Source organism: Streptomyces sp. NPDC002742 (assembly GCF_042888885.1).
In the GTDB taxonomy this organism is placed as follows: Bacteria; Actinomycetota; Actinomycetes; order Streptomycetales; family Streptomycetaceae; genus Streptomyces.
Map to the genome: position 1 here is coordinate 1 of NZ_JBIAQF010000023.1, position 115,343 is coordinate 115,343.

A 115,343-nucleotide genomic window follows, 5' to 3' on the forward strand; every position below is an offset into this window, starting at 1 on the left:
TCGGGGGGAGGTAGACGACGTCGAAGCCCATCTCCGCGATCGCGGGCAGACGTTCGGCGGCCGTCCGGAACGTCCCGTGCACCGCGGGACCGCTCCGACCGCTGCGACCGCTCTCCGAGCGCGGGAAGAACTCGTACCAGGAACCGAACAGCGCCCGCTCCCGCTCCACCAGCAGCGGCAAGGGCTCGGACGAGGTCACCAGGTCACGCAGTGGATGCCGGGCCAGCACCTCGTCCACTTCGGGGGTGAGGGCGGCGGCGAGGCGGGAGGCGACGGGGCGGCCGGTGTCGCGCAGCGCGTCGACGGCCCCGATCAGCGTGTCCCTGCGGCTCCTGCCCTTGGGCCCCTTGGGCAGTTCGGCGACGGCCCGCTCGTAGAGAAGGGCGCCCTCCTCCAGCACCAGTTCCGTGTCCAGGCCGGCCGGGATCTTGATCCCCGCGTGATGCCGCCAGGTGGTGACCGGATCCCCCCACGCCTCCACCGTGTACGTCCAGTGGCCCTCCGTGCCGGCGCTCACCCCGGCTCCCCAGCGGTCGGTGCCGGGGGCCAGCTCGCGCATCGGCGTCCACGGGCCGGGGCGGCCGTCCGGGTCACGCAGGACGACATTCGCGGCGACCGCGTCATGGCCCTCGCGGAAAACCGTGGCCGAGACCTCGAACTCCTCGCCCACCACCGCCTTCGCGGGACGGCGCCCGTGCTGCACGACCGGGCGGACGTCGAGGACGGGGATGCGCCCCACGGCCGTCGCCGGAGCGGCGGCAGGGGCGACGGGGGCGTCGGGGGCGTCGGGGGTGCGGGTGGCGGGGACGGCGGCCTTGCCTGCCCTGGCAGCGGCTTTGACGACGCCGGGAGCGGTCTTGCCCGCCTTCGGAACGGCCTTCCCCGTCTTGGCAGCGGCCTTGCCCGTCTTGGGAGCGGACTTGGCCGTCGTGGGGGCGGCCTTGGCCCCGCCGGGCCGGGACCCGGCCCGCTTGGACTTGGGCGCGGCGCTGCGGGGAGCGGACGCGTCCGGGGCGGAGGTGACCGGAGTGGACGTGTCGGGAGCGGACGCGTCAGGGGTGTACGTGACGGCGACGGAGGCACCGGCCGCAGGCTTACCGGTGGCGGACGTGACGCCGACGGAGGCACCGGCCGCAGGCTTACCGGTGGCGGACGTTCCGGAGACCGACGTACCCGTGACGGATGTACCGGCGACGGGGGTGTCGGTGCCCGGGGCGGTGGAGGCGGCGGTCGTGGAGCGGGCGGTGGAGTCGGCCGGGCCGGGGGTGGCCGGGCTGTGGCCGCCGGGGGCGGCCGACGGTTTCTCAGGGGTACGCGGACCGGCTTCGGCCTTGCGTGTTCGGGGCGTCTCGGGGGTGGTCGTCGGGGGTGGCGACGTGTGGTGCGTGGCGGGCATGACCGCTCCTGTCCGCGTCAACGTGGGTGGGCGGATGAGGGTGTGGGGAGGTGGGGCCTGCGGGTGTACCGGAGGAGCCTTCCCACCCTATGCGGGTGAGCATTCCGGCACTTTGTTAACTACTCACGCGTATGTCTACACACAAGACCGGCCTCGTCCCGGGCAGGCGAGGCCGGTGCGGTGTGGCCGAATCACCCTGGTTGTACCAGCGTCCCACCAGTGTCAGCCGACTTGCAGGAGCCTGTTCGGTGAACCCGGGCCGACGCCCGTCATCCTTCCCCGGACCGCCCGCTTCACCAGCGCCTTCACCACCTGGGCCGGTGCCGCCCCCTGATGGTCCGCCAGATAAAGCGCGGCCGCGCCCGCGGCGTGCGGGCTCGCCATCGACGTACCGGAGTACGTCGCCCTGCCCGAATCGCCGGCGTACGAATCCGACGTGATGTCCACCCCCGGCGCGAAGAGGTCGAGCGACGATCCGGTGTTCGAGAAGCCCGCCCGCGCGTCGGCGCGGTCGCTCGCGCCGACGGTGAGGGCCTGGGCGACCCGGGCCGGAGAGTAGAGCGAGGCCGGCAGTCCGGCGTTGCCCGCCGCGACCGTATACGTCACGCCGGAGGCGATCGAGTTGCGGACGGCCGCGTCCAACTGGGCGTTGGCGTACCCGCCCAGGCTGAGATTGGCCACGGCCGGCCTTCTCGCGTGCCGGGTGACCCAGTCGATGCCCGCTATGACCTGGGCGGTGGAGCCGGCCCCTTTGTCGTCGAGGACGCGGACGGCGACGACCCTGGCCTTCTTGGCGACGCCGTACCCGGTTCCGGCGACGGTGCCGGCGACATGGGTGCCGTGGCCGTTGCCGTCCTGCGCCGTCCTGTCGTTGTCGACGAAGTCCCAGCCGTAGCTCGCCCGGCCCCCGAAGTCCTTGTGCGTGATGCGGATGCCGGTGTCGATGACGTAGACGGTGACCCCCGCACCCGCCGATCCGGGTGCCGTGTACCGCTTGTCCAGTGGCCGGCCCGGCTGGTCGATCCGGTCCAGGCCCCACGAGGGCGGGTTCCCCTGGACACGGTCGAACGTCACCCGGGTGTCCTGGACGACCGAGGCCACGCGCGGGTCCGCGGCGAGCCGCCGGGCCCGTCTCTCGTCGACCCGCACGGCGAAGCCGTTGAGAGCCGTGCCGTAGGTGTGGCTGATTCTCGCCCCGTACTGCTCGGCTATGCCCGTCCCGGCCGACGACGGAGCCCGGGTAACCCCTTTGAGTGTCACGATGTAGCTCCCACTGACGGAGCCGGGTTCCCCCGTTCCGGGTATCCGTCCCTCGGGGGCCGCCTGCGCGGGCGGGGCGATGGCCGAAAGCACCGCGGCCGTCGTGACCGCGGTGAGACCCGCCGCCCAGCGCAGACGCCACTTCCTCGTCCGTGCCATGACTTGAGTTCCCCTCCTCAACTCGACGTACCGGGACCGGATCCGACCGTTCCGGGCGGGGTCCGGCCGCACGTCACCCGGTGAGCCTCTCGTGCGGTGCGAAGCACCACAAGGCCGCCCATGAGGGCGGAATCGGCCATGTCGGCCATGGGTGCGGGGAAGGTTGCGTCGATTTCTCGCCGACGTCACACGCTTGGCCCCATCCGGGGCCGTGCCGCGATGCGCCGTGTCGCGAAGGCACCCTCGCCGCTAACGTCGTGGGTGACGAAGGCCGCACAACGCCGTGCGTCCCTCTGCCGCGTACGTCCTGTGTGAAGGTGGAACTCGTGAAGGCGATCCGCAGATTCACCGTCCGACCCGTTCTCCCCGAAGTCCTTCACCCGCTCAGTGACCTGGCCCGCAACCTCCGCTGGTCCTGGCATGCCGAGACCCGCGACCTCTTCCAGTCCGTCGACCCCGAGCGCTGGACCACGTGCGGCGGTGACCCCGTGCGACTGCTCGGCAGCGTGTCGGCCGGCCGGCTCACGGAGCTCACGCGGGACAGCCGCTTCCTGCGCCGTCTCGCCGCGGTCTCCGCCGACCTGCGCGAGTACGTGACGGGTGAGCGCTGGTACCAGACGCAGACCTCCGACCTGCCCGCCGCCATCGCCTACTTCTCGCCCGAGTTCGGCATCACCGCCGCGCTGCCGCAGTACTCCGGGGGCCTCGGCATCCTCGCGGGCGACCATCTCAAGGCCGCCAGTGACCTCGGCGCCCCGCTGATCGGCGTGGGCCTGCTCTACCGGCACGGCTACTTCCGCCAGTCGCTGTCCCGCGAGGGCTGGCAGCAGGAGCACTATCCGGTCCTCGACCCCAACGAACTGCCCGTCGTGCCCCTGAGCGAGGAGGACGGCACGCCCGCCCAGGTCTCCCTCGCCCTGCCCGGCGGCCGCGCGCTGCGCGCCCGGATCTGGCTGGCCCAGGTCGGCCGCGTCCCGCTGCTCATGCTCGACTCCGACGTCGAGGAGAACGACCTCGGCGAACGCGAGGTCACCGACCGGCTGTACGGCGGCGGCAGCGAGCACCGGCTGCTGCAGGAGATGCTTCTCGGCATAGGAGGTGTTCGGGCGGTCCGGACGTACTGCCGGCTGACCGGGCACCCGCAGCCCGAGGTGTTCCACACCAACGAGGGGCACGCGGGGTTCCTCGGCCTGGAGCGGATCGCCGAACTCGGCGACGAGGGGCTGGACTTCGCGTCAGCGCTGGAGGCCGTGCGGGCCGGCACGGTCTTCACCACCCACACTCCCGTGCCCGCCGGCATCGACCGCTTCGACCGGGAGGTGGTCGCCCGCCACTTCGGCGCCGACGCCGAACTCCCGCGCATCGACGTGGAGCGCATCCTCGCCCTCGGCATGGAGACCTACCCCGGAGGCGAGCCGAACCTCTTCAACATGGCCGTCATGGGCCTGCGCCTCGGCCAGCGGGCGAACGGCGTCTCGCTGCTGCACGGCCAGGTCAGCCGGGAGATGTTCTCCGGGCTCTGGCCGGGCTTCGACCCCGAGGAGGTGCCCATCACCTCGGTCACCAACGGTGTCCACGCGCCCACCTGGGTGGCGCCCGAGGTCTTCCGTCTCGGCTCCCGGCAGATCGGCGCGCAGCGCACCGAGGACGCGCTGACCGTCGGCGGCTCGGACCGGTGGGACGCGGTGGCCGAGATCGCCGACCAGGAGATCTGGGACCTGCGCAGGGTGCTGCGGGAACAGCTGGTCCTTGAGGTACGGGACCGGCTCCGGGCGTCCTGGCGCCAGCGCGGCGCCGGCACGGCCGAACTCGGCTGGATCGACGGGGTGCTCGACCCCGACGTCCTCACCATCGGCTTCGCGCGCCGGGTCCCCTCGTACAAACGGCTGACCCTCATGCTGCGCGACCGCGACCGGCTCATGGACCTGCTGCTGCACAGCGAGCGGCCGGTCCAGATCGTCGTGGCGGGCAAGGCGCACCCCGCGGACGACGGCGGGAAGCGGCTGATCCAGGAGCTGGTCCGGTTCGCGGACGACCCCCGGGTGCGCCACCGGATCGTCTTCCTGCCCGACTACGGCATGGCGATGGCCCAGAAGCTCTACCCGGGCTGCGACATCTGGCTCAACAATCCGCTGCGCCCGCTGGAGGCCTGCGGCACGAGCGGGATGAAGGCGGCGCTCAACGGCTGCCTCAACCTCTCCGTCCTGGACGGCTGGTGGGACGAGTGGTTCCAGCCCGACTTCGGCTGGGCGATCCCGACCGCGGACGGCACCGCGACCGACGACGACCGCCGGGACGAGCTGGAGGCCGGTGCCCTGTACGACCTGCTCGAACAGCGGGTGGCCCCGCGCTTCTACGAGCACGGTCAGGAGGGCCTGCCCGACCGCTGGATCGAGATGGTCCGCCGGACCCTGACCCACCTCGGCCCGAAGGTCCTGGCGGGCCGGATGGTGCGCGAGTACGTGGAGCGCCTGTACGCGCCCGCGGCCCACGCCCACCGTTCCCTCACCGCCGACGCGGCCCGCGAACTGGCCGCCTGGAAGTCGCGCGTCCGCGCCGCGTGGCCGCGGATCACCGTCGACCATGTCGAGGCGTCCTCGGCCACCACGACCCCCGAACTCGGCACGACCCTGTCGCTGCGCGTCCGCGTCGGCCTGGGCGACCTCGCCCCCGACGACGTGGAGGTCCAGGCGGTCGCGGGCCGCGTCGACACGGACGACCGCATCGCGGACGCGGTGTGTGTCCCGCTGAAACCGACCGGCGGCCCCGATCTGGAGGGCCGCTGGGTGTACGAGGGCCCGCTGTCTCTCGACCGCACGGGCTCCTTCGGCTACACGGTCCGCATCCTGCCTGCTCATCAACTGCTCGCCTCGGGAGCAGAGCTGGGGCTGGTGACGGTTCCGTCGGAAGGGTCGCAAGAGGCGGCGGGAGTGCTGATGCGGTAGCAGTTGACGTGGTCTGCACCACGAATCCGGCCGGCCCCAAACGGGTGACGAAGGATAGTTGTTCGCGGGTCGGAGTCCGTGGAGAACTGTCAAGGGCTCCACCGAAGGAACGGCTTCGGTGGAGCCCTTGGAGTTTCGTCGCAGTCCGCCGTGGAATGCGGTTCACTCCGTTGCGTATTCGGCGCACAGCCGCTTGAGCACCACCCCGCACCGTCGGGCATAAGCACGCTGAAATCCCCGCGTCGCCGCCCCGCCCGCGCGGGCGTACCACCTGGCGGCGCGGCTGAAGGCGGAGACGGTGAGCCAGACCGTGCCGTCGCCGGTGCGGGAGACCACGAAGGCCTCCTCGCCGCACTCGGGATGGCCGGAAAGCGTTCCGTAGGCCCAGGCGGTGCGCCGGGGTTCCTCGGCGGTCCAGACGATGCGGCAGGGGGCCTTGATCGGGCCGATGCGGACCGTGACGTCGACGCCCGGCGCCGCCTTGTCGGCGTCGGTCACCATGCCGATTCCCATGGTGCGGTGGAGCTCCCAGGTCATCAGGGCTTCGGAGGCGCGCCGGAAGACGGCCTCGCCCTCGCCTATTCGGGAGCGGACGTGCAGTCGGTGGAAGCCCGGGGGGCAGCGGTCCTCGCGGGTCGCGCCCACGTCCTCGTACGTGTAGGGCATGGGGGCAAGAGTAAGGCGGCACCCGGCACTGTTCCGTGCCGGGTGCCGCCTCAGTTCGATTACGTTCGTACTAGCACTAGCTGACGTTGACCGCGGTCCAGGCCGCCGCCACCGCGTTGTACTGGGTGCTGCCGGAGCCGTACAGCGCGGCCGCCGCCGAGAGGGTCCCCGTGCGGGCGGACTTGTAGTTGGTGGTGGACGTGAAGTACGTGGTCAGCGCCTTGTACCAGATCTGCAGCGCCGCGGCCCGGCCGATGCCGGTGACCGTCGTGCCGCTGTAGGTCGGGGAGTTGTAGCTGACTCCGTTGATCGTCTTCGCGCCGCTGCCCTCCGAGAGGAGGTAGAAGAAGTGGTTCGCGACGCCGGACGAGTAGTGCACGTCCTTGCTGCCGACCGAGGAGGACCAGTAGTCCGCCGAGCCGCCGTCCTTGCTGGGCTTGTCCATGTAGCGCAGCGGGGTGCCGTCACCGTTGAGGTTGATCTTCTCGCCGATGAGGTAGTCGCCCACGTCGGAGGAGTTCCCCGCGTAGAACTCGACACCGGTGCCGAAGATGTCGGAGGTCGCCTCGTTGAGACCGCCGGACTCGCCCGAGTAGTTCAGGCCCGCGGTGTTGGCGGTGACGCCGTGGCTCATCTCGTGGCCGGCGACGTCCAGCGAGGTCAGCGGGTGCGTGTTGCTGGCGCCGTCGCCGTACGTCATGCAGAAGCAGCTGTCGTCCCAGAACGCGTTCTCGTACGAGCTGCCGTAGTGGACGCGCGAGTACGCTCCGACGCCGTTGTTCTTGATGCCGCTGCGGCCGAAGGTGTTCTTGTAGAAGTCCCACGTCTCCTGCGCGCCGTACGCGGCGTCGGCGGCCGCGGTCTGGTCGGTGGTGGAGCTGGAGGCCGCGCCGGTACCCCACACGTCGTCCGCGTCGGTGAACAGCGTGCCCGCGGAGGAGGTCGTGGTGTGCGACTTGTTGTACGTCTTGTGGCTGCCGCGGGTGCTGTCGGTCAGGCTGTACGTCGAGCCCGACAGGGTCGAGTTGAGGGTGACCGTGCCCGAGTAGAGGGTCTTGCCGGTACCGGTCTCGATGCCCTGGTACTCGTAGAGCTTCTTGCCGGTGGCCGCGTCGGTGATGACGTGCAGCTCGTTGGGGGTGCCGTCGTCCTGGAGGCCGCCGACGACGGTCTCGTAGGCGAGGGTCGGCTTGCCGGCGGCGGCCCAGATCACCTTGCGGGGCGCCTGGTCGGCGGCGGTCTTGGCCGAGCCCGCGGTCTTGGCGGCGGTGAGCGCCTGCTTCTCGGCCTTGGCGGTCGTGACCAGCGGCTTGAGCGAGGCGACCTTGATGGCCGCCTTGTTCGCCTTCGTCACACCCTCGGTCCTGCCCGCCTTGGACTCGTGGACGACGAGGTCGCCACCGAGGACCGGAAGTCCGTTGTACGTGCGCGCGTAACGGGTGTGGACGGTGCCGTCGGCGTCCTTGACGACGTCCTTGACGACCAGCTTCTCCTTGGCGCCGAGGCCTATCTGCTGGGCCGTCTCCGCCGTGGCGGCGTCGGCCTTCTTGATGAGCGCGGTGCGCGCGGAGTTGGACAGCAGGACGGGCGAACCGGCGAGGGGGGTGGTTTTGCCGGCGGGGAGTGCCGCGGTCTGGGCGGCGGCACCGGTGGTCAGACCGGTGGCGAGCAGTGCTCCGGCCGCGACGGCGGTGGCGATGGCCAGAGTGGTGCGCTTGTGACGCGCGTAGAGGGGGGTCACGCAAGCTCCTTCTTGTGGGGGCGACCGAACGGCGTGGGGTGGCCGGACGGACGGTTGTGAAGTTGCGGTGCGGGTGAGCCGTGCGGGTGAAGCGTGCCATCCCGGACGCGTACATGTCAGGAGGCCATAAGGACCTTGGCCGAAAATCGTCGATCAGGTGAACAGTTGGGTGCCCGAGGGCCGTGTGAGGCACAGGCAAGGGCGGGTCAACCCAAACCCCCTGGAGGGCAAAGGAGGGCGCCGTCCCGGGGGGTCGAACCTCCGGGACGGCGCCCTGGCACCCAGTCCGCGCGCGGACTTCCGCCGCGGTTTACGGGAAGGTCAGCTTCCAGCTGTTGATGTAGCCGGTGTCCTGGGCCGCCTGGTCCTGGACCTTGAGTTTCCAGGTCCCGTTGGCGACTTCGGAGGACGCGTTGACCGTGTAGGTCGCGTTGACGTTGTCCGCCGAGTCGGAGGAGCTGAAGTTCTTCAGGCGGTACGTCGAGCCGTCCGGGGCGACCAGATCGATCACCAGGTCACCGCGCCAGGTGTGCACGATGTCCACGGCGACAGCGAGGTTCGACGGGGCGTTGCCGGTGCGGCCGGTGACCGTGATCGACGAGGTGACCGCCGCACCGTTGTCCGGAATCGATACGTCGGCCGTGTTCTCGAACGACGTGCCGCCACCGCCGCCACCGCCCGGACGTGAACCGACGTTCACGGCCGCCCAGGCGTTCTGCACCGCCGTGTACTCGGCGCTCGTCGTGCCGTACAGCTCACCCGCCGCCGCGAGCGTGCCGGTGCGGGCCGACGCGTAGTTGGTGGTCGAGGTGAACTTGGTGGTGAGCGCGCGGTACCAGATCTGCAGCGCCTTGTCGCGGCCGATGCCGGTGACCGGAAGCCCGTCGGAGGTGGGCGAGTTGTAGCTGACGCCGTTGATGACCTTGGCGCCGCTGCCCTCGCTCAGCAGGTAGAAGAAGTGGTTGGCGACACCCGACGAGTAGTGCACGTCGAGGTTGCCGACACCGGAGTACCAACTGTCCGCGGAACCGCCGTCCTTGCTCGGCTTGTCCATGTAACGCAGCGGTGTGCCGTCGCCGTTGATGTCGATCTTCTCGCCGATGAGGTAGTCGCCCACGTCGGTCGAGTTCGCCGCGTAGAACTCCACGCCGGTGCCGAAGATGTCGGAGGTCGCCTCGTTGAGACCGCCGGACTCGCCCGAGTAGTTCAGGCCCGCGGTGTTGGAGGTGACGCCGTGGCTCATCTCGTGGCCGGCCACGTCCAGCGCCGTCAGCGGGTCGTTGTTCCCGGACCCGTCGCCGTACGTCATGCAGAAGCAGCTGTCGTCCCAGAACGCGTTGACGTACGAGTTCCCGTAGTGCACCCGGGAGTACGCTCCGACGCCGTTGTTCTTGATGCCGCTGCGGCCGAAGGTGTTCTTGTAGAAGTCCCACGTCACCGCGGCGCCGTAGTGCGCGTCGGCGCCGGCCGTCGCGGCGTTCGACGTGGTGCCGTTGCCCCAGGTGTCGCTGGTCTGCGAGAACAGCGTGCCGGTGCCCGACGTCCCGTGGTTCAGGTTGTACGTCTTGTGGGCGCCGCGCGCACCGTCGTTCAGCGTGAAGTTGGAGCCCGACTGCGTGGTCGTCAGGGTCACCTGGCCGCTGTACTGGGTGTTGCCGATGCCGGTCTCGATGCCCTGGTACTCGTAGAGCTTCTTGCCGGTGGCCGCGTCGGTGATGACGTGCAGCTCGTTCGGCGTGCCGTCGTCCTGGAGGCCGCCGACGACCGTCTCGTAGGCCAGGGTCGGCCTGCCGCTTCCCGCCCAGATCACCTTGCGGGGCGCGCGGTCGGCGGCGGTGCTCTTCGAACCGGCGGCCTTAGCGGCGGACAGGGCCTGCTTCTCCGCCGTGCCGGCGGCGACCGCGGGCTTGAGGGTGGCGACCTTGAGGGACGCCTTCGTCGCCTTGTAGACGTGCCCGGTCCTCCCGGACTTCGCGGTGTCGACGACCAGGTCGCCGCCGAGGACCGGCAGTCCCTGGTACGTCCGCTCGTAGCGGGTGTGGACGGTGCCGTCGTGGTCCTTGATGACGTCACGGGCGACGAGGCTCTCGCCGGCGCCGAGACCCAGGTCCTTGGCGGTCGTGGCCTTGGCCGCGTCGGCGTCGCGTATCAGCTCGGCGCGCTGCGAGGGGGTGAGCTTCACGGCGACGGCGCCCGGGTTGACCCTGCCCGCCCGGGGGGCCTGCTCCGGGGTGGCGCTCGCGGCGCCCGACTGGACGGCCGCGGCCAGCAGGGCGGTGACGCCGACGAGGGCGACACCGGAAACGCGGCGCTTGGTGATGTGGGAGGTGCGTCTGTGGGGAGAACTGGTGCTCAACACTGACTCCTTCTGCATGGCCGCGGGTCGCGCGGCCAGGGGAGACCGGACGATGGATGACCCGTCCGGGCAGAACTGGGCGTTACGCGGAACCAGGTGCATGGGGTCGTACGGCTCAACACGGCGGACGTAGCTGTGAGGTTGCTGTGAAGTAGCCGTGGGAAGAGTGGCAGGAGATAACCCTTTCTGTCAGGACCGCGTCACCAAAATGGCCTGAACCGGTTCGTTGTCCGGTTAGTCGTGTTCGCTATACGGACCGTCCTTCGGGTGTTCGTCCTGGTGTGAACCGGACAGCCGGACGGGAGGACGGACCGCCTCGGAACGCGCCCGGCGCGAGGTGCCGGCCGGGTGGCGCGTACCGCCAGATGACCGGCCCGCCAGCCGCAACGGAATGAAGCCCAGACCCTTTCGGGCGCGTTCCGGCACGTCCGCTCGCCCGCGTCCGTCCCCTGCGGTTTGAGTGATCCCGACATTCCGGCCCGCTCCCGGCACCTTCAGCCGCGCGAGGCGGTGCGATCCGGACACGTATTCCCTCAGGAGGTTTGGTGAGAAGGTCACATTGGTGTGCGAGCCTGGCGGCTCTGGGAGGCCTGACCGGCTCCCTGGCACTCGGCGCTTCCATCTCGTCCGCGGCGTCCGCGCCTTCGGACGACAGCCGTACCCGCGGGGTCGCGCAGGCTCTGTCCGCCACCCCGGCCCCGAAGCCGGCGCCCGGGCACGTGAAGCCCGGGGACGTGAAGCCCGGGGACGTGAAGCCTGGGGACGTGAAGCCCGGGGACGTGAAGCCGTGGCACGAGCACGGCGGGTACGACGAGCCGCGGGAGTGCAAGGGCCTCGTGCCGGACCCCATCCCGCCGAGGCTGGAGCGCCTCTACTTCTGCGGTGACTGGCGGCTGGGCCCCAGGCGGCTGCCGAACAGGGGCGCGCTGGGGCGCGTCCTCCGCGGGTACGACCGGCTCGGCGGCCTCACCGCCGTGAAGTTCCTCGACAAATGGTGGGACCCCACCCTCGACTCGGGCCAGGGCGACTGGCGCTACCCGCCGGACGACGGCTTCACCCACCGGAACCAGACGGTGCTCGCCGCGCCCCTGGTGCTCCACGCCGGCCTGAAGCTCGACCGTGTCGGCAGCGAGGCGGGCCGTTTCCTCGCCCCCCTCGGCACCAAGTACGGGAAGCGTTCCATCCCGCCGTCGAGCCTCGACACCATGGACCCGCGCTACCCGTACAACTACCACACCTACCGGCTGGCCAAGGATGTGACGGTCTGCGCGGGCAGGACCGCCCCGGGGTTCGAGCAGCCCGGCCTCGGCACCCAGTACGTGACGTCGAGCAAGTTCTGCCCGGACATTCCCCGCACCACCGTGGGCGACCTGGTGAGCAATGGCACGCTGGTGCGGATCGGCAACTGACCACGCCCCCTTCCTCGGTGGCGCGCGACTCCGAGCGGAAGCCGGACCCGGCCGTGACCGGCCCGGCTTCCGCCCCGGCGGAAGGCTGACGGCATGGACCGGTTCGCGTTGTGCCGGGCCCTCGAAGCGGCCGGCGTTCCCGCCGCGTCCTACGAGATCGCGGGCTGCCCCGGCGGTCTCCGCGCGGCCGAGCGCTACTTCCTCGAAGGACATGACGGGGACTGGACCGTGGGCGTCCACGAGCGCGGGACGCACGAGGTGTTCGAGCGGTTCGCCGACGAGGGCGAGGCCTGCCGGTGGCTCTACGACCGGCTCATCGCGGAGTCGTCCGCCCCGGCGCCCGCGACCGAGGCGCCGGCCGATCCGGGGGGCGACTCCGAGGCTCTGCAACGGCAGGCCGACGAGGAGCTCGAACAGGCCCTCGGCGAGATGCGCCGCCGAGCACGCGAGAGGTCCGGCGAAAAGCCCCGGGAGGCGCCCCACGAGGGGCCGGCCGAAAGGGACGGTCCCGCGTAGCCCGAACCCTGTCGCGTCACACCGTGACGACGACCTTCGCCCGGGCGTGCTCCACTTCCAGATAGCGGATGGCCTCCGGGACCTCGCTCAGGGACGCGTACGTCCGGTCGACGACCGGGGTGATCTTCCCGGATTCGACGAGTTCCCGCAGGGCCGCGAGGTTCTCCGCGCACTGTTTCGCGGTCAGGGTGAGGATCCGCTGACCGACGAAGCGCGACAGCGCCGGTCCTCTCAGAATCAGCCCCATCGGCCCGAAGAGACTGCCGCCCTCGGACACCCCGCCGCCGGACAGCACGAGCGTCCCCGTGGGTGTCAGCGCCCGCCGGAACGCGGTCAGGGAGCGATTGCCCACCAGGTCGAGCACGACGTCGTAGCGTTGCCCCTCGCGGGTGAAGTCCACCGCCGCGTAGTCGATGGCGCGGTCCGCGCCGAGGGACCGCACCAGATCCGTGTTCCGCGCGCTGCACACGCCGGTCACCTCCGCGCCGTACGCCTTGGCGATCTGCACGGCGAAGGTGCCGACACCCCCCGAAGCGCCGTTGACGAGCACCCGCAGTCCCGGCCGCAGCGGTGCCACGTCGCGCAGCCCGATGAGGGCGGTGTTCCCCGCCAGCGGCAGTGCGGCGGCCTGCTCGAAGGTCAGACCCGCCGGCTTTCTCTCCACCACGTCGTCCGGGGCGCAGACGTACTCGGCGAACGCCCCGTCGGCCTCGCCGAACACCTCGTCACCGGGACGCAGCCGCTTCACGTCGGCGCCGACCGCCTCGACGAGTCCCGCGAAGTCCCGCCCCCGGACCCGCTGTTTCGGCCTGCGGGCGCCGAAGGACAGCCGGGCCAGATACGGGTCGCCGCGCATGAGGTGCCAGTCGTACGCGTTGAGGGAGACCGCCTTCACCCGCACGAGCACCTGGTTTCCCGTCGGCACCGGTGTGTCGAACTCTCTCAGCTCCAGTTCGTCGGGAGAGCCGTACCGGTCCTGGGCGATCGCTTTCATGGGAACTCCGTAAAGCACCCGTGGGGTGCGGGAATCGATCGGCTGGCCGAGGGAGCGCCACTGCTCGCGAGGCTAGCCGGGCACCGGCTCCACGGGAATCGGGGAGAGGCCCTAGGGGACAACCGGAGGAACCGCCGGCCGCCCCGGCGGTCCGGTGTACCCGGATCCGCGTACGTGTCGATCACGGGCTCTCTCCGCCCTCTCCGCCCTCTTCGTCCTTTCCGCCCCGAAGTCCGTCGGTCCGCCCGTCCGGCGCCAGGACCTGTCCTAGACGAGGCTGTCGCGCCAGGCCCGGTGCAGATCCGCGAACCGGCCGGTGCCCACGATGAGTTCGGCGGGTGTGCCGTCCTCGACGACCCGCCCGTGCTCCATCACCAGCACCCGGTCGGCGATCGCCACCGTCGACAGCCGGTGCGCGATGACCACCGCCGTACGGCCCCGCAGAACGGTCGACATGGCGCGCTGCACGGCCCGTTCACCCGGGATGTCCAGGGAGCTGGTCGCCTCGTCGAGGATCAGGACGGCCGGGTCGGCCAGCAACGCCCGCGCGAAGGCGACGAGTTGGCGCTGACCCGCCGAGATGCGGCCGCCGCGCTTGCGTACGTCCGTGTCGTAGCCGTCGGGCAGGGCGCTGATGAAGTCGTGCGCGCCGATCGCCTTCGCGGCCCGCTCGATCTCCTCGCGGGACGCCTCGGGGCGGCCGATCGCGATGTTCTCCGCGACCGTGCCCGAGAACAGGAACGCCTCCTGGGTCACCATCACCACCCCGCGCCGCAGTTCGGGCACCGACAGCTCGCGCAGATCGACGCCGTCGAGCAGGACCCGGCCGTCGGAGGGGTCGTAGAACCGGGCCAGTAGCTTGGCCAGCGTCGACTTGCCCGCGCCGGTCGAGCCGACCACGGCCACCGTCTGTCCGGCGGGCAGCCTGAGCGAGAAGGCGGGCAGGACCTCTCCACCAGTGCGGTACGCGAAGCGGACCTCGTCGAACACGACCTCGCGACCGGGGTGTTCGGAGGCGAGTGACGGCAACCGCCGCGGTACGGAAGGCTCCGGCACGGACGGCGTCTGGGCCAGCAGACCGGCGATCTTCTCCAGCGAGGCCGCCGCGGACTGGTAGGAGTTCAGGAACATCCCGAGGCGGTCGATCGGGTCGTAGAGCCGGCGCAGATAGAGCACCGCCGCGGCGAGTACGCCGAGCGCCAGCGAACCCGAGGCCACCCGGTAGGCGCCCCACAGCACGATGCCCGCGACCGCCGTGTTGGCGACGAGCCGGGAGCCGACGACATACCGGGCCATCTCCAGCAGGGCGTCGCCGTTCGTCTTCTCGTGCCGCCGGTTGAGCACCCCGAACTCGGCTTCGTTGGCGGCCTCCCGGCGGAACGCGCGCACCGGCCGGATGCCGTTCATCGTCTCCGCGAACTTCACGATCACCGCGGCGATCGTCGTCGAGCGGACGGCGAAGATCCGGCCCGCCCGGCGCTGGTAGCGGCGGATGAGCAGGTACAGCGGCACGAAGGAGACCACCGCGACCGCGCCCAGGCCGGCGTCCAGCCAGAGCAGCATCGCCGAGATGTAGACGAAGGACAGGATGACCGTGACGAGTTCCTGGAGGCCCTCGCTGAGCAGTTCGCGCAGCGACTCGACATCCGTCGTGGAGCGGGAGATCAGCCGGCCCGAGGTGTAGCGCTCGTGGAAGTCGACGCTGAGCGCCTGGGCGTGCCGGAAGATCCGGCCGCGCAGATCGAGCAGCACGTCCTGGTTGACCCGGGCCGAGGCGATGATGAAGGCGTACTGGAGCAGGCCGGAGGCCGCCGAGCACAGCAGGTAGGCGACGCCGACGGTGATCAGCGGCCCGTGGTCGTCCTGCCGGAACGCCGGTACGGCGCGGTCGATGGCGTACGCCACCAGGAGCGGGCCCGCCTGCACCGCGGCCTGCTGGAGCAGCAGCAGAACGGTGCTCAGGGCCACCCGGGCCCTGAGCGGGGCGAGCAGCGAGCGGAGCAGCGTCGCGGTCGCGCCCGGGGGAGTGGGAAGCGTGTCGCGGTCGAAGGGGTCCTGGTACGGCTCGGGCTCCGGGGCTGCCCGGCCCTTTCGCCGTCCGGCGTCCCGTCCGGCGTTCCGCCCGGCGTCCCGTCCGGCGTTCCGCCCGGCTTCCTGTCCGGCGTCGCGGTCCTCGTACGGTCCGGCGGCGGGTTTCCTGTCCGGTCCCGTGTCCGGCTCCTTCTCCGGCCCCTTCTCCGGTCCTTCGTCGGGTTCCTTGTCCGGCGCGGTGGTCGTGGGCGCCGCTGTCATCGGCCGTCCTCCTCTGCACCCGACATCAGGTGGGCGTATTCGGCATGCGTGCGCAGCAGTTCGTGGTGGGTGCCGACAGCCGTGACCCGGCCGCCGGAGAGCAGGGCCACCCGGTCGGCCAGCAGGACCGTGGACGGGCGGTGCGCCACGATCAGCGCGGTCGTCTCCGCGAGCACCCGGCGCAGGGCGGCCTCGACCGCCGCCTCCGTGTGCACGTCCAGCGCCGACAGCGGGTCGTCGAGCACCAGGAACCGGGGCCTGCCGACCACCGCGCGGGCCAGCGCGAGCCGCTGGCGCTGCCCGCCGGAGAGGCTGAGCCCCTGCTCGCCGACCTGCGTCGCCGTGCCCTGGGGCAGCGCGTGCGCGAAGTCGGCCTGGGCGACGGCGAGGGCACGGTCCAGCTCCGCCCGGCCGGCGCTCTCCGCGGCGCCCATCAGGACGTTCTCGCCGACGGTGGCCGAGAAGAGGGTGGGTTCCTCGAAGGCGACGGCGACGAGTTCGCGCAGCTCCTCGCGGGGCATCTCGGTGATGTCCCGGCCGTCCAGGGTGATCCGGCCGGACGTCACCTCGTGGAGGCGGGGGACGAGCGCGGTGAGGGTGGTCTTGCCGGTACCGGTGGCGCCGACCAGGGCCATGCTCTCGCCGGGGCGGATGTGCAGGTCGATGTGGGCCAGCACGGGTGGCGCGTCCACCGGCGCGTCGGGATACCGGAACCCGACACCGTGAAACCGGAGCCCACCATCGGCCTCGGCCCCGGCCCCAGCCCCGGTCTCGACCCCGGCTTCCTCCCCGCCCCCGGCTTCCTCCCGGGCCGCGGTCCAGGCCGTCCCGCCGTCGCCCTGGACGGCCGCGTCGGCCCGTACCCGCGCCGAACTCGGGGCGGGCCCGGCCGCGACGGCCGACGCGGACGTGGCCTCAGACGTGACCTCCGGCGTGGCCTCAGACTCCGGCGTCGCGTGCATGACCTCGAAGTACCGCTCCGTGGCCGTCCCCGCCTCCTGGCTCATCGCGAGGAGGAAGCCGATGGAGTCGACGGGCCAGCGCAGGGCGAGCGCGGTCGAGAGGAACGCGACCAGCGTGCCGGCGGAGAGGCGGCCGTCGGCGACCTGGACCGTGCCGAGGACGAGGGCGGCGCCGATGGCGAACTCGGGCAGCGTGACGATGACGCCCCAGATGGCGGCGAGCAGACGGGCCTTGACCAGCTCCGTGCCGCGCAGCGTCCCGGACAGCTCGCGGAACGCGCGCGCCTGGCTGCGATGGCGTCCGAACCCCTTGATGATCCGGATGCCGAGCACGCTCTCCTCGACCACCGTCGTGAGGTCGCCGACCTGGTCCTGCGCCCGCCGCGCCACCTCCGCGTAACGCCGCTCGAAGAGCCAGCAGACGATCATGACCGGGACGGCCGGGGCCAGCAGCACCAGCCCGAGGGTCCATTCCTGGGCCAGCATGATGGCGATGCCCGCGGAGATCGTCACGGCGTTCACCAGCAGGAAGGTCAGCGGGAACGCCAGGAACATGCGGACCAGCATCAGATCGGTGGTCGCCCGGGACAGCAGCTGGCCCGAGGCCCAGCGGTCGTGGAAGGCGACCGGCAGCCGCTGCAGATGCCGGTACAGATCGGCCCGCATCGCCGCCTCGACCCCGGCCAGCGGGCGGGCCACCAGCCAGCGGCGCAGCCCGAACAGACCGGCCTCGGCGACGCCGAGCAGCAGCAGATACAGCGCCCCGAGCCAGACACCCGCCGGATCGTGCCCGGTGACCGGACCGTCCACCATCCACTTCAGGATCAGCGGGAACACGAGCGCGAGACAGGACGCGACCACGGCGACGAAAGCGGCGCAGAACAGCCGTGTCCGCACCGGGCGTACATACGGCCACAGGCGCAGCAGGCTGCGTACGGTCGATCGGTCGGGGTGGTCCAGGGCGGCGGCATCTGGTGTGGACATCACCTGCGAGCCTACGTTTCACCACTGACAGTGCCCACCGGGTTTTCGGCGTGCCTGAATCGTCCGAAGGCCCGGGTGCCCCGGCTCGCGGCCACCGCCTGGGCGGGTGTTCGAGGGGTCGGGTCGTACCGCGGCATCAACCGATCGGCTGATGCCGGTTCGAGCGCGATGGCCGATGCGCCCGCCCGGGCCCCGCCGGGATCCTCGGACCATGTCAGTCATCGAAGTGAGCGGACTGCGCAAGTCCTACGGCGGCCGGGCCGTCGTCGACGGTGTCTCCTTCACCGTCGAGGAGGGCGAGATCCTCGGGATCCTCGGCCCGAACGGCGCCGGCAAGACCACCACCGTCGAATGCGTCGAGGGTCTGCGGCTCCCCGACGCGGGCCGCGTCCGGGTCGCCGGTCTCGACCCCTTCACCGACCACGAGGCCACCAGCCGCGTCCTCGGAGCCCAGCTCCAGCAGAGCGAACTCCAGGCGAAACTCACCGTGCGCGAGGCACTGGAGCTGTACGCCGCCTTCTACCCGGCGCCCGCCGACTGGCGCCCGCTGGCCGAACGCCTCGGACTGACCGACCGGCTCGGCACCGGCTTCGGCAAGCTCTCCGGCGGCCAGAAGCAGCGCCTGTTCATCGCGCTCGCGCTCATCGGCAACCCGCGCGTGGTCGTGCTCGACGAACTGACCACCGGGCTCGACCCGCGGGCCCGCCGCGACACCTGGGAGCTCATCGAGGACATCCGCGCCCAGGGCGTCACCGTCCTCCTGGTCACGCACTCCATGGAGGAGGCGCAGCGGTTGTGCGACCGGATCGCGGTCATCGACAAGGGGCACGTCGCCGCCCTGGACACCCCGGCCGGTCTGATCCGCCGCTCGACGGGCTCGACCGTCATCAGCTTCACACCGTCGGCGCCGCTGGACGAGGGTGACCTGGCCGCGCTCCCCGCGCTCGCGTCCGTCGCGCGCAAGGACGGCCGTATCACGCTGTCCGGCACCGACGAGACCGTCAGCGCCGTCATCACCCTGCTCGCCCGGCACCGCGTCACCGCCCACCAACTCCGCGTCACCGACGCCACCTTGGACGACGCGTTCCTGGATCTGACGGAGGTCGCGGTATGAACACCGCCGTTCTGCGTACCGAGTTGCGCCTCTTCCGCCGTGAACCGGGCTCCGTCTTCTGGATCCTGCTGTTCCCCACCCTGCTCCTGGTGATCCTGGGCTCCGTCCCGTCCTTCCGCCACCACCAGGCCGACCTGGGCGGCCTGCGCACGATCGACGCGTACGTCCCGATCGCCGTGCTGCTCGGCATGATCGTCGGCGGGCTGCAGTCGATGCCGCAGACCCTCACCGGCTACCGCGAACGCGGCATCCTGCGCCGGATGTCCACCACGCCGGTACGCCCGTCCGCCCTGCTGTCCGCGCAGATGCTGGTCTACGGTGCGGCTGCCCTGCTCTCCGCCCTGTGCGCCCTCGTCGTCGGCCGCCTCGCCTTCGGCGTACGACTGCCCGAGCAGCCGTACGGCTATCTCCTCGCCCTGCTCCTGGCGGTCCTGGCCGCGCTCGCCCTGGGCGCGGTGGTCTCCGCGCTGTCCCGGACGACGAGGATCGCGGGGGCGATCGGGTCGGTCGTGTTCTTCCCGATGATGTTCTGCGCGGGCGTGTGGATTCCGGTGCAGGCCATGCCCGACACGCTCGCCCGGATCGTCGGCTGCACGCCGTTCGGCGCCGCCGCACAGGCCCTGAACCGGGCGGCGGCGGGGAACTGGCCGGGCTGGACGCACCTGGGAGTGCTGGTGGCCTGGACCGTACTGCTCACGGCGGGCGCCTCCCGCTGGTTCCGCTGGGAATAGGAGAGCGTCCGTGCAGACTGGGGAGATGACCGCGGCGGACGGGCAGATCGAGCGACGCATGGAGCAGGTGCACGCCTGGGGGCCGTACGGGCTGCTCGGCATCAGCGTCGTCCTCGCGGCCGTCAGCACCGGCCAGATGGACGGAGCCGCCGAGTGGGAGATGGACGCGGGCCTGGTCGCCGCCGCGATCGCGCTCCAGCTCTGGTGGAACGGCACCCGTTCCCGCCGTCCCGCCCGCGGCCGGACCCCGTCCCGCGCCGGGACGGCGTACTACGTCGTGCGCTGGGCGATCGCCTTCACGCTCACCTGGAGCAGCGGTCTCTTCGCGTTCTACGCGGCCACCGGCTACATGGACGCCGACGAACTGATCCCGGGCATGTGGCGGCGGCTCGGGCTGTTCGCCTCCGCGATCACCGTGGCCGGCGCGCAGTGCGGCGGGCTGCCGCCGAAGGGCGTGACCCAGTGGATGGCGTTCGCCGGGCTCCTGCTCGCCAACTCGGGCCTCCAGATCATGGTCGCCCACTTCACCGAGCAGGAGGAACAGCGCTCCCGCGAACGGGCCGAGACCATCTCGGAACTCGAACGCACCAACGCGGCGCTCCAGCAGGCACTCGACGAGAACGTCGCCCTGCACACCCAACTCGTCGTCCAGGCACGGGAGGCCGGGGTCGCCGACGAGCGCCGTCGGCTGGCCGCCGAGATCCACGACACCATCGCCCAGGGCCTGACCGGCATCATCGCCCAGCTCCAGGTCGTGGCGAACGCCCCCGACCTGGCCGTCTCCCGCGCCCATCTCGAACGGGCCTCCGCGCTCGCCCGCCACAGTCTCGGTGAGGCACGGCGCTCGGTGCACAACCTGGCGCCCGTGGCACTGGCGGACGACGGTCTGCCCGAGGCGCTCAAGAAGACGGTCGCCGAGTGGGGCGAACGCACCGGCATACGGGCCGAGTTCACCGTCACCGGTACCGGCGAGCAGCTCCACGACGAGGTCTCGGCCACCCTCCTGCGCATCGCCCAGGAGGCCCTCTCCAACGCCGCGCGGCACGCGGCCGCCGCCCGGGTCGGCGTGACGCTGAGCTTCATGGGCGACGAGGTCACCCTCGACGTGCGCGACGACGGCCGGGGCTTCGACCCGCTCGCCGTCCCCGCCCGCACCGGCACCGGCGGCTTCGGTCTCGACGGCATGCGGGCCCGCGCCGAACGCATCGCCGGCTCCCTCGCCGTGGAGTCCGAACCGGGCCACGGCACGGCGCTGTCGGCTCGCGTACCGTTGGTACGCCATGACCGATGACACCGGTATCTCGCTGCTGATCGTCGACGACCATCCCGTCGTACGCGACGGTCTGCGCGGCATGTTCGAGTCCGGTCCCGGTTTCACGGTCGTCGGCGAGGCGGTGAACGGGATCGAGGCGGTCGAGCGGGCCGCCGCCCTCGACCCGGACGTGATCCTGATGGACCTGCGCATGCCGGGCGGCGGGGGAGTGGACGCCATCGCCGAACTGACCCGCCGCCGCGCCCGCGCCAGGGTCCTCGTCCTCACCACCTACGACACCGACTCCGACACCCTGCCCGCGATCGAGGCGGGCGCGACGGGCTATCTGCTGAAGGACGCGCCCCGCGACGAGCTGTTCACCGCCGTGCGCGCCGCCGCCGAGGGCCGCACCGTCCTCTCCCCGGCCGTCGCCTCCCGCCTGGTCAGCGCCGTCCGTGACTCCGGGGCTCCCGGCAACGAGCCCCTCTCCGCCCGCGAACGCGAGGTGCTGGCCCTGGTCGCCAAGGGCACCTCCAACCGCGAGATCGCCCGCGAACTGTTCATCAGCGAGGCGACCGTGAAGACCCATCTCACCCACCTGTACGCCAAGTTGGGCGTCAAGGACCGGGCGGCGGCGGTGGCGACGGCGTACGAGCGGGGGATCCTCGGCTGACCGGGCCGCCTCTCGGCCGCCGAGGCCGCGCCGGGCTGCCGTGAGCGCGCCCAGGCCGCCAGGACAGCGCCGGCCGCTGTGGGGCCGCGCCCTCAGCGGACCCTCAGCAGCAGCACGGACCGCGCCGGCACCGTGATCGCCGTGCCCGCCCGGTGCGTGAGCGCGGGCGCCTCGGTCTGACTCTCCCGGGAGGTGTCCACGACCACCTCGTACCGTTCGGCCCAGGGCGCCCCCGGCAGGTCGAAGGAGGCCGGACGGTCCCCGGCGTGCAGCACGGCGAGGAAGCTGTCGTCGACGACCGGCGTGCCCCGCGCGTCCCGGCCGGGGATGTCCCGGCCGGACAGGTACATGCCGAGCGTCGCGGCGGGCGCGTACCAGTCCCGTTCCGTCATCTCGGTGCCCCGCGCGGTGAACCAGGCCAGGTCCCGCAGTCCGTCGACCGAATGGGCCCGCCCGGAGAAGAACGCCCGGCGGCGCAGCACGGGATGCTCGTGCCGCAGCGCGATCAGACGGGACGTCAGCTCGAACAGCGCCCGCCAGTGGGGATCGTCCAGCTGTGACCAGTCGACCCAGCTGATCTCGTTGTCCTGGCAGTACGCGTTGTTGTTGCCCCGCTGGGTCCGCCCGAACTCGTCCCCCGCGACCAGCATCGGCACCCCGGTCGAGAGCAGCAGTGTGGTCAGCAGGTTCCTCAACTGCCGCCGCCGCAACGCCTGTACGCGCTCGTCGTCGCTCTCGCCCTCCGCCCCGCCGTTCCAGGCCCGGTTGTCGTCGGAACCGTCCCGGTTGCCCTCGCCGTTCGCCTCGTTGTGCTTGCGCTCGTAGGACACGAGGTCCCGCAGGGTGAAACCGTCGTGCGCGGTCACGAAGTTGACGGAGGCGTACGGACGCCGTCCGCCCCAGGCGTACAGGTCGCTCGACCCGGACAGCCGGTAGCCCAGGTCCCGCACGTCGGGCAGCGCGCCGCGCCAGAAGTCCCGGACGGCGTTGCGGTAGCGGTCGTTCCACTCGGTCCACAGGGGCGGGAAGGCGCCCACCTGGTAGCCGCCGGAGCCCACGTCCCACGGCTCGGCGATCAGCTTCACCCGCCGCAGCACCGGATCCTGCGCGATGACGGCGAGGAACGGCGACAGCATGTCGACGTCGTGCATGGACCGGGCGAGGGCGGCCGCCAGGTCGAAGCGGAAGCCGTCGACGCCCATCTCGGTCACCCAGTAGCGCAGCGAGTCCGTGATCAGCCGCAGCACCTGCGGCTGTACGACGTGCAGGGTGTTGCCGCAGCCCGTGTAGTCCGCGTAGCGGCGGGCGTCCGACTGGAGCCGGTAGTAGCCGCGGTTGTCGATGCCGCGCAGCGACAGCATCGGGCCGAGTTCGCCCGCCTCGGCGGTGTGGTTGTAGACCACGTCGAGGATGACCTCGATCCCGGCCGCGTGCAGCGCGCGCACCATCCGTTTGAACTCGCCGACCTGCTGTCCGGTCGTGCCGGAGGCGGCGTAGCCCGCGTGCGGGGCGAAGTAGCCGATCGAGTTGTAGCCCCAGTAATTCTTCATGCCCCGGCGCAGCAGGTGGTCCTCGTGGGCGAACTGGTGGACCGGCAGCAGCTCCACCGCCGTCACCCCGAGGCTGACCAGGTGCTCGATCGCGGCCGGGTGCGCCAGTCCCGCGTAGGTGCCGCGCAGGTCCTCGGGGATCCCCGGGTGCAGACGGGTGAATCCGCGCACGTGCAGTTCGTAGATCACCGAGTCCGCCCACGGGGTCTTCGGGCGGTGGTCGTCCGACCAGTCGTCGTCGTCCTGGACGACGACTCCCTTGGGGACGAAGGGCGCCGAGTCCCGGTCGTCGCGCACGGTGTCGGCGACCTGCTGCTGGGGCCAGTCCCGGACGTGCCCGTACACCTCCGGCGGCAGGCTGAAGTCGCCGTCCACGGCACGGGCGTACGGGTCGAGGAGCAGCTTCGCCGGGTTCCAGCGGGCGCCGGTCCACGGGTCCCAGCGGCCGTGCACCCGGAAGCCGTAGCGGCGGCCGGGGTGCACGCCGGGCACGAAGCCGTGCCAGATCTCGTGGGTGAGTTCGGTGAGCGGGACGCGGGTCTCGGCGCCCTCCTCGTCGAAGAGACACAGGTCGACGGCCTCCGCACCGCCGGCCCACAGCGCGAAGTTGGTGCCCGTGGTGCCGTCCGGCCCGACCCGGAAGCGTGCTCCGAGCGGAGTCGGGGCACCCGGCCACACGGAGACGGGGGGCGCCGCGGGGCGCCGCCGCGCGCCGTTCACCGCGGGAGCGGCCGGCTCCACCGCCGGTTCCGCGGCCGCCGGTGCGGCGGCGGACGGCCCCGCCGGGTCCGTGGCGGTCTGCGCGGGCAGCCCGCCGCCCGCGGCACGTCCCTCCTGGACCGCCTCCTGCTCGGGTGCGCTCGACACCGGTCAGCCTCCCACGGCTCGTGGAACGGCACGAAAAAGGGTGCGCGGCGTCCCGGCCGCAGCTCCTTGTCGCGTCGTCCTCCCCACTGTTCTGCCCAGAGCGTGGCTCGCACTCACGTTTCCCCGGAGGGGCGGCGTCGTTGGGTCACTTGTGAAGCACGTACACACGCGCGCGCGGCGCGCAGGGGCCGCGCTGGCCGCCGTACTGACCTGGGCCGGCCTGCTGGCCGGAGCCTCCGGCTGTTCCTCCGACGGGATCTCGAAGGGGATCGGAGAGGCGTTCGGCAAACCGCGGTCGCCCGAGGACGTCATCCATGTCTCGCCCGACGACAACACCAAGGGCGCACGCCCCGAGGAGCCGCTGCTGGTACGGGTGCCCAGCGGGCGCCTGGAGTCCGTCAAGGTCGTCAGGTCCCAGGACGCCGAGGAGTCCCCGGTGCCGGGGCGTATCAGCGACGACGGCCTGTCCTGGAGGCCGGACGGGACGCGGCTCGCGCTGGCCGCCGAGTACACCGTCGACGCGGTGGCCCTGGACGGGAGCGGGCACCGCTCGGCACGGCACACCACGTTCACCACGGCCGTCCCGGACGAGCGGTTCATCGGATACGTCATTCCGGAGGACCGGTCCGTCGTCGGCACCGGAATGATCGTCTCCCTCTCGTTCAACCGGGAGATCGTGAACCGGGCCGCCGTCGAGCGCGCCATCCAGGTGCGGGCGCGGCCGGCGGTGGAGATCCGCGCGCACTGGTTCGGCGACGGCCGCGTCGACTTCCGTCCCGAGCGGTACTGGAAGCCGGGCACGAAGGTCACCGTGGAACTGCGGCTGCGTGACGTCGAGGCTTCACCGGGTGTGTACGGACTCCAGTCCAGGACCTTCTCGTTCACCGTCGGCCGAAGCCAGACGTCTCTGGTCGACGCCCGCGCTCACACCATGGAGGTGCGGCGCGACGGCAACCTCATCGCCACGGTTCCCATCACGGCGGGGGCGCCGAAGACGACGACGTACAACGGGAAGATGGTCGTCACCGAGATGCTCGAAGTGACCCGGATGAACAGCCGGACCGTCGGTTTCGGCGGCGAGTACAACATCCCCGACGTTCCGCACGCGATGCGCCTGACCGACTCCGGAACCTTCCTGCACGGCAACTACTGGGCGCCGGACGCCTTCGGCAACGTCAACGTGAGCCACGGCTGCGTGGGTCTGCGGGACGTGAAGGGCGGCAGCTCGGACACCCCGGCGGGCTGGTTCTTCGACCGCAGCCTCATCGGGGACGTCATCGAGGTCGTCCACAGCAAGGACAAGCTGGTCGCCCCCGACAACGGACTCGGTGGCTGGAACATGGGCTGGAAGGCGTGGAAAAGGGGTGGGGCGGTGAAGTAACCCGATATACGGGTATGTGCACTGCGGGCTCCAGCCGCGCCCCGTACGGCCGAAGTTGGGACTGAACGGTGACCTTCCCGGGGAGCCATCACTCCAGGTCGTGTGATTAATTAGCGCGATACGCGCGTGGGACGCGCCGGGGTGCGGGCCTGATCAGGCCGTGCGAGGGGAGAAGACCATTTTGAACGGGCGACCGATATCGGGGGCGTCGGTTGGCGCGCGGTCACGGGGGAGCAAGGGAATCCTGGCGCTGCTGCTGGGAGTTCTGCTGCTCGCCGTGACCGCCTGCGGCGGGGGAGGGAGTTCGGACCAGGGGTCCGGCTCCGGCGACGGCAAGGGCAAGGGCTCCAGCGGCACGGCGGACACCAAGGTCTCGCAGGCCGTGGTGACCATCGCCCCGAAGGACGGCGCCGCCGACGTGAAGACCAGCGGCGCCCTCAAGGTGACCGCGGCCAAGGGCAAGTTGACCGAGGTCGCCGTCGAGGACACCAAGGGCGACGCGGTCAAGGGCAGCATCACGGACGGGGGCGCCACCTGGACGCCCTCGACCCACCTCGCCGCGGCCACCAAGTACAAGGTCCACGCGGTGGCCAAGGACGCCAGTGGCCGTGAGGCGGCCGAAGAGGCCGCGTTCACCACGCTGACCCCGAAGAACACGTTCGTCGGCATCTACACGCCCGAGGACGGGTCCAAGGTCGGCGTCGGGATGCCGTTCTCGATCCACTTCACCCGGGGCATCACGCACCCCGGCGACGTCAAGAAGGCCATCACCTTCAAGACCGAGCCGGCGGTCGACGTCGAGGGTCACTGGTTCGGCAACGACCGTCTCGACTTCCGCCCCGAGAACTACTGGGCGGCCGGTACGAAGGTCACCGTCACCTTCGACCTCGACGGTGTCGAGGGCCGCCCCGGCGTCTACGGCAAGCAGGCCAGGACCGTGAAGTTCACGATCGGCCGCAGCCAGGTCAGCACCGTCGACGCCAAGACCCACAAGATGACCGTCAAGCGCGACGGGAAGGTCCTCAGGACCATCCCGATCACCACGGGCAAGCCGGGCTACGAGACCTGGAACGGCCAGATGGTCATCAGCGAGCGCCTCAAGGTGACCCGTATGAACGGCGAGACGGTCGGCTACGGCGGCGAGTACGACATCAAGGACGTGCCGCACGCCCAGCGCCTGACCAACTCGGGAACCTTCATCCACGGCAACTACTGGGGTGGCGGCGCCTTCGGCAACTTCAACGCCAGCCACGGCTGCGTCGGTCTGCGCGACGTGCGCGGCGGCTACGACAGCAAGGTGCCGTCGGCCTGGTTCTTCGACAACTCGATGATCGGCGACGTGGTCGTCGTGAAGCACTCCCACGACAAGACGGTCGCCCCGGACAACGGCCTCAACGGCTGGAACATGTCCTGGTCGGACTGGACCAAGTAACCGCGGGACCGGATCGGGGCAACCGCGCCGGACCGGACCGAACCACCGCTCCTCACCGGGCCGGGTGCGCTGTGACTCAGCACACCCGGCCCGTTGCCGTTAACGGCCACTAACCTGCTTCCATGACTGTGCATCTCGAAGTGGCCGAAGGCGTGGGCACCATCCGCCTGGACCGCCCTCCCATGAACGCCCTGGACGTCGCGACGCAGGACCGCCTCAAGGAACTGGCCGAGGAGGCCGCGATCCGGCCGGACGTCCGCGCGGTGGTGCTGTACGGCGGGGAGAAGGTGTTCGCGGCGGGCGCGGACATCAAGGAGATGCAGGCCATGGACCACGCCGCGATGGTCGTGCGGTCCCGGGCCCTGCAGGACTCCTTCACCGCCGTCGCCCGCATCCCCAAGCCCGTCGTCGCCGCCGTCACGGGATACGCGCTCGGCGGCGGCTGCGAACTGGCCCTCTGCGCCGACTACCGCATCGCCGGGGACAACGCCAAGCTGGGCCAGCCGGAGATCCTGCTCGGCCTGATCCCCGGTGCCGGCGGCACCCAGCGGCTGTCCCGGCTGATCGGCCCCTCCAAGGCCAAGGACCTCATCTTCACCGGCCGTATGGTCAAGGCCGACGAGGCCCTCACGCTCGGCCTGGTCGACCGGGTCGTGCCCGCCGCCGAGGTCTACACCGCCGCGCACGCCTGGGCCGCCCGGCTCGCGCAGGGCCCGGCCATCGCGCTGCGCGCGGCGAAGGAGTCGATCGACGCGGGCCTGGAGACGGACATCGAGACCGGGCTGACCATCGAGCGGAACTGGTTCGCCGGCCTGTTCGCGACGGAGGACCGCGAGCGGGGAATGCGGAGCTTCGTGGAAGAGGGCCCCGGCAAGGCGAAGTTCCTCTGACCCGTCCGCCGCGCCGGCCCGGGGACCCGCCTTCCTGGCTCCCCGGGCCGGCCGACGGCCGCCGACGCGGCCGATGTCACCCTCGTGATTCCCGCTGATCCGCTCACAGTTGACGCGATGTCTTACCCGGTGTCCCCCGTTGGAGCGGTTTATCCCAGGCTTAAGGCAGCCTTAAGCGCACCTTGTTCCGAAGCTCTGGTGATTGCCCTCGAAGGGCCTGTTCCGGCAGGTCGGACGGGTCCCCGCCCACCCCGAACTGCCTTTGGCATATGCCGATCGGATGGTGTGGAATGTCGCGTTCCGGGGGGCGTATTCCTCCGGAACGGCCCCGAAGGGGGCTCTTGGCGGCCATGATGGGGGCATGGCGGGGCTGGAGGGTATCGAACAGCCGCGGCGGCACGGAAGTGCGACCGCGGCGCGCTGGACGCCTGCGGTCGAGGACGAACGGGCGCTCAAGGCATTGGAGTTGTTCGGCAACCCCACCGAGGCGGAGGTGCCGTTGCCGTCCCGCCCGGAGTCCGCGGCCACCGCGCGGCGGCTCACCCAGGTCGTGGTGCTGCGGCACTGGGGCCTGTCACCGAAGATGACCGAGGACGCGGTCTTACTCGTCTCCGAACTCGTGGGCAACGCCGTACGGCACACCGGCGCCCGCGTCTTCGGACTCCGTATGCGCCGCCGCCGCGGCTGGATCCGCATCGAGGTCCGTGATCCCTCCCGCGGCCTTCCCTGTCTCATGCCGGTCCAGGAGATGGACCTGAGCGGCCGGGGACTCTTCCTCGTCGACAAGCTCTCCGACCGCTGGGGCGTCGACCTGTTGCCCCGCGGCAAGACCACCTGGTTCGAGATGCGCGTCGTCGACCGCTGACCCGCCCCGGCCGTCGGCCCCGTCCCTCCCGCAGACGCGTCCCTCCCGCAGACCCGTTCCGGCCGCCGACCGGTCCCGGCAGTCAGCCCCGTTCCGACTGCTGCCCCGTCCCGGCCGTCGGCCCCGTTCCGGCCCGTACGTGAGAACCCCGTACGTGAGAGCCCGTACAGGCGAGTCCCGTATACGAGGACCCCGTACGCGAACCGACTGATCCGGAAGCGGGGGATGCCGCTCCGCTCACGGGCTCCGCCGCCCCGTGCGACCCGGTGGCCGGGAGCCGCGAAGCGACCCGCACCACCACCCGGCCGGACCAATCGCCGGTTTTTCGGCCGATTCACCCTTAAATGGTCCGGTGACCACGCCCGCCGAAGACCACGCAGCCCCCGCCCCGCCCCGGCGCGCGGCCCTGCTCACGGGACTCGCGCTCACCGCAGGAACCCTCGCCGCCGGAGTGACCGCAGGCTGCTCCGCCCCGCCGTCCACCCCCCACAACCTCACGACACCCCCGGCCGCGCCCAGCGCGCCCCCCGCCCCCGCGACCCGCGCGGTTCCCGTACTCGCCCCCGCCCCCCGCCGCTACCCCGCCCAGCCCTCCGAAATCACCCACGGTCCCCGCGGCCACCCGTCCAAGGTGGCCCTGACGTTCCACGGCCAGGGCGACCCCGCCGTCGCGAACTCGCTTCTCGGTGAGGCAGAGAAGGCCGGCGCCCGGGTCACCGTCCTCGCCGTCGGAACCTGGCTGGACGAGCACCCGGACGTCGCCCGCCGCATCCTCGACGGCGGCCACGACCTCGGCAACCACACCCTCCGCCACCTCGACATCAACGCGATGTCGGCGACGGAGGCCGCCGCGGAGATCCGGGGCTGCGCGGACCGCCTCAAGCGGCTCACCGGCTCGATCGGCACCTGGTTCAGGCCGTCCCGCAGCCCCCGGGCCTCGCCCCTGGTCCAGCGCCTCGCCCGCGACGCGGGCTACCCGCACACGCTCTCCTACGAGGTCGACTCCCTCGACTACACCTCGCCCGGAGCCACCGCGGTCACCCGCAAGGTCGTCGCCGAGGTCCGCCCCGGCTCCGTGGTGAGCATGCACTTCGGATACGCCGACACGGTCGCCGCCCTCCCCGCCCTCCTGCACGAACTCGACCGTCGCGGCCTGCGCGCGGTCACCACCACGGAGCTGCTGAGCTGATGCTGACGCCACCCTCCTCCCCGTGCCGGGTCCTGATCGCCGGCGCCGCCCTCACCGCGCTCGTCGCCCTCACCGGCTGCAGCGGCCCCTCCCGGTCCCACGCGAACGAAGCCCTCGGCACCAAGGCCGCCGCCGTCCAGCCCGCCCAGCCGAAGCGGCTGACGGTCCAGGGCCTGCCCGGCATGCCCCCCTTGCTGGACCCCGCGGACGTCTACGCCGCCGACCGCCCGAACCGGCTCTCCCCGGTGGTGAAGGACTTCCCGTCCCGCGTCTACGTGCCGAACACCAACTCCAACACCGTCTCGGTCATCGACCCGAAGACGTACAAGGTCATCGAGACGATCCCGGTCGGTGTCCAGCCCCAGCACGTCGTCCCCTCCTGGGACATGAAGACCCTGTGGGTCAACAACGACCGGGGCAACACCCTCACCCCCATCGACCCGAGGACCGGCGAGGCGGGCAAACAGGTCGACGTGCACGACCCGTACAACCTCTACTTCACGCCCAACGGCAAGTACGCGATCGTCATGGCCTCCCTCGACCGCGAGCTGGTCTTCCGCGACGCGCACACCATGAAGACCGTCAGGACGGAGCCGGTCAGCTGCTACGGCGTCAACCACGCCGACTTCTCCCCGGACGGCCGCTACTTCATCGTGTCCTGCGAGTTCAGCGGCGAACTCCTGAAGGTCGACACCGAGCGGATGAAGGTGATCGGCCAGCAGAAGCTGCCTTTCCACGGGGCGATGCCGCAGGACGTGAAGATCTCCCCGGACGGCAAGAGGTTCTACATCGCCGACATGATGGCCGACGGCGTGTGGGTTCTGGACGGCGACAAGTTCACCCGGCCGACCCTGCTGCACACGGGCAAGGGCACGCACGGCCTCTACGTCAGCCGGGACTCGCGCGAGATGTACATCTCCAACCGCGGTGAGGGCACCATCTCCATCTTCGACTTCACCCAGAACAGACTCACCAAGAAGTGGCACCTGCCCAACGGCGGCAGCCCCGACATGGGCGGTGTCTCGGCGGACGGCAAGGTCCTGTGGCTCTCCGGCCGTTACAACTCGGAGGTGTACGCCATCGACACCCGCACCGGTGTCCAGCTCGCCCGCATCAAGGTCGGCAGCGGTCCGCACGGCCTCGCCGTCTACCCTCAGCCGGGCCGGTACTCGCTCGGCCACACCGGCATCTTCCGCTAGGGCGGCGCCCGTCGACCGGCCACGGCTGACCCGGCGTCGTGCGCGCGACGCCGCACGGCCCGTCGCCGCAACACCGTGATCGTCTTCCGTGATCACAACCCACCCGCGACGACGGGCCGTTGCCGTCACCGGCTCGCCGTCGAGGTGCCGAGCCGCCGCCCCGAGCCGGTCCGGCCCTGTCCTCGTCGGTGAAGACGACGGAGTGGCGGTGAGGGTGCGGCCGTCAGTGTCGCGGGGGGAGTGCCGGTGTACCTGGGCGGCACGTCGGGCGGCGGGAGGACTCCACCGGCCACCGGGTCCGGAACGGCGCGCACGGGGCCGGGCACGACTGTCCCCATGACGCTTGAGTCTCCACCCACTGGAAGGCCCAGACTCGGGGACATGATCGAAGACGGCACCGGCCTTTTCACCATCGGCCAACTGTCCCGGAGCACCGGCCTGTCCGTCCGCACCATCCGTTACTGGTCCGACGAGGGCGCGCTGCCCCCGGTCGCCCGCTCGGCGGGCGGCTACCGGCTGTACGACGCCGGGTCCGTGGCCCGTCTCGATCTGATCCGCACCCTGCGCGAACTAGGACTTGGTCTCGGCGACGTGCGCAGGGTGCTGGCGGGCGAGACGACGGTGGCGGAGGTGGCGGCCGCCCACGTGGCCGCGCTGGACACGCAGATCAGGTCACTGAAGGTGACCCGGGCGGTGCTGTCGACGGTGGCGCGACGCGGCTCGACCGCGGAGGAGATGACACTCATGAACAAGCTGGCGCGGCTTTCGGCCGCCGAACGCGGACGCATCATCGACGACTTCATGGAGGAGACCTTCGGGGGTCTGGACAACGCGGACCCCGACATCCGTACCCGGCTGCGGTTCAGCGTCGGTGACCTGCCGGACGACCCGACACCCGGGCAGGTGGACGCCTGGGTGGAGCTGGCGGAGCTGATCCAGGACCCGGGGTTCCGGGCGCGGATGCGCGAGATGATCGAGTTCAACGCGGCGGACCGGGGGCCGGACGTACCGCCGGGCACGTCCGTGTGGTTCATGAGCCGGCTGGTGCAGCTGGCGGGCGAGGCGCTGGGGCGGGGTGTCGACCCCGGGTCGCCGGAGGCGGACGACGTGCTGAGCGGCCTGCTCGGCGACGCCGACCGGGCTGCCGTACTGGCGCGCATGGAGTCCGCCGCCCATGCCGAGATGGCCCGCTTCCGGGAGCTGAGCACGCTGGTCCGCGGCATGGAGCCGCTCTCGGCGCACCGCGAGGAGTTCGCCTGGGTGGTCGCCGCACTGCGCGCCCGCGCGGACCGTTAATCTGACCTCCGTACACAAAGCAGCAACGCACGCAGTGATGCACGACGAAGGGGCGGGTCGGTGGCCGACATCGAGGAAGCACGCAAGCAGTTCGAGCGGATCGATACGGACGGTGACGGGTTCATCACCGCAGCCGAGTTCAAGACCGCTCTCGCCCAGGGCGGCGACTGGAACGTCACCGAGTCGGTGGCGGAGGCCGTCATCGCCAGCCGTGACCTCAACGGCGACAAGGTTCTCTCGTTCGACGAGTTCTGGACCCACCTGAGCAAGTGAGGCCGGCGAAGGGGCGCCCACCGGAAGACCGGCGGGCGCCCCTTCGGCGTGACGGAACCCTTGGCAGGGCGGCCAGCCGGGGCAGGGCAAGGGCGGGCAGCCGGTCCGCGCGGACCCGGGGCGGCGGGCCCGGCGTTCCCGGTACCGGTCACCCGGACGCCGTACGTCCCGGAATAGGTCGTCCGCCCCCGGAGTTGGTGTGCCCATCAGGAGCATCCACCCCAGAAGGGTCTGTCTCTCATGAAGATCGGCATCATCGGCGCGGGCAACATCGGCGGCAACCTCACCCGGCGGCTCACCGCCGTCGGTCACGACGTCTCCGTCGCCAACTCGCGCGGTCCCCAGACGCTCGGCGCGCTCGCCGAGGAGACCGGGGCGACCCCGGTCACGGTCGAGCGGGCGGCACAGGGCGCCGACGTCGTGATCGTCACGATCCCGCTCAAGGCCGTGCCGGACCTGCCGGACGGCATCCTGGACGGGGCCGCCGAGGGCGTCGCCGTCATCGACACCGGCAACTACTACCCCCAGCAGCGAGACGGCAGGATCGCCGGGATCGAGGACGACGGCCTCACCGAGAGCCGCTGGACCGCCCGGCAGATCGGCCACACGGTCGTCAAGGCATTCAACGGCACCTACGCCCAGGACATCCTGGACCGCGCCCGCCCGGCCGGCGCCCCCGACCGCATGGCGCTCCCGGTGGCCGGCGACGACGCGGCGGCGAAACGGCGCGTGCGCGACCTCATCGACGAGATCGGCTTCGACACCGTCGACGCCGGCGGCCTGGACGACTCCTGGCGCCAGCAGCCCGGCACCCCCGTGTACGGCCTCCAGGAAGGCCTCGACGCGGTCACGAAGGCACTGGCGGAGGCGTCCCCGGAGCGATCGGCCGACTTCCGCGGGTGACCGGTCCGCGACGAGCGATCTCTAGACCGCCGGGCTCAGCGCGGTCGCCGGGTCCTCCGGAGCGTGCGGGTAGGCGGCGGACCGGTGCTGGAAGGAGAGGATCTTCGGGTTCTGGACGACGCCGTCGCGGATCTCGACGGCCTTCCTGACCGTGACGTCGGCGTCCCATGCGGCGGGGCCGCTCATGACCTTGCGCAGGTAGGGCAGGAGCGCCTCACTGATCTCCCAGGTGGCGGAGTTCCACAGGTGGGACGGGCTGTGATCCACCGCGTAGTAGTGGCAGCCCGGTCCCACGGTGGGCATGGGGTCGCCGAAGGTGGTCGGGCGGGCCCAGGCGAAGCCCATGCCCTCGTCGCAGGCGACGTCGATGAAGAACGTCCCCGGCCGGAACCGGGCGAGTTCCTCGTCGGTGACGAACATGAGCGGCGCGTCGGTGTCCTGAAGGATGCAGTTGACGACGATGTCGAACCCGGCCAGGTACTCAGCCAGCGGCACGGGCCCGGCCGGAGTGGAGGCCTGCAGGCGTGACGGGTCGTCCTCCCGCTCCTCGAAGTGGCCCATCACGACCGAGGGCATCGGCGAGGCCACCGCCGCGGCGGCGCGCTGCGTGAGCACCGTGACATCGGACACCCCCATGGCGCCCAGCCCCGTGACCGCTCCGCGCGCCGTGGCGCCGAAGCTGATGACCACCGCGCGCAGACGGCGCCCGTAGCTGCCGGTCAGCCCGCCGAGCTGGAGCGCGTGCAGCACCGAGCAGTAGCCCGCGAGCTCGTTGTTCTTGTGGAACACATGGACGCTGAAGGCGCCCGAGGAGGTCCAGTGGTTCATGGCTTCCCAGGCGATCAGCGTCAGCCGCCGGTCGATGCCGATCTGGGTCATCTTCTCGTCCTGCACGCAGTGCGGCCATCCCCAGAGGACCTGGCCCTCGCGCAGCTCGGCGACGTCCTCGTGGATCGGCTTGGGCAGCAGCATGATGTCGCACTCGGCGACGAGGTCCTCGCGGGAGCGCAGTCCGGCCACGAGGGGCCGCAGCGCGTCGTCGGACACGCCGAACCGCTCGCCGTAGCCCTGTTCGAGGAAGATCTTCTCGCGTATGTCCGGGGCGATCCGGTCGAGGTGGCGGGGGTGCAGGGGAAGGCGGAACTCGTTCTCCTTGCGGGAGGAGGCGAGTACTCCGAGACTCATCAGGCTCATGTGGGGCGGCTCGTTTCCGGCCGGACGCGATGTGCTCCGGCCTTGCCGTTCCCCGAGGGCGACGCCGCGACGGATGGCGGCGTGCGAGGTGCGCTCGGTATCGCCACCGTACTCCGGTCCCGGCCGGGGAACCCCCGCCGCTCGTTTGAGCCGGGGAGCCGGCCCGGCGTTCAGGGTGACGTGGGTGCCGGCGGGCGCGGGCGGACGGCGGAGCGCCGGCACCGGTCACCGGGCGGACGGCGGTCCGCCGGTGATCCTCAGGCGCTGCCGGCCCAAGCGCGCAGGGCGGCCTCGCTCTCGAAGTCCGCGACGTCCCTGTCCACCGACTCGTCGGTGTACTGGTGGAAGCGCCACTTCGCCTTGATGCGGGGTTTTCCGGCGGTCACGTAGTCGGCGATCCAGAGGCCGTCGCCGGCGTACGAGGTGCTGTCGACGTTCAGCCAGAAGTCACGGCCGGTGTAGAGCACCACGCGGTTGTCCGGGCGGAGCTCCTTCACCTTGCGGATGAAGCGGTCTTTCTCCGCGTTGCTCGCGTGGGTGCCGTCGCCGGTGGTCTCCCAGTCGACGGCGAGCAGGTCGCCCGCCTTCTCGGGGGCCTTGCTCACGAAGTACGCGGCCTGGGCGGTGATGTTGCCGGGCCACAGGAAGTGGTAGAAGCCCACGACGCAGCCGGCGTCGCGGGCGGTCTTCACCTGTGCGGTGAGTTTCGGGTTGACGTACGAGCGGCCTTCCGTCGCCTTCACGAAGACGAAGGAGAGGCCGGCGGTGCCGTACGCGGACGACTGGTAGGAGCTGACGTCGATACCTCGCAGCATGGGTGGAGCCTCCGTGCATGGGGGACGGGCCACGCGGGGCGGTGCCCCGGTGTCCGTGGCGAACGACTGTCTCTGTCCGTGGGGGACAGTTCATGCGGACAACTGCTTTTGGAATTCCCCCACTTCGCCCCCTCCACGCTCGCCCGTCCGGCCGGCACACCCGTCCGGGCCGAAGTCGTCCTCGAAGCCGGTGACTTCGGACGACCGACGAGCCCCGACCCCAGTCCCCAGTCCCGAGACCCCTAGCCCTAGCCCCAGCCCCAGTCCTTAGCCCGAGGCCCCTGGCTCCAGCCCAGTCCCCAGCCCGAGGCCCCTGGCCCCAGCCCCAGTCCTTAGCCCGAGGCCCGAGGCCCCAGTCCCGTGCCGGGCCGACGCACGCGCACCGTTCGGGCGCCGCCCGGCCCATGCGGCTCGGACGGTTCGCCATGTCGGCTTCCCCGAACAGCACCTGACGTTCCGTCAGGCCGACGGGCCGGTCAGCCGGACGCGGACGGTGTCTCGGCGGGGTCCGGCGTGCCGGTCGGCGTGCCGGCCGGCACGGGGGGCCGGCGCCGCTCCACCGCGTCGGCGAGCGAGCGGCGCACTGCTCGCGTGCCCGCCCCGTACCCGATGCCCACGAGGGCCAGCACCAGCCAGAACAGGGGAAGCGCTCCGTGGCCGGCGGCCAGGTCGAAACCGCCGCCGACGAAGCCGCCCAGCATGCCGCCGACACCCCAGGCCATCGTGGAGTAGCCCAGATAGAGGCCGGTACGGCCCTCGGTGGCGAGGCCCGCGACGACCGCGTCGACCACGCCGCAGAACAGCGACTCGCCGATCGAGGTGACGATGACGGCGGCGACGATCGGGCCGATCCCGTCGACCGAGCACAGCAGCCACCCGCCGCCGAGCAGCACCCCGGACCCGATGAACAGGTCGAGGCGGCCGACCGTGGAGCGCTTCTCGATGCGCGAGCCGAGCAGCCACACGGTCAGCATCACCACGACGGCGTTGGCCGCGGTGAGCGGGCCGACCAGGTCGGAGGAGAGCTTCTGGTGGACGACCGTCAGCGGCAGCGCGACCCGGTACTGGGTGATGAGGAACCAGCCGCCGACCGCGAGCGAGCAGAAGATCATCAGTGGGCGGTCGCGCAGCGCCTCGGCCATGGCGGCGGCCTTGACGGGCGCCGCGTTCGTGGCGTGCAGGCCGCGCAGCAGCACGGCGGAGGTCACGGCGAAGGCCAGATGCAGAGCGGCCGCGATCAGGAACCCGGCCTTCATCGCGCCGGCCGCCATCAGCGCGGTGCCGATCAGGGGGCCGATCAGGGCGGCTCCGTTGATGGACACGTAGTAGCGGCTGAGGTCGGCCGCGACCCCGCCGGACTTGCTGGAGGCGAGGACACTGCGGGCGCCGTTGTTGTTGAGGGAGCCGCCGATGCCGAGCAGCGCGACCGCCGCGCCCCAGACGACGACGCTGCCGCCCGCCACGGTGAACACGGCGTACGCGCACGCCTCGACGGCGAGACCCAGGGTCAGGATCCGGGCGGCGCCGAAGCGGTCGCTGACCCAGCCGGACGGGATGCCCAGGCCGCGCCGGGTGAATTCCATGACGGCGAAGAGCAGACCGGTCTGGAAACTGCTCAGGCCCTCGTCCTTGGTCAGGTGCACCGCGAGGAACGGCACGACCATGAAGAAGCCGATGTTGGTGGTGAAACGGCCGAGGATGACGACGTACGCCGGACCCCGGCCCGTGACGAAACGGCCGGTCCTCGCCTTCGGGGTGGCCTCCGCCGCCCCGGAGTTGTCGGCGAGCTTCACCCCGTCTCCCTTCTCGGGTGTCACCGCGCCACCTCTTCGTCGGTGCGTATGACGATCCGGGCGGCCGCCGCGTCGGCCGCGTCGGCGGCGGCCTTGGGGTCGGGACCCGCGGCGACGACATGTCCCGCGCGGTTCCAGGAGTCGCCGAGCGACATCAACTCGTCGCCCACCTCGGGTAGTTCGCCGAGACGGATCACTCCCTCCACGGCCCGTGCCTCGGCCGTGCCCGTCACCTCGGTGACCTTGCCGGGACGGGGGGTGAGGTAGCGGATCGAGGCGCCTCCCGCGTGGCCCGCGCCGGGACCCGGCAGCACGCCGTGGGCGAGGGCGAGGACGGCGCCCTGCAGCATGTCGATGCCGGTGACGTGGTGGACCAGCTCCCAGATCTGGTCGCCTCCCTGCCGGGCGTTGATCTCGACGACGGTGGCGCGGTCGCCGTCCTCGGAGAGCATCAGCTCGGTGTGGCAGGGTCCCCAGGCGTAGCCCACGGCGTCCAGGGCGTTCAGCGCGGCGTCGACGACGGTCCGGTACCGGTGGGCCGGCAGCGTCGCGGGCAGGTCGTGGCCGGTCTCCACGAAGTGCGGGCCGCCCGAGGTGTGTTTGCGGGTGACCGCGAGGACCTGGTGGCGCCCGGCGGCCGAGAGCGACTCGACGCTGAACTCCTGGCCGGTGAGGAACTCCTCGGCCAGCACGGGGGACGCGGACCCGCCCTGCGGCCAGGCGAAACCGGTGCCGGCACCGCTGGTCCAGGCCCACGCCTCGGCCAGTTCCCCTTCCGTACGCACAAGATGCACGCCCGTTCCGCCGTTGCCGTCGACCGGCTTGAGGATCACGCCGGCCGGGCAGCGGCGCAGCAGCGCGCGGGCCTCGTCGACCGTGGCGCACACCCGGTGGGCGACCGTGCCCAAACCGCGGTCCCGCAGGCGCCCGCGCATGGCGGCCTTGTCCTGGGTCAGGGCGAGCGTGGTGGGCGGGTTGCCGCGTGCGCCCAGGGCCTCGGCCACCACGCTCGCCGGACGCAGGGAGAGCTCGGTGAGCCCGAGCACCGCGTCCACGGGACGCCGGGCATGGACCTCGCGGGCGACGGTGAGCAGCGCCTGCGGGTCGGTGAAGTCGGCGTCGACCACCGCGAGGGCGAGGGACTCCTCCAGCTTCCGGTCCCCGCCGGGGCGGTGGACCACGGTCAGGGCGACGGGCAGGCCGACGAACTTGCCCAGGATGTCGTGGCGCGGACAGATGAGCAGAAGGTGGGGCACCTGGGCCCCGTAGCGCTGGCCCGGCATGTCAGACGGTCCCCCCGGTTCGGCCGCGTTCCAAGCTCGTTCCAGCTCGCGGATGCGGGCCGAGTCCTTTTCGATCGCGTCCCGGTCGGCGGCGCCCTGGATGACCCAGCCCAGGCTCGTGGTCACGTCGTTGGTGACCGGCATGTCCCGGCCCTCGGGCGGGATCGACATGGAGAACGTGGTGGGCAGTTCGGCGATCGCCCGGAGGATCTCCATGTTCCGCACGGGGCCGGCCCGGTCCGAGCAGAGCCAGAGCGTGCGGACCTCTTCGACGAGCTCGAAGGACGGCACGAACTCCCCGTCCAGGACGTGCCGTACGGTGCGCTCGATCTGGTTGTCGCCGGTGGCGAGGGACCCGGAGATCGTCATGCAGCTGCCCGAGTAGCGGGCGGCCAGCTCCACCAGGCGGGGCCCGTCCGCCGTCATGATCGCTTCGGCGTGGGTGGAGCCGTTGCGGATGCCGACCGCGTCGGCGGCGCGCATCACGTAGGGGGCGAGGACCGCCACGTCGGGGTGGTCGGGGGCCAGGAAGTCGGCGGCGTCGTAGATGCCGATGCGGGGGCCCCGGTCGTGTTTGGCGTAGACGCAGGTGTCGACCAGACCGTGCCGCCCGTCCACCGAGTACAGGTCGACGATGTACTCGGGCCCCTCCAGGAACTCCTGCACGACGACGGTGTCGTTGCGGAGCTCGAACCCGTTGACCTGGCCGAGGATGTGGGTGAAGTGGCCGAGCCACTCGCCGCCGGTCGGCACGAAGTGCACGTTGTCGGTCCCGGCGCTGTGCGGAGGCTTCAGGACGATCGGCCGGCCGGTGAGGCCGTTGTCCTCGATCCACGCGGCGGCCTCGGCGGGGTCGGCGGTCGACAGGGTGCGCGGCCCCGGAACTCCGGCGCGCTCCAGGGCGAGTGCCATCTCCCCTTTGTGGCGTTGGCACTTGGCGCTGCCGGGCACGTTCTGGAACCGTGGCATGAGGCGTTCGACGAGCCGGGCGGCGAATTCCACGCCGCTCTCGTTGCCGGTGACGATGCCCACCGGGTCGTAGGAATCGACGAGTTTCACCATGGCCTCGAAGTCGCCGTCGTAATGGTGCACGGCCTCGAAGTCGTCGGGGTGCCAGATGTTCTTCCTGACGAATTTCGCCAGAGGCCGCGGAGTGCTCATGACGGTGACCGGCAGTACGCCCCGGGCCCGGAAGGCGCTGGCGAAGCCCCGGTCGTCGCCGTCCCTGATGTGGTAGCCGTCTACGACGATCACGTGCCGCCGCCCAGTGGACTTCATGGCTCAACTCTGCTGGCCGTAGCTCCCGCGGCGACAGTGGCGGAACTGACACACAACCACGATTTACTGCCAGCCGGTGCCCCGGGAGCGAGAGTGGCGCCGGCCTGGTGCCGGGGCGGCCGCAGGGGTGTCGATCCGCTGTCCTCCGACCTGCGCCCGTGCCGGTGACGAGGACTCCTTCGGCCTGGGGGACAGCGGAGAGACTGTCAGAACACCGTGCATTACTGCCACATTGGAAGACATGCTGAAGAACGTTGCCGCGGTCCTGCTCGAGAACGTCCATCCCTTCGAGCTGGGTGTCGTATGTGAGGTGTTCGGGATCGACCGCCGGGAGGAGGGACTGCCCGGGTACGACTTCGCGCTCGTCGCCGCGGAATCCCCTTCGGTCCGGGCGGTGCCGGGCTTCACCATCAGCACGCCCTACGGGCTCGACCGGCTGGAGGAGGCCGATCTCATCGCCATCCCGGTGGGGGACGACTTCCACACCCGGGACTTTCCGCCCGCTCTTCTCGAGGCCCTGCGCCAGGCGGTGGCCCGGGGGGCCCGGGTGGTCAGTGTCTGTGTCGGCGCCTTCGTCCTGGGCGCCGCGGGGCTGCTCGACGGACGGCGTTGCACCACGCACTGGCGGTACGCCGACGCGCTGGCCGAGCGCTACCCGAAGGCCCGGGTCGATCCGGGAGTGCTCTACGTCGACGAGGACCCGATCCTCACCTCGGCCGGCACCTCCGCGGGGATCGACGCCTGCCTGCACCTGGTGCGCAAGCTCCAGGGCAGCGACGTCGCCAACGCCATCGCCCGGCGGATGGTGGTGCCCCCGCACCGGGAGGGCGGCCAGGCCCAGTACGTCGAACGGCCGGTGGCACGGTACGGGGAGGACGGTGTGCGCGAGGTGCTGACCTGGGCCGAGCGGCATCTGGACCAGGAGATCAGTGTGGAGCAGTTGTCGGCGCGGGCCTGCATGTCGCCGCGCACGTTCGCCCGCCGCTTCCGGGCGGAGACCGGGACCACGCCCTACCGGTGGCTGCTGGCCCAGCGGGTGCTGAGCGCCCAGCGACTGCTGGAGAACACCGACGAGACGATGGAGGCCGTGGCGGCCCGTACGGGATTCGCCAACGCGGCCGCCCTGCGGCACCAGTTCGTGCACTTCCTCAACACCACGCCCAACGCGTACCGGCGCGCCTTCCGGGGCCGGTTACCCGGCACAACCGCGCACTGAGCCCCGGCGCGGGGCGACAGGGTGAGGGGAATGACGCGCGTCGCGGTAGCCGGCCCACCGGAGCGGTGGGCCGGGAGTGCCCCGGCCCGGCCCGACGGCGGGATCGTGCACGAGGACAAGCGGCCGGACCGACGGGGGCGGGGCGGCGCAAGGCGGGGCAGACCGGCCGACCGGGGCCGCCCGGTCCGGGCCGACCGGTCAGGCCCGCTTCCTCAGCACTCGATGATGTTGACCGCAAGACCGCCCCGGGCCGTCTCCTTGTCGCGTACAGCCGATCCTCGGCGACGAAGTCGAGGAAGGCGCCGGTCTGTTGAGGCGTCCAGACCATCACGGGCGACGGCTTCTCGCCGGTCTGCTTCCACTTGGCGACGCGCTCGTCCGTCCACACCAGGTCTTTCGGCTTGCGTTCGGGGTCGATCTCGACGTGGGCGGCCCGGGTTGAACGTGAGGATCTGCTGCCCGATCGCGTCGTTCAGGGACGCGCGGGGCGTCGCCTTGACGTGCAGACGTGTGGCGGGGCCGGTGATGCGACGGAAGGGCGGCCTCTCGTCGATCGCTGCCTTCATGGCCTTGCGTCGGGCCCGGTTCTCGGCGCCCTTCGAGGGCACGGTCGCCAACTCGTGGATCGCAGCTCGCCGTTGGGCGTCGTCCTCCAGGACCTGGACGTTGACGTCGCGGATGTCCGTGAACATCGCGCTGAAGGTGTCGCCGCTGCGGCGGTTGAACAGTGCCGGGACTTCCAGTTCGAGGAACACGCCAAGCCATGCGGCGGACCACTCATCCACGGGAACTTCGCGAGGAAAAGCAGGAGTTGGCTGCGAAGCATCGCGGAGGTCGCTACGCTCACAGCGTTGACTTGTCTAACCTGAGCGCAGAGGCTCAGGAGCTCCGACGTATGGACACCGGCCACAACCGTCGTCTCACGGGTGTATGCGCACTCACTCTGCGATAGCAGTGCTGTAGGCAGAATTCTTGGCGTCCAACTCAAACGCCGACCGGTGCGGTGAGTGAGGGTTTTGGCGTGCCAAATTCTGTAAAGAAGCGAGCTGCACACACACGCAAGGCGTATTCGGGCGAGATTTACGAAGCTGCGCTTGCGGGGATCCCGAACGATCGCACCCATGGGTTGGATTCGTGCGCGCCGGGACAGCGGAAGATGAACGCTTTGCTTGCTCTCGGTCTATTCAACCGTGGCGAAGACGGTGCACCTCCTGCGAAGTGGTTGTTGAGCACCCTTACCTGGTACACGATTACCGTGTCGCCCCGGTGGAATCAGATGGTATTCATCAGCGATGCCCCGGATAACGTCACCAGGTATCTGGTGCCGCATGGTGACAGTACCCCTAGGCTTCCCGGAATTCGATTGCGGGCCATCCACGACTATCGGACGTATGCATTGGAGCACGTCCCTACAGGGGCGCGATTGGTAGTCACGAGCCGACTGGATGGAAAGCTGCAGGGGGTGCGAGAAGGTTCGCACTTCGATTTTCGCACGCTTGATGACCCACTTGATTCGGTAGAAGAGCGCCAGCTTGCCGACGTTCCGCCGATGGGTGAATCAGCCCAGACCCTGTTGGCTGGCATGGCTGCCCGTATGTCGATGACCGACCCTAAGGGGCGGTGGGCTACGGGGAACTGGTACTGGGACCCGTTGCGACGCGATGATGGCAGGGGGCGCGATGACGATTCGGGTCCCCAGCGCAGGCTTTGGGGAGCAGGAGATGAATGGGAAGCCCAGTGGACAGGGCTTCCCTATCCGGAAGATGTCGCGGCAGCACTAACGGACCCTATGGTCGGTATTTCTGGAGCGAGGTTCGCGAAAAGCAAGAGGGCGTACGACGTGACTTTCGGCGATTCGGTTCTCAAGATTCACATTTAGTGGAGATTTCAAGGACGGGTCCGCAAGTCGCCTTCGTGTAGAGAGTCATCGTCGTGTTTGAAATCCCCCAGAGTGCTCTTGCTGGAATGCCGTGGTGGGCTGCATTCTTCCTGATTCTTCCGTTTTTCGTGCTGCGCTTTGCCCGCACTGTCCTTCCAAAGGACTCGCGTGACCTCTATATGTGGTGGGTTGCCTTTTGGGAGCACCGCCGCAAGCGTGCGGCCTTAAAAAGGAGGAGACGGGAGCGCCGTCGAGCCGTCACGGAGGAAATAATGCAGGATCAGGAACCAGAACCCCCTTCTCCTTGAGGGCGCGGGTGACCTCGTCCCAGATCTGCTCGTCGAACCCAATCCGGATGCAGCGTGCGGAACTTGGCGTCGGTGCTTGCCGCTTCCGCTTGCACCAGGAGTGCGAGATAGCGCACGACGGCTTGCAGGTCTTCGCTCACCGCGCAGTCCCGAAGCGCACCGGGGGCTGTGCTCGGTGTTCATGGTGGACCGAACCAAGGGGAACCGTCGAGGTGTAGCAGGTGGTGGAGAACGCCGACGAGGGGCCCCACCCGATAGCTCGAATTCCTGTCTCAGGTGATTATGCTGCGCCGTTCGTGGTCGGTGACTTCTGTCGCAGTGACAGGCGCGGTGTCGGCAGGCGCGAACGCGCTGGTCAGCAGGTTCTTCTGTGCGAGCCATGCGTGAGCGGATGGTGGAGCACAAGTCGTCATGAGGTGGCTCGCGCCTCCCGGCAGATGTGTTCTGACCGGGTGGTTCCGGAGGCCTGGTAGGTCGGCCGGGCCCGGTTCACGACCAGGTGAGGGTGGCCGCGTTCCATGTACGGGTGGCGGCATCGCCCTCAAGGAGTGTGTCTGCGAAGGCGGTGACCTGTCGGACGACGTCGGTGAAGCGTCCGGGGTAGCCGGTTGCGGCGGGGCCTTGTCGGCGGCGCCAGGCGGCGTAGGAGGTCTGGCGCCGCTCGCCGAGGTCGGTGATGGTGGCGCCGAGGGGTTTCAGGGTGATGCCGTGGTGAGTTCCCGGCCGTCGAGGTCGTTGAGGGTGAGTAGGCGGTAGAGGTCGCCGTAGTCGCGGTCGCGGGTGTTGAGGTCGCCGAGTGAGACAGCGGTGGAGAGTTTTTCGGCGATGACGGTGGCGAGCGGGTAGCCGAGGATCTGGAAGCTGTCCGTCGTGAGTTGCTGCGGGTAATCGATGATCCGGGGGCCGGGGGTGACAGGGCCGCCGAAGCTGACATCCAGTTGGAGCTTGAGTCGGGCCCTGGCGATGGAGGCGACCATGGACAGGCGTACGCCGTGGTACTCGTCCTCCTCGCGGATGGGGACGGTCTTGAGCGTCGTGGGATCGAACGCGACTCCGTCGTCGATCTCGGTGACGGCGATGCCGGCGATCCTGTGGATGATCTCGGTTTCGGTGCCGGGGAACGAGCGGCCGAGGATGTCGATGTCGCGGGTCGTCCGGCGTGCGCCGAACTGAGCGAGGAGCAGGCCGCCCTTGAGTACGAAGTGCTCCCGGCCGAGGGGCGATGCGGCCAGGCGATAGAGGAACCGTTCGAGGACGTACCCGACCATGATCTCGTCCGTGGACCGGCTGGTGCGGCGGGCCAGGTTGCGCAGGTCGTTGTAGACGCGGGCGGCGGTGGTGTCGCGTGTGGGGTCGGCCATCAGGCGAGCAGCGCCTCCACTGCGGGGCGGACGACGGAGAGTGCACCCAACTCGCGTGCGATGTAATGCAGTTCGGTGACTCCGCCGCGTCCGTTCCGGCGCACGTAGCGGCCGAGTGCGGACAGGGCGAGGGTCTCGCCGATGCGGCTGCGGTGGCGCATCGCGTCGACGACGCTGCGCGCTGCGTCGTACACGGGGACGGTCTCTCCCGGGGCTGCTGCGAACCGTTCGACGCCGAGGGTGAAGGTCTTCGAGGTGTACTGCGCCACCACGGTCGGCGGGTAGGCAATCGTGGGGCGGCGTGTACCGCGCGGCACGGCGATGTGCACTGCTGTGGGGATGTCGTCGATCAGCTCATGCAGGGCCAGGGCGGACTCGCCGCACACGACGGCGCGAGGAGCCCGTGTGCACACGGCCAGCAGATCCGCGTGCGCGGTCTCCGGTGCGTCTGCTCGTCGATAGACCCCGCGGGAGAGTTCGTCTATCTCGCCTTCCGTGACCAAGTACGCCAGGTCACGGGGGGAGAGCAGGGCCTGGCGTGCTTGTCCCGTCGTGAACGTAGGGGAGAGGCTGGTCAGCCGCTGCTCCAGGCGCGAGTTTTCCGCAGCGCTCATGTATCGAATGGTACCCCTCAAGCGAGGTCAGGGGATCGATTTGATACATCCTGGCGACGGTCGGCGGTCAAGGTGGATCGGAACAGTGATCGAAGGTGCCATGAAACCCCCGGTCAGGTGCCCATTCCAAGGGATTTCCGGGGACTTCTCGGGGGACTTCCGCGCTTGTCCCAGGGACTCCTCGGGGACTTTCTGCCGCGTAAGCAGCGAAGGCCCTGACAGCGCTGAAAGTGACGAACGCGCTGGTCAGGGCCTATTTCATCAGCACTCGATGATGTTGACCGCAAGACCGCCCCGGGCCGTCTCCTTGTACTTGACGCTCATGTCGGCGCCGGTCTCCTTCATGGTCTTGATGACCTTGTCGAGGGAGACCATGTGCGAGCCGTCGCCGCGCATGGCCATCCGGGCCGCCGTGACGGCCTTCACCGCGGCCATGCCGTTGCGCTCGATGCAGGGGATCTGCACCAGGCCGCCGACCGGGTCGCAGGTCAGGCCGAGGTTGTGCTCCATGCCGATCTCGGCGGCGTTCTCGACCTGCTCGGGGCTGCAGCCGAGCACCTCGGCGAGCGCGCCGGCCGCCATCGAGCAGGCCGATCCGACCTCGCCCTGGCAGCCGACCTCGGCGCCCGAGATGGAGGCGTTCTCCTTGAAGAGCATGCCGATCGCCCCGGCGGCGAGCAGGAACCGTACGACACCCTCCTCGTCGGCGCCCGGCACGAAGTTGATGTAGTAGTGCAGCACCGCCGGGATGATGCCCGCCGCGCCGTTGGTGGGGGCGGTGACCACCCGGCCGCCCGCCGCGTTCTCCTCGTTGACCGCCATCGCGTAGAGAGTGATCCACTCCATGGCGTGGGCCAGCGGATCGCCCTCGGCGCGAAGCTGGCGGGCCGAGAGGGCGGCGCGGCGGCGGACCCTGAGGCCGCCCGGCAGGATGCCCTCGCGGGCCATGCCGCGCGAGACGCAGGCCTGCATCACGCGCCAGATGCCGATGAGCCCCTCGCGGATCTCCTCCTCGGTGCGCCAGGCCCGCTCGTTCTCCAGCATCAGGGCGGAGATCGACAGGCCGGTCTCCTTCGTGAGCCGCAGCAGCTCGTCGCCCGTGCGGAACGGGTACTTCAGGATCGTGTCGTCGAGCTTGATGCGGTCCTCGCCGACCGCGTCGTCGTCGACCACGAAGCCGCCGCCGACCGAGTAGTACGTCTTCTCCAGGACGAGCTCGCCCGAGGAGTCGTACGCGAAGATCGTCATGCCGTTCGCGTGGTACGGCAGGGCCTTGCGGCGGTGCAGGACCAGGTCGTCGTCGAAGTCGAAGTCGATCTCGTGCTCGCCGAGCAGGTTGAGCCGGCCCGAGGACTTGATCTGCTCGACCCGCTCGTCGGCACCCTCCACGTCCACCGTCCGGGGTGAGGCGCCCTCCAGTCCGAGCAGCACCGCCTTGGGGGTGCCGTGGCCGTGGCCGGTCGCGCCCAGCGAGCCGTACAGCTCGGCGCGTATCGCGGTGACGGGGGCGAGCAGCTCTTCGTTGCGCAGCCGCCGGGCGAACATGCGCGCGGCGCGCATCGGGCCCACCGTGTGGGAGCTGGACGGGCCGATGCCGATCGAGAACAGGTCGAAGACCGAGATGGCCACGGGAACTCCTTGGTGGTTTCGCCGGACGCCGTTGTCCGGCGGAGGTGGTGCGGGACCGCATGGAACGGGGCACCGCGCTCTTCCAGTGTGCGCGGTGCCCCGGATGTCCGTACGAAAGGAACCGTACGGGTGAATACAACGTATGACAGAAAGCCTACGGAACTACTTCAGGCCGGGGTACAACGGGTGCTTGTCGGCCAGAGCGGACACGCGGACCTTCAGGCCCGCCGCGTCGTAGGACGGCTTCAGCGCCTCGGCGATGATGTCCGCGACCTCGGTGAAGTCCTCGGCCGTGAAGCCGCGGGTGGCGAGGGCGGGTGTGCCGATGCGCAGGCCGGAGGTGACCATCGGCGGGCGGGGGTCGTTCGGGACGGCGTTGCGGTTGACCGTGATGCCGACCTCGTGGAGGCGGTCCTCGGCCTGCTGCCCGTCCAGCTCGGAGTTGCGCAGGTCGACCAGGACCAGGTGCACGTCCGTGCCCCCGGACAGGACGTCCACGCCGACGGCCTTCACGTCGTCCTGGACCAGGCGCTCGGCCAGGATGTGCGCGCCGTCCAGCGTGCGCTGCTGGCGCTCCTTGAAGCCGTCGGTGGCGGCGACCTTGAAGGAGACGGCCTTGGCGGCGATCACATGCTCCAGCGGACCGCCCTGCTGACCGGGGAAGACCGCGGAGTTGATCTTCTTGGCCAGCTCGGCCGTCGAGAGGATCACGCCACCGCGGGGTCCGCCGAGGGTCTTGTGGGTGGTCGTCGTGACGACATGGGCGTGCGGCACCGGGTTCGGGTGCAGCCCCGCGGCCACGAGGCCCGCGAAGTGCGCCATGTCGACCATGAGGTACGCGCCGACCTCATCGGCGATGCGGCGGAACTCCGCGAAGTCCAGCTGCCGCGGGTAGGCGGACCAGCCGGCCACGATCAGCTTCGGCCGGGACTCCTTGGCGAGGCGCTCGACCTCGGCCATGTCGACCTGACCGGTCTCGTCGCTCACGTGGTACGCGACCACGTTGTAGAGCTTGCCGGAGAAGTTGATCTTCATGCCGTGGGTGAGGTGCCCGCCGTGCGCGAGGTTCAGACCCATGATCGTGTCGCCCGGCTTGAGCAGCGCGAACATCGCGGCCGCGTTGGCCTGGGCGCCCGAGTGGGGCTGCACGTTCGCGTGCTCGGCGCCGAACAGCGCCTTGACCCGGTCGATGGCGATCTGCTCGACCACGTCGACGTGCTCGCAGCCGCCGTAGTAGCGGCGGCCCGGGTAACCCTCGGCGTACTTGTTGGTCAGGACCGAGCCCTGGGCCTCCATGACCGCGACCGGAGCGAAGTTCTCCGAGGCGATCATCTCCAGGGTGGACTGCTGGCGGTGCAGCTCGGCGTCGACGGCGGCCGCGACGTCCGGGTCCAGCTCGTGAAGGGGGGTGTTCAGAAGCGACATGCGGTGACTCCTCAGCCGGCGGTGAAGGCGGTGTACTCGTCGGCGGACATCAGGTCCTCGGGCTCGCCCGCGACGCGGACCTTGAACAGCCAGCCGCCCTCGAAGGGCGCGGAGTTCACGAGCGACGGGTCGTCCACGACGTCCTGGTTGGCCTCGACGACCTCGCCGCCGACCGGGGAGTACAGGTCGCTGACCGACTTGGTCGACTCCAGCTCGCCGCAGGACTCGCCCGCGGTCACCGTGTCACCGACCTCCGGGAGCTGGGCGTAGACCACATCGCCGAGCGCGTTGGCCGCGAACTCGGTGATGCCGACCGTCGCGACGCCGTCCTCGGCGACGGACAGCCACTCGTGCTCCTTGCTGTAGCGCAGCTGCTGGGGGTTGCTCATGGCCTGAATTCTCCTGTACGCGGTGGAGTGCTGATGGAGGGAAGCGTGGGTGACCCGGGCGGATGTGCGCAGGGTCACGTCCGGCGCCCGACGGGATCGCCCGTCAGCGCCGGCGTCCGACGGGCAGCCGTGTCATGTCCGGCCCGTGCGGACCGGTGTCACGTCCGGCCCGTGCGGACCAGTGTCACTTCTGGCGCTTGTAGAACGGCAGCGCCACGACCTCGTACGGTTCGTGGCTGCCCCGGATGTCCACACCGACACCGGCGGTGCCCGGCGCGGCGTGCGCGGCGTCGACGTACGCCATGGCGATCGGCTTGCCCAGGGTCGGGGACGGGGCGCCGGAGGTGACCTCGCCGATCACCTGACCTCCGGCGACGACCGGGTACCCGGCGCGCGGCACCCGACGCCCCTCGGCGATCAGGCCGACGAGCACGCGCGGCGGCTTCGAAGCGGCGCGCTCGGCGGCTTCGGCCAGGGCCTCGCGCCCCACGAAGTCGCCGTCCTTCTCGAACTTCACGACCCGGCCGAGACCGGCGTCGAAGGGGGTCAGCGAGGTGGTCAGCTCGTGCCCGTAGAGCGGCATGCCGGCCTCCAGGCGCAGCGTGTCGCGGCACGACAGACCACAGGGGACCAGCCCGGCCGGGGTGCCGGCGTCGGTCAGCGCCTGCCACACCTTCTCGGCGTCGGCGGGGGCGACGAACAGCTCGAAGCCGTCCTCACCGGTGTAGCCGGTGCGGGCGATCAGGGCCGGAACACCGGCCACCGTGCCCGGCAGGCCCGCGTAGTACTTCAGGCCGTCGAGGTCGGCGTCGGTGATCGACTTGAGGATGCCGGGGGACTCGGGCCCCTGCACGGCGATGAGCGCGTACGCGTCACGGTCGTCGCGCACGACCGCGTCGAAACCGGCCGCGCGCTCGGTCAGGGCGTCCAGCACCACCTGGGCGTTGGAGGCGTTCGCGACGACCATGTACGTGTGCTCGGCCAGCCGGTAGACGATCAGGTCGTCCAGGATGCCGCCGTCGGCCTGGCAGATCATCGTGTAGCGGGCGCGGCCGACGCCCACGGTGGCGATGTTGCCGACCAGCGCGAAGGCGAGGAGCTCGGCGGCCTGCGGGCCCGTGACGGTGATCTCGCCCATGTGGGAGAGGTCGAAGAGGCCGGCCTTCGTGCGGACGGCGAGGTGCTCGTCGCGCTCCGAGCCGTAGCGCAGGGGCATGTCCCAGCCTGCGAAGTCGGTCATCGTCGCGCCCAGCGAGCGATGCAGGGCATCGAGCGCGGTGTGACGGGGTGCGTTGCTGCTCATCGGTCTGGCTCCCAAGGCATGACGGCGAGGTCGTTCCTCCCCATCTGTCATCGGAACCTGAGAGGTTCATCAGGACCCCACGAAACGGTGGTCCTGATTTGCACCTTGGGTGGAGCCACCGGTGAGCGGCCCGCTTTTCAGATGTGCCTCGCCCGCGCGGTAACGGGGCCTGAGAGATTCAAGGGAGGGACTTGCTCCTTCGGCGCCCGGGTACACGTACCCAGGACTCTCCCGCGCGGATTCAAGCGGCCGGTATGCAGTTGGCGCGGCCATCATCGCACGCGCCGTCCGATCCCGGCAGCCCGGCATCTGTGACCGGGCTGTGGCAGTCCGCGCATGAAAAGGAGAAGCGCCGGGCATTACCTTCTCTTTACACTCGACGGGGATGGGACTCCACGTCCAAGGGGAGGACGGTCACGGTGAACAGGACCACGGCGTACGCGACGACCTCCGGTCTCGCGCTGCCCGAGCAGACCGGCGCACCGGCCCGGAAGGGGCGAGGACCGCTTCCGGCCGGCGTCGTCCGGGACCTCCGCGACCGGGTCGGCCACAGCCCGCACGGTCTCCGCTTCGGGGCGCGCGACCTCGTCGTGGTCACCGGACTGCCCGGCAGTGGCAAGTCGACGCTGATGCGGCGGGCCGTGCGGGGCGCGCGCGTCGACTCGCAGGACACCCGCGACCGCTGGGACGGCCGGATGGCCCGCCTGCTGCCGTACGCCTTCTACCGTCCTCTCGTCCGCCTCGCGCACTACGCCGGCCTGCGCCGCGCGCTGCGGGGCGGCGGCGGGCTCGTCGTGCACGACTGCGGTACGCAGGCCTGGGTGCGCCGCTGGCTCGCCCGCGAGGCCCGGCGCCGGGGCGGCGCGCTGCACCTGCTGCTGCTCGACGTCACGCCGGGAACCGCGCTGGACGGCCAGCGCGAGCGCGGCCGGGGCGTCTCGCGCTACGCCTTCGCCCGTCATCGTGGCGCGGTCGCCCGGCTGCTGCGCTCCGCCGAGCAGGGAGACCTGCCCGAGGGGTGCGGTTCGGCGGTGCTCATCGACCGGGACGCGGCGGACGTACTGCGCAGGATCGACTTCGGCCACTGACCGGTTGCGGTGGCCCACTAACCTTTCCAGCCGGAACAGTGGTTCGAAGCGGGCGGTAGACAGATGGACTTTCCGGCACAGGCACACCCCCATCCGCACGGCGGTTGGCCGGGCAACGAGCTGGAGGAGGTGTTGTCCTCCTCCTTCGGCATGCCCGCGGGCCCCTCGTCGGCCGCTCGTATCGTCGAGGTGCTCGGCCGTAGCTTCGTGTGGGTGCCGCTGCCCAACGGCGGCGGCCCGCAGAGCGGTCCGCTCGATCTGCCCACGATGGATCTCGGGGGCCAGGTCTACGTCCCCGTCTTCAGCTCCGAGGAGCAGTTCCGCCAGGTCACCGGCGGCCACATGTCGTACACGATCGCTCCCGCCGCGGAGTTCGCCCGCGGGCTTCCGCCACAGGTGGGCATCGTGGTCAACCCGGACGGCGTGGTCGGCGTACCGCTGCCGCCGATGGCCGTCGCCGAGCTGTGCCGGGCCGGGCGGACCCCGCTGGACGGGTCGGCCAGTGGTGGCCGGGTGCGGCTCTTCGAACCCGACTGGCAGGAGGAGCCGATGGACTTCCTCGCCGCGGCCTCGGCCGAGTTCGCCGGGACCGGCGTCGTCCTGAGCGCCCGCCGCTGCCTGGCCAGCATCGAGGGCGACGATCCCGTCATGTTCATCGGTGTCGAACTCTCGGTGTGGGAGGGCGAGGCCCGCAACCTGCCCCTCGACGCCCTGGGCCGTGCCCTCGGCCGCGTCCCGATGAACATTCCGGTGAACCTGGTGCTTCTCGACGTGACGCAGGACCCGGTCGCCGACTGGATGCGGGCCCAGGTGCGCCCCTTCTACCAGCACGGTCACTGAACGGCGCCCGTATCGAGGGGGCCCGGGAACCGGGTGACCGGCCCCGTACGGCCCGTGGGTCCCCTCGCGCGGTGGGCCCCGGCTGTCGACTGCTTCCCCCGGCGGAGCGCGAACGCCGCATAAGCTGGTTTCATGGCCTGGTCGAGGTGTTGACGAATGTTCGTAACCGGCGCCTCGGGCGTAAGGGATGAGTTCGTCGTGAATTGTTCGCGAAGGGGCGGTTGAGGGTGAGCGCGTCGGGCACGGCCGCGGCCGGGCAGGTCGAGCACATGCTGCGCCAGGTGACTCCCGGGCGTTACGACGCCTACGAGGCGCTCCTTCGCGCGCTCGCGACCCCGTCGTCCGGCCAGGTGTGGATGCTGCTGTGGCACGGCCAGGCCGGCTCGCCGGACGCCCAGTACGGGAACATGCAGGTGGAAGGCTTCGGGTACGCGCCCTGCGTCACCTCCGCCCAGGAACTCTCGGCCAGCGGCTGGAACCGCTCGTACGAGGTCGTCGACGGGCTGGACGTCGCCCGCACCCTGTACCCCGACCAGTTCGGCCTCTGGCTCAATCCGCACGCCCCCGGCGGCGGCCTCGGCATCCCCTGGCTGGATCTGCGCCGGATCGCCACGGGCCTGGAGCGGCAGCCCGCGGGCCCGCTCCGGCTCTCCGAGCCCGGCATCGAAATCCCCCAGTTCTACGCCCTGTTGACCCAGAACGCGCATCTGACCCCGGCCGTGCGCTCGCTGCGCCGCGCCTGGGTCCAGCCCGCGCTCGGGGCGCCGTATCTCGCCATCGGCCTTGACGTGTACGACACTTCACCGCCCGCCGTGGACTCGGTGCGGGCGATGATGCAGCAGTCCATCGGCGCGGTCCCGGACGGGCTGCCCGTCTCCACCGTGGCGATGTCGGACGAGTTCGACCCGGTGGCGATGTGGCTGCGCGCCAACGCCCGGCCGTTCTACGACCGTGAGGCGCACGCGGCCCCGGTCCGCGGATACGGTGGCCCGTCGCCGCGCGGCGCCGCGTACTGACCGGACGGCGCCCGAGGCGGACCTCTCGACGCGACCGGCCCGGCACCGGAACAAGAACGCCGCCTCCTCGATGAGGTGAGTGCCGTGGCTGCCCGCGGAGCGACGAAGCCTGCTTTGGGCTGACTTGTCCGATTCGGGCCTCAGTGGTGAGTTCCGTCTCTTTCGCGGCTTCGAGGGCCCTCGAGTGGTGAAGGTGGCCGATCCTGATCCGTGGGTGGCCGGAAGAGACCTTGTGGCGATTTGGTGCAAACGTGACCGATATCGTCCGCCTGTGCTCGGGGATGTCCTGGTTGCGACAGTTCGCTCCTTGATATCCACCGTCCGAATAACGGAACCTTCCAGATGGCGTCACGTTTACGCATCCATTCACCGCCAGGTCTGGCAACGGATCACCTAAGCATTGAAGACTTCCGGTCTCCAGGGGTTTAACTCCTGAGTACTACGGACTGATCACGCCGCTACAGCGGCAAGCGCGGGCCGGCTACCGCCGGTTGAGAGGGGTCCCTGCCAGATGACGGCACCACTGCACGAGCCGACCGCGGAAGCGGCCCCGAGCGCGGCCGAGGAAGCGGCGGTCGCCACCGCCGGCGAAAAGGCCGTACAGGGACGTTCCCTGGGCCGGATCGCCTGGGAGCGCCTGAAGCGGGACAAGCTCGCCCTGACGGGCGGCGTGGTCGTGCTCGTCCTCATCGTGATCGCCCTGCTCGCGCCCGTGCTCACCAACCTGGTCGGGCAGGATCCGGACGCGTACCACGAGAACCTGATCGATCCGCTCTTCGGTACCCCCACGGGATCGTTGGGCGGCGTCAGCGGTGACCACCTGCTGGGCGTCGAGCCCGTCAACGGCCGTGACATCTTCGCCCGTATCCTCTACGGCGCTCAGATCTCCCTGCTCGTCGGCTTCCTGTCCGCGGTCGTCGCCGTCGTTCTCGGCACCGTCCTCGGAGTCCTGGCCGGCTTCTTCGGTGGCTGGGTCGACTCGCTCATCAGCCGCGTCATGGACGGCCTGCTGGCCTTCCCGCAGCTCCTGTTCATCATCGCGCTGGTCTCCGTCATGCCGAACGACATGCTCGGCCTGACCGGCTCCAGCGTGCGGGTGTTCGTGATGATCCTGGTCATCGGCTTCTTCGGCTGGCCCTACATCGGGCGCGTGGTGCGCGGCCAGACGCTGTCGATGCGTGAGCGCGAGTACGTCGAGGCAGCCCGATCCCTGGGCGCCGGGCGGCTGTACATCCTCTTCAAGGAACTGCTGCCGAACCTGGTCGCCCCGATCATCGTCTACACGACGATGATGATCCCCACCAACATTCTCACCGAGGCGGCACTCAGCTTCCTGGGCGTGGGCGTCAAGCCGCCCACGGCTTCCTGGGGCCAGATGCTCTCGAACGCGATCGATTACTACGAATCGGACCCCATGTACATGGTGGTCCCGGGTGTGGCGATCTTCATCACCGTTCTTGCCTTCAACCTCTTCGGCGACGGCGTGCGGGACGCGCTGGACCCGAAGGGTTCCCGCTGAACTGCCGTACCCCAAGCCTCCCGTGGCACCTACACGGGGTCTCTCATCAAAACCGGAGGATCCGAGATCGTGACTACCCAACGCACCTCAGGGCGGCGTAAGCAGGCGCTGGCCGCCGCTGTCGCGGTCGCCGCGCTGCTGACCACGGCTGCGTGCGGCGGCGGCAATGACACCAAGGACGGCGGCTCCAAGAACGGCGCGGCCGGCTTCGACGCCGCCAACAACAAGGTCGCCCAGGCCTCGCTCGTCAAGAAGGGCGGGACGCTCCGGTTCGGTGGCGCCCAGGACGCCGACTCGTGGGACACCACGCGTGGCTACTACGGCTTCATGTGGGACTTCGCCCGCTACTACAGCCGCCAGCTCGTCACGAACAAGACGGAGCCGGGCAAGGCCGGTGCGGAGATCACCCCGGACCTCGCGACCGGTGTCGCCAAGGTCACCGACGGTGGCAAGACCTACACGTACACCCTGCGTGACGGTGTGACGTGGGAGGACGGCCAGCCGATCACGTCCAAGGACGTCAAGTACGGCATCGAGCGCGTCTGGGCGCAGGACGTGCTGTCCGGCGGTCCGGTGTACCTGAAGGACGTCCTCGACCCCAAGGGCGAGTACAAGGGTCCCTACAAGGACACCTCCAAGGACAAGCTCGGTCTGAAGGCGATCGACACGCCGGACGACAAGACCATCGTCTTCCACATCCCGAAGGCCAACTCGGACTTCGAGGAGATGCTGGCCCTGGTCTCGGCCTCGCCGGTCCGCCAGGACAAGGACACCAAGTCCAAGTACGGCCTGCACCCGTTCTCCTCGGGCCCGTACAAGTTCGAGTCGTACAGCCCGGGCAAGGACCTGACCCTGGTCCGCAACACCTCGTGGAAGGCCGCCTCGGACCCGCTCCGCAAGGCCTACCCGGACAAGATCACGGTCAAGTTCTACTCGAACGCCAACGACCTGGACCAGCGTCTGATCAACAATGACCTGGACCTGGACATCAACCAGACCGGCATGTCGCCGCAGGGCCGCACCACCGCCCTGAAGCAGCACAAGGCCAACCTGGACAACCCGGTCTCCGGCTACGTCCGTTACGCCGCCTTCCCGCAGAGCGTCGCGCCGTTCGACAACGCCGACTGCCGCAAGGCCGTCATCTACGGCGCCGACCACGTGTCGCTGCAGACCGCTCGTGGTGGCCCGGTCGCCGGTGGCGACATCGGCACCAACATGCTGCCGCCGTCCGTCGCGGGCGCCGAGGGCCAGCAGTACGACCCCTACGGCATCTCGGGCGAGAACAAGACCGGCAACGTCGCCAAGGCCAAGGAAGCCCTGAAGGCCTGCGGCAAGCCGAACGGCTTCTCGACCACCATCGCCGTGCGTAACAACAAGCCGGTCGAGGTGGCCACCGCCCAGTCGCTGCAGGCGTCGCTGAAGAAGATCGGCATCACCGCGCAGATCGACCAGTACGACGGTTCGCAGACCACCGGCATCATCGGTAGCCCCGCCAACGTGAAGAAGAAGGGCTACGGCATCATCATCATGGGCTGGGGCCCGGACTTCCCGTCCGTGCAGGGCTTCGGTCTCCCCCTGTGGGACAGCAAGTACATCCTCGACAGCGGTAACTCGAACTACTCGCTGATCAAGGACAAGGCGATCGACGGTCTGTTCGACAGCTACGTCACGACCCTGGACGCCGCCGGCAAGACCAAGATCTCCACGGAGATCAACCACAAGGTCATGGAGGGCGCGTACTACCTGCCCTTCACCTTCGAGAAGTTCATCAACTGGCGCGGGAACAACCTGGCGAACGTGTACACCACCGATGGCTACAGCGGTACGTACGACTTCGTCAACCTCGGCCTGAAGTCCGCGAAGTAAACCCGGCACACCCGCCGTACGGCACGAAAGGCAGGTGAAGGCCGGCGCGGCGTGACCGCGGGCCATCGGACGACCTCCGATGGCCCGCGGTCCCGCAGCGGGCCGTAAGCTGTGCTCGCTTATCTCATCAGGCGGCTGTTCGCCGCCGCAGTGATGCTCGCGGTCATCATCATGGTGGTCTTCTGCATCTTCTTCCTCGTCCCCAAGTGGGCGGGCGTCGACGTCGCAACGAGCTTCGTCGGCAAGCAGGCCGACCCTGCCGCCGTAGAGGCCGTCCGGCAGAAGCTGGGCCTGGGCGACCCGATCTACCAGCAGGTCTGGGCGTTCTTCAAGGGCATCTTCGCGGGTCGCACCTACGCGGGCGGCGGTGACGTCACCCACTGTGCCGCGCCGTGCTTCGGCTACTCCTTCCGCAGCGAGCAGGCCGTCTGGCCGGTGCTGACCGAGCGCTTCCCGGTGACCCTGGGACTCGCGCTCGGTGCAGCGGTGCTGTGGCTCGTCTTCGGTGTCGCCGCGGGCGTGCTCTCCGCGCTCAAGCGGGGCACCCTGTGGGACCGCGGTGCCATGGTCGTCGCCCTGGCGGGTGTCTCCCTTCCCATCTACTTCACCGGTCTGCTCAGCCTGGCGGTCTTCGTCTTCGGTCTGCACTGGATCGACGCGGACTACGTGCCTCTCGGCCAGAGCTTCACCGGCTGGCTCGGCGGCATGATCCTTCCCTGGATCACCCTCGCGTTCCTGTACGCGGCGATGTACGCCCGGATCACCCGCGCCAACATGCTGGAGATCCTCGGCGAGGACTACATCCGCACCGCCCGCGCGAAGGGCCTGGGTGAGCCGGTCGTCATCGGCAAGCACGCCATGCGCTCCACGATGACGCCCATCCTCACCATGCTCGGCATGGACCTCGGCGCCCTCATCGGCGGCGCGATCCTGACCGAGACGACGTTCAGCCTGCCGGGCCTCGGCCAGGCCGTGCTCAGCGGCATCAGGAACCAGGATCTGCCCATCATTCTGGGCGTCACCCTGATCACTTCTCTCGCGGTACTGATCGCCAACCTCGTGGTGGACGTCCTGTACGCGGTGATCGACCCCCGAGTGAGGCTCTCATGACGGAACTCAGCAAGAGCGGAGCGGTGGTGGGCGAGCCCGTGGCCGCCTCGCCCGCTCCGACCGCCTTCCTCGAAGTGCGTGACCTGAAGGTGCACTTCCCGACCGACGACGGCCTGGTCAAGTCCGTCGACGGGCTCAGCTTCAAGCTGGAGAAGGGCAAGACGCTCGGCATCGTGGGCGAGTCGGGTTCCGGCAAGTCGGTCACCTCGCTCGGCATCATGGGGCTGCACACGGCCGGCCAGTACGGCAAGCGCAAGGCCCAGATCTCCGGTGAGATCTGGCTGGACGGCACCGAGCTGCTCTCCGCCGATCCGGACCACGTGCGCAAGCTGCGCGGCCGCGAGATGGCGATGATCTTCCAGGACCCGCTGTCCGCGCTGCACCCGTACTTCACGATCGGTCATCAGATCGTGGAGGCGTACCGGATCCACCACAACGTCGACAAGAAGACGGCCAAGCGCCGAGCCGTCGAGATGCTCGACCGGGTGGGCATCCCGCAGCCGGACAAGCGGGTGGACAACTACCCGCACGAGTTCTCCGGCGGTATGCGCCAGCGCGCGATGATCGCGATGTCGCTGGTCAACAACCCCGAGCTGCTCATCGCGGACGAGCCGACGACCGCCCTGGACGTCACCGTCCAGGCGCAGATCCTCGACCTCATCCGCGATCTGCAGAAGGAGTTCGGCTCCGCGGTCATCGTCATCACCCACGACCTGGGTGTCGTCGCCGAGCTCGCCGACGACATCCTGGTGATGTACGGCGGCCGCTGCATCGAGCGCGGTCCGGCGGAGAAGGTGTTCTACGAGCCCCGCCACCCCTACACGTGGGGCCTGCTCGGCTCGATGCCCCGGCTCGACCGTGATCAGCAGGAGCGCCTCATCCCGGTCAAGGGCTCGCCGCCCTCCCTCATCAACATCCCGTCCGGCTGCGCCTTCAACCCGCGTTGCCCGTACGCGGACCTGCCGAAGGACAACGTCACCCGCACGGTCCGCCCCGAGCTGACCGAGGTCGGCAGCCAGCACTGGGCCGCCTGCCACATGACGCAGGAGCAGCGGGAGCGTATCTGGACCGAAGAGATTGCGCCGAAGCTGTGAGCGAGAACAAAGCAGTGAGCATCCCCGCGCAGAGCAAAGGCCCCCGGCTCGCCGGTTCCGGCGAGACCCTGCTGAAGGTGACCGGGCTCCAGAAGCACTTCCCGATCAAGAAGGGCCTGCTCCAGCGGCAGGTCGGCGCCGTGCACGCCGTCGACGGGCTCGACTTCGAGGTCAAGGCCGGCGAGACGCTCGGTGTCGTGGGTGAGTCGGGCTGCGGCAAGTCGACGATGGGCCGGCTGATCACCCGGCTGCTCGAACCGACCGGCGGCAAGGTCGAGTTCGAGGGGAGGGACATCACGCACCTCGGTGTGGGCGCCATGCGTCCGCTGCGCCGGGACGTGCAGATGATCTTCCAGGACCCGTACTCGTCGCTGAACCCGCGGCACACCATCGGCACGATCATCAGTGCTCCCTTCAAGCTCCAGGGCGTCGAGCCCAAGGGCGGAGTCAAGAAGGAAGTGCAGCGGCTGCTTTCGGTGGTCGGTCTGAACCCCGAGCACTACAACCGCTATCCGCACGAGTTCTCCGGCGGTCAGCGCCAGCGCATCGGCATCGCCCGCGCGCTCGCGCTCAACCCCAAGCTGGTCGTGGCCGACGAGCCCGTCTCGGCGCTGGACGTGTCGATCCAGGCCCAGGTCGTCAACCTGCTGGACGACCTGCAGCAGGAGCTCGGCCTGACGTACGTGATCATCGCGCACGACCTCTCGGTCGTCCGGCACGTCTCGGACCGGATCGCGGTGATGTACCTCGGCAAGATCGTCGAGCTGGCGGACCGTGAGTCGCTGTACAAGGCGCCGATGCACCCGTACACCAAGGCTCTGATGTCGGCGGTGCCGATCCCGGACCCGCGGCGCAGGAACGAGAAGAGCGAGCGCATCCTGCTCCAGGGCGACGTGCCCTCGCCGATCTCCCCGCCGACCGGCTGCCGCTTCCACACGCGGTGCTGGAAGGCCACGGAGATCTGCAAGACGACCGAGCCGCCGCTCCTGGAGCTGAAGCCCGGTCAGCAGGTCGCCTGCCACCACCCGGAGAACTTCGAGGACCAGGCTCCGCAGGACACGGTTCTGCTGACGGTCGCGAAGCAGGCGGCCGAACTCGTGGCCGACGAGGTGCTGGCGCAGTCCGCCCAGACGTCGGCGGCGGTGGCCGCGGAACGGCAGACCGGCGAGACCCCCGCCGAGGCATCCACGGAGGACGTGGCCGGGGAGTCGTCCGGCGCGGCCGGTTCCGACGGTCCGGGCGCGTCGGAGGAATCGGCGAGCGACCCCGAGAAGTAGTCGGACGCGGTATCGAAGACGGCGCGAACGTGCCGGCACGTATGCCCCGGCAGCCAGTGAACTGGCTGCCGGGGCATACGTTTTGGTGAGTTCCGGACCGGTCGGGCCGTGAAGCTCCGTACCGCCGACGGCGCGGAAGCCCGATCGTCAGGAGTCAACCGACGGGTAGGCCGTGACGACTTGGCAAAGTCATGAACATGCTCGAACGGGAGAGTGCAGAGTCCTGCGTGTCCGTCTGATCGGAAATGATCGGCACACGTACGAAAGGGACGTTGATGGCACTCTCCCGTTCGGCACGTTCAGGGGCTCTCGCGACCGCGATGGCCTCCTTATGGCTCATCGCCGCCTCCTCCGCCCCCACCCCGGGCGGCGACGGCATCGGTGACGCCTACTTCCCCCAGCTGGGCAACGGCGGCTTCGACGCCCGCCACTACGCCCTCGACGTGGCGTACGACCCGGACACCGACCGCCTGGACGGTCGTACGACACTCACCGCCCGCGCCACCCAGAACCTCTCCGCCTTCGACCTGGACCTCCAGAAACTGGACGTCACGGGTGTCGAAGTGAACGGCAGAGCGGCCCACTTCACGCGGGAGGGCGACGAGATCCACATCACCCCGCGCGGCCCGCTGGCCAAGGGCAGGACCTTCACGGCGACCGTCACCTACGGCGGAGTCCCCGACCCCCTCAACGGCCCGATCGTGTTCGGCTCGGACTACGGGTGGATGAAGACCGCCGACGGCGTCTTCGTGGCCTGCGAGCCCAACGCCGCCTCCACCTGGTTCCCCTCCAGCGACCACCCGTCCGACAAGGCGACCTACGACATCCGCATCAAGGCGCCCAAGGGACTGACGGCGGTCTCCAACGGGCGCCTGATATCGACCCGCGACAAGGGCGCCGTCACGGTCACGCACTGGCGGGAGAGCCGGCCCATGGCCACCTATCTCGCGACGGCGACCATCGGGAAGTTCGACGTGAAGACCGGCAGGACCCCCGCCGGGACGCCGATCTACGTCGCCATCGACCCGGTGCTCGCGAACAGCAACAGCGTCGACGTGTACGCGGTCACGGCCGAGGCCACCGACTACTGGTCGCAGGTCTTCGGCCCGTACCCGTTCGAGGAGACCGGCGCGATCGTCGACGACATGCCCGAGGCGGGCTTCTCGCTGGAGGTGCAGTCCAAGCCCGCGTACTCGGCGGTGCGTTCGGAGTCCACCATCGTGCACGAGCTGGCCCACCAGTGGTTCGGCGACTCCGTCTCGGTGGCGCACTGGAAGGACATCTGGCTGAACGAGGGCTTCGCGACCTACGCCCAGTGGCTGTGGGCGGAGCACAAGGGCATCCGCTCGGCGCACGACTCGTTCGTCGCCGGGTACGACCAGCGGCCCGCCGACTCCGCCTTCTGGCAGGTCACGGTCGCCGATCCGCAGCGGGACACGATGTTCGCCTCGGCGGTCTACCAGCGGGGCGCGATGACGCTCCAGATGCTGCGCGAGCGCATCGGCGACACCGCCTTCTTCAAGCTGCTGCCCGCGTGGACGAAGCTGCACAGGTACGGCAACGCCAGTACCGCCGACTTCATCGCCCTCGCGGAGCGGATCTCCGGCCGGCAGCTCGACGACCTCTTCCAGACCTGGCTGTACACCACAGGCAAGCCCGCCGCCTAGACCTTCCTTCGTAAGGCGCACAGCCCGCGACAGGTGAGAATGTGGGGGTGTTCCAGCAACTGTTCAACTCCTCCGTCCAGCACACGATCGACCTGATCGGCATTTTCGTCTTCGCGATCTCCGGCGCTCTGCTGGCCGTCCGAAAGAACTTCGACGTCTTCGGCATCGCCGTCCTCGCGGAGATCACCGCGCTGGGCGGAGGGCTGCTGCGCGACATCATCATCGGTGCGGTACCCCCGGCGGCCTTCACCGACCTGGGGTACTTCACCACACCGCTCGTCGCCGCCCTGCTCGTGATCTTCCTGCACCCGCAGGTGGAGCGCATCCAGGTCGGCGTGAACGTCTTCGACGCGGCCGGGCTCGGACTGTTCTGTGTCACCGGCACCGTGAAGGCGTACGACTACGGGCTCGGCCTGACGGCCTCCGCCGCCCTCGGCCTCGCGACAGCCGTGGGCGGCGGTGTGCTGCGGGACGTCCTCGCCAACGAGGTCCCCTCCCTGCTGCGCTGGGACCGCGACCTCTACGCGGTCCCGGCGATCGTCGGCGCCACGATGGTGGTGCTCTGCATCCGCTACGACGCCCTCACCCCGTTCACCAGCGGCCTCGCCATCGTCACGGCCTTCGTGCTGCGCCTGTTCGCGATGCGGTACCACTGGCGAGCTCCGCGGGCCTGGAACCGCCGCTCGACGGTGCGAGAGGAAGGGAACTCCTGACCCGGCCGGCGCCGACCGGGCCGCCGACGCCTCGGGGGCTGCGCGTGGCGTCGCCTCCGGGAGTGCCGCCGGAGCCGGGCGTGCCCGCCGCGCCGGCCGCACCTCCCGTCCCGCCCGTCCCCGTGTCGAACTGCAGGGTCAGCCAGCGGAACACCTCGGGCAACTGCGGCCGCCACAGCCCCATGTCGTGGCCGCCCGCGCTGCGCGGCAGCAGCACCACGTCCACGTTCGTCGGCGGTTTCGCGACCGCCTGGATCGCCGCGCCCGCCTCGTAGCCGTCACCGGACTCGCCGGAGAAGTAGAGGGCGATCCGGGGGTGGATCCGGTCGGCGCGCAGCAGCAGGTAGGGATTGTTCCGGCGGCGCAGTTCCAGGTTCCGTCCGGCTAGTGAACTGCGTTCGCCCTTGGGGTCGTTGTAGCCGGACATGCTCACCGCGGCCCGGTAGCGGTCGGGATGCGCGACGGCCAGCTTGGTGGCGCAGTGCGCCCCCGCCGAATACCCGGCCGTGGCCCAGCCGTTCGGGGCGGACTCGGCGCGGAAGTTGTCCGTGACCATCCTCGGCACGTCGATGCTGAGCCAGCTCTCCGCGTTCACCGTGCCCGGGATGTTCGCGCAGCCGGTGTCGGCGCGGGCCAGCAGATTGGTGCGCGGGGCGACCAGGATGAACGGCGCGACCCGCCCGTCGGTCATCATCGGCAGGAGCTGCTCGTGCACCCGGAGCGATCCGAACCACGCCTTCGCGGAGCCCGGATATCCCGGCAGCAGTTCCACGACGGGGAACTTCCGGTGCCGGTAGGCGGGTTCGTGGTACTGCGGCGGCAGCCAGACGTAGACCTCCGCGTCGACCCCCGACACCCGTCCCTTCAGGTCGGTGACGCGCACGCCGCCGGCCTGCCGCATCCGCTTCCCGTCGGCCGGCCGGAAGGTCTGCCGCATCCTGGGCAGGCTCCGCAGCGAGATCCCTCCGGTGCCGTCCGTGCCGAGGTCGGCGGCCTGCTGGACATGGTTGCCCGTGCCGAGGAGGTCGGCCCAGTTGTCGTACAGGTTGTTGGCGTTGTTCACGAGGACGAACACCAGGCTGATCGCCGTCCCCTGGGCGAACAGCAGCATCAGGAGCCGTGCCGCGCCGCGCACCGGCGCCGGTCCGCGCACCCGGGACCACAGGGCCAGGGGCAGCAGGAGGGCGACGGCGCACAGCACGAAGGAGGTCAGGAGGAACGGTGTCCCGGTGAGGCTCATGTCCTTTCAGAGGAGAAGCCGGACCGATTGGTCACGGGTGATTGCGGACACTTGACAAGAAATTGCCGAACTCTCACCTGATTGGCTGGATGGCTGGGGTGCCCATGCGCCCGAAACAGTGAAAGCTACCGCTTAGTAATTTCCTGTTGTACCGTTCACGCATGTCAGAAGCAGCTTCCGTACAGGCCGTACGGGCCACGATCGGCGACAGTGAGTTCGACCGGGACACGGCCGTCACCGCGCGCGGGGCCGGCGTCTACGACGTCGACCTCTCCGCCGGGTGGACGATCATCAACGCCGTCAACGGCGGCTACCTGCTGGCCGTCCTCGGCCGCGCGCTCGCCGACGCCCTCCCGCACTCCGACCCGTTCACGATCTCCGCGCACTATCTGACCGCGTCCCAGCCGGGCCCCGCGGTCATCCGCACGGACGTCGTACGCACCGGCCGGACCCTGTCGACCGGACAGGCGTCGCTCTTCCAGTACGACGACGAGGGCCGCGAGACCGAGCGGATCCGCGTGCTCGCCTCGTACGGCGATCTCGACACCCTGCCCGACGACGTCCGGACGACCGCGCGGCCGCCCGAGATCCCGCCCATGGACCAGTGCTTCGGTCCGCAGGACGCGCCCGCACCCATCCCCGGCAGCTCGGCGATCACCGACCGGCTGTTCCTCAAGCTCGACCCCGCGACCCTGGGCTGGGCGCTCGGCGCGCCGTCCGGGAAGGGCGAGATGAGGTCCTGGTTCGGACTCGCCGACGGCCGAGACGCGGACCCGCTCTCGCTGCTCCTCGCGGTGGACGCGCTGCCGCCGACCGCGTTCGAGATCGGCCTGTCCGGCTGGGTGCCGACCGTCGAGCTGACCGTGCACGTACGGTGCCGCCCGGCACCCGGCCCGCTGCGGGTGTCGATCACCACCCGAAACCTCGCCGGGGGCTTCCTGGAGGAGGACGCGGAAGTCTGGGACAGCGCGGACCGCCTGGTCGCCCAGTCGCGGCAGCTCGCGCGGGCCCGCCTGCGCTGATCCACCGCGGGTGCCACGCCCCTGTCCCGGGGACGGGACACCCGCTGCCGGTGTCCCGACCCCTCCTCGGCGGCGGGCTCCCGGGCCGTCAGGCGGTCACCATCGGCCGGCGGCCCGTCCAGGCCGCCAGTCGCTCGTAGGCGTCGGCGTCCTCGGGGACCCGCACCACCGGTCCGAACGGCAGCTCGGGGTCCTCGCGCCCCTCGTCGGGAAGTACGCGGCCGGCGATCGCGAGCGCGAACTCGGCCAGTTCCGGATCGAGTTCGAGCGGACGGCCGAGCGCCTCGGAGAGGTCCCAGGTGTGCGTGACGGCCTCCATGACGTACCCGGCGAGGGCGATGCGCCCGGGAGCCTCGCCCCACGGCACCCGCACCGTCGCCTCCAGCCGGGCGTCGTCCGCCCAGCCCGCGCGGACCTCCGCCCGGACCTCGTCGTACGCGGCACCCCAGCCGTCGTCCGGCACGCCGTCGGCGAACGGCCGCACCGCGAGCCCGTCGCCCCCCGCCCCGATCACGGCGATCCGCCGGGTGCCGCCGACCATGTGCGACAGCAACAGGCGTACGTCGAACCCGGCGCACGGAGTGGCACCGTCCAACTGCCCCGGCCGCACGGTCCCGATCAGCGACGCGATCTGCCGGGCGGCACGGGTGTACAGGGGGCGGGGGTCCATGGCGTTCATGACTACCTCTTCCGTGTGTCGGTGTGCCCCCACTGTCGGCGCGTAACCTGACAGTTCCCGTCAACATTTGCGGGCGGCTTCGGCGGGCGCGATCCTGGGCCCGTGAAGTCCGACCGCCTGCTCTCGATCCTGCTGCTGCTCCAGACCCGCGGCCGCGTCCCGGCGCATGAACTCGCCGACCGGCTGGAGGTGTCGGTGCGCACCATCTACCGGGACATCGAGGCGCTGTCCGCCTCCGGCGTCCCCGTCTACGCGGAACGCGGGCGGCACGGCGGCATCGAGCTGCTCGCCGGATTCCGTACGGACGTCACGGGACTGACCGCCGACGAGTCCCGCTCACTGTTCATCCTGGCCGCGCAGGGCGCCCACGCCGCCCTCGGCCTCGACGCGGCGCTCGGCTCCGCGCTGCGCAAGGTGATGGCCGCGCTGCCCGCGCCCTTCCGGCCGGCCGCCGAGGTCACCAGCAGGCGTGTCCTCGTCGACGCCACCCGGTGGAAGGGCGGGCCCCGGCGGGCCGTCGATCTGGACGTGTTGCAGGACGCCGTCTTCACCGACCGCAGGCTGCGGCTGCGCTACCGGCACGGCGGGGACACCGAACCACGCACCTACACCGTCGACCCGTACGGGCTCGTCTCCAAGGCCGGTGTCTGGTACCTGGTCGCCGACCGGCGCGGCAGCCCACGGCTGTTCCGAGCCGACCGGGTCCGCGCGGCCACCCTGCTGCCGGACCCGGTGCGGCGCCGTCCGGGTGTCGAACTCGCCGACGCCTGGGAGGTGTTGCGCCGCCAGGTCGAGGACCGGCCGGGGGGTGTCGATGTCACGGTTCGGGTACGGCGCTCCCGCCTCGACATGTTCGTACGCCTCCACGCCGCCTCACTCGCGGAGCTGCCCGAGGACGACGGCGCCGACGAGTGGGTGACCGCGCGTCTCTCCCTGGGCTCGGTGCGCGAGACGCGCACCCTGCTGGCCTTCGGGGACGCGCTGGAGGTCCTCGCGCCCGCCGAGGCGCGGGCGGAGCTGGCCGCGACGGCCGCCGCCATCAGCGCGCTGTACGAGGGGGGTTGAGCCCCGGCGACGGCCCGCGCCGCACAGCAAGGCACAGCTCCGGCACAGCGTGGCCCTACGTGGATCTGGTGCTCTGGCTCCCGCTCGTCCGGCGTTCGTCGACCGGCCCACGTGACCTGACTGGGAGTTGCCCCATGAACCGTCGTGCACGACTCGTTCCCTTCGTCGCCCTCCTCGCGCTCTCGCCCCTGCTGGCGGCCTGCGGCTCCGGCGGCGCGTCGTCCTCGGACAGCGGGACCTCCGGCGGGCAGAACTGCACGCGTCCCTCCGGGATGCCGGGCGGCGCCTCCGGACGCCCCGGCGGCGCGCCCTCGGGCATGCCCACGCGGTCGGGTGCCCCTTCGGGCATGCCCACGGGGAAGGCCCCCTCCGGCAATCCCTCCGGCAATCCCTCCGGCATGCCGAGCGGCGGTCCCGGCGGTGGCATGGGCGGCGGCCAGGGCGGTTGCGGGGGCGGCCCAGGCGGCGGGCGGATGGGGCAGGGCCAGGGGCAGGGCCAGTCGGCCGCCGCGCAGGGCTGACGGATCGGAAGGCCCGCTTGCACGCGGCGTACGGCGGTGCCGCGTGCTGCGTGCTGCGTGCTGCGTGCTGCGTGCTGGTGGTGAAGCGTGCCGCGTACGCGTGGTGCCGCGTACGGGTGGTGCTGCGTGCCGCGTGCCGCGTGGTGCCGCGTACGGGTGGTGCTGCGTGCCGCGTGCCGCGTGGTGCCGCTTACGGCGGTGCTGCGTGCCGCGTACGGGTGGTGCCGCGTGCCGCGTGCCGCGCGCGGCCGTCCGTCGGCCTGCCGGGGCGGTCAGTCGAGCCAGTGGCGGCGGCCGATGCTGATCAGCCGCATCTGACGGCTCGCCACCCGGGCCACCCGCTCACGCTCCGCCTCGGAGCCGTCCAGCGCCTCCAGGAACGCCGAGGCCGCCATCAGCATGTGGTCGACATACAGACCCGCGAGCATCAGCAGATCGTCGTCGCTCCACCCCGCAGACTCGGGGTGCTCGGCCAGCGCGTCCTTGACCTCCTCGGCGAACCGGGCCAGTTGCTCGCGGATCGCGTCCCGCACCGGCTGGACCCCGCCGTGCCGCTCGCGCGCGATGAAGCGGACGTGCGCCGGGTGCGTCCCGACGTGATGGACGATCAGCTCCACCGCACGGGTGATGCGTTCGTCGGCGTCGCCGACCGCGGACACCGTGTCCTCGATCATCGGGTGCAGGCTGCCGAGCGCCTCCTCGACCAGCGCCACGCCGAGGTCCGCCGTCGAGCGGAAATGCCGGTAGAAGGCGGTCGGAGCGACTCCGACGGCGCGGGTGACCTCGCGCAGGCCCAGGCTGCTCAGGCTCTGCTCCTCCAGGAGCCCCAACGCCGCGTCCAGCAGTGCCTGTCGGGTCTTCTGCTTCTGCGCCTGGCGGATGCCGAGAGTGTGACTCATGCCATGCAGTTAACAACTGTTCTCTGGAATTTTAAAGCCGTGGAGCGCGCTAGACTCAAGAGTCAGTGAACAACTGTTACTACAACCGTTCACTGAGTCGTCAAGTCCCGGAAACATCGGGGCCTCACCGTTGAGGTCCCGGACGTTCCGGGACAGGACTTCGAGACTTCTTCGAGAGGCATCTCATGCTGTTCCTCGTCGCCGCACTCCTGCTGCTCGGCGTCGTCATGGGTTCCGTGGCGCACGCCCCGCTGCCCGTCAGCCTCGTCGCCGCCGCCGTCATCGGCGTCTGGCTGGTCGTCTTCGCGCTGCGTGAGCGCAGCGCCCGCCGGCGCCACCCCTCCGCCAACTGACCGGTGGTCCCGCACCTTTGCCGACCGGCCGCTGGTCCACACCTTCACCAACTGACCGTTGGGAGCTGACTCACGTCATGGAACTCACCACGCGCACCACCGGCACGACCCGCACCACCGGCACGACCCGCACCACCGCTGTCGACCGCACGGCCGAGGCCGCCCGCGCCGCCGGCACCACGGAGCCCGTCCGTGCCACGCGCCGGACCGTCGTCCAGGACGCGGACGGCATGGCCGTGGCCGCCTTCATCCTCGGTCTCCTCGGGCTGCTGGTACTGAACGTCTTCCTGGGCCCCATCGCCATCGTCCTCGCCTCCGTCGCCCTCTGGCGCGGCACGGCCCGCCGGGGCCGCGCCTTCCTCGGTCTCGGCCTGGGAATCGCCGACCTGGTCGTCCTGGTCGCCTTCATGCAGTTCGACAGCACGGTGTCCTGGAGCTTCTGAGGCCCACGCGACGGCCGGGGCTCCGGTGCGGCCCGCGGCGGAGCCGGAAGCGTCGAGCGAGGGTCCGGGCGCCGTGCCGGGGAGCGCACCAAGACCCCTCCCGCGGTCCGGGGCGGCGGTCAGTCCGGTGGGGGCCGAGGCGAGGGGGGAGCGGGCCCGTAGAATCGAGCCCACCATGGCTTACCTCGACCACGCCGCGACCACCCCCATGCTTCCCGAGGCAGTAGAGGCTCTGACCGCCCAACTGGGCGTTACGGGCAATGCCTCCTCCCTCCACGCCGCGGGCCGCGCTGCCCGGCGGACGGTCGAGGAAGCCCGTGAAACCCTGGCGGACGCCCTCGGCGCCCGGCCCAGCGAGGTGGTCTTCACCTCCGGCGGCACCGAGGCCGACAACCTCGCGGTGAAGGGTCTGTACTGGTCCCGCAGAGGCGCCGATCCGGCCCGTACCCGCGTTCTCGCGAGCCCCGTCGAGCACCACGCCGTCCTCGACGCGGTCCACTGGCTCGGCGAGCACGAGGGCGCCACGGTCGAGTACCTGCCCGTCGACGCGTACGGCCGCGTCCACCCCGACGCCCTGCGCGAGGCCATCGCCCGCGACCCCGACGATGTCGCCCTCGCCACGGTCATGTGGGCCAACAACGAGATCGGCACCGTCATGCCGGTCCGCGAACTGGCGGACGTCGCGGCCGAGTTCGGGATCCCGCTGCATGCCGACGCCGTCCAGGCCTTCGGTCAGATCCCCGTCGACTTCGCAGCCTCGGGCCTCGCCGCGATGACGGTGTCCGGCCACAAGATCGGCGGTCCCTACGGGATCGGCGCGCTGCTTCTCGGCCGCGAGTACAGCCCCGTACCCGTGCTGCACGGCGGCGGTCAGGAGCGCCATGTCCGCTCCGGCACGCTCGACGTGCCCGCGATCGCCTCCTTCGCTGTCGCCGGACGGCTGGCCGCCGAGCGGCGGGAGTGGTTCGCCCGCGAGATCGGCGCCCTGCGCGACGGCCTGGCCGACGCCGTCGTCAAGGCCGTGCCCGACGCGATCCTCGGCGGCGACCCCGCCCCCGGTGGCCGGCTGCCCGCCAACGCGCACTTCACGTTCCCCGGCTGCGAGGGGGACTCGCTGCTCCTGCTGCTCGACGCGCAGGGCATCGAGTGCTCCACCGGCTCGGCGTGCACGGCGGGTGTGGCCCAGCCGAGCCATGTCCTGCTCGCCACCGGCACCGACCCGGACCTCGCCCGGGGCACCCTGCGCTTCTCGCTCGGCCACACCTCCACGGAGGCGGACGTCGCGGCCGTGACCCGGGCGATCGGGCCGGCGGTGGAGCGGGCGCGCATGGCAGGCCTCACCTGACACCGTCGCGCCCACTCGCCGTACCGGACAGGCCCTTGGAGGGGTGCTAGCTCTCCGTCACCATGAGGGCGGCCATCATGCCCTCGTCCTCGTGCTGGAGCAGATGGCAGTGGAGCATGTACATGTAGGTGTCGTCCGTGAAGTCGGTGAACTTCATGGCGATCTTGATGGTGCCGCCGCCGACCACCTCGAACGTGTCGTACCAGCCCAGCTGGACGCCCGTCGGATCCTCCCCGTTGACGGAGATCAGCTGGAACGGAACATCGTGCAGATGGAACGAGTGCTCCAGCTGCGTGCTGTTCTTGACCGTCCAGATCTCCTCGGCGCCCAACGTGGTGCTGATCATCGCCATCGAGGACATGCTCGTCCCGGCGGAGCCGTTGACGGTCATCGTGGTGCCGCTCTGGCCGAGCGTGATCGTCCGGGCGGTGAAGCCGGTGGTGTCGTACCGGGTGATGGTGTTGAGGGCCGGCAGGTCCGCCGGAGTGTCCGAGGCGTCCGGAGTGACGGTCAGGAACTCGTAGGTGCCGCTGCCGCCGCGCACCCAGCCCGTGGTCACCACGGCCTCCAGGGTGACCGCGTCACCGAGCTCCATCACGAACTCGGCGCGCGCGCCCGCCACCAGCCGGATCGACTTCACCTCGGTGGCCTCGGTCAGATACCCCTGGTCGGTGGCGATCTGGGTGAGGGTCCCGCCGTCGCCGCGCTGGACGGTGATGATGTCCGACGGTGAGGCGTTGAGCAGCCGGAAGCGGGTGCGCTTCTTGGTGGCGGTGAAGGAGAGCGTGGTGGCGTCGACGTTCGTGCCGTTGCACAGAAGGGGGAAGTCGAGGCCGTTGGCGAGGTAGCCGGTCAGGTTGTACTTGATCTCTCCGGCGCTGTCGGTGGCCAGACACTGCAGGATGATCGGGATGTCGTCGGTGCCGTAGGTACTGGGCAGGGCCGCGGACGCGGCGGAGTCGTCCTCGACGATGATCATGCCGGCCAGCCCGTGGGTGGCCTGCTCGGCCGTGGTGCCCAGGGCGTGCGGGTGGTACCAGAGCGTCTTGGCCTCGTCCTTGACCGTGAAGGTGGGGGACCAGGTCTTCCCGGAGGCGAAGGCGTTCTGCGGTCCGCCGTCCATGCTCGGTGGAACGTGCGCGCCGTGGAAGTGGACGGTGGTGTCCTCGGTGAGGCTGTTGGTGATGTTCAGCAGGACGGTGTCGCCGGAGGTCCACTTCATGGTGGGGCCGAGGAACGACTGGTTGTAGCCGGCGGTCGTGCTGGTCACGCCGCTGAGCACCTCGCTGGTGCCCGCCTTCGCCTCCAGGGTGATGTCGTGGTGCCGCCCGAGGCGGTCCCCTCCAGGAGGTCGGGGATGGTCAGCGTGGTGCCCGCCGCCCGCGCCTTGTTCTGCGTCGCGTTGGTGAGCAGGGAGATGGCGGTGCCACCGGCGGCCACCGCCGCGAGGGCCGTCCCGGCCATCCCGCCGAGGAACGCGCGTCGGTGCGTGCCCTTGGTCCTGGACCGGCCCTTGTCGTTGCCCGCGCCGGAGGCGGGCTGCGTGGAGTGCGTCATGGCGGTGGACTCTTGACCCGAGGGCTGTGCGAGGAATGGGGCCGACTTAGGAGAACGCCTTCTGCGCTGTGAAAACCCCGATGACTCAAATTCAGGATCAACTGCCCTGAGAACAAGGCGAGTTGGTATCCCGCTGGTCATGGCGGCGAGCCGGGACGCAACGGACATGCGCTTCCCGGACGGGACTCACAGCATCGGATTCGGCGCCCCGGGCCGTCGGCTTCGCCGCCTGTGACCACGCTGCGATCGCGCCCTGCCACCCCTGCGCGACGGTTGTGAGCGCCTGCCGGATCAGGCCCGCGCGACGGTGGTGGGCGCCCGCCGGACGAGGACCTACGGGACGGTGTGGGCGTCGACCGGACGAGGATCTACGGGGCGGTGTGTGCGCCGACCGGACGAGGACCTACGGGACGGAGGTGTGCGCCCACCGGACGAGGGACCTAGGCGACGGCGGCGCGCGCCCGCCGTACGAGCCGTATGTACCGGTTCCAGTCCCAGTACCGTCCGGGATCCGTGTGGTCCGTGCCAGGGACCTCGACGTGCCCGATGATGTGCTCGCGGTCCACGGGGATGCCGTACCGCCCGCATATCCCGGCCGTCAGCCGTGCCGAGGCCTCGTACATCGCGTCCGTGAACGACGAGGCGTGATCGATGAATCCCTCGTGCTCGATGCCGACGCTGCGTTCGTTGTATTCGCGGTTGCCCGCGTGGAACGCCACGTCCAGCTCGCGGATCATCTGGGTGACGTGACCGTCCTTGCGGACGACGTAGTGCGCGGCCGCTCCGTGCTTCGGGTCCTGGAAGGCCCTCACCGCGCTCGCGAAGCCGCCCTGCGTGACATGGACGACCACCCGGTCTATCGGATAGTCGTCGGGGCGGTCGGCCCGCCGCCAGTTCGCCGCCGAGGCCGCCACCCACCGCGCGCCCCGGAAGTCCACCGCTCCGGCGACCCGGGCCTTCTCCACGCCCGGCAGCCGCCACCACAGGTGCGACAGCTTCTCCCGGGCGATCCCGGCCGCGCTCAGGGTGGCCAGCGCGCCGCCGATGAGCAGCACCCGGCGCCCGACCGGCTGGTCCGCGTCCTTGGATCCCGCCCCGGCACCACGGCCCCGCGGCTTTCCCGGCTTCCCCTTTTTCGCCCCCATGCGATCTTCAACGGATACTCGCGAGCTCCGGTTCCCGCGGCCCCGTACTCTGGAGGGGTTATGACTGACACCTCGCAGCGCCCCCTCCGCGTCCTCGCCGCCATGTCGGGCGGAGTGGACTCCGCCGTAGCCGCCGCCCGTGCCGCCGAGGCCGGGCACGACGTGACGGGCGTGCACCTCGCCCTCTCCGCGAATCCGCAATCGTTCCGGACCGGCGCGCGCGGCTGCTGCACCATCGAGGACTCGCGCGACGCCCGCCGCGCGGCCGACGTCATCGGCATCCCCTTCTACGTCTGGGACCTCGCCGAGCGTTTCCGTGAGGACGTGGTCGAGGACTTCATCGCCGAGTACGAGGCCGGCCGCACCCCGAACCCGTGCCTGCGCTGCAACGAGAAGATCAAGTTCGCCGCCCTGCTCGACAAGGCGCTCGCGCTCGGCTTCGACGCCGTCTGTACCGGCCACTACGCGCAGGTGATCGTCCGCGAGGACGGCACGCGCGAGCTGCACCGCGCCTCCGACATGGCCAAGGACCAGTCGTACGTCCTCGGTGTCCTCGACGACCGCCAGCTCGCCCACGCGCTGTTCCCGCTCGGCGACACGGTCACCACCAAGGACGAGATCCGCGCCGAGGCCGAGCGCCGGGGCCTGGCCGTCGCCAAGAAGCCGGACTCGCACGACATCTGCTTCATCGCCGACGGCGACACCCAGGGCTTCCTCGCGGGCCGGCTCGGCAAGTCCGAGGGCGACATCGTCGACGAGTCCGGGGCCAGGCTCGGCACCCACGAAGGCGCCTTCGGCTTCACGATCGGCCAGCGCAAGGGCCTGCGCATCGGCACCCCGGCCGCCGACGGCAAGCCGCGCTACGTCCTCGACATCTCGCCGGTGAACAACACGGTGACGGTCGGCCCGGCCGCCTCCCTCGACGTGTCCGCGCTGACCGCCGTCAAGCCCCGCTGGTGCGGCGCGGCCCCGGCGGGCCCCGGCACCTACACCGCCCAGCTCCGGGCGCACGGCGGCGAGACCGAGGTGAGCGCCGAACTGATCGACGGCTCCCTGGACGTCCGCTTCACCGAGCCGGTCCGCGGAGTGGCCCCCGGCCAGGCGATCGTGCTGTACGAGGGCACCCGCGTGGTGGGGTCGGCGACGATCGCCACGACCACGCGCGCGACGGCCACTGTCGCCTGATCTCAAGGACTCGCCGGCCCCTCCGCAGGCGCGCCACAGGCCGCGCCCGCGGAGGGGCCGCACCACTACCCTGCTCCGGGTCAAGACGGTGATGGCGTCGTCGTCCACGACGGGGGCCTCCCCGTCCGGTCGTGAGGTCGAAGGTGCTGTTCCGCATCGTCCGGCAGGGCGTCCTCGAAGACCTCCTCGCCGGGAGGGTGCGCGTGCCCGGAGTGGCTTCGGCGGAAGCGGAGTCAGGCCGGGGCGGTCTGCGCTTCGATGACGCTGAAGAAGGAGTCCGGGAGCGGAGTGACGTCCGAGACGCGCAGTCCCGCGCGCTGGAGCAGGGACCGGTACTGGTCCAGCGTGCGTTCGCGGCCGCCGAGGACGACCATCATGCCCAGGTCGCTCCACCAGGCCGGATGCGGTTCGCTCGAGTCCGGCAGGAGCATTTCACAGATGAGCAAGCGGCCGTTCGCGGGGAGTGCCTCGCCGCTCCGGGTCAAGATGGTGATGGCATCCTCGTCCTCCCAGTCGTGCAGGACGCTGCACATGAGGTGTGTGTCGGCTCCATCGGGGATCGCCTGGAAGAAGTCGCCTGCTGCCACCTGGCAGCGGTCCCGGAGCGGGGCGAGTTCCCCTGAGAGCTCGGCTCGCTCGACGACGCCGGGCCGGTCGAAGAGGATTCCACCGAGGTGCGGGTTGGCCGTCAGGATCGAGGCGAGCACTGCGCCCTTTCCGCCGCCGATGTCGAGGACGCACTGGGCACCCTTCCAGGCGGGGAGGGTGGCGAGGACCGAGTAGAGGCGGCTTGCCCGTTCCCGCATGCGTTCGTCGAACATGGCGCCCACCTGGTCATCGTGTTCCTTGTGGGCGAAGAATCCGGCCCCGAACTCGGTCTCGAAGGCGGGCCGGCCGGTGGCGATGGTGTCGACCGCGCCGAGCCAGGCCCGATACGATTCGACGTTGCTGAGGGTCGCCCGCATCGATATGGGCGAGTCGGTCTGCAGGAGTTGGCCCAGCCGGGTGAGCGAGAACCGGCCCTCACCCAGGTCGGTGAAGAAGCCACAGCTGGCGAGGGTTCGCAGGAGGCGTTCCAGGGCCCCGGTTGACACCCCGAGTGCCTGGGCAAGGTGCTCGACGCTCCTCGCGGAGTCGGTGAATTCGTCTGCGATCGCGAGATGCCCGGCGACGGACAAGGCGTACGGCAGCACGGCGACGATGCTGTCGTCGGCCATGCGGAGGAAATCGCGGACCACCGGGTCGGTCGCGGTGGCGATGACATTTTCTCTTTCGCTGTTCACCTGGCTGGGCCTTCCGTTCGGTACGTCGGTTCGGTGGCGAACGTTCAGGAGTTGGCGTCGCCCATGGTGTCCGCCAGTCCCTTCGGGCGCATGTCCCGCCACTTCTCGTCGAGGCAGTCGAGAAATGCCTGGCGGGTGCACTTGCCGGGAGTGACGGACGGGCGCGTGACGGAATCGTGCCCCAATGTCCACGGGCTCGCCCGGATTGCATCGGAGTGAATCAGCCGATTCCCCGAGAGGGTGGAATCGAGTAGCCTGAGACGGCCCGGTCGCCTAACTGCACCACAACCGAAAGGGTTCGGTTCATGGGTACTGATTCCACCGCTGCTCTCTCACTGGTGAACATTGTCGTGGCCCAAGCATTCGAGCGCTGGAGCCCACCGCTGCACCAGGAATTCGACACGAACGCCCACCACGACCAGTGCGGCCAGACGTTGTTGCACGACACCCCTGAGCTGCGCATCTGGCAGACCCAGCTCAAACCCGGCGAGCGACTGCCCGTCCACCGCCACGGTCAGGACTATTTCTGGATAGCCCTGACCGACGGCCGGGCACGGCAGCACGAAAGCGATGGGACCAGCCGGGAAATATCCTATGAGCGCGGCATCACCAAATACTTCACTTTAGACGAAGGGCAATATCACCTGCACGACCTGAAGAATATCGGTGAGGACGTCCTGTCGTTTTTGGTCATCGAGACGAACGGGAAGAGGAACGGGACCGGCTGAAGAATTGGCGGGCCCCTGTGTTTCACAGGGCGGCGGTGAGGGCGTCGAGGAGCGCCTCGTTCGCGTGCCTCTCGCCGATGGAGATGCGACAGGTGCCGGGGACCAGGCGCCCGACGTCAGCGACAAGGATGCCCGCGGCGCGCAGCCGGTCCATGACCTGTTCGTGCTTGTGCAGCCGGACCAGCAGGAAGTTGGCCTGCGACGGGAACACCCGGTCCACCGTGGGGTGTTCCGCCAGAAGTGCGGCCATGCGGTCCCTCTCGGCCAGGATGTGGCCGATGCTGTCGCGCACGCGGCGCACGTCGACGAGCCGTTCCCGTACGGCGTGCTGTGAGGCGTCGGTGAACCCGAAGGGCACTTGCACCCGGCGCAGCCCCTCGATGATTCCGGGTTGGGCAAGGGCGATGCCGCAGCGGGCCCCGGCGAGCCCCCACGCCTTGGACAGGGTGCGCAGCACGATGAGGTTGTCGTGCCCGGCGACCAGGCCCGCGTACGAGGGCTTGTCGCTGAACTCGACATAGGCCTCGTCGATCACCACCAGCCCCTGTGTGCGGGCGATGAGCTCATGGACCTGCTCGGGGTCGAGCCGGGTGCCGACAGGATTGTTCGGGTCGCACAGGATCGTGACGCGGGGGTCGGCCGCCAGGATCCGCTCCACATCGAGCCGGTTCACGTCATCGCCGCCGAGCGGAACTTCCACGACGGGAAGGCGCAGGACCTGGGCGAAGTGGGCGTAGAGCTCGAAGGTGGGGGGTGTCACGCAAACCCGGTCGCCCGGCGAGGTCAGTGCGGTGAGGAGCAGCATGACGGCGTCCACCGACCCGCTGGAGAAGAGCAGGTGATCGGTCGTCAGGGCACCGATGCCGTCATGGCCCGGCAGACCGGCCACGGTGGTGAGGTAGGTACGGGCGAGGTCCGTCGTGTCGAGTTCGGGATAGCGGCCGCCGGGGCCCAGTAACGGATTGGTGTTGCTCGACAGGTCGACCAGGTCGAAGCGCGGGCGGTGCCGGAAGCGGGCCGGGCCGGGAACCGCGACGGTGGTGACGGGCAAGGACGCGAACCGGGATATCTCCGGTACTGCGGGCGCCTGTTCCGCGGGCGCCTGTTCGGGGGTCGCGAGGCCGGGGGTACGCAGCCAGTGGTCGAGCGGGACGAAGAGGTCGGCGCCCAGGGCGCGCCCGTGTTCGGCCTCGCCCTGGCCGAGGTGGACCCAGTCGAGGCCGTCACGGCGGGCCTCGACGTACACCTGGTACAGGGAGACCGCGTGGAGGTCGTGGCGGTCGGCGGGATCGTCGCGGTCGGTGGTCAGCGCGAGGCAGTACAGGCCCCGGCCGCTGTGGGAGCCCACGAGGAGTCCGGCCTGGACGACGGTCTCGCCCCGGCGCCGGACGAGCAGCTCGGCGCGGTCCGCCAAGTGGCTCTGTCGGAGCGCCCCCAGAGCCGCTGCGTCGAGGAGGCCGCCGTGCAGGTCCACGAAGGCGTCGCGCGCCCACGGCCTCTCGTCGAGCCCGCTCAGCGGGATCCGCTCCCAGCTGAGGTCGTCGGACACCGCTCGGCTGCGCCGGTGCAGATCGTCGAGGCGCTCGGCACCGATACGGCCGCGCAGCAGCGCGTCCACGTCGCCGCTCAGCCGCACCACGCACTCCGCGCCGGCCGCGACCGGGACGAAGCCGGCCGCGCGAAGCGCCCCGGTGTCGTCGGTGCGGCGGACACGGGGCACGAGGATCTGCGCGGCCGCCGACTCCGCGGCCCTGCGGATGAGCGCGTCGACATCGTGCGCGGCGGGGGCGGGACTCGTCGGGCCGTGACCGGCGGCGCCTGCGACCAGGGTGGGGCGGTGCAGGACATCATCTTCAGTGAACGCCCCTACGCCCAGGCCAAGTCGAGACAGGGCGCACACCGGTTCACGAGACCCGAGGGCCGCGCACAGCACCTGTCGCAACGCGTCGAGGTCAACGGTCCTGCGCATGCCGACTCCCTTCCTGGAACGTCCCTCGGTACGCGTCGATGCGATCGCGGTACTCCTCGAACAGCTCACCGAGGGTGCGGGCGATCCCGGCCTTCCAGCCGATGGTGCAGTCACCGATGAGGCCGCGCCGCACCTCGTGGTCGAAGATCGCCGTCTCCCTGCTGAAGTCGCTGCGCTCCAGGCGCAGCGGCACCCCGGTGAGGTCGGACATGTACTCCATGAGGTCGGTGACACCGACTTCCTCGTCGCCGCCCCAGTTCACGACCCGGGCGGGTGCCTGCGCCGCGCCCCACAGCAGCGGCACCTGACGTACGACGTCATCCGTGTGCAGGAGATTGCAGTGGTTCTGCCCCTGGTGCGGCACCGCCGCCGGCTTTCCGCCGCGCATCTCACGGAAGAGGATCAAGGGGACACCGCCATGACCGTACGGGCCGTAGGCGATGTTGAGCCGGGCGATCACCGACGGCAGACCGAGCGCCTCGGACAGGCCGCGGACGACACCCTCCGCGGAGAGCTTGGCGACGGGGTACGTGGGCAGCCAGGGCGCCGCACCACCGAGCGGGTCGCCCTCCCGGTAGCGGTGGGTGGGCTCGGCACGGTGGTAGACGACGCCGGACGACACGTAGAGGAAGGCCTCGGCGTCGGCGCAGTGCGTCATCAACCGGGCGGTGCCCGTGGCGTTGACGCGCGCGGTCTCCTCGAAGTCGCGGCCGTCGCCCCGGTGCACCGCGGAGTGCAAGACGTGCGTGAAGTCCCGTGGCAGTGCGTTCAGTTCACCGTCCGCCATGTCCCAGGTGGCGGTGCGGGCGCCCGCGTCCTCCAGCGCCTTGCGGGCGCCCGGGTCGCCGAACCGGCCCAGGCACCACACCTCGTTGTCGCGGGCGAGCGCCTCGGCGACGGGCCGTGCGACCTGGCCGGTTCCGCCGGTGACGAGAATCTTCTTGCCGTGCATGATCGGCCGCTCCTGGTTCATCGGTTGAGCGCGCGGGCCAGTTCGCGTCGCAGGGTCGCCTGGAAAGTCTGTACGTGCTGAGGGCTCATCAGGGTGTAGTGCTCCCCGTCGACCTCGATGTACTCGTTGGACCGACGCGTGAACCGGGCCCAGTGGCGCAGCTGTTGGTCCAGCCAGTCCTGCTTGGTGCCCTTCAGCGGGGTGCAGTAGAACACCGTGACCCGCTCGACCGATCCGGAGGGTTCGTAGGTACGGCCCAGGTGGACCATGCTCTGCGCCAGGTGGACCCAGGCGGTGAACCGTTCGATGGTGAGGTCGAGTTCCGTCAGCCGGCGTTTCGGTGCGTGGTCGACGAGATACGCCAACTGGTCGGCCTCCGGCAGGGGGCGCAGGGTCGCGGTGAGGTCCGGGATGTCGGAGGGGTCGATCAGTTCGAGGAACAGGGCGAGATTGATCGCGCCGTCGGTGAAGGTGATCTCGTTCATCCGGCCGGAGATCGACGGCGGCAGATTGAAGATGCCGACGAACTTCACCTCGTCCCCTTCGGCCTCGAGGCGTTTGGCGATCTCGAACGCCACGGCGCCTCCGTAGGAGTAGCCCGCGACGGCGTACGGCCCGTCGGGCTGGGTCCGCCGGATCGCGGCGACGTACGTGGCGACCATCTCGTCGAACGACGCGAAATGAGTCTCGCCCTTGCCGAACCCGCGTGCGCGCAGCGCGTGGAAAGGCCGATCGCCGGTGAAGTACTTGGCGAGGTTGACGAAGACGAGCACTTCGCCCAGGCCCGGGTGCACACAGAACAACGGCGTTCCGTCACCGGTCACCTGGAGGGGCACCAGCGGGTCGTACGCGGCGTCCCCGCCGGCTTCGCGGTCGGCGGTCAGCCGACGGGCGAGCGCGCGCACGGTCGGCGTCTGCAGCAGTGTCGCCATCGGTACGTCATCGATACCGAACGCCTTCTGGATCTGCAGCTTGAGCCGCAGCACGTCGAGGGAGGTGCCGCCGAGATCGAAGAAGCTGGCGGTCGCGTGCACCTGCTCGATGTTCAGCACGCGGGCGTAGACCTCGGCGAGCGTGGTCTCGGCGTCGCCTTCCGGAGCCACGTGGCCGCCGAGGAACCGGGTGTTCACCTCGTCCGCGCGGCGCGCTGCGGCATCCAGGTCACCGGCCTCGACGGCGGCGCGCAGCTGTATCCGCAGGATCTTGTTGAGGTTGCTGCGGGGGATGGACGACTCGGCGACGGGCAGGATCAGATGCGGCCTGAATCCCCAGTGCATGATCGTGGAGCTGCGGATCGCGACGAGCGTCCGGTACAGGGAGGTCTCGTCCGTCGCGTCATCGGCGGGGACGAACGCGACGGCGAGCTGTTCGGAGTCGGCGCCTTCGGGCCGGAACGGGAACGCGGCGATCTGCCCGCGCCGCACGCCGTCCAGTTCGTCGAGGGCCGCTTCCAGGTCGTGGCTGTAGTAGTTGACGCCGTTGACGATGATGGAGTCCTTGGTACGACCGACGAGCGTCAGCCGGCCGTCGGCGTCCAGGAGTCCGAGGTCCCCGGTGCGAAACCAGCCGTCGTCGGTGAACGCCTCGGCGGTGGCCGTCTCGTTCCCGTAGTACCCGCTGGTGACCATCGTGCCGCGCAGTTGCACCTCGCCCGGCTTGGTGCAGCCGGGCTGCCGCGTGGAGGACAGTACGATGCCGTCTCCCCCCGCGACACGGATCTCCAGACCCTCTACGGGGCGTCCGAGCGGCGGGAACTCCAAGGCCAGGTCGCGAGCCGCGAAGTCGCGGTTGAACACGCTGCCCGCGCAGGTCTCGGTCATTCCGAAGGCGGGCACGACCACGTCGCCGCGCAGTCCGTACGGAGCGAGCGCCGCCAGGAAGCTCTGCACGGTGGCGGTCACGGTGGCCTCGCCGCCGGAGATGACGTGGCGTAGCTGCGACAGGTCCCACTCGCCCGCCGTGGGCGGCTGCTTTTCGAGTGCCTGATTCAGCTGCCCGAACAGGAAGTTGGGGGTGAAGGTCACCCGCACCCGATGCGCGGCGACCAGCCGGAGGAACTCCAGGGGGTCGGTGAGGACCGTGGCCGGGTCCGTCATGACCTGGTCCGCTCCGTTGAACATGGGCAGCAGATGGGCCTCGACGGCGGCGATGTGGTCGGTCGAGATCCAGTTCAACGAGGTGTCGTCGGGCCCGAGTCCGAGCGCTCCCGCCTTCCCGGCTTGCGCGGCAAGGAGATTGGCGTGGGTGAGCCGGACGGCCTTGCTCGACCCGGTGGACCCTGAGGTGAGCATCAGCAGGGCGAGGTCGTCCGGGCCGGGTGTGTGCAGCGGCTGTGTCCCGGCCGTCGCATGGCTCAACTCCTCGACGGTCACCGATCGCAGCCCCACATCGGGCAGTTCGCGAGGGGTCTCCTTGGAGCCGATCACCAGCGGGTCGCCGAGCAGCGTCCGCAGATGTTCCAACCGGTCGCGCCACCGAACCGGATCGGCCGCCGGGGCGACCGGGCACGGCACGACGCCGCTCAGCACGCAGCCCCAGAAAGCGGGAAAGAAATGCTCGGGGTCGGTTGCCGTTATCAGCACGCGCTCGCCCGGGGCGGTGTCGTGGTCGCGCAGTCCCTGCGCGATGCGGGCGGCGGACTCCCGTAATTCCGCGTAGGAAAGGAATGGGCCGCCGACGAAGGTTACACCGCGGGACGTGTTGAGCGCCGCTCTTTCAAGCAGGTCGGGAAGCGTCGTGACACGACGTAATTCCGGCATGAAAAGAGGACCTCCGGTCGAAGGGGAGGAGAAGGCGGACAGGGGTGTGCCACGCTTTCCCTGACGTATGGATGCTTGATGAACGTGCTGCGGACGGCCGACGAGGGGCTGCTAAGAGCACGAAGCCGCTCGTTGCGCTCCGCCGGTCACGTTGAATCGGACGATGTCGCGAACCTTCTTCTCCAGTTCGGGTTCGTCCGGGGCGGACACGAGCGCCTGACCGACAAGGCCGTAGGGGCCGGTCGGCGCGTCGGGTGACGAGTCGTAGTGGATCTCGTCGAACTGGAAGGCACGCTCGAAATCTTCCTGGGTCAGGTGTCCGCTGTCGGGACGCCGCAGGAGGATGCATCCATAGAAACGGTCGGGCGCTCCGTCGCGCCCCGTCCGGGTCGGCGGCTCACCGAGCGCCAGGCCGATCTCTGTGTCGAGCAGATCGACACCGTACGTCTTTTCATAGATCTGTGGGGAAAGCCCGCCGGGAAGCCGAATGGCGCACTCGCCGAAGGTGAGCGCCGTTTCTTCCTCGAAAATCTCCAGGTGGAAGACGCAATCGGGAGCACCAAGGCTTCCGAGGACCTGGTGGACGATCGTCTCGGACTGCTGGTACAGCCCGGTGTGGAGCCTTCTGTCCAGCACCCACGCGGCGAGGGTCCCGTCCTTTGCGGCATCGATCGGTGCTTCGTGGTAGCGGCCCATCGACGACCACTGGAGCTCACCAGCTCTCCAGATGCCGTCGATGTAGACCTCCGGCGCGTCGATGAACGACTCGGCGACGATTTCCACGTCCGACGCCCCCGAGAAGAGCGAGAGTGCCTGTTCGTACTCCTCGGCGGAACGGACGATGTTCGTGCGCAGGGCGCCCGCCCCGTCCGCCGGCTTGACTACGAAAATCTTTCCCAGATCGTCGACGAGATCCTGGTAGGAAGCGCCCTTCGGTACATGCCGACAACGCGCTCGCCGGACTTCGGGAGGGAGCCCGCTCTTCTGGAGGTACTTGTCACGGAAGGAGAGGACGGTGCGTGAATCCGTATTACCAGGAAGGTTCAGCTGCTGCCGCAGATAGGCCGCGGTGAACACTCCCATTTCGTGGACGGACAGGACGCCGACCACGTTGTCGAGCCGTCGGGCGAGCACCGCGCGCAGCACTTCCTGGGCATTTTCGAAATCGGTTACCCAGCACGATTCCCGGTCGTCCGGTGCGCCCCTGGGAGCCTGGACCACATAGAAAGGATTCAGGCCTCGGCGTCGCAGCGCCTGGTCGAGATCGCCTCGATATCCGATGACGATCATTGTCGACATATTTGCCCCCGTATTTGATTCAGACGATCGATGGACCGGATGAACTCTTTTTACCTTGCCCGAGGATGGCGCGTTCGTATCGTTTCACAGTCGCCCCGTGATGTGGATACGCACCGGCATGATCATTTACCCTGACGCTGTGACATGGATCACAACATAATGATGTGGGCGCGAAGCTGCAGTCTGCAATTCTGGCCATGAATTCCACTATTACCGGCAAACGCGGCAAGTGACTGTCAGGGCGGCCGGCTCCCCACTGTGGCCGCCGCGGACTCGGCCCTCAATACGAGCACCATCCCGCAACTACCTGGCCTTCTCGGCCTCGCCGCCGCCCTGTGTCGCTACAAACGCGTCGTCCGCCTCGCCGCATAGAAACGGAACTTATGGATGAGCAGGCACCGTTGGCGTAGTCTGAGAGCGCCTGATCGCGCGACAAAACGATTCGCGGCCTTCCGATGAACCCCGTCGACCGGTTCCGTCGACGCTGCGGGCGGTCGTGTTCGCCGACTGCCGCTTTCGGAGGTTCCGGTGAGGAAGTACTGCAAGTCCTACCTGTTGGATTTGGCCGAGTTCGCTGGCAAAAAGGTCCTCATCGATATCGACTCCTCCATCGACCCCCGCTCTACCGCCAAGTCGAGGCGCACCTGGGCATCGTCGGCATCCCCTTTCTCGGCATCGAGTGCGACGGTGCCCCGCTCAACCGGCTCCACCATGTGCCGCTCACCAGGCCAGTGATCAAGAAGTTGAGCAACTCCCGCAAACCGTCCGGCTCCGACGCCGCCCGGGCCGCCGGCATCACCGTCGAGCTCGGCGCCAGGAAGGCGCACGTCCACGCCATGGTCAAGGAGCCCTGACAGGGCCACCTCATGGCGACGACACACCCCGAGGACACGCACCAGATCAAGCGGATCGACGAGTTCACGACCTGGTGCAAGGACCCCGGCATCAAGGCCGGACACCTTTACGGCCAGCAGGAGTGGCGCTGGTAGCCGATCGACATCCCGCCATCGGTCTTTCAGGAGGTACTTCTATGTCGGTGCATGACATAGCGCACGTCGAGCTCTACACGAAAGACGCACCTTCTGCCGTCGATCACTTCGTCGCCGGGATGGGCTTCCTCCGCGTCGCGGACGTCGCGCAGCCCGACCGGAGTTCCATCCTGTTACGGCAGGGCGGGGCACAAGTGATCGTCACCTCGGGCCGGGGAATCTCGAAATTCCTCGACCAGCACGGTGACGGCATCGCCGACATCGGTCTGACCTGCGACGACGTGGCGGAAACCCGCTCCGCGGCACTGGCGGCCGGTGCCAAGCCGCTCGACGCCGAGTACGGCCACCCGGTCGTGTCCGGATTCGGCGACGTCACCCACACCCTGCTGCCGCACCGCGCCGGCGCCGCGGAGCCCGCCCTGCCCCCGGGCCGCTCCTGGGTGGCCGCGCCCCAGCCACCGGCCGGACCCGGGGACCGGATCCGGTTACTCGACCATGTCGCCGTCTGCGTCGAGGGCTCCCGGCTGACCGAATACGCCGACTACTACCGAGACGCCTTCGGTATGGACCGCTACTCCTCCGAGTACGTCGCCGTCGGTGAACAGGCCATGGACTCGATCGTCGTCCGCAGCGCCTCCGGAGGCGTCACCTTCACCCTCGTCGCTCCCGACCCGACGAAGAGCCCCGGGCAGCTCGACGCGTTCCTCGAACGCAACAGCGGTCCCGGCGTCCAGCACCTGGCCTTCCTGGTCGACGAGATCATCCCCACGGTGCGCGAATTCCGGGACCGCGGCGTGGAGTTCCTCGCCACCCCCGGCACGTACTACGACATGCTCGCCGAGCGGTTCGCCGGAATGAGCGGGGAGATCGCCGAGCTGCGCACGGGCCAGATCCTCGCCGACCGCGACGAGTGGGGCTATCTCCTCCAGCTGTTCAGCCGCTCGCCCTACGAGCGCAACACGCTTTTCTACGAGCTCATCCAGCGCCAGGGTTCCCGGGGGTTCGGCAGCGCCAACATCCGCGCCCTGTACGAGGCCGTGGAGCGCGACCGCCTGGCCGTCGGATGACCGGCGTGGACGACCCGGGGGCCCCGCGTGGCCTGTACACGCTGGCCGACTACGCGACCCGGGCCTGTGCTGCCCTCCCCCGCGCCACCTGGGACTTCCTGGAAGGCGGCGCAGGGGAGGAGCGGACGCTGGCGGCCAACACCGACGCCTTCGACCGCGCGCGGCTCCTCCCGCGCGTGCTGTCGGGCGTGGGCCGACCCGACACCGCGACCCGGATCCTGGGGCGGACCTGGGCCGCGCCGCTCGCCGTAGCCCCGCTCGCCTACCACACGCTGGCCCACCCGTCCGGGGAGGTCGCCACCGCACGGGCCGCCGGCCGCGCCGGACTGCCGTTCGTGGTGAGCACCTTCGCCGGGCGCACCTTCGAGGACATAGCCGAGGCGGCGGACGCCCCGCTCTGGCTCCAGGTGTACTGCTTCCGCGACCGCGCCCTGACACGTGAACTCGTCGCGCGTGCCGAGCGGTCCGGATTCGAGGCACTGGTCCTCACGGTGGACGCGCCCCGGCTCGGCCGACGGCTGCGCGACCTGCGCAACGGCTTCCGGCTGCCGGAGGGCGTCACGCCCGCCAACCTCACCGGAGACGGATTCGCCTCGCCCGCGGACCACGCGCGCGCCGCCTTCGACGACACCCTCGACTGGTCGGTCGTCGATTGGCTGCGCTCCATCAGCTCACTCCCGGTACTGGTCAAGGGAGTGCTCACCGCGGCCGACGCGCACCGCGCCCTCGCGGCCGGGGCCGACGCCATCGTCGTGTCCAACCACGGCGGCCGCCAACTGGACGGCGTACCGGCCACCCTGGACGTCCTGCCGGAGGTCGCGGCGGCCGTGGCGGGGGACTGCCCGATCCTCCTCGACGGCGGTGTCCGGCGGGGCCATGACGTACTCTCCGCGCTGGCGCTCGGTGCCGACGCGGTCCTCCTGGGGCGGCCCGTGCTGCACGGGCTGGCGGTGGGCCAGGAGGACGGCGTCGGGCAGGTGCTGGACATGGTCATCGAGGAACTGGCCGAGGCGATGACTTTCACCGGTACCGCCACGGCCGGTGAGGCGGGGCCCCACCTGGTGGCGGCCCCGACGGACTCCCACCGGCCCGCGCCCCACCCGACGGGCGCCGCCCGCGCCGCCCTCCCGCCGCCCGCACCCGTCCGGAGCGGATCCGACGGCTTCGCCCTGAGCAAGGAGGAACTGCACGGCAGCGTCCGTGACCCGGTGCTGGACACCATGACCTTCCTCAACGAGATCACGCACCGCTACCCCGACGCGATCTCCTTCGCACCCGGCCGCCCCTACGACGGATTCTTCGAGGCCGAGCATGTCTTCGAGTACCTGCGCCGCTATCTGGACCATCTGGAGGCGGGCGGGGCGTCACCCGAGCAGATCCGCTCCGCGCTCTTCCAGTACGGCCCCACCAGCGGCCAGATCCGCGAACTGATCGCCGACTCGCTACGCAAGGACGAGGGCATCGACGTGACGCCCGAGTCGGTCGTGGTCACCGTCGGCTGTCAGGAGGCGATGCTCCTGGTGGTGCGGGCACTGGTGTCGGGGCCCGAGGACGCCCTGCTGGTCTCCAGCCCCTGCTATGTCGGGATCACCGGCGCGGCTCGGCTGCTCGACGTCGAGGTGACCCCGGTCGAGGAGGGCCGTGGCGGCTTCGACTGCGCGGTCCTGGAGGCGGCGCTTCTCGCCGAGCGGGCTCGCGGCCGACGCCCGCGCGCCTTTTACGCGATCCCCGACCACTCCAACCCCTCCGGCGCCACCATGCCGCTGAGTACCCGTCGGGAACTGCTGGCCCTGGCAGACCGCCACGACATGCTGATCCTGGAGGACACGCCGTACCGGATGGTCAGCCCCGGAACGCAGCTGCCGACCCTGAAGGCCCTGGACCGGCGCCGCCGGGTCGTGCACCTGGGCTCCTACTCCAAGACGCTCTTCCCCGGCGCACGTGTGGGCTTCGTGGTCGCGGACCAGACCGTCGTGGACGCCCAGGGGCGCACCGGGCTGCTGGCGGACGAACTCACGAAGATCAAGAGCATGGTGACGGTGAACACGTCGCCGGTGAGTCAGGCGGTGGTCGCCGGCATGCTCCTCGCCGCCGACGGCCGGACCTCGCGGCTCAACACCCGGACCGCGGCCCACTACGGCGAGGCCATGCGGGTGACCCTCCAGGAACTCGACCGAAGTTTCCCGGAAAGCGACCGGACCGCGCTGGGCGTCCGATGGAACGAACCGAGCGGCGGCTTCTTCCTCGCCGTCGACGTCCCGTTTCGCGCCGACGATTCCGCGCTCATCCGCTCGGCCGAGGAATTCGGGGTCATCTGGACACCCATGTCGTATTTCTATCCGCGGAGCGGCGGCGACTTCAGCTTGCGGCTGTCGGTCAGCTATCTGACGCACCAGGAAATCTCGGACGGCGTCGAACGACTGGCACGCTTCATCAAGGCCCAGGCGGGATGAACCGGAATCTCACTGCCCGCCGAGCCCGCCCCACCGCTCGGCGGGCAGCCCCCGCACAGCGAAGCGGTGCGCTTCCGTTTTCCGCGGACACATCGCGCAGGTACGCGAATCCGACCGGCTCCGGCGGCCGGGCCGAGCGGGTGCCGCGTACGTCGCGCTCCGCCGCGGCCGCCCGCGGCCCCTGCGCGAACAGCTCCCGCGGCAGGCCGACGCCGGTCGGCACCCGTCAGGATCCGCTCACGGGACGGCGTTCGATGCCCCTGGGAGGGCGACGGCGCCCACCCGCGCCACCTATGAGGCGAAGAACTCCGCCAGTACCGGAGCCAGCACCGCCTGGTCCACCGCGTGGCTCTGACCCTCCAGGACGCGATAGGTGCCCTGCGGTGCGGACTCCGCAACCGCTCTGGCCGCCTCGCGCATCCACGCGGGGCTCGCGCCGCCGGCGATCGACAGCAGCGGCACGGAAAGGGTGGCCAGCCGCTCGCGGGGCACCCGGCTGTCGCCCATCGCGGCGTTGTCGTACGCCAGGGTCGGCGCGATGGCCTCCATGCCGGGCCAGGCGTGGGACATACGCACTCCGGCGATCATCTCCGGCGGTGTGCCGACCAGGGACAGGAACAGTTCGACCGCGTCCCCTCGCCGGTCCTGGCCGAGCAGCTCGGTCAGCCGCCCGGTGTACTCGGCGCGCTGCTCGCCGGCCCCCTCGTCGACGGCGAACGGTGTCTCGTAGACGGCGACCTCGCGCACGGGCAGCCCGCTCGCGGTCGCCTCCAGGGCCAGCGCGCCGCCCGACGAGATGCCGTAGAGCGCCGCGCTGCCCCCGAAGGCCTCGATCAGCGCCGCGATGTCCTCGACCTCCCGGGCCACCGCGAAGGGCGTGGTGTCGCCGCTGTCACCGCGGCCCCGCCGGTCGTAGGTGACGGCACCGAAGCGGTCCGAGAGGGCCTCGGCCAGGGGCGCCAGCGTGGCACCCGTACACATGGCGCCGCCGACCAGGACGACCGTCGGGCCGTCACCGTGGCGTTCGTACGCGATGGGGGTCCCGTCGCGCGAGATCGTCTTCTTGTCCATGTCTGTAGAGACTGCCCCGCGGTCCGGAACTCATCGCGTCACCACGCCCGCGTCGGCCCAGGTCCGCCCGGAACTCAGGACACGTCGACCTCGTAGAAACAGAGGTGGTCCCTGATCTCGGAGACATCGGGCTCGGGGTCGGGATACGCCCAGACGAGATCGGCCGCGTCGGGACGCGACCAGTAGGACGCGGTGCCCTTGAAGGGGCAGTAGGTGTGGGTGTCGGAGGGCGTCAGCAGGTCCAGGCGGACGTCCTCGGGCGGCAGGTAGTAACGCACCGGACAGCCGGTCTCGCGCAGCACCAGGGGGCGGTCGCTCTCCGCCAGGACCTGGCCGCCGTGCACGACGCGGACGTGCTGTGCGCCCCGCTCGATGGTGATCGTGTGTCCTTCAGCCATACCGGGAAAGCGCTCGCGAGCCCCGAATCGTTCCCGCGTACGGTGAAGTCATGAATATCTGCGTCTTCCTCTCCGCCGCCGACCTCGACGACCGCTACACGCGCCCCGCGCGGGAGTTCGCCGAACTGCTCGGCAAGGGTGGCCACACCCTGGTGTGGGGCGGCTCCGACGTCGGGCTGATGAAGGTGGTCGCCGACGGGGTGGAGCAGGCGGGCGGGCGGCTGGTGGGTGTCTCCGTGGACTTCCTCGCCGCCAAGGCGCGCGCGGGCGCCGACGAGATGGTCATCGCCCGAGATCTGGCCGAGCGCAAGGCGCTGCTCCTGGCGAAGGCCGACGCGGTGGTCGTCATGGTCGGCGGCACCGGGACCCTCGACGAGGCGACCGAGATCCTGGAGCTGAAGAAGCACGGGAAGACCGAGAAGCCGGTGGTCCTGCTCAACACGGCCGGCTTCTACGACGGCCTCAAGGAGCAGTTCCGCAGGATGGACACCGAGGGCTTCCTGCCCCGCCCGCTCACCGACCTGGTGTTCTTCGCCGAGGAGCCGGTCGGGGCGCTGGCCTACCTGGAGGAGAGCGTCGGCATCCGCTGACGGGCCGGTACGCGCCGAGGCGCCGACGCCCGTGACGTGTCGGCACCCGGTTCGAGGGTGGTCCCCGGTGATGCGAGCATGGCGTCCATGGCTACACATGTGATCACCGGGGCCGGTTCCGGCATCGGCGCGGCCGTCGCCCGCCGTCTGCACGCGCGCGGGGACGAACTCGTGCTCCACGCGCGCGACGCCGGCCGCGCGAAGGAACTGGCCGCCGCGTTCCCCGGGGCGAACACCCTGGTCGGCGATCTGGCGGACCCCGACAAGCTCTCCTGGGCGTTCTCGCACCAGACGCTCCCCAGCCAGGTCGACTCCCTGCTGCACATCGCGGGCGTGGTGGATCTCGGCCCGGTCGGCGAGCTGACCCCGAAGTCCTGGCGCCATCAGCTCAACGTGAACCTGATCGCCCCCGCCGAGCTGACCCGCCACTTCCTGCCCCAGCTCCGCCTCGCCCAGGGACACGTGGTCTTCGTGAACTCCGGCGCCGGCCTGAACGCCCACGCCGACTGGTCGGCGTACGCCGCCTCCAAGCACGGACTGAAGGCCCTCGCGGACTCCCTGCGCCACGAGGAGCACGCGGCCGGGGTCCGGGTCACCTCCGTCTACCCCGGCCGCACCGCCAGCCCCATGCAGGCCAAGGTCCACCAGCAGGAGGGCAAGGAGTACGACGCCGCCAGGTGGATCGACCCCGAGTCGGTGGCGACGACGATCCTGATGGCGCTCGACCTGCCCCGGGACGCCGAGGTCAACGACCTGACGGTGCGGCCGGGCGGCTGACCCTCCCCGGGGACGCCGACCTCCACCGGGGATTACGTACGCTTCCGGGGTGAGCGAAAACAGCGAGTTCAGGTTCGGTTCCGCCACCGGGGTCGGGTCCATGCCGGGCGGTGACGCGCGGGAGGCCGCGAAGACCGTCACCGGGTCCCTCGACGACTTCCCGTTCCTGGCCGAACTGCCCGCACGGGGGCCCGGGGCGGACATGATCGGCCGGACCGCCGGGATGCTCGTCGAGCTGTACGCGCGCGTGGAGCCCAGCGGCTGGCGGCTCGGGGACCGGCCGGGCCGGGACACCAAGCGGGCCAGGTCGTGGCTGGGGGAGGACCTCGACGCCCTGGAGGAGTTCACCCAGGGGTACGAGGGCCCGCTGAAGGTGCAGGCCGTCGGTCCCTGGACCCTTGCCGCCGCGCTGGAACTGAGGAACGGCGAGTCCGCACTCTCGGATCCGGGCGCCTGCCGCGACCTCGCGGGATCGCTCGCCGAGGGACTGCGCCTCCACCTCGAAGACGTACGCCGCCGGATTCCCGGGGCCGGGATCGTCCTGCAGCTCGACGAACCCTCCCTCGTCTCCGTGCTCCGCGGCCAGGTGCCGACCGCCAGCGGCTACCGAACCCACCGCGCCGTGGACCGCCAGATCGCCGAGGCGACGCTGCGGGACGTCGTCGGCGTGCACGGGGGCGGTCCTGTCGTGGTCCATTCCTGCGCGCCGGACGTCCCCTTCGCCCTGCTGCGCCGGGCGGGCGTGTCGGCGATCTCGTTCGACTTCTCGCTCCTCACCGAACGTGACGACGACGCGATCGGGGAAGCGGTCGAAGGCGGTACCCGACTCCTCGCCGGTGTCATCCCCGGCGTGGACGTCCCATTGTCGGACCCTGCCGGTAGCGTCATGGGTGTCAGGACGCTGTGGCGCAGGCTGGGGCTGCGGCCGGGTCTTCTCGCGGAGGCGGTCACGCTCACTCCGTCGTGCGGACTCGCGGGGGCTTCCCCCGAATTCGCGCGCAAGGCGCTGGCCCACTGCGTCCGGGCGGCGAGATCCCTCGCGGACAACCCAGAGTAACGGGAGGACACAACGGTGGCCGGCGAAATGCACGCAGAGCCCACATCGGTACCCGCCGAGGCACGGGAGAGGCACGCGCAGCTCGCCGAGCAGATCGAGGAGCACCGCTTCCGGTACTACGTGAAGGACGCCCCCGTCGTCAGCGACGCGGAGTTCGACACGCTCCTGCGCTCCCTGGAGGCGCTGGAGGAGGAGTACTCCGAGCTGCGGACCCCGGACTCACCGACCCAGAAGGTCGCGGGGGCGTACGCCACGGAGTTCACCTCGGTCCAGCACCGGCAGCGGATGCTGTCGCTCGACAACGCCTTCTCCGACCTGGAGCTGGCAGCCTGGGCCGAGCGTGCAGCCAAGGACGTGGGCGCCTCCGAACACCACTTCCTGTGCGAGCTGAAGGTCGACGGTCTCGCCGTCAACCTGACGTACGAGCACGGCCGCCTCACGCGCGCGGCGACCCGCGGCGACGGCCGTACGGGCGAGGACATCACGCCCAACGTCCGTACGATCGAGGAGATCCCGGACCGTCTGACGGGCGACCAGGTCCCGGACCTCGTGGAGATCCGCGGCGAGGTCTACTTCCCGATGGAGAAGTTCGAGGAGCTCAACGCCCGGCTGGTGGAGGCGGGCGACAAGCCCTTCGCCAACCCGCGCAACGCGGCGGCCGGTTCGCTGCGCCAGAAGGACCCGCGCGTCACCGCGTCCCGGCCGCTCCACATGGTCGTCCACGGCATCGGCGCCCTGGAGGGCTTCGACGGCCTCGGCCGGCTCTCCGAGGCCTACGGCCTGCTGCACACCTGGGGACTGCCGACCACGCGCTACGCCAAGGTGGTCGACGACCTGGACGGAGCACGGGAGTTCATCGCGTACTACGGCGAGAACCGCCACGCGGTGGAGCACGAGATCGACGGGGTGGTCGTCAAGCTCGACGAGATCCCCCTCCAGGGCCGGCTCGGCTCCACCGCGCGCGCACCGCGCTGGGCGATCGCGTGGAAGTACGCGCCCGAGGAGGTCAACACCAAGCTCGTCAACATCCGTGTCGGCGTGGGCCGTACGGGCCGGGTCACGCCGTACGCGCAGGTCGAGCCGGTGACGGTCGCGGGCTCCGAGGTCGAGTTCGCCACCCTGCACAACCAGGACGTGGTGAAGGCCAAGGGCGTCCTCATCGGGGACACGGTGGTGCTGCGCAAGGCCGGTGACGTGATCCCGGAGATCCTCGGCCCGGTCGCCGACCTGCGGGACGGCAGCGAGCGGGAGTTCGTGATGCCGGCCGAGTGCCCCGAGTGCGGCACGGCGCTGCGGCCCATGAAGGAGGCCGACGTCGACCTGCGCTGCCCGAACGCGCGTGGCTGTCCTGCCCAGTTGCGCGAGCGGCTCTTCTACCTCGCGGGCCGCAAGGCGCTGGACATCGAGCACTTCGGGTACGTCGCCGCGGCGGCCCTCACCAAGCCGCTGGAGCCGTCCGAGCCGCCGCTGAAGGACGAGAGCGACCTCTTCGACCTCACCATCGAGCGGCTGCTGCCCATCAAGGCGTACGTTCTCGACCAGGACAGCGGGCTGCCCAAGCGCGACCCGAAGACCGGCGAGGAGAAGATCGCCACGGTCTTCGCCAACCAGGAGGGAGAGCCCAAGAAGAACGCGCTTGCCATGCTGGAGAACATCGCGGCCGCCAAGGAGCGCCCGCTCGCGCGCGTCCTCACCGGTCTGTCGATCCGTCACGTCGGGCCGGTCGCGGCCGAGGCGCTGGCCCGGGAGTTCCGTTCCGTGGACCGGATCGAGGAGGCCACCGAGGAGGAGCTCGCCACCACCGAGGGCGTCGGGTCGATCATCGCCGCCTCGCTCAAGGAGTGGTTCGCCGAGGACTGGCACCGCGAGATCATCCGCAAGTGGAAGGCCGCCGGCGTCCGGATGGAGGACGAGGGCGCGGGGGAGGACGAAGGCCCCCGCCCGCTCGAGGGACTCACCGTCGTGGTCACGGGCACGCTCGAACACCACACGCGGGACGGGGCGAAGGAGGAACTTCAGAGCCGTGGAGCAAAAGTGACCGGTTCTGTTTCGAAGAAGACATCCTTCGTTGTGGTGGGCGACAATCCTGGCTCGAAGTATGACAAGGCGATGCAGTTGAAGGTTCCGGTCCTGAACGAGGCGGGCTTCGCGGTCCTGCTCGGACAAGGGCCGGACGCGGCGGCGGAAGTCGCGCTTCCGATCGAGGAATAGCGATTGAAGGCCACCCGTTCGGCGCATATCGGCAGAATACGGGTGACTAGGTTGTATTCGGGCAACCGTCGTCGACCGCTGCCCGTGGAAGCCTTCTGCGGCCTACTGTTGACGTGTGCGCCCGCCGTGCCCGGCCGCGGTCGGCGCATCCCCCGCTCCGCACGAGCCGGGGGAAGGGTTTTCCGACGCGGCACCGTTGGCAGTTGTCGCCGGCAACGGACCACGTGGCGTGGGCACCGCCGGCAGTGAGAGGGACGGGAATGGAACCGACCGAGAGCGCCGCTCCCGACTCGCGGCTGCGCCTGCGCCGGATGACCGGCGCGTGGCTGGCAGGCCTGCGGACGGGGCGGCCTTCGGAGCGCCCCGCCCCGAGCGGGCTCGGCGCCGCACCGCTCGCCGCCCCCGGCGTCGGCCGTCTCACCGCCGAGCGCGGCACCGGCCTGCCCGGCCACGATCCCGAACGCCACATGTCCTGGCCCGCACTGCCGTCGACGGTCGTGGCCACCGCCGCGTTCGTCCTGGGCGCCGGCTTCTACCGCGCGTTCACCGGTCACCACGCGCTCTTCCCGTGCGGCGCCGTCGGCTGGTCGCTGGCGCTGCTGACCGGCGTCATCGTCGGCCACCTGGTCGCACTCGGCCGCGCCCGCTGGTGGGGCGGCACCGGCTCCGGCGCGGCACTCACCCTCGCCGTCCTGCTGCTCTACGGCTGGGTTCCCGCCGGCATGGTCAGCCTGACCGTCGTCGTCCTGGTCGGCACGGCCCGCCGCAACCGCTGGCGCCAAGGCGTGCTGCACGGTGCGGTCGACATTCTCGGCATCGGGGCCGGAGCCCTGGTCCTCGCGTCGTTCGGGCGGTTCCCGAGCGTCGAAACGCCCTGGGACCCCTTGGCCTGGACGTTGTACGCCGCCCCCCAGGTGGTGCTGGTGGCGGGCGCCTACCTCGCCGTCACCCGCGCCCTGCTCTGGTACCTGAACGCACCGCGCGGCGGCGGCCTGCCCACCGTCGCCCGTACGGCCCTGGTGAGACAGGGACTCGTCGCCGTGGCCCTGCTCGGCATCGCGCCGCTGATCTGCGTCGTCGCGCTGGCCCAGCCGATGCTGCTGCCGCTGTTCTCGATCCCGCTGATCGCCCTCGACTCCACTCTGTGGATAGCCCGCGCACGGGCCGAGGAGCAACTGCGCGACCCGCTCACCGGGCTGCCCAACCGCCAGTGGCTGCTGGAACGCACCTGGACGGCGCTGGACGACGCCGAGCGCATCGGCGCCCGCTCCGCCCTGATGCTGATCGACCTGGACCGCTTCCGTTCGGTGAACGACACCCTGGGGCATCTCGCCGGTGACCGGCTGCTCCTCCAGATAGCCGACAGGCTGCGCCTGGCACTGCCGCGCGGGGCGGAGGCCGCGCGGCTCGGCGGTGACGAGTTCGCCGTCTTACTGCCGGTCGCGGACTCCACCACGTCGGCCACACGGGTCGCCCGCAATCTGGTCGCCGCCCTCGGCTCGCCGCTCGACCTCGACGGACTCACCCTCGTCCTGGAGGCCAGCGCCGGGCTCGCCGTCTTCCCCGACCACGCGCTCGACGCGGAGGGGCTGCTGCGCCGTGCGGACATCGCGATGTACCAGGCGAAGCGGGACCGCACGGGCGTGGAGGTGTACGAGTCGAAGCGGGACTCCAACACTCCCGACCGGCTGGGCCTGCTGGGCGACCTGCGCCGGGCCCTGGACACCGGCGACGTCGAACTGCACTACCAGCCCAAGGTCCGCTTCGACGGACAGGTGGCCGGTCTTGAGGCACTGGTCCGCTGGGTGCATCCCGAGCGCGGCAAGGTACCGCCGGACGAGTTCATCGCGATCGCCGAGTCGTCCGGGCTGATGCCCCACCTCACCGAGTACGTCCTGGAGACGGCTCTCGGACAGGTCGCGCGCTGGCGGGCCCAGGGCCTGTACGTGCCGGTCGCGGTGAACGTGTCGCCGCGCGACGTGCACACGCCGGGGTTCGCGGGCGCCGTCGCCGCCCGCCTCGCCCGGCACGGAGTCCCCGCGGGAGCGCTCCAACTGGAGATAACGGAGCACGTGCTCCTGGAGGACCCGCAGCGTGCCGCCGACACCCTGGCGGCTCTCACCGGGCACGGCGTGAAGATGTCGCTGGACGACTTCGGCACCGGTTACTCCTCGCTCGTCCATCTGCGCCGGCTCCCGGTCAGCGAGCTGAAGATCGACCGTTCGTTCGTCGCACGGCTCGCCGTGGACACCGAGGACGCCGAGATCGTGCGCTGCACCGTCGACCTCGCGCATTCACTGGGTCTGCTCGTCGTGGCGGAGGGCGTCGAGGACGACGAGACGTGGGAGCGGCTGCGGGACCTCGGCTGTGACGCCGTCCAGGGGTGGCTGGTCGCCGCCGCGATGCCTCCGGAGGAGGCCACGGCGTGGCTGCTGGCCCGCGGTTCCCGCGGCTGGCAGCGCCCGCGAGCGGCGCTTCCCGCCGCCGAGTAGCGCCGGCCCGGCCTGCGGCCGGTCGTCTCCCACCCGCGCACCGCCCGTTCACCGTCTTCCGACAGGCTCGGCCCCCTCGTGGTGCCTTCTCGCCGCAGGCGTCCCGCGGTTGGGAGGAGGCATGGCCACAGACGCGACCTCCCGCGCCCTCCGGCGCGACGGACGCCGACGGCGAGGGCGGTGTACGGGGGTGGGTGATGTCCGGCCGGGGGGCCAGTCGGGTCGCCCGATCGACGCCGACGGTGGGACGTCGAACGGGAGGGCTCGGGTCGCCGGGGGCGGTGAACGGGTGGTGCGCGGGTGGGAGACGACCGGCCGGAGGCCGGGGTGCGGGCGTGCCGCGGCAAACCCGGGCGCGGGCATCGGCCCGAGCCCCATAGGATTGGGCCAAAACACACCGCACTCACCCCAGAGGATCGCTGCATGCCTGGCATCACGCGCGAGGAGGTCGCCCACCTCGCACGGCTGGCGCGTCTGGAGCTGAAGGGCGAAGAGCTCGACCACTTCGCAGGCCAGCTCGACGACATCATCGGCGCGGTCGCCCGCGTCAGCGAGGTCGCCGACCAAGACGTACCGCCGACGTCTCATCCGCTGCCGCTGACGAACGTCATGCGCGCGGACGAGGTCCGTCCGTCGCTCACCCCCGAGCAGGCGCTCTCCGGCGCCCCGGCCCAGGAGCAGCGGCGTTTCAAGGTGCCGCAGATCCTGGGGGAGGACTAATCACCATGACGGACACCAACATCATCAAGCTCACCGCGGCCGAGATCGCCGGGAAGATCGCGGCGGGCGAACTGACCGCCGTCGAGGTCACCGAGGCCCACCTCGCCCGCATCGAGGCCGTCGACGAGAAGGTGCACGCCTTCCTGCACGTCGACCGCGAGGGCGCCCTCGCCCAGGCGCGTGCCGTGGACGCCAAGCGGGAGGCCGGCGAGAAGCTCGGCCCGCTCGCCGGTGTGCCCCTCGCGCTGAAGGACATCTTCACCACCGAGGGCATCCCGACCACGGTCGGCTCGAAGATCCTCGAAGGCTGGATCCCGCCGTACGACGCGACGCTCACCAAGCGGCTGAAGGCCGCCGACGTGGTCATCCTCGGCAAGACCAACATGGACGAGTTCGCCATGGGGTCCTCCACCGAGAACAGCGCGTACGGGCCGACCGGCAACCCGTGGGACCTCACCCGGATCCCCGGCGGCTCGGGCGGCGGCTCCTCCGCGGCCCTCGCCTCCTACCAGGCGCCCCTCGCGATCGGCACCGACACCGGCGGTTCCATCCGCCAGCCGGCCGCCGTCACCGGCACGGTCGGCGTCAAGCCGACGTACGGCGCGGTCTCCCGCTACGGCATGGTGGCGTTCTCCAGCTCCCTCGACCAGGGCGGCCCCTGCGCCCGTACGGTCCTCGACGCCGCTCTTCTGCACGAGGTCATCGCCGGGCACGACCCGCTCGACTCGACCTCCATCGACGCCCCGGTCCCGCCGGTCGTCGAGGCCGCCCGCAACGGCAGCGTGACGGGCATGCGCGTCGGTGTCGTCAAGCAGTTCCGCGGCGAGGGCTACCAGGCCGGTGTCGTGCAGCGCTTCGACGAGGCCGTCGCGATGCTCAGGGAACTGGGCGCCGAGATCGTCGAGCTGGACTGCCCGTCCTTCGACCTGGCGCTCTCCGCGTACTACCTGATCGCGCCGTCCGAGTGTTCGAGCAACCTCGCCCGCTTCGACGGCCTGCGCTACGGCCTCCGTACGGGTGACGACGGCACGCACTCCGCCGAGGAGGTCACCGCCCTCACCCGTGAGGCCGGCTTCGGCCCCGAGGTCAAGCGCCGCATCATGCTCGGAACGTACGCGCTCAGCTCCGGCTACTACGACGCGTACTACGGCAGCGCCCAGAAGGTCCGTACGCTCATCACGCGCGACTTCGAGAAGGCGTTCGAGCAGGTGGACGTGATCGTCTCCCCGACCACGCCCACCACCGCCTTCCCGATCGGCGAGCGCGCCGACGACCCGATGGCGATGTACCTCGCGGACCTGTGCACCATCCCGACCAACCTGGCCGGCAACTCCGCCATGTCGCTGCCCTGCGGTCTCGCGCCCGAGGACAACCTCCCGGTCGGTCTGCAGATCATCGCCCCGGCGCTGAAGGACGACCGCCTTTACAAGGTCGGCGCCGCCGTCGAGGCCGCCTTCGTGGAAAAGTGGGGGCACCCGCTGCTTGAGGAGGCTCCGTCGCTGTGAGCAAGGCAATGTCCAAGGCCAAGGGCTTCAAGAAGTCCAAGTCCGGCACGTATCTGTCCATCGCCGGCACGGCGTTCGGTGCCTTCGGTGTCGCGAAGCAGGTCAAGAAGGCCCGCCAAGAACACGACACGCTGCGCCTCATCGACGCGGCCGTGTCCGCCGCCGCCATCGTCACAGGCCTCGCCATCCTCTACCGGGAGCTCAAGCGCCTGGGCGACGACGACGTCCTGCTGGGCTGAGAGGGAAGTTTTCACCGTGACCACCACGACCGACCTGGTGTCGTACGAGGACGCACTCGCTACGTACGACCCCGTCATGGGCCTCGAAGTCCATGTCGAACTCGGCACCAAGACGAAGATGTTCTGCGGCTGTTCGACCGAGCTGGGCGCCGAGCCCAACTCGCAGACCTGCCCGACCTGCCTCGGCATGCCCGGCGCCCTCCCGGTCGTCAACGCGACCGGTGTCGAGTCCGCGATCAAGATCGGCCTCGCGCTGCACTGCGAGATCGCCGAGTGGTGCCGCTTCGCCCGGAAGAACTACTTCTATCCGGACATGCCGAAGAACTTCCAGACCTCCCAGTACGACGAGCCGATCGCCTTCAACGGCTATCTGGACGTCCAGCTGGAGGACGGCGAGATCTTCCGCGTGCAGATCGAGCGCGCCCACATGGAGGAGGACACCGGTAAGTCGCTGCACGTCGGCGGCGCCACCGGCCGTATCCACGGCGCGTCCCACTCGCTGCTCGACTACAACCGGGCGGGCATCCCGCTCATCGAGATCGTCACCAAGCCGATCGAGGGCGCGGGCGAGCGGGCGCCCGAGGTCGCCAAGGCGTACGTCGCCGAGCTGCGCGAGCTCATCAAGGCGCTCGGTGTGTCCGAGGCCCGGATGGAGCAGGGCCAGATGCGCTGTGACGTGAACCTGTCGCTGCGCCCGCACGGCCGCGACAAGTTCGGCACGCGCTCCGAGACGAAGAACGTCAACTCCCTGCGTTCCGTCGAGCGTGCCGCCCGCTTCGAGATCCAGCGCCACGCCGCGGTGCTGAACTCCGGCGGCACGATCATCCAGGAGACCCGCCACTTCCACGAGGACACCGGGTCCACGACCTCGGGGCGCGTGAAGGAGGAGGCCGAGGACTACCGGTACTTCCCGGAGCCCGACCTCGTCCCCGTCGCCCCGTCCCGTGACTGGGTCGAGGAACTGCGCGGCGGGCTGCCCGAGCAGCCGCTGGCCCGGCGCAACCGGCTGCGCGAGGAGTGGGGAGTCAACGCCCACGACATGCAGTCGATGCTCAACGCCGGTGCCATCGACTCGATCGTCGCGACGATCGAAGCCGGTGCCGACTCCGCCTCCGCCCGCAAGTGGTGGATGGGCGAGCTGGCGCGCAGCGCCAACGAGTCGGGCAAGGCCCTGGAGGACCTGCCGATCACCCCGGCGCAGGTCGCCCGGGTGGCCGAGCTGGTCACCTCCGGCGATCTGAACGACAAGCTCGCCCGTCAGGTCATCGAAGGCGTCCTGGCCGGCGAGGGCACCCCGGACGAGGTCGTCGACAAGCGCGGCCTGAAGGTCGTCTCGGACGAGGGCGCGCTGACCGCCGCCGTCGACGAGGCCATCGCCGGGAACCCGGGCATCGCCGACAAGATCCGTGGCGGCAAGGTCCAGGCCGTCGGCGCGCTCGTCGGCGCGGTCATGAAGGCGACCCGCGGCCAGGCCGACGCGGCTCGCGTCAAGGAGCTCATCCTGGAGAAGCTGGGTGTCAGCGAAGGCTGAGGTCCGGGTTTTCCCACATCCCAGGGGGTGCGTCGTGACCGGCGCGCCCCCTGGGGTCTGTGTCGGCGTGCTCAGATCAACGCGCTACGCTCCCGCGCCATGAGTGGAAGCACCGACTCCGAGACGCAAGAACACAAAACGCACGACGGCGAGACGCGTGACGGCAGGGTCCAGGACCCAGTGGTTCAGGCCCCGCAGGAGCAGGAAAAAGAGGAGCAGGACAAAGAGGAGCAGGGCAAAGAGGAGCAGGGCAAAGAGGCGCACGACCGCGAGACGCCCGACCGCGAGGAACATGGCCAAGAGGAACATGGCCAAGAGCTTCAGGGCGGCGAGGTTCAGGACCCGGAAGATCCCGACGGCGAGGTTCAGGACGGCGAGGTTCAGAACCCGGAGGATCCCGACGACGAGGATCATGACCCGGAGATACGCCGGGCCCGCTGGACCGCCGTCGGGACAGGAGCCCTGTTGGCCGTCGCAGGGCTCGCCGCGTCGGCGATGCGCTCCACCACCTCCACGAGGGCCCTCATACCCCTCTCCTATGCCTCTGGGGCCGTCCTGTGCGCCGGCGCGTCCGTGCTGGGTTCCAAGGGCCGCACCCGGCGGGCGCTGTGGCTGATGATCGTCGGTGTGATGGTCATGGCCGTGGGTGACCAGCTCGACTGAGCGATGACGGGCGGGGTGACAGAGCCCACAGCAATGTCCTGTGACATGAGTCCCGGACCTGTGAGTAAGCCCACGAACGCGACAAAGGATCATTTACGGCTGTAAGAGTGATGGCGCATTAGTCATGCGTTCTTTGCGGGCAGTTCCCGATAAAGATCCATATATCCCCCAGGGAGCTCGTTCGTGGCAGCCCTCGCACGTTGGTGTGTCCAGCATCGCCTCGTCGCCGTTCTGCTCTGGCTTCTGGCCTTCGGCGGTGTGACCGCCGCGGCTGCCGTGACGGGTTCCGCGTACTCGAACGACTACGAGGTACCCGGCACCGAATCGGGCCACGCGACGCAGCTCCTGAACACCGGCTTCCCGGGCCTCGGCGGCGACAGCGACACCGTCGTCTGGCACACCGGCTCGGGCACCGTGCGCGCCGCCGACGTCGAACAGTCGATGACCCGCGCCCTGGACAAGATCGAGAAGCTCCCCGGAGTGGCCTCGGTGGACAGCCCGTACGCGCACCAGGGACCGGGCCGGACCAACTCGGACAGCCGGATCAGCGCGGACGGCCGGACGGCGTACGCGACCGTCACCTTCGCCGACCGCGCCGAGAACCTCGACAAGGGTGAGGTCCAGGCCGTCGTCGGCGCCGCGAAGGCCGCCGAGACCAAGGGGCTCGACGTCGAACTGGGCGGCACCGCCATCGCCCTCACCAAGCCGTCCGGCGGGCACCTGGCCGAGATCGTCGGCGTGGCCGTCGCCGCCGTGGTCCTCTTCCTCGCCTTCGGCTCGCTCGCCGCCTCCATGCTGCCCATCGCCACCGCCCTGGTCGGCGTGGGCACTGCGTACTTCGGCATCGTGCTCCTCGGGCACGCCATGACCGTCGCCGACTTCGCCCCCATGCTCGGCATGCTGGTGGGCCTCGGCGTCGGTATCGACTACGCGCTGTTCATCGTGACCAGACACCGCCGCGGCCTCAAACGCGGACTGCCGGTGGCCGAGGCGGCGCAGAACGCCGTCGCCACCACGGGACGCGCGGTCGTCTTCGCCGGCGCCACCGTCTGCATCGCCCTGCTCGGCATGCTCATCCTGAGGCTCAGCTTCCTCAACGGCGTCGCCGTCGCCGCCTCGCTGACCGTCGTCCTCACCGTCGCGGCCTCCGTGACCCTGCTGCCCGCGCTGCTCTCCTTCATCGGCCCACGCGCACTGAGCCGCCGCGAGCGGCGGCGACTGGAGGAGCACGGGCCCGAGCCGGAGATGGCCACCGGGTTCGCCGCCCGCTGGTCCGCCTTCGTGGAACGCCACCCCAAGCTGCTCGGCGCCGTGGCCGTCGTCGTGATGGCCCTGCTGGCCCTCCCCACGTTCTCCCTCCACCTGGGCACCTCCGACCAGGGCAACGACCCGGAGACGACGACCACCCGGCAGGCTTACGACCTCATCGGGCACGGCTTCGGCCCCGGCGTGAACGGGCCCCTGACCCTCGTCACCAAGGTCGGCGGCGCCGAGGACAGGCTCGCCCTGGACAACCTGGACGCCACGCTGCAGGCCACCGAGGGTGTCGCGGCGGCGACACCGGTGACGTACAACGGCGCCGGCGACACCGCCTTCCTCACCGTCGTCCCGGCCTCCGCGCCGCAGTCCCAGAAGACCAGCGACCTCGTCGACCGGCTGCGCACCGACGTCCTGCCGCGCGCCGAGTCGGGCACCCACCTCGATGTGCAGGTCGGCGGCGTGACCGCGAGCTACGACGACTTCGCGGACGTCATCGTCGGCAAGCTCCCGCTGTTCGTCGGCGTCGTGATCAGCCTCGGCTGCGTCCTGCTGCTGCTCGCGTTCCGTTCGATCGGCATCCCGCTCAAGGCCGCGGCGATGAACATCGCCGCCGTCGCCGCCGCCTTCGGAGTCGTCGTAGTGATCTTCCAGTGGGGCTGGGGGAGTGAGCTGCTCGGCCTCGGCCGCGCGGGACCCATCGAGCCCTTCCTGCCCGTGATCATGGTGTCGGTGCTCTTCGGGCTCTCCATGGACTACCAGGTCTTCCTGGTCAGCCGGATGTACGAGGAGTGGCTGGAGACCGGTGACAACCGGCGCGCCGTCCGGGTCGGCCTCGCCGAGACGAGCCGGGTGATCAACTCCGCCGCCGTCATCATGATCTCGGTGTTCCTCGCCTTCGTGCTCAGCGGCGACCGCGTCATCGCGATGTTCGGCATCGCCCTCGCCGCCGCCGTCGCCCTGGACGCCTTCATCCTGCGGACGCTCCTCGTCCCCGCCCTCATGCACCTGCTCGGTGACGCCAACTGGTGGCTGCCCCGCTGGCTCGACCGGCGGCTGCCGCGCATCAGCATCGAGCCGCCCGAGTGCCGTGCCGCGCATGAGAGGCTGGCCGAGGCCACGGACGCCGAGGCGGCGGACGTACTGGGCCGCGCGGCGGCGGACGCCGAGATGACGGACGTACCGACGACGGAGCGGGAGCGGGATGTACGCGATATCCCTGGGTGACGACGGAGCGGAACTGCGGCCCCTGGAGCCGTGGCACGCCGAGGAGTTCCTCGCGCACCTGGACCGGGGACGCGAGTTCATCGGGCAGTTCATCCCCTTCGGGTCCAAGTCCACGGACGTGCCGTCCGCGCGGGAGCACCTGCAGAGGTACGCCGACATGCGCGCCGCCGGTACCGGGTCCCTGCACGGCCTGTGGCTGGAGGGGAAGCTCGTGGGCGGGGTGCTCTTCCTGAACTTCGACGCGGAACAGGGCAACTGCGAGGTCGGCTGCTGGCTGGAACCCGCCGCCTCCGGGCGCGGTCTGGTCACCCGGGCCATGCGGATCCTCATCGACTGGGCGGTCGAGGAGCGCGGGATCCACCGCGTGGAGTGGGTCGCCGCGGCGGGCAACGTCCCGAGCCTGAACGTGGCCCGGCGGCTCGGCATGAGCAGGGACGGCGTGTTCCGGGAGAAGCACCCCCATCGCGGGGTCCGGCACGACCTGGAGGTGTGGTCCGTGCTCGCGCCCGAGTGGCGTGCCGCACGCGCGGACGCGGCCCACAGAGAACATTAAGGAACCTCTCAGACAGCGTCCGTACGGTGCGCTCATGGGAACCAAGACAGTTGACGAGGCCGGGGCCGAGACCGGCACCGAGGCGAAGCGCGACGAGCAGACGGTGGACGTCACCAAGACCGACAACGCCGAGGCGTCCACGGACAACGAGACCGGGGCCGGGGCCGCCGAGGCCGCCGGGAGCGCGGCCGACGTCGAGGAGCCGGACGCGGCCGACGAGACGGACGAGGCCGACGAGGACCTCGCGGCCGACGACGACTCGGCCGAAGCGGGACAGGACACCGGTGTAGGCCAGGGTGCCGCCGCCGTGGTGTCCGCCGGACTCGGCGTGGTCTCGCTGACCGGCAGCTGGGTCGCCACCGTGGCCGCCGCCCGGGAGTCCCTGAACGGCCAGCTCCAGCTCCAGGCCTCGTCGACCGCGAGCGTCGCCGCGCAGGTCAAGGAGGTCTACGGCGATGCCTGGGCGACCACCGCGCTGATCGGCGGCCTCTTCGCGCTGGCCGCGCTGATCGTCGGCGTCGTCGTGCTGGTCCGGCCCGCGTTCGGTGCCCCCGGCAAGCCGCAGGCCGCCTGGATCAAGTCCGTCGCCTGGGCGGGCATCTCGCTCGGCGTCGTCGGACTGGTGCTCGCGGTCGCCAAGTACTCCGACCTCATCCTCGGACTGCCCTCCACCAGCTGAATCCCGACGACCCTGAGGGGCCTTAGGGCGGGCGCGGGAAACCGGCGCCCGCCCTAAGGCCCTTCGCGTTCCCAAGATGCGGAACTCTCCCGATGTGGCGCACCCCCCTGGGAGACGAGGGTTGAGGCATCGCGAACAAGCGAAGCCGAAACCGGCTCTTCACAAGGGGTTACGAGATGATCGAGTACGACCTTCAGCAGCTCCGGTCCGCGGAACTGATCCGCAAGGCCCAGACCTACCGGCTCGCCAAGGAGGCCGCGAGCGGCCGCCGGGCCGCCCACCGCGCGACCGCCCACCGGTCCGCACAGGACGACACGGAGGGGCAGTCCCATAGCGACCGTCCCCGCCGGCACCGGTTCGCCCGCGCGGCATGAGCGCGGGGGCTCCTGTGGACGGCCGTTCGACACCCGGCCGTCCACAGGGCGTGCGGGAGGGCGGCCGTACGGGGGTCGGCCGCCTCCCGCCGGTCGGCGGCCCGCCGACCGGCGGCGCACTGCTCGTCGTCCCGATAACCGCTGCCGCCCTGTCGGCCCCCTGTGCCATGCTCGGGCCCGTGGAGACCAGGTCCGTCAGCCCGGTGTTCGTCGGACGCGCAGACGAACTGGGGGTGTTGAACGACGCGCTCGCCCGCGCCGCCGCGGGGGAGCCGCAGGCGTTGCTGCTCGGCGGCGAGGCCGGCGTCGGGAAGACCCGCTTCCTGGAGGAGTTCGGTACCGCCGCCGCCCGCGAGGGTGCCGTCGTCGCAAGCGGCGGCTGCGTCGAGATCGGCGCGGACGGCCTTCCCTTCGCACCGTTCTCCACCGCCCTGCGCGCCCTGCGCCGCACCCTGCCCGACGAGCTCGCCGCCGCGGCAGCCGGACAGGAGGAGGAACTCGCCCGGCTGCTCCCCGAGCTCGCGCGGACGACCCCGGGACGGCAGTACGAGGAGAACGGCATGGCCCGCCTCTTCGAGCTCACCGCCCGGCTCCTGGAACGCGTCGCCGCGGACCGCACGGTCGTCGTCGTCCTCGAAGACCTGCACTGGGCCGACGCCTCCACCCGCCACCTGCTCGCCTACCTCTTCCGAACGCTGCGCAGCGGCCGCCTCCTCGTGATCGCCACCTACCGCGCCGACGACATCCACCGCCGCCACCCGCTGCGCCCCCTGCTCGCCGAGCTCGACCGCCTCCGTACGGTCCGCCGCATCGAGCTGGGCCGCTTCAGCCGGGCCGAGGTCGGCCGTCAGATCGCCGGAATCCTCGCCCGTGAACCCGACACCACCCAGGTCGACGAGATCTTCGCCCGCTCCGACGGCAACGCGTTCTTCGTCGAGGAACTCGCCGTGGCCGCCCACGAAGGCTGTCGCACGGGACTCACGGACACGCTGCGCGACCTGCTCCTCGTCCGCGTCGAAGGACTGCCGGAGAGCGCCCAGCGGGTCGCCCGGATCGTCGCCGAGGGCGGCAGCACCATCGAGTACCCACTGCTCGCCGCCGTGGCACAGCTCGCCGAGGACGACCTCATCGAGGCGCTGCGCGCCTGTGTCGGCGCCAACATCCTGATCGCCTCACCGGGCGGCGACGGCTACCGCTTCCGCCACTCCCTGGTCCGCGAGGCCGTCAGCGACGACCTGCTGCCCGGCGAGCGCTCCCGCTTCAACCGCCGCTACGCCGAGGCCCTGGAGGCCGACCCGGCACTCGTACCGCCCGACGAGCGCGTCACCCGACTGGCCAGTTACTGGTACCACGCCCATGACGCCGCCAAAGCCCTGCCCGCCGTCCTCGACGCCTCGGTCGAGGCCCGCCGCCGGCACGCCCACTCCGAGCAACTGCGGCTCCTGGAACGGGCGATGGAGCTGTGGGAGGTGGTTCCCGACGCCGTACGGGCCGAACTGCGCCCCATCGACTACGTGGAGGCCTATCCACCCCCGCTGCCCGAAGGGCCCGGAGGGACCCCCGGCGCCTGCGGCCCCGCGACCACACCCCTGCGCTACCTCGACCTGATGGCCGAGGCCGCCGTCGCCGGCCGGCTGTGCGGTGAGCGCGAGCGCGCCCTGAAGACGACCAAGCGGGCACTGCGCCTCCTGGAGGACGAGGGCGACCCGCTGCGCGCCGCGTGGTTCTGGATCCAGCGCTCCCGGCTCGTCCAGGCGCTTGTCCGCGGCGACGGCTGGAAGGAACTCGCCACCGCCCAGGACCTGGTGCGCGGCCTCCCGCCCTCCGAGGTGCACGCCGAGGTCCTGTCCATGGTCGCCGCCTGGAGCATGCTTCACCAGCCGGGCCACGGCGCCCTCTCCGCGGCCGAACGCGCCGTGGAGTACGCGCACATGGTGGGTGCCCGGGACACGGAGCTGAACGCCCGGCTCACCCTCGGCGGTCTGCTGGTCGACGCGGGCGACGTCGAGGCCGGGCTCGCCGAGATGTACCGGGTCAGGGAGCGGGCGAACCGGCAGGGCGCCGCCTACGTCGTGGGCCGTCTGCACATCAACCTGCCCTCCCATCTGGAATCCCTCGGCCGCTCCCGCGAGGCCGTCACGATCCTGCGCGAGGGCATCGAACTCGCCTGCGGGAGGGGCTTGTTGGACACCCAGGCCTGGGTGTGGGGCAATCTGTCCGAATCGCTCTACGCGCTCGGCCGGTGGGACGAGGCCGCCGAAGCCGCGCGCAACGCCCTGGCCATCGGGCTCGACGGCAAGGCCTCCGGCCTGGGCGCGTCCCGCCTCGCGCCCCTCGCCCTGGCCCGCGGCGACCTCATCGAGGCGGGACGCCAACTGGCCGCCGCCCGAGGTCACTTCGGCGCCCACGACCCGATGCCCCAGCATTCCCTGCCGCTGCTGTGCACCGCCATCGGCATCGCCGCCGCCGAGGGCCGCCTCCTCGACGCCCGCGCCGCCCTGGAACAGACCCTGGACGCGGGTTTTCCGCCCGGCACCCAGCGCTACGCCTGGCCCCTGCTGCTGGCCGCCGCGACCGCGGAGGCCGATGCCCGCGGCCTGCCCGTCGCCGAAAAGGGCCGCGCCCGGATCGTGGAAGTCATCCGTGCGACCGCGAAGACCCTGGCCGCCGGAGCCCCCGTCTGGCTCGCCCACGCGGACTGGGTCAGCGCCGAACTCCAGCGGGCCGACGGCGCGAGCAGCCCGGAGCAGTGGTTCGAGGTGGTCACGGCACTCGAACCGCTGGAGCGCCCCTACGACCTCGCCCGGGTCCGCCTCCGCCTCGCCGAGGCCCTGCTGGTCACGGGCGCGGACGACGACGAGCGCGCCCGCGCCACGGAACTGCTCCGGCTGGCCCGCGGCGCCGCCGACCATCTCGGCGCCCGCCCGCTCGCCGACGCCGTCGCCCTGCTCGCCCAGCGCGCCCGCGTCACCCTGGAGCACGCGCCCGAACCGCCCCGGACCGCTCCCGCCGACCCCGCGGCCGCGCTCGGCCTCACCAGCCGGGAGCGCGACGTCCTGCGCCTCGTCGCCGCCGGCCGCAGCAACCGCCAGATCGCCGAGGAACTCTTCATCTCCCCGAAGACGGCCAGCGTCCACGTCTCGAACATTCTGGCCAAGCTGGACGTCTCCGGACGGGGAGAGGCGGCGGCGCTGGCCCACAGGCTGCGGCTCTTCCCGCCGGAGACGCCGGCAGCCCGAGCGGCGGGCTGAGGGCCCGGCTGCGAGGGATCCGGCGGGCCCCGGGCGGAGCCCGGGCCCGGCCCCGAATGAATCGGACCCGGAGTCCGCGCAAGCCCCGTAGTGTCCTGCCTGCCCGCCTACTTCACCTGCAGCTCCAGGATCCGGTCGTCGCCCTGCGCCGGGGTGCCCCGGCCGTCCGTCTCGCTCGTGGTCAGCCAGAGTTTGCCGCCGCCCGCGGAGACGACCGTGCGGAGACGGCCGTACGTGCCCCGCAGGAAGGCCTCGGGTGCCGCGGACGCCTTGGTGCCGTTCAACGGGATGCGCCACAGGCGCTGGCCCTTCAGCGCCGCCATCCATATGGACCCCCCGGCGTAGGCGATCCCGCTCGGGGATGCCTCGTCGGTGTGCCACCGGACAATCGGATCGTGGTACTTGCTGTTGTGGCCGATGCCTTCGACCACCGGCCAGCCGTAATTGTCGCCCGGCTTGATCTGGTTCAGCTCGTCCCAGGTGTCCTGGCCGAACTCCGAGGCCCACAGCCGCTGTTTGTCGTCCCAGGCGAGACCCTGGACGTTGCGGTGCCCGTACGAGTACACGGGCGAGTCGGGGAACGGATTGCCCGGCGCCGGCTCGCCGTCCGGCGTCATCCGCAGGATCTTCCCGCCGAGCGACTGCTTGTCCTGGGCCAGGCCCCGGTCACCCGTCTCGCCGGTGCCCGCGTACAGCATCCCGTCCGGACCGAACGCGATCCTGCCGCCGTTGTGGATCATTCCCTTGGGGATCCCCTTGAAGACCGTGTCCGGTGCGCCCAGTTGTTCACCGGACGGCTTCCGCTCCTCGTAGAGCATGCGCACGATGCGATTGTCGGAGGCCGTGGTCATGTACGCGTAGATCATGTGGTCGGCGGCGAAGCCGGGGGAGAGCGCGATCCCCAGGAGGCCCCCCTCGCCGGCCGGGGCCACCCCGGGCACCTGGCCCAGCAGGGTCTTCCCGCCGGTCTTCTCGTCGATCCGGGTGATCGTCCCCTTGTCCCGCGAGGACACCAGCAGACCGCCCCCGGGCAGCGGCGCGAGGCCCCAGGGACTGTTGAGATCCTCGGTGACGGTGCGCAGGACCTTCACCGAGCCCTTGGCCGGCGGCGTCTCCTCGGGGGTGGCGCTCCGTGAGGACGAGGACGTCGGCGCCGTGCTCCCGATGCCCGGGAGCGTGCTCGGACCGGCCGGGCCCCCTCCGCCGCCGGAGGAACAGCCGGCCGTGACCAGAAGCGCGGTCGTGGCCAACACGACTGTCACTGCTCGAACTCGCACCATCAGTGTCCCTTCGACGCGGCGGTCCTCCCGTTCATACACCGCTCGCGTTCCACGGGTTCCCGATCACGGACAGGCAATCCGCGCAGGGATGCGGAAGCCCCGCTCAGTCCCAGGATCCCAGTGCCGTCGGCAGCCCCGCCACCTCGGCGAGATCCTCCGCCGTCAGCCGCAGCCCGGCCGCCCCCGCGTTCTCGGTCACCCAGCGCTCGCGCTTGGCCCCCGGCACCGGGACCACGTGCGGCCCCTGAGCCAGGACCCAGGCAAGCGCCACCTGGGCAGGCGTGACGGGAGGGCCGCCGCCCCCGTGCCGTCGCGCGACGCGTCTCAGCCCGACGACGATGGGCTGGTTCGCGGCCATCATCTCGGCGGTGAAGCGGGGATGGCGGGCCCGCAGGTCGTCGGGCTCGAAGCCCTCGCCGGGGGTCAGCGTGCCGGTCAGGAAGCCGTTGCCGAGCGGCATCGCGGCGAGGAAGCCGACCCCGCGCGCCGCGCACCACGGCAGCAGCGCGTCCAGCGCCTCCGTCGACCACACCGACAGCTCGGCCTGCACGGTACTCACCGGGAAGACCTGCTGCACCCGCTCAAGCTGGCGGATCGTTCCGTCGTGCAGCCGCGCCCCGGCTCGTCGGGCGGACCGGGCACCCACCGCGCACAGCCCGAGCGAGCGCACCTTTCCGGCCGAGACGAGCTCGGCCATCGCGCCCCAGGTCTCCTCGACCGGCACTTCCGGGTCGGCGCGGTGCAGCTGATAGAGATCGATCACGTCCGTCTGGAGGCGGCGCAGCGACGCGTCGCACGCCCGCTTCACATAGGTGGGGCGGCCGTTGGCCACGAGGTGCTGATCACCCACCAGCAGGCCGACCTTGGTCGAGACGAAGGCCTCGGAGCGCCGCTCCTTGAGCACGCGCCCGACGAGCAGTTCATTGGTGAAGGGGCCGTACATGTCGGCGGTGTCGAGCAGCGTCGAACCCCGGTCGAGCGCCGTGTTCACCGCGCGCAGCGACTCCTCGCCGCGCTGTCGCGACCCGGTGTAGGCCCAGCTCATCGGCATGCAGCCGAGCCCGACCGCCCCCACATCGAGCGCCGCGGCCCCGATCGTTCTGCGCTCCACCTGGCCGTGATCCTCCCTCGATTGGCCCCCCAACCTAACCTCTGCGCGCATGGGCGCCTGGCATAACCTCCTGACCATGACTTCCGATGTCTGGCTTCCCTTTCACGCCGACGAGATCGACGGACTCCCCGAAGGCCTCAAGTACCGCTTCTGGGACGGCGGCCAGGAGTTTCCCGCGGATCCGGCCGACTGTGTCTTCTACGTCGTGCCCTACATGAAGCCGCCCGCCGTATCGCGGCGGCCGATGTCCGAAATGACGTCGGTCCGGGTCGTGCAGACGCTCTCCGCCGGCGTCGACCACGTCCTGCCGAGCCTCAAGTCCCTTCCCCCCGGCGTGGTGTTGTGCAACGCCCGCGGGGTGCACGAGGCGAGCACGGCGGAGCTCACCCTCGCCCTGGTCCTCGCCTCGCTGCGCGGCATCCCCGACTTCGTGCGGGGCCAGGACAAGCAGGAGTGGCGCTCGGGATTCCGCCCCTCGCTGGCCGACAAGTCCGTCCTCATCGTGGGGTACGGGTCGATCGGGTCCGCCATCGAGGACAGGCTCGTGCCGTTCGAGCTCGCGCGGGTCGCGCGCGTCGCACGCTCCTCCCGTGCCACGGCGCGCGGTCCCGTGCGCCCCCTCGCCGAACTGCCCTCCCTGCTCCCCGAATTCGACATCGTCGTGCTGTCCACGCCCCTCACGGACGCCACCCGCGGCCTGGTGAACGCCGACTTCCTGTCCCGGATGAAGGACGGCGCGCTCCTGGTCAACGTGGCCCGCGGCCCCGTCGTCGACACCTCGGCGCTGCTCACGGAGCTGGAGAGAGGGCACATCACCGCGGCCCTCGACGTCACCGACCCCGAACCGCTGCCCCCGGGGCACCCGCTGTGGCATGCGCCCGGCGTCCTCATCAGTCCCCATGTCGGCGGGCCCACCTCGGCGTTCCGGCCGCGCGCCAAGCGGCTGCTGGCGGATCAGCTCACCCTCTTCGTGAACCGGGAGCCGCTGCGCAACGTGGTCCTTACCACCGGCACCTGAGCAACTTCCCGCTCGCTCCGAGTCCGCTTCGGGCACCCTCCGCAGTTCCCCGAACGCGGGCAGTACCGGCATAGTCCCTGGTAGTTACGGAGCGTAGAGGAACTATGTCCCTGAGTGACGAGACTGGTGTATCGTCCCGACAGGGGCTGCGCCGCGCACCGTTCGGCGCCGGGGACGGACATTGAGACTGCGAGGGGGGCGACGGGCGATGCACGGCCTATGGACCAACGATCCGACGCGGCGGGGCCGCCGACGACGACCCTGGCGCGCGGCCACGCACAGCCGCGGCCATCACCACCGCAGGCACGGAAGCCGCCGGAGGCATGCGCACCCGGCACACCGGGACCAGCGGGACCACCGGGACCCCGGGGCACGGACCGGGTGGGCCCGGTGAGCTCCCCAGGGGTGCTGCTGACCCGTCGGACGGTCTTCGACGGCGGGACGGGCCTGTTCCCGCAACTCGTGCTGGCCCTGGTGTGCGCGGGATACGCCGTCGGTTCCGCGCTCGGCTGGGGCTCCACGAGTCTCGCGTTGGTCATGGGCGACTTCGGGCTGAGCGTCTCGGCGGGCACCGCGGCGGTCTCCTGCTTCCTGTACGCCCGCAGCAGCCGCAGCCGCTTTCGGCCCGCGTGGCTGCTGTTCGCGCTCTCCTCGGCGATGGCCTCGCTCGGGAACCTGGTCTGGGGGTGGTACGAGGTCGTCCTCGACCGCCCCGTTCCCACCCCGAGCTATGCCGATCTCTTCTTCCTCTGCTTCGCGCCGCCCGCCATCGTCGGGCTGCTGGTGCTCGCCAAGCGGCCCGTGACCAGGGCGGGCTGGGTGTGCCTCGCGCTGGACTCCTGGCTGATCGGCGGATCGCTGCTCACCCTGTCCTGGAGCCTCGCGCTCGCCCAGGCGGCGAAGTTCGACGGGCCGAGCGTCGCGCACACCGCGCTGTCGCTCGCGTACCCGCTGCTGGACATCGCGCTCGTCAGCATGGTTCTCGCGCTGCACTTCAGGCGCTCCTCGGTGAACCGGTCGGCGGTGAACACCGCGATCGGGGCGCTCGCCCTGACCGTGATGTGCGACGCCCTGTTCACCTCGCCCCTCCTGCACAACAGCTACCACTCGGGTCAGCTTCTCGACGCGGGCTGGTTCGCCGGCTCGCTGCTCCTCGCGTACGCCCCCTGGGTCGTCACCCGGCACGGTCACGACACCGACGGTCACGACACCGACGGTCACGACACCGACGAGCGCGGTCCGGACGAGCCCGGACCGGTTCGGCGAGGTCCGGACGAGCAAGGCCAGGAGGAGCACGCGCGCGGGGTGCACGAGCGCATCCCGGGGCAGCGCAGGGAAGGGCAGCACGGGCCCCCGGGAAGTCAGATGCCGCAAGGATCCCAGGGGACCCATCCGCCGTACGGATCGGCGGGGGCCCCGCCGGAGGGCCCCGGGTCCCACGAGTCCCGAGGCCGGCAAGGGGAGCCGGAGCACCCGTACGAGCGACAGCAGGGCGGACACGCGCACGCGAACCGCCCGGGTCCCGGACAGGGCCGCTACCCGGCGACACGCCCGATCACCGGGTCGCTGGCCGCGCTGACGCCCTATCTGGCCGCCGCCGTCTGCACGCTGGGGATCCTCTACAACATTTTGAACGGACGCCGGGTGGACCGCGTGGTGCTCATCACCGCCGGCCTCGTCGTGCTCGCCCTCGTGGTGCGCCAGGGCATCATGCTGCTCGACAACATCACCCTCACCCAGGAGCTGGCCCAGAAGGAGAACCACTTCCGCTCCCTGGTGCAGGGTTCGAGCGACGTCATCATGATCGCCGCACCGAACGGCATCCTGAGATACGTCAGCCCGGCCGCCGCCGGGGTCTACGGCCGTGACGCCGAGGAGCTCGTCGGCTCCGAGCTCGCCTCGCTCATCCACCCGGAGGATCTCGGCTGCGTGGTCCACGAAGTGCGGCGCTTCCTCGCGGCCAGCCACGCCGAGGAGCCCACCACCCGTATCGAGTGCCGGTTCCGGTCCGGCGACGGCGGCTGGCTCAACGTGGAGTCCACCGTCAACCGGCACCACGGCGGGCTCATCTTCAACAGCCGTGACGTCACCGAACGCGTCCGGCTCCAGGCACAGTTGCAGCACAACGCCGAGCACGACCCGCTCACCGACCTGCCCAACCGCGCGCTCTTCACCCGGCGCGTCCAGCAGGCACTGTCCGGACGCCGGTCCTCCGACCGGGGCACCGCCGTCCTCTTCATCGACCTCGACGGCTTCAAGGCCGTCAACGACACGATCGGACACCAGGCGGGCGACGAGCTGCTCGTCCAGGCCGCCCGCAGACTCCAGGACTCCGTCCGGCACGGCGACACCGCCGCGCGGCTCGGCGGGGACGAGTTCGCGGCCCTCATCGTCGGTGACGGGGGCCGCGACCGCACCGCCCGTGAGCAGCAGATACTGGAACTCGCCGACCGTCTGCGGATCAGGCTCTCCCAGCCCTACTGCATCGACGGCAACGATGTCCGGGTCGCCGCGTCCATCGGCGTCGGGTTCGCCGAACCGGGCCTGGGCGCCGGGGAGCTGCTGCGCAACGCCGACCTCGCCATGTACCGCGCGAAGGCGGCCGGAAAGGGCCGTGTCGAGCTGTACGCGCCGCAGATGCAGCAGGACGTGGTCCGCAAGGCGGAGCTGGCGACCCGGCTGCGCTCCGCGCTCCAGGACGGCGAGTTCGCCCTGCTGCACCAGCCCGTGGTGTCGCTGGAGAACGGCCGGATCGCGTCGGTCACCGCGCAGGCGCGCTGGCGTTCCTCGCAAGGGGTGCTTTTCACGCCCGCCGAGTTCCTGCGGGTCGCCGAGGACAGCGAAAGGACCGCCGAACTCGGCCGCTGGATGCTCGACGAGGCCGTCGAGCAGGCCGCCGAGCGCACCGCCGCGGGCGTGGCGGTGCCGGTCGCGGTCCGGATGACCGCCAAGCGTCTGCTGGACCGCTCGATGCCGCTTGGCTCCGTGGAGTCCCTGCTCACCCGGCACGGGCTGGCCTCGGGCGGCCTGATCGTCGAGCTGTCCGACACCGATCCGCGGGTCCCCCTGGACGAGCTGGAGCGCCGGCTGAACGCGCTCAGGCGGCTGGGGGTGCGGATCGCCCTGGACGGCTTCGGCAGCGGCTACGCGGCGATCACGGCGCTCAGGCGGCTTCCCGTCGACGTACTGAGGCTCGACAGGAGTCTGGTCGAGGGAGTCGTCGAGTCCGCCCGGCTGCACAAGATCACCAGTGGACTGCTGCGGATCGCCGGCGATCTGGGGCTGCAGTCCGTGGCCGACGGGGTGGATCTTCCGGAGCAGGTCGTCGCCCTGCGCGCGATGGGCTGCACCCATGGGCAGGGCATGGCGTTCTCCGGGCCACTGGACGAGTACCGGCTGCGCAGAGCGCTCTCTTCCGGTCACTATCCGGTGCCCAGCGGACCTGCCGAGCCCGTGTTCGCCGGTGGCGGCGGCGCGGGGATGTATACGAGTGGTGTGCCCCTCGTCCTGGGGGGCGGAGCAGCCCTCCGCTCACATAATGAGACTCCCGTCCCACCCACTTGACAGTCGGTGCGTGCCGGGGGGAGGGTCAATGCCATGCGCACCCGAATTCTCGTACTTGGAAAGCGCGTCGGCTGAGCTAGGTGGTCACCGGGAAGGTCCGGAACACCCAGCGACCGCACCCGGCGCGCTCCCCTCGCTTGCCTCACGGCACGAGGGGTTTTTTGTTGCACAGGCACCAGTCGTACATCGCACAAAAGTCGCAAAAACCCTCAGCATCGAGAAGAGAATGCCGATGACCGAGCAGGCCACCGGGGCCCACCATCCGCAGCCGCGGCCCCGTTCCGGAGGACACCAGTCCGCCCCCGAGCACGTCACGGGAGCGCAGTCCCTCATCCGCTCGCTCGAGGAGGTCGGGGCCGAGACCGTATTCGGCATCCCCGGCGGTGCGATCCTCCCGGCCTACGACCCGCTGATGGACTCCCGCCGGGTGCGGCACGTGCTCGTGCGCCATGAGCAGGGCGCGGGCCACGCGGCCACCGGATACGCGCAGGCCACCGGCAAGGTCGGCGTCTGCATGGCGACCAGCGGCCCCGGCGCGACCAACCTGGTCACGCCGATCGCCGACGCGCACATGGACTCGGTGCCGCTCGTGGCGATCACCGGTCAGGTCGCGTCCAAGGCGATCGGCACGGACGCCTTCCAGGAGGCGGACATCGTCGGCATCACCATGCCGGTCACCAAGCACAACTTCCTGGTCACCAAGGCCGAGGACATCCCGCGCACGATCGCGGAGGCCTTCCACATCGCCTCCACCGGACGGCCGGGGCCGGTCCTCGTCGACATCGCCAAGGACGCCCTCCAGGCGCGGACCACCTTCCAGTGGCCGCCCGCCATGGACCTGCCCGGCTAC

General features: G+C 70.5%; 90 protein-coding genes, 3 pseudogenes and 1 riboswitch (1 of these 94 running past the window's edge). Of the genes and pseudogenes, 58 read left to right on the forward strand and 35 right to left on the reverse strand.

Annotated features, from left to right (window positions below):
- Together ACFYW8_RS32670 and ACFYW8_RS32675 are read right to left on the reverse strand one after the other, a co-directional pair.
- A partial coding sequence (locus ACFYW8_RS32670; RefSeq protein WP_389085722.1) for a maltotransferase domain-containing protein occupies positions 1-1,396 on the reverse strand: 1,396 nt, incomplete at its 3' end.
- A 222-nt stretch (positions 1,397-1,618) separates the two neighbouring features.
- The gene (locus ACFYW8_RS32675; RefSeq protein WP_389085726.1) at positions 1,619-2,815 is read right to left on the reverse strand and encodes a S8 family peptidase; all 1,197 of its coding nucleotides are present in this window, start codon (positions 2,813-2,815) and stop codon (positions 1,619-1,621) included.
- Positions 2,816-3,141: 326 nt separating this feature from the next.
- On the opposite strand from ACFYW8_RS32675, the gene ACFYW8_RS32680 reads away from it, so the two are divergent.
- Positions 3,142-5,760, forward strand: a complete 2,619-nt coding sequence (locus ACFYW8_RS32680) for a glycosyltransferase family 1 protein (protein ID WP_389085731.1) — start codon at positions 3,142-3,144, stop codon at positions 5,758-5,760.
- A 162-nt stretch (positions 5,761-5,922) separates the two neighbouring features.
- Here ACFYW8_RS32680 and ACFYW8_RS32685 read toward each other — a convergent pair whose 3' ends face one another.
- The 3 genes from ACFYW8_RS32685 to ACFYW8_RS32695 all read right to left on the reverse strand — a co-directional run bounded on the left by ACFYW8_RS32685 (position 5,923) and on the right by ACFYW8_RS32695 (position 10,541).
- Positions 5,923-6,426, reverse strand: a complete 504-nt coding sequence (locus ACFYW8_RS32685; RefSeq protein ID WP_365876188.1) for a DUF1990 domain-containing protein — start codon at positions 6,424-6,426, stop codon at positions 5,923-5,925.
- A 76-nt stretch (positions 6,427-6,502) separates the two neighbouring features.
- Positions 6,503-8,167 (reverse strand): M4 family metallopeptidase, encoded by a 1,665-nt coding sequence (locus ACFYW8_RS32690; protein ID WP_389085738.1) that lies wholly within the window; start codon positions 8,165-8,167, stop codon positions 6,503-6,505.
- Between the two features lie 310 nt (positions 8,168-8,477).
- Entirely contained in the window at positions 8,478-10,541 is a 2,064-nt protein-coding gene (locus tag ACFYW8_RS32695; protein WP_389085743.1) for a M4 family metallopeptidase, read from the reverse strand.
- A 527-nt stretch (positions 10,542-11,068) separates the two neighbouring features.
- On the opposite strand from ACFYW8_RS32695, the gene ACFYW8_RS32700 reads away from it, so the two are divergent.
- Entirely contained in the window at positions 11,069-11,932 is an 864-nt protein-coding gene (locus ACFYW8_RS32700) for a TNT domain-containing protein (RefSeq protein ID WP_389085748.1), read from the forward strand.
- 93 nt (positions 11,933-12,025) lie between these two features.
- Entirely contained in the window at positions 12,026-12,448 is a 423-nt protein-coding gene (locus ACFYW8_RS32705) for a hypothetical protein (RefSeq protein ID WP_389085753.1), read from the forward strand.
- Positions 12,449-12,464: 16 nt separating this feature from the next.
- Here ACFYW8_RS32705 and ACFYW8_RS32710 read toward each other — a convergent pair whose 3' ends face one another.
- The 3 genes from ACFYW8_RS32710 to ACFYW8_RS32720 form a co-directional block, all read right to left on the reverse strand.
- Positions 12,465-13,442: an NAD(P)-dependent alcohol dehydrogenase gene (locus ACFYW8_RS32710; protein WP_389085758.1), complete on the reverse strand. Its 978-nt coding sequence runs from the start codon at positions 13,440-13,442 to the stop codon at positions 12,465-12,467.
- 267 nt (positions 13,443-13,709) lie between these two features.
- Positions 13,710-15,734 carry an ABC transporter transmembrane domain-containing protein gene (locus ACFYW8_RS32715; protein WP_389085763.1) on the reverse strand — a complete coding sequence of 675 codons (2,025 nt, stop codon included), beginning with the start codon at positions 15,732-15,734 and terminating at the stop codon, positions 13,710-13,712.
- Positions 15,731-17,680 (reverse strand): ABC transporter ATP-binding protein, encoded by a 1,950-nt coding sequence (locus ACFYW8_RS32720; protein WP_389085768.1) that lies wholly within the window; start codon positions 17,678-17,680, stop codon positions 15,731-15,733. The genes ACFYW8_RS32715 and ACFYW8_RS32720 overlap by 4 nt, the downstream gene beginning before the upstream one ends.
- 211 nt (positions 17,681-17,891) lie before the next feature.
- Here ACFYW8_RS32720 and ACFYW8_RS32725 point away from each other — a divergent pair, with 211 nt between their 5' ends.
- The 4 genes from ACFYW8_RS32725 to ACFYW8_RS32740 are packed head-to-tail and all read left to right on the forward strand — an operon-like array spanning position 17,892 to position 21,450.
- Positions 17,892-18,794, forward strand: coding sequence for an ABC transporter ATP-binding protein (locus ACFYW8_RS32725; protein WP_389085773.1), 903 nt, complete (start codon positions 17,892-17,894; stop codon positions 18,792-18,794).
- A complete protein-coding gene (locus tag ACFYW8_RS32730; RefSeq protein WP_389085778.1) occupies positions 18,791-19,525 on the forward strand; it encodes an ABC transporter permease in 735 nt (244 codons plus the stop codon). The genes ACFYW8_RS32725 and ACFYW8_RS32730 overlap by 4 nt, the downstream gene beginning before the upstream one ends.
- Positions 19,526-19,550: 25 nt before the next feature.
- Positions 19,551-20,816, forward strand: coding sequence for a sensor histidine kinase (locus ACFYW8_RS32735; protein ID WP_389086221.1), 1,266 nt, complete (start codon positions 19,551-19,553; stop codon positions 20,814-20,816).
- Entirely contained in the window at positions 20,806-21,450 is a 645-nt protein-coding gene (locus ACFYW8_RS32740) for a response regulator (protein ID WP_389085783.1), read from the forward strand. The genes ACFYW8_RS32735 and ACFYW8_RS32740 overlap by 11 nt, the downstream gene beginning before the upstream one ends.
- 92 nt (positions 21,451-21,542) lie before the next feature.
- On the opposite strand, the gene glgX is transcribed toward ACFYW8_RS32740, so the two are convergent.
- Positions 21,543-23,867 carry a glycogen debranching protein GlgX gene (gene glgX, locus ACFYW8_RS32745; protein ID WP_389085788.1) on the reverse strand — a complete coding sequence of 775 codons (2,325 nt, stop codon included), beginning with the start codon at positions 23,865-23,867 and terminating at the stop codon, positions 21,543-21,545.
- A gap of 151 nt (positions 23,868-24,018) precedes the next feature.
- Between glgX and ACFYW8_RS32750 the strand changes: the two genes are divergently transcribed.
- From ACFYW8_RS32750 to ACFYW8_RS32790, 9 genes and pseudogenes are all read left to right on the forward strand, one after another.
- The gene (locus tag ACFYW8_RS32750; protein WP_389085793.1) at positions 24,019-25,248 is read left to right on the forward strand and encodes an Ig-like domain-containing protein; all 1,230 of its coding nucleotides are present in this window, start codon (positions 24,019-24,021) and stop codon (positions 25,246-25,248) included.
- 181 nt (positions 25,249-25,429) lie between these two features.
- A complete protein-coding gene (locus ACFYW8_RS32755; protein ID WP_389085798.1) occupies positions 25,430-26,680 on the forward strand; it encodes an Ig-like domain-containing protein in 1,251 nt (416 codons plus the stop codon).
- 122 nt (positions 26,681-26,802) lie between these two features.
- A complete protein-coding gene (locus ACFYW8_RS32760) occupies positions 26,803-27,570 on the forward strand; it encodes an enoyl-CoA hydratase/isomerase family protein (protein WP_389085803.1) in 768 nt (255 codons plus the stop codon).
- Between the two features lie 361 nt (positions 27,571-27,931).
- Positions 27,932-28,435, forward strand: a complete 504-nt coding sequence (locus ACFYW8_RS32765) for an ATP-binding protein (protein WP_389085808.1) — start codon at positions 27,932-27,934, stop codon at positions 28,433-28,435.
- Positions 28,436-28,787: 352 nt separating this feature from the next.
- Positions 28,788-29,624, forward strand: coding sequence for a polysaccharide deacetylase family protein (locus ACFYW8_RS32770; RefSeq protein WP_389085813.1), 837 nt, complete (start codon positions 28,788-28,790; stop codon positions 29,622-29,624).
- The gene (locus ACFYW8_RS32775; protein ID WP_389085818.1) at positions 29,624-30,823 is read left to right on the forward strand and encodes a YncE family protein; all 1,200 of its coding nucleotides are present in this window, start codon (positions 29,624-29,626) and stop codon (positions 30,821-30,823) included. The genes ACFYW8_RS32770 and ACFYW8_RS32775 overlap by 1 nt, the downstream gene beginning before the upstream one ends.
- Positions 30,824-31,204: 381 nt before the next feature.
- Positions 31,205-32,119 carry a MerR family transcriptional regulator gene (locus ACFYW8_RS32780; RefSeq protein WP_365876224.1) on the forward strand — a complete coding sequence of 305 codons (915 nt, stop codon included), beginning with the start codon at positions 31,205-31,207 and terminating at the stop codon, positions 32,117-32,119.
- A 60-nt stretch (positions 32,120-32,179) separates the two neighbouring features.
- On the forward strand, positions 32,180-32,392 hold the full coding sequence (locus ACFYW8_RS32785; protein WP_261705625.1) for an EF-hand domain-containing protein: 213 nt from the start codon (positions 32,180-32,182) through the stop codon (positions 32,390-32,392).
- 195 nt (positions 32,393-32,587) lie between these two features.
- Positions 32,588-33,295: pseudogene (locus ACFYW8_RS32790) on the forward strand (NADPH-dependent F420 reductase); the annotation flags it as partial.
- Positions 33,296-33,316: 21 nt separating this feature from the next.
- Here ACFYW8_RS32790 and ACFYW8_RS32795 read toward each other — a convergent pair.
- The 4 genes from ACFYW8_RS32795 to ACFYW8_RS32810 form a co-directional block, all read right to left on the reverse strand.
- Positions 33,317-34,489, reverse strand: coding sequence for a N(5)-(carboxyethyl)ornithine synthase (locus ACFYW8_RS32795; protein WP_389085834.1), 1,173 nt, complete (start codon positions 34,487-34,489; stop codon positions 33,317-33,319).
- A 257-nt stretch (positions 34,490-34,746) separates the two neighbouring features.
- Positions 34,747-35,304: a glycoside hydrolase family 25 protein gene (locus tag ACFYW8_RS32800; protein WP_365876229.1), complete on the reverse strand. Its 558-nt coding sequence runs from the start codon at positions 35,302-35,304 to the stop codon at positions 34,747-34,749.
- A 476-nt stretch (positions 35,305-35,780) separates the two neighbouring features.
- Positions 35,781-37,121 carry an MFS transporter gene (locus ACFYW8_RS32805; RefSeq protein ID WP_389085841.1) on the reverse strand — a complete coding sequence of 447 codons (1,341 nt, stop codon included), beginning with the start codon at positions 37,119-37,121 and terminating at the stop codon, positions 35,781-35,783.
- Positions 37,118-39,658: an ATP-grasp domain-containing protein gene (locus ACFYW8_RS32810; protein WP_389085846.1), complete on the reverse strand. Its 2,541-nt coding sequence runs from the start codon at positions 39,656-39,658 to the stop codon at positions 37,118-37,120. Before ACFYW8_RS32810 ends, ACFYW8_RS32805 begins: the two co-directional genes overlap by 4 nt.
- 241 nt (positions 39,659-39,899) lie before the next feature.
- Here ACFYW8_RS32810 and ACFYW8_RS32815 point away from each other — a divergent pair, with 241 nt between their 5' ends.
- Entirely contained in the window at positions 39,900-40,874 is a 975-nt protein-coding gene (locus ACFYW8_RS32815) for a GlxA family transcriptional regulator (RefSeq protein WP_389085851.1), read from the forward strand.
- Positions 40,875-41,136: 262 nt separating this feature from the next.
- Here ACFYW8_RS32815 and ACFYW8_RS32820 read toward each other — a convergent pair.
- A pseudogene (locus ACFYW8_RS32820) lies at positions 41,137-41,572 on the reverse strand (site-specific integrase); the annotation flags it as partial.
- 458 nt (positions 41,573-42,030) lie between these two features.
- Between ACFYW8_RS32820 and ACFYW8_RS32825 the strand changes: the two are divergent.
- Complete coding sequence (locus ACFYW8_RS32825) at positions 42,031-42,753, forward strand: hypothetical protein (RefSeq protein WP_389085856.1); 723 nt, start codon at positions 42,031-42,033, stop codon at positions 42,751-42,753.
- A gap of 1,003 nt (positions 42,754-43,756) precedes the next feature.
- On the opposite strand, the gene ACFYW8_RS32830 is transcribed toward ACFYW8_RS32825, so the two are convergent.
- From ACFYW8_RS32830 to gcvT, 6 genes are all read right to left on the reverse strand, one after another.
- The gene (locus tag ACFYW8_RS32830; RefSeq protein WP_389085862.1) at positions 43,757-44,422 is read right to left on the reverse strand and encodes a nucleotidyl transferase AbiEii/AbiGii toxin family protein; all 666 of its coding nucleotides are present in this window, start codon (positions 44,420-44,422) and stop codon (positions 43,757-43,759) included.
- Positions 44,422-45,036, reverse strand: a complete 615-nt coding sequence (locus ACFYW8_RS32835; RefSeq protein ID WP_389085869.1) for a type IV toxin-antitoxin system AbiEi family antitoxin domain-containing protein — start codon at positions 45,034-45,036, stop codon at positions 44,422-44,424. The genes ACFYW8_RS32830 and ACFYW8_RS32835 overlap by 1 nt, the downstream gene beginning before the upstream one ends.
- Positions 45,037-45,297: 261 nt before the next feature.
- Positions 45,298-46,665 carry an L-serine ammonia-lyase gene (locus ACFYW8_RS32840; RefSeq protein ID WP_389085874.1) on the reverse strand — a complete coding sequence of 456 codons (1,368 nt, stop codon included), beginning with the start codon at positions 46,663-46,665 and terminating at the stop codon, positions 45,298-45,300.
- Positions 46,666-46,827: 162 nt separating this feature from the next.
- Complete coding sequence (gene glyA / locus ACFYW8_RS32845; protein ID WP_389085879.1) at positions 46,828-48,090, reverse strand: serine hydroxymethyltransferase; 1,263 nt, start codon at positions 48,088-48,090, stop codon at positions 46,828-46,830.
- An 11-nt stretch (positions 48,091-48,101) separates the two neighbouring features.
- Positions 48,102-48,479: a glycine cleavage system protein GcvH gene (gene gcvH, locus ACFYW8_RS32850; protein WP_389085885.1), complete on the reverse strand. Its 378-nt coding sequence runs from the start codon at positions 48,477-48,479 to the stop codon at positions 48,102-48,104.
- 184 nt (positions 48,480-48,663) lie between these two features.
- A complete protein-coding gene (gene gcvT / locus ACFYW8_RS32855; RefSeq protein WP_389085890.1) occupies positions 48,664-49,782 on the reverse strand; it encodes a glycine cleavage system aminomethyltransferase GcvT in 1,119 nt (372 codons plus the stop codon).
- A 147-nt stretch (positions 49,783-49,929) separates the two neighbouring features.
- A riboswitch (glycine riboswitch) is annotated at positions 49,930-50,026 on the reverse strand.
- Between the two features lie 175 nt (positions 50,027-50,201).
- Between gcvT and ACFYW8_RS32860 the strand changes: the two genes are divergently transcribed.
- The 10 genes from ACFYW8_RS32860 (at position 50,202) to ACFYW8_RS32905 (ending at position 61,972) form a co-directional block, all read left to right on the forward strand.
- Entirely contained in the window at positions 50,202-50,870 is a 669-nt protein-coding gene (locus tag ACFYW8_RS32860) for an AAA family ATPase (protein WP_365876259.1), read from the forward strand.
- A 63-nt stretch (positions 50,871-50,933) separates the two neighbouring features.
- Positions 50,934-51,710 (forward strand): enhanced serine sensitivity protein SseB, encoded by a 777-nt coding sequence (locus ACFYW8_RS32865; protein WP_365876261.1) that lies wholly within the window; start codon positions 50,934-50,936, stop codon positions 51,708-51,710.
- A 227-nt stretch (positions 51,711-51,937) separates the two neighbouring features.
- Complete coding sequence (locus tag ACFYW8_RS32870; RefSeq protein WP_365876263.1) at positions 51,938-52,726, forward strand: enhanced serine sensitivity protein SseB C-terminal domain-containing protein; 789 nt, start codon at positions 51,938-51,940, stop codon at positions 52,724-52,726.
- Between the two features lie 511 nt (positions 52,727-53,237).
- Positions 53,238-54,245, forward strand: a complete 1,008-nt coding sequence (locus ACFYW8_RS32875) for an ABC transporter permease (RefSeq protein ID WP_389085900.1) — start codon at positions 53,238-53,240, stop codon at positions 54,243-54,245.
- Between the two features lie 69 nt (positions 54,246-54,314).
- Positions 54,315-56,111 (forward strand): ABC transporter substrate-binding protein, encoded by a 1,797-nt coding sequence (locus ACFYW8_RS32880; protein WP_365876268.1) that lies wholly within the window; start codon positions 54,315-54,317, stop codon positions 56,109-56,111.
- A 111-nt stretch (positions 56,112-56,222) separates the two neighbouring features.
- A complete protein-coding gene (locus tag ACFYW8_RS32885; RefSeq protein ID WP_389085907.1) occupies positions 56,223-57,221 on the forward strand; it encodes an ABC transporter permease in 999 nt (332 codons plus the stop codon).
- The gene (locus ACFYW8_RS32890; RefSeq protein WP_389085913.1) at positions 57,218-58,315 is read left to right on the forward strand and encodes an ABC transporter ATP-binding protein; all 1,098 of its coding nucleotides are present in this window, start codon (positions 57,218-57,220) and stop codon (positions 58,313-58,315) included. The genes ACFYW8_RS32885 and ACFYW8_RS32890 overlap by 4 nt, the downstream gene beginning before the upstream one ends.
- Entirely contained in the window at positions 58,312-59,592 is a 1,281-nt protein-coding gene (locus tag ACFYW8_RS32895) for an ABC transporter ATP-binding protein (protein WP_389085919.1), read from the forward strand. Before ACFYW8_RS32890 ends, ACFYW8_RS32895 begins: the two co-directional genes overlap by 4 nt.
- A 275-nt stretch (positions 59,593-59,867) precedes the next feature.
- The gene (locus ACFYW8_RS32900) at positions 59,868-61,259 is read left to right on the forward strand and encodes a M1 family metallopeptidase (RefSeq protein WP_365876274.1); all 1,392 of its coding nucleotides are present in this window, start codon (positions 59,868-59,870) and stop codon (positions 61,257-61,259) included.
- A gap of 47 nt (positions 61,260-61,306) precedes the next feature.
- The gene (locus ACFYW8_RS32905; protein ID WP_365876276.1) at positions 61,307-61,972 is read left to right on the forward strand and encodes a trimeric intracellular cation channel family protein; all 666 of its coding nucleotides are present in this window, start codon (positions 61,307-61,309) and stop codon (positions 61,970-61,972) included.
- Here the strand turns inward: ACFYW8_RS32905 and ACFYW8_RS32910 are convergent.
- The gene (locus ACFYW8_RS32910; protein ID WP_389085928.1) at positions 61,872-63,212 is read right to left on the reverse strand and encodes an alpha/beta hydrolase; all 1,341 of its coding nucleotides are present in this window, start codon (positions 63,210-63,212) and stop codon (positions 61,872-61,874) included. The genes ACFYW8_RS32905 and ACFYW8_RS32910 overlap by 101 nt on opposite strands.
- Before the next feature lie 161 nt (positions 63,213-63,373).
- On the opposite strand from ACFYW8_RS32910, the gene ACFYW8_RS32915 reads away from it, so the two are divergent.
- The gene (locus ACFYW8_RS32915) at positions 63,374-64,234 is read left to right on the forward strand and encodes a thioesterase family protein (protein ID WP_365876280.1); all 861 of its coding nucleotides are present in this window, start codon (positions 63,374-63,376) and stop codon (positions 64,232-64,234) included.
- An 88-nt stretch (positions 64,235-64,322) separates the two neighbouring features.
- Here ACFYW8_RS32915 and ACFYW8_RS32920 read toward each other — a convergent pair whose 3' ends face one another.
- Positions 64,323-64,913, reverse strand: coding sequence for a TIGR03086 family metal-binding protein (locus ACFYW8_RS32920; protein ID WP_389085937.1), 591 nt, complete (start codon positions 64,911-64,913; stop codon positions 64,323-64,325).
- A 102-nt stretch (positions 64,914-65,015) separates the two neighbouring features.
- Here ACFYW8_RS32920 and ACFYW8_RS32925 point away from each other — a divergent pair, with 102 nt between their 5' ends.
- Both ACFYW8_RS32925 and ACFYW8_RS32930 read left to right on the forward strand, forming a co-directional pair.
- On the forward strand, positions 65,016-65,978 hold the full coding sequence (locus tag ACFYW8_RS32925) for a helix-turn-helix transcriptional regulator (RefSeq protein WP_389085944.1): 963 nt from the start codon (positions 65,016-65,018) through the stop codon (positions 65,976-65,978).
- A 134-nt stretch (positions 65,979-66,112) separates the two neighbouring features.
- Positions 66,113-66,499: a hypothetical protein gene (locus ACFYW8_RS32930; protein ID WP_389085949.1), complete on the forward strand. Its 387-nt coding sequence runs from the start codon at positions 66,113-66,115 to the stop codon at positions 66,497-66,499.
- Positions 66,500-66,771: 272 nt separating this feature from the next.
- Here ACFYW8_RS32930 and ACFYW8_RS32935 read toward each other — a convergent pair whose 3' ends face one another.
- Positions 66,772-67,398, reverse strand: a complete 627-nt coding sequence (locus ACFYW8_RS32935) for a TetR family transcriptional regulator (protein WP_389085954.1) — start codon at positions 67,396-67,398, stop codon at positions 66,772-66,774.
- 185 nt (positions 67,399-67,583) lie between these two features.
- Here ACFYW8_RS32935 and ACFYW8_RS32940 point away from each other — a divergent pair, with 185 nt between their 5' ends.
- From ACFYW8_RS32940 to ACFYW8_RS32950, 3 genes are all read left to right on the forward strand, one after another.
- Entirely contained in the window at positions 67,584-67,751 is a 168-nt protein-coding gene (locus ACFYW8_RS32940; RefSeq protein WP_355852321.1) for a hypothetical protein, read from the forward strand.
- Between the two features lie 77 nt (positions 67,752-67,828).
- Positions 67,829-68,194 carry a DUF4190 domain-containing protein gene (locus ACFYW8_RS32945; RefSeq protein WP_389085961.1) on the forward strand — a complete coding sequence of 122 codons (366 nt, stop codon included), beginning with the start codon at positions 67,829-67,831 and terminating at the stop codon, positions 68,192-68,194.
- Positions 68,195-68,369: 175 nt separating this feature from the next.
- Positions 68,370-69,539 carry a cysteine desulfurase family protein gene (locus ACFYW8_RS32950; protein ID WP_389085966.1) on the forward strand — a complete coding sequence of 390 codons (1,170 nt, stop codon included), beginning with the start codon at positions 68,370-68,372 and terminating at the stop codon, positions 69,537-69,539.
- 46 nt (positions 69,540-69,585) lie between these two features.
- Here the strand turns inward: ACFYW8_RS32950 and ACFYW8_RS32955 are convergent.
- Positions 69,586-71,096: pseudogene (locus ACFYW8_RS32955) on the reverse strand (multicopper oxidase family protein).
- 440 nt (positions 71,097-71,536) lie between these two features.
- Positions 71,537-72,241: an N-acetylmuramoyl-L-alanine amidase gene (locus ACFYW8_RS32960; protein WP_389085969.1), complete on the reverse strand. Its 705-nt coding sequence runs from the start codon at positions 72,239-72,241 to the stop codon at positions 71,537-71,539.
- A gap of 60 nt (positions 72,242-72,301) precedes the next feature.
- Between ACFYW8_RS32960 and mnmA the strand changes: the two genes are divergently transcribed.
- Entirely contained in the window at positions 72,302-73,426 is a 1,125-nt protein-coding gene (gene mnmA / locus ACFYW8_RS32965; protein WP_365876296.1) for a tRNA 2-thiouridine(34) synthase MnmA, read from the forward strand.
- A gap of 233 nt (positions 73,427-73,659) precedes the next feature.
- Here the strand turns inward: mnmA and ACFYW8_RS32970 are convergent, their stop codons facing one another.
- Positions 73,660-74,709, reverse strand: coding sequence for a methyltransferase (locus tag ACFYW8_RS32970; protein ID WP_389085976.1), 1,050 nt, complete (start codon positions 74,707-74,709; stop codon positions 73,660-73,662).
- Between the two features lie 44 nt (positions 74,710-74,753).
- On the reverse strand, positions 74,754-74,894 hold the full coding sequence (locus tag ACFYW8_RS32975; protein WP_365876300.1) for a hypothetical protein: 141 nt from the start codon (positions 74,892-74,894) through the stop codon (positions 74,754-74,756).
- A 120-nt stretch (positions 74,895-75,014) separates the two neighbouring features.
- Between ACFYW8_RS32975 and ACFYW8_RS32980 the strand changes: the two genes are divergently transcribed.
- Positions 75,015-75,437, forward strand: a complete 423-nt coding sequence (locus ACFYW8_RS32980) for a hypothetical protein (RefSeq protein WP_389085984.1) — start codon at positions 75,015-75,017, stop codon at positions 75,435-75,437.
- Between the two features lie 22 nt (positions 75,438-75,459).
- On the opposite strand, the gene ACFYW8_RS32985 is transcribed toward ACFYW8_RS32980, so the two are convergent.
- From ACFYW8_RS32985 to ACFYW8_RS33000, 4 genes are all read right to left on the reverse strand, one after another.
- On the reverse strand, positions 75,460-77,406 hold the full coding sequence (locus ACFYW8_RS32985) for a pyridoxal phosphate-dependent aminotransferase (RefSeq protein WP_389085989.1): 1,947 nt from the start codon (positions 77,404-77,406) through the stop codon (positions 75,460-75,462).
- Positions 77,390-78,358 carry an NAD-dependent epimerase/dehydratase family protein gene (locus tag ACFYW8_RS32990; protein ID WP_389086226.1) on the reverse strand — a complete coding sequence of 323 codons (969 nt, stop codon included), beginning with the start codon at positions 78,356-78,358 and terminating at the stop codon, positions 77,390-77,392. The genes ACFYW8_RS32985 and ACFYW8_RS32990 overlap by 17 nt, the downstream gene beginning before the upstream one ends.
- Positions 78,359-78,375: 17 nt before the next feature.
- Positions 78,376-81,117 (reverse strand): alpha/beta fold hydrolase, encoded by a 2,742-nt coding sequence (locus ACFYW8_RS32995; protein WP_389085994.1) that lies wholly within the window; start codon positions 81,115-81,117, stop codon positions 78,376-78,378.
- A 111-nt stretch (positions 81,118-81,228) separates the two neighbouring features.
- Entirely contained in the window at positions 81,229-82,407 is a 1,179-nt protein-coding gene (locus tag ACFYW8_RS33000) for an acetyl-CoA carboxylase biotin carboxylase subunit family protein (protein WP_389085999.1), read from the reverse strand.
- 740 nt (positions 82,408-83,147) lie between these two features.
- On the opposite strand from ACFYW8_RS33000, the gene ACFYW8_RS33005 reads away from it, so the two are divergent.
- Genes ACFYW8_RS33005 through ACFYW8_RS33020 form a run of 4 tightly spaced genes read left to right on the forward strand, consistent with a single transcriptional unit; the run spans position 83,148 to position 86,925 of the window.
- Positions 83,148-83,270 carry a hypothetical protein gene (locus ACFYW8_RS33005; RefSeq protein ID WP_389086004.1) on the forward strand — a complete coding sequence of 41 codons (123 nt, stop codon included), beginning with the start codon at positions 83,148-83,150 and terminating at the stop codon, positions 83,268-83,270.
- A 12-nt stretch (positions 83,271-83,282) separates the two neighbouring features.
- Positions 83,283-83,405: a hypothetical protein gene (locus ACFYW8_RS33010; RefSeq protein ID WP_389086009.1), complete on the forward strand. Its 123-nt coding sequence runs from the start codon at positions 83,283-83,285 to the stop codon at positions 83,403-83,405.
- Positions 83,406-83,446: 41 nt separating this feature from the next.
- Entirely contained in the window at positions 83,447-84,472 is a 1,026-nt protein-coding gene (gene hppD / locus ACFYW8_RS33015) for a 4-hydroxyphenylpyruvate dioxygenase (protein WP_389086014.1), read from the forward strand.
- Positions 84,469-86,925 carry an aminotransferase class I/II-fold pyridoxal phosphate-dependent enzyme gene (locus ACFYW8_RS33020; protein WP_389086019.1) on the forward strand — a complete coding sequence of 819 codons (2,457 nt, stop codon included), beginning with the start codon at positions 84,469-84,471 and terminating at the stop codon, positions 86,923-86,925. The genes hppD and ACFYW8_RS33020 overlap by 4 nt, the downstream gene beginning before the upstream one ends.
- 291 nt (positions 86,926-87,216) lie before the next feature.
- On the opposite strand, the gene ACFYW8_RS33025 is transcribed toward ACFYW8_RS33020, so the two are convergent.
- On the reverse strand, positions 87,217-87,996 hold the full coding sequence (locus ACFYW8_RS33025) for an alpha/beta fold hydrolase (protein WP_389086023.1): 780 nt from the start codon (positions 87,994-87,996) through the stop codon (positions 87,217-87,219).
- Between the two features lie 74 nt (positions 87,997-88,070).
- Complete coding sequence (locus ACFYW8_RS33030) at positions 88,071-88,394, reverse strand: DUF427 domain-containing protein (RefSeq protein WP_389086029.1); 324 nt, start codon at positions 88,392-88,394, stop codon at positions 88,071-88,073.
- 50 nt (positions 88,395-88,444) lie between these two features.
- On the opposite strand from ACFYW8_RS33030, the gene ACFYW8_RS33035 reads away from it, so the two are divergent.
- The 15 genes from ACFYW8_RS33035 (at position 88,445) to ACFYW8_RS33105 (ending at position 107,520) form a co-directional block, all read left to right on the forward strand.
- Entirely contained in the window at positions 88,445-88,984 is a 540-nt protein-coding gene (locus ACFYW8_RS33035) for a TIGR00730 family Rossman fold protein (protein WP_389086034.1), read from the forward strand.
- A 78-nt stretch (positions 88,985-89,062) separates the two neighbouring features.
- Positions 89,063-89,761, forward strand: a complete 699-nt coding sequence (locus ACFYW8_RS33040; protein WP_365876325.1) for an SDR family oxidoreductase — start codon at positions 89,063-89,065, stop codon at positions 89,759-89,761.
- 49 nt (positions 89,762-89,810) lie between these two features.
- Complete coding sequence (locus ACFYW8_RS33045) at positions 89,811-90,818, forward strand: methionine synthase (RefSeq protein ID WP_389086043.1); 1,008 nt, start codon at positions 89,811-89,813, stop codon at positions 90,816-90,818.
- A 15-nt stretch (positions 90,819-90,833) separates the two neighbouring features.
- On the forward strand, positions 90,834-93,029 hold the full coding sequence (ligA, locus tag ACFYW8_RS33050; protein ID WP_389086048.1) for an NAD-dependent DNA ligase LigA: 2,196 nt from the start codon (positions 90,834-90,836) through the stop codon (positions 93,027-93,029).
- Between the two features lie 260 nt (positions 93,030-93,289).
- Positions 93,290-95,521 carry a putative bifunctional diguanylate cyclase/phosphodiesterase gene (locus tag ACFYW8_RS33055; protein WP_389086054.1) on the forward strand — a complete coding sequence of 744 codons (2,232 nt, stop codon included), beginning with the start codon at positions 93,290-93,292 and terminating at the stop codon, positions 95,519-95,521.
- Positions 95,522-95,944: 423 nt separating this feature from the next.
- Complete coding sequence (gene gatC, locus ACFYW8_RS33060) at positions 95,945-96,241, forward strand: Asp-tRNA(Asn)/Glu-tRNA(Gln) amidotransferase subunit GatC (RefSeq protein WP_190154674.1); 297 nt, start codon at positions 95,945-95,947, stop codon at positions 96,239-96,241.
- Positions 96,241-97,746 carry an Asp-tRNA(Asn)/Glu-tRNA(Gln) amidotransferase subunit GatA gene (gene gatA / locus ACFYW8_RS33065; RefSeq protein WP_389086232.1) on the forward strand — a complete coding sequence of 502 codons (1,506 nt, stop codon included), beginning with the start codon at positions 96,241-96,243 and terminating at the stop codon, positions 97,744-97,746. The genes gatC and gatA overlap by 1 nt, the downstream gene beginning before the upstream one ends.
- Before the next feature lie 8 nt (positions 97,747-97,754).
- Positions 97,755-97,985, forward strand: coding sequence for a hypothetical protein (locus ACFYW8_RS33070; protein ID WP_389086236.1), 231 nt, complete (start codon positions 97,755-97,757; stop codon positions 97,983-97,985).
- A 16-nt stretch (positions 97,986-98,001) separates the two neighbouring features.
- Positions 98,002-99,516 carry an Asp-tRNA(Asn)/Glu-tRNA(Gln) amidotransferase subunit GatB gene (gene gatB, locus ACFYW8_RS33075; RefSeq protein WP_365876334.1) on the forward strand — a complete coding sequence of 505 codons (1,515 nt, stop codon included), beginning with the start codon at positions 98,002-98,004 and terminating at the stop codon, positions 99,514-99,516.
- 423 nt (positions 99,517-99,939) lie between these two features.
- On the forward strand, positions 99,940-100,179 hold the full coding sequence (locus ACFYW8_RS33080; RefSeq protein ID WP_389086241.1) for a hypothetical protein: 240 nt from the start codon (positions 99,940-99,942) through the stop codon (positions 100,177-100,179).
- Positions 100,180-100,362: 183 nt separating this feature from the next.
- A complete protein-coding gene (locus ACFYW8_RS33085) occupies positions 100,363-102,663 on the forward strand; it encodes an MMPL family transporter (RefSeq protein WP_389086065.1) in 2,301 nt (766 codons plus the stop codon).
- Positions 102,641-103,216, forward strand: a complete 576-nt coding sequence (locus ACFYW8_RS33090) for a GNAT family N-acetyltransferase (protein ID WP_389086071.1) — start codon at positions 102,641-102,643, stop codon at positions 103,214-103,216. The genes ACFYW8_RS33085 and ACFYW8_RS33090 overlap by 23 nt, the downstream gene beginning before the upstream one ends.
- A gap of 34 nt (positions 103,217-103,250) precedes the next feature.
- The gene (locus ACFYW8_RS33095) at positions 103,251-103,895 is read left to right on the forward strand and encodes a hypothetical protein (RefSeq protein ID WP_389086075.1); all 645 of its coding nucleotides are present in this window, start codon (positions 103,251-103,253) and stop codon (positions 103,893-103,895) included.
- A gap of 176 nt (positions 103,896-104,071) precedes the next feature.
- Positions 104,072-104,269: a hypothetical protein gene (locus tag ACFYW8_RS33100; protein WP_389086081.1), complete on the forward strand. Its 198-nt coding sequence runs from the start codon at positions 104,072-104,074 to the stop codon at positions 104,267-104,269.
- Positions 104,270-104,436: 167 nt separating this feature from the next.
- Positions 104,437-107,520 (forward strand): AAA family ATPase, encoded by a 3,084-nt coding sequence (locus ACFYW8_RS33105; RefSeq protein WP_389086246.1) that lies wholly within the window; start codon positions 104,437-104,439, stop codon positions 107,518-107,520.
- Between the two features lie 107 nt (positions 107,521-107,627).
- On the opposite strand, the gene ACFYW8_RS33110 is transcribed toward ACFYW8_RS33105, so the two are convergent.
- Together ACFYW8_RS33110 and ACFYW8_RS33115 are read right to left on the reverse strand one after the other, a co-directional pair.
- On the reverse strand, positions 107,628-108,800 hold the full coding sequence (locus ACFYW8_RS33110) for a PQQ-dependent sugar dehydrogenase (RefSeq protein ID WP_389086087.1): 1,173 nt from the start codon (positions 108,798-108,800) through the stop codon (positions 107,628-107,630).
- A gap of 103 nt (positions 108,801-108,903) precedes the next feature.
- Positions 108,904-109,911, reverse strand: coding sequence for an aldo/keto reductase (locus tag ACFYW8_RS33115; protein WP_365876348.1), 1,008 nt, complete (start codon positions 109,909-109,911; stop codon positions 108,904-108,906).
- 76 nt (positions 109,912-109,987) lie between these two features.
- Here ACFYW8_RS33115 and ACFYW8_RS33120 point away from each other — a divergent pair, with 76 nt between their 5' ends.
- The 3 genes from ACFYW8_RS33120 to ACFYW8_RS33130 all read left to right on the forward strand — a co-directional run.
- Positions 109,988-110,929, forward strand: a complete 942-nt coding sequence (locus tag ACFYW8_RS33120; RefSeq protein WP_389086093.1) for a 2-hydroxyacid dehydrogenase — start codon at positions 109,988-109,990, stop codon at positions 110,927-110,929.
- A 219-nt stretch (positions 110,930-111,148) separates the two neighbouring features.
- Positions 111,149-114,493 carry an EAL domain-containing protein gene (locus tag ACFYW8_RS33125; RefSeq protein WP_389086098.1) on the forward strand — a complete coding sequence of 1,115 codons (3,345 nt, stop codon included), beginning with the start codon at positions 111,149-111,151 and terminating at the stop codon, positions 114,491-114,493.
- A 226-nt stretch (positions 114,494-114,719) separates the two neighbouring features.
- Positions 114,720-115,343, forward strand: partial view of an acetolactate synthase large subunit gene (locus ACFYW8_RS33130; protein ID WP_365876354.1) — the 5' end (the start) only. Its footprint extends 1,233 nt past the window's final position; only the first 624 of its 1,857 coding nucleotides appear in the window; the start codon lies at positions 114,720-114,722; its stop codon lies beyond the right edge, outside the window.

What these genes read in the sequence shown, in the direction of transcription:
- ACFYW8_RS32910 (WP_389085928.1), bottom strand. Translation starts at nt 63,212, where the DNA reads ATGAGCCTCACCGGGACACCGTTCCTCCTGACCTCCTTCGTGCTGTGC.
- ACFYW8_RS32960 (WP_389085969.1), bottom strand. Translation starts at nt 72,241, where the DNA reads ATGGGGGCGAAAAAGGGGAAGCCGGGAAAGCCGCGGGGCCGTGGTGCC.
- ACFYW8_RS33125 (WP_389086098.1), top strand. Translation starts at nt 111,149, where the DNA reads ATGGACCAACGATCCGACGCGGCGGGGCCGCCGACGACGACCCTGGCG.
- ACFYW8_RS33055 (WP_389086054.1), top strand. Translation starts at nt 93,290, where the DNA reads ATGGAACCGACCGAGAGCGCCGCTCCCGACTCGCGGCTGCGCCTGCGC.
- ACFYW8_RS33070 (WP_389086236.1), top strand. Translation starts at nt 97,755, where the DNA reads ATGTCCAAGGCCAAGGGCTTCAAGAAGTCCAAGTCCGGCACGTATCTG.
- ACFYW8_RS32920 (WP_389085937.1), bottom strand. Translation starts at nt 64,913, where the DNA reads ATGAACGCCATGGACCCCCGCCCCCTGTACACCCGTGCCGCCCGGCAG.
- glyA (WP_389085879.1), bottom strand. Translation starts at nt 48,090, where the DNA reads ATGTCGCTTCTGAACACCCCCCTTCACGAGCTGGACCCGGACGTCGCG.
- ACFYW8_RS32940 (WP_355852321.1), top strand. Translation starts at nt 67,584, where the DNA reads ATGCTGTTCCTCGTCGCCGCACTCCTGCTGCTCGGCGTCGTCATGGGT.
- ACFYW8_RS33040 (WP_365876325.1), top strand. Translation starts at nt 89,063, where the DNA reads ATGGCGTCCATGGCTACACATGTGATCACCGGGGCCGGTTCCGGCATC.
- ACFYW8_RS32830 (WP_389085862.1), bottom strand. Translation starts at nt 44,422, where the DNA reads ATGGCCGACCCCACACGCGACACCACCGCCGCCCGCGTCTACAACGAC.
- ACFYW8_RS32900 (WP_365876274.1), top strand. Translation starts at nt 59,868, where the DNA reads ATGGCACTCTCCCGTTCGGCACGTTCAGGGGCTCTCGCGACCGCGATG.
- ACFYW8_RS32865 (WP_365876261.1), top strand. Translation starts at nt 50,934, where the DNA reads ATGGACTTTCCGGCACAGGCACACCCCCATCCGCACGGCGGTTGGCCG.
- ACFYW8_RS32765 (WP_389085808.1), top strand. Translation starts at nt 27,932, where the DNA reads ATGGCGGGGCTGGAGGGTATCGAACAGCCGCGGCGGCACGGAAGTGCG.
- ACFYW8_RS32725 (WP_389085773.1), top strand. Translation starts at nt 17,892, where the DNA reads ATGTCAGTCATCGAAGTGAGCGGACTGCGCAAGTCCTACGGCGGCCGG.
- ACFYW8_RS32760 (WP_389085803.1), top strand. Translation starts at nt 26,803, where the DNA reads ATGACTGTGCATCTCGAAGTGGCCGAAGGCGTGGGCACCATCCGCCTG.
- ACFYW8_RS32735 (WP_389086221.1), top strand. Translation starts at nt 19,551, where the DNA reads ATGACCGCGGCGGACGGGCAGATCGAGCGACGCATGGAGCAGGTGCAC.
- ACFYW8_RS32945 (WP_389085961.1), top strand. Translation starts at nt 67,829, where the DNA reads ATGGAACTCACCACGCGCACCACCGGCACGACCCGCACCACCGGCACG.
- ACFYW8_RS33110 (WP_389086087.1), bottom strand. Translation starts at nt 108,800, where the DNA reads ATGGTGCGAGTTCGAGCAGTGACAGTCGTGTTGGCCACGACCGCGCTT.
- ACFYW8_RS32815 (WP_389085851.1), top strand. Translation starts at nt 39,900, where the DNA reads ATGCTGAAGAACGTTGCCGCGGTCCTGCTCGAGAACGTCCATCCCTTC.
- ACFYW8_RS33100 (WP_389086081.1), top strand. Translation starts at nt 104,072, where the DNA reads ATGATCGAGTACGACCTTCAGCAGCTCCGGTCCGCGGAACTGATCCGC.
- ACFYW8_RS33020 (WP_389086019.1), top strand. Translation starts at nt 84,469, where the DNA reads ATGACCGGCGTGGACGACCCGGGGGCCCCGCGTGGCCTGTACACGCTG.
- ACFYW8_RS32710 (WP_389085758.1), bottom strand. Translation starts at nt 13,442, where the DNA reads ATGAAAGCGATCGCCCAGGACCGGTACGGCTCTCCCGACGAACTGGAG.
- ACFYW8_RS33025 (WP_389086023.1), bottom strand. Translation starts at nt 87,996, where the DNA reads ATGGACAAGAAGACGATCTCGCGCGACGGGACCCCCATCGCGTACGAA.
- ACFYW8_RS32730 (WP_389085778.1), top strand. Translation starts at nt 18,791, where the DNA reads ATGAACACCGCCGTTCTGCGTACCGAGTTGCGCCTCTTCCGCCGTGAA.
- ACFYW8_RS33090 (WP_389086071.1), top strand. Translation starts at nt 102,641, where the DNA reads ATGTACGCGATATCCCTGGGTGACGACGGAGCGGAACTGCGGCCCCTG.
- ACFYW8_RS32685 (WP_365876188.1), bottom strand. Translation starts at nt 6,426, where the DNA reads ATGCCCTACACGTACGAGGACGTGGGCGCGACCCGCGAGGACCGCTGC.
- ACFYW8_RS33010 (WP_389086009.1), top strand. Translation starts at nt 83,283, where the DNA reads ATGGCGACGACACACCCCGAGGACACGCACCAGATCAAGCGGATCGAC.
- ACFYW8_RS32740 (WP_389085783.1), top strand. Translation starts at nt 20,806, where the DNA reads ATGACCGATGACACCGGTATCTCGCTGCTGATCGTCGACGACCATCCC.
- ACFYW8_RS32980 (WP_389085984.1), top strand. Translation starts at nt 75,015, where the DNA reads ATGGGTACTGATTCCACCGCTGCTCTCTCACTGGTGAACATTGTCGTG.
- ACFYW8_RS32825 (WP_389085856.1), top strand. Translation starts at nt 42,031, where the DNA reads ATGAACGCTTTGCTTGCTCTCGGTCTATTCAACCGTGGCGAAGACGGT.
- ACFYW8_RS33120 (WP_389086093.1), top strand. Translation starts at nt 109,988, where the DNA reads ATGACTTCCGATGTCTGGCTTCCCTTTCACGCCGACGAGATCGACGGA.
- ACFYW8_RS32720 (WP_389085768.1), bottom strand. Translation starts at nt 17,680, where the DNA reads ATGTCCACACCAGATGCCGCCGCCCTGGACCACCCCGACCGATCGACC.
- ACFYW8_RS33035 (WP_389086034.1), top strand. Translation starts at nt 88,445, where the DNA reads ATGAATATCTGCGTCTTCCTCTCCGCCGCCGACCTCGACGACCGCTAC.
- hppD (WP_389086014.1), top strand. Translation starts at nt 83,447, where the DNA reads ATGTCGGTGCATGACATAGCGCACGTCGAGCTCTACACGAAAGACGCA.
- ACFYW8_RS33030 (WP_389086029.1), bottom strand. Translation starts at nt 88,394, where the DNA reads ATGGCTGAAGGACACACGATCACCATCGAGCGGGGCGCACAGCACGTC.
- gatC (WP_190154674.1), top strand. Translation starts at nt 95,945, where the DNA reads ATGCCTGGCATCACGCGCGAGGAGGTCGCCCACCTCGCACGGCTGGCG.
- ACFYW8_RS32810 (WP_389085846.1), bottom strand. Translation starts at nt 39,658, where the DNA reads ATGAAGTCCACTGGGCGGCGGCACGTGATCGTCGTAGACGGCTACCAC.
- ACFYW8_RS32930 (WP_389085949.1), top strand. Translation starts at nt 66,113, where the DNA reads ATGAACCGTCGTGCACGACTCGTTCCCTTCGTCGCCCTCCTCGCGCTC.
- ACFYW8_RS32795 (WP_389085834.1), bottom strand. Translation starts at nt 34,489, where the DNA reads ATGAGCCTGATGAGTCTCGGAGTACTCGCCTCCTCCCGCAAGGAGAAC.
- ACFYW8_RS32950 (WP_389085966.1), top strand. Translation starts at nt 68,370, where the DNA reads ATGGCTTACCTCGACCACGCCGCGACCACCCCCATGCTTCCCGAGGCA.
- mnmA (WP_365876296.1), top strand. Translation starts at nt 72,302, where the DNA reads ATGACTGACACCTCGCAGCGCCCCCTCCGCGTCCTCGCCGCCATGTCG.
- ACFYW8_RS33095 (WP_389086075.1), top strand. Translation starts at nt 103,251, where the DNA reads ATGGGAACCAAGACAGTTGACGAGGCCGGGGCCGAGACCGGCACCGAG.
- ACFYW8_RS32935 (WP_389085954.1), bottom strand. Translation starts at nt 67,398, where the DNA reads ATGAGTCACACTCTCGGCATCCGCCAGGCGCAGAAGCAGAAGACCCGA.
- ACFYW8_RS33105 (WP_389086246.1), top strand. Translation starts at nt 104,437, where the DNA reads ATGCTCGGGCCCGTGGAGACCAGGTCCGTCAGCCCGGTGTTCGTCGGA.
- gcvT (WP_389085890.1), bottom strand. Translation starts at nt 49,782, where the DNA reads ATGAGCAGCAACGCACCCCGTCACACCGCGCTCGATGCCCTGCATCGC.
- ACFYW8_RS32985 (WP_389085989.1), bottom strand. Translation starts at nt 77,406, where the DNA reads ATGCGCAGGACCGTTGACCTCGACGCGTTGCGACAGGTGCTGTGCGCG.
- ACFYW8_RS32990 (WP_389086226.1), bottom strand. Translation starts at nt 78,358, where the DNA reads ATGCACGGCAAGAAGATTCTCGTCACCGGCGGAACCGGCCAGGTCGCA.
- ACFYW8_RS32715 (WP_389085763.1), bottom strand. Translation starts at nt 15,734, where the DNA reads ATGACAGCGGCGCCCACGACCACCGCGCCGGACAAGGAACCCGACGAA.
- ACFYW8_RS32875 (WP_389085900.1), top strand. Translation starts at nt 53,238, where the DNA reads ATGACGGCACCACTGCACGAGCCGACCGCGGAAGCGGCCCCGAGCGCG.
- gcvH (WP_389085885.1), bottom strand. Translation starts at nt 48,479, where the DNA reads ATGAGCAACCCCCAGCAGCTGCGCTACAGCAAGGAGCACGAGTGGCTG.
- ACFYW8_RS32800 (WP_365876229.1), bottom strand. Translation starts at nt 35,304, where the DNA reads ATGCTGCGAGGTATCGACGTCAGCTCCTACCAGTCGTCCGCGTACGGC.
- ACFYW8_RS32695 (WP_389085743.1), bottom strand. Translation starts at nt 10,541, where the DNA reads ATGCAGAAGGAGTCAGTGTTGAGCACCAGTTCTCCCCACAGACGCACC.
- ACFYW8_RS32775 (WP_389085818.1), top strand. Translation starts at nt 29,624, where the DNA reads ATGCTGACGCCACCCTCCTCCCCGTGCCGGGTCCTGATCGCCGGCGCC.
- ACFYW8_RS32890 (WP_389085913.1), top strand. Translation starts at nt 57,218, where the DNA reads ATGACGGAACTCAGCAAGAGCGGAGCGGTGGTGGGCGAGCCCGTGGCC.
- ACFYW8_RS32780 (WP_365876224.1), top strand. Translation starts at nt 31,205, where the DNA reads ATGATCGAAGACGGCACCGGCCTTTTCACCATCGGCCAACTGTCCCGG.
- ACFYW8_RS32915 (WP_365876280.1), top strand. Translation starts at nt 63,374, where the DNA reads ATGTCAGAAGCAGCTTCCGTACAGGCCGTACGGGCCACGATCGGCGAC.
- ACFYW8_RS33000 (WP_389085999.1), bottom strand. Translation starts at nt 82,407, where the DNA reads ATGATCGTCATCGGATATCGAGGCGATCTCGACCAGGCGCTGCGACGC.
- ACFYW8_RS32675 (WP_389085726.1), bottom strand. Translation starts at nt 2,815, where the DNA reads ATGGCACGGACGAGGAAGTGGCGTCTGCGCTGGGCGGCGGGTCTCACC.
- ACFYW8_RS32705 (WP_389085753.1), top strand. Translation starts at nt 12,026, where the DNA reads ATGGACCGGTTCGCGTTGTGCCGGGCCCTCGAAGCGGCCGGCGTTCCC.
- ACFYW8_RS32995 (WP_389085994.1), bottom strand. Translation starts at nt 81,117, where the DNA reads ATGCCGGAATTACGTCGTGTCACGACGCTTCCCGACCTGCTTGAAAGA.
- ACFYW8_RS32835 (WP_389085869.1), bottom strand. Translation starts at nt 45,036, where the DNA reads ATGAGCGCTGCGGAAAACTCGCGCCTGGAGCAGCGGCTGACCAGCCTC.